The organism is Pauljensenia sp. 27098_8_83, from assembly GCF_041432695.1.
Lineage (GTDB): Bacteria > Actinomycetota > Actinomycetes > Actinomycetales > Actinomycetaceae > Pauljensenia.
In genome coordinates this window covers 115,344-230,686 of record NZ_JAPWAD010000001.1, presented here as the reverse complement: position 1 = coordinate 230,686, position 115,343 = coordinate 115,344, and the positions used below count along the sequence as shown (strand labels likewise).

Here is a 115,343-nt window from a genome sequence, read left to right as displayed (position 1 = left end):
ATCATGCAGGGCGAAGGCGCGCCGGTAGAGCGCAACTCGGCACTCCTCTGGCGGTTTGGGAGCCTGAGGGTTCTCGTGGCCGTCCCACGGCATCTGAATGTTGACGTACGCCGGAGGCCATAGCCCCTCAGCTTCGAGGGTTGAGGGAACGGGAAGGCTGTGTACTGCTTCCTGGTCGAATGCGGTGGTGGGGGAATCAAGAGCCACGCGCGAACTTGACGTAAGTGCGACTTCCCAGGTTCCGTCAAGACTCTGTGTTGGGGCGTTCGTGCGGTGTGCGCTGTGCGCGGGAAGTCGATTGACAGCAAAGGTCTGCGGATCGCTGAGCCATGCTGATGTGGGGATGGAGGCGGTGGGCGTGTGGAACATGGTGACCTTCCGGAAGTGCGACGTTGCGGTGGAGCGATCGTGCTCTGAGGTCAGAGTATCCTGTTGATCGCATCAATGCAATACAGTTACGCGGATATGTTTATGTGACCTAGATAGCATTGGAATTCTCAGGTAAATGCGTTAACCTGATTGTGTCCGAGCAAGAGTTGCTTCGAAGGAGAGGGACCATGGCACACGAAGAAAACGTACACAAGAGCTGGGTGTCGCGAATCTGCTACGCGATCGGTAATCTGGGGCAGGCTGCGTTTTACAACGCGCTCTCAACATTCTTTGTCACCTACTATGCGGCGCAGACCCTGTTCCGCGACTATGAGGACTCTGAGGCCGAGGCCATGATTGCGATCATCACCGCCCTCGTCTTCATTATTCGGATCGTCGAGATCTTCATTGATCCACTGCTCGGGAACTTGGTGGACAATACAACCTCGCGCTTCGGGCGATTCAAGCCCTGGCAAGTCATTGGTGGCGTTGGATCATCCATCCTCCTTTTTGCGATCTTCACCGGACTCTTCGGCCTCGTCAACGTGAACAAAGGAGTGTTCATTGTTGTTTTTGTGATCGTCTTCGTGGTCCTTGACGTCCTGTACTCCCTGCGTGACATCTCATACTGGGGCATGATTCCTGCGTTGTCCTCCTCCTCGCAGGAGCGAAGTGTGTACACCGCTCTCGGAACATTCACGGGCTCCATCGGCTACAACGGCGTCACCGCGATCGTCGTTCCCGTAGTTGGATTCTTCGGTGCTCTTGCGGGAGCTGGTTCTGAGAGCCAGGAAGGATGGACGGGCTTCGGTGCAGTTATCGCTATCCTCGGCATCGCCACCTGCTTGGCTGTCGCGTTCGGAACGCGCGAGGAGGAGAGCGTCCTGCGCGATCCCTCCGATAAGTCCAGCCCTCTGCAGGCGTTCCAGGCGATCGCGCGTAATGATCAGCTGCTGTGGGTCTCGCTGTCCTACGTGCTCTATTCGATCGCGAACGTTGCGACGACGGGCTTCATGATCTACCTGTTCAAGTTCGTGCTCCAAAAGCCTGACATCTACTCGGTTGTCGGTATTATCGCCTTCGTCATCGGCCTGGCTGTCACGCCCCTGTACCCGGCGATCAACCGCCGCCTGCCCCGCCGCTATCTCTACCTTGGTGGCATGGCGCTCATGGCCAGCGCCTATATCCTGTTCATTCTCTTCTCGTCGAACCTTATTGTCGTCTTCGTCGCCCTGGTCCTGTTCTACCTTCCTGCCACGTGTATTCAGATGACGGCGATCCTCACGATCACCGACTCTGTTGAGTATGGGCAGTGGAAGACTGGCAAGCGTAACGAGGCCGTGACCCTCTCGGTGCGCCCGATGCTTGATAAGATCGCCGGCGCTCTGTCGAATTCCATCGTCGGATTCGTCGCCATCGCGGCAGCTATGACCAACGATGTTGACCCCGCCCTGCTGACGACCGCCAACATTGAGACCTTCAAGACGGCTGCTTTCTACGCTCCTCTTGCGGTCATCGTCCTGGCGTTCATCGTCTTTGCGCGGAAGGTTACCCTGACCGAGGTCAAGCACGGAGAGATTGTGTCCCTCCTGGAGCAAAACCTTGCTCGCTCCGAGGCTACTGAAGACTGACCGAATAAACGCCCGATAGGGAGGAGGATCGGGTGAGTGGCGGGGGATGTGCGAGCGTCCCCCGCCTCGTTTTACGCTCTCAGGGTTGTCTGATGAAATTCTGCGCGGGCTCCCTGATAGTTTTCAGGTAGCTTTCAGTCTTGTGGGATGTAATCTACTCAGGTAGTGAGAACCATTGCCGATAAGCATTCCTCAAGGAGTTTTCGATGAAGAATCGCGCACAGACGCGCGCCCTTGCCGTCATCGCCATCACCCTGGCGGCGGCCCTCAGCGCCTGCGGGTCAACCGGATCGTCCGCCTCGTCCCCGTCCAGCTCGAAGAGCCCGAGCGCGGCGGCCACCAACGCCGCCAGCAACGACCCCAACCTGGTGTTCGCTCAGTGCATGCGCGAGAAGGGCTTTGATGTGCCCGACACGGGCCTGACGCCCGAGAACCTCAAGGACACCTCCGACGCGTTCAACAACGCCCTCAACGAGTGCATGGTGAAGGTTTCCGGCATGACCGGTGAGGACAACGTCGCGAACGATCCCGCCGCCCGTGAGGCCATGGTTAAGGCCGCCCAGTGCCTGCGCGAGGCCGGCTACGACGTCAAGGACCCGCAGGCCGGCGAAGGCATCAGCGTCAAGGACATCCCCGAGGATGTGCTCAACAAGTGCTTCCAGCAGTCAGGGGCCGCCAAGTGACGCGTCCGCGAACCCCACGCCCCGCGGCACTCGCGATCCTGGCGGTTGGAGCGCTGACCCTGTCCGCATGCTCGGGCACCAACGCGGACGCCGAAGCTCCCCAATCCTTTGACGGCGCGACGGCGACCGTCACGAAGGGCGACCTGGTAGGGGAGACCACCGTCCAGGGAACGCTCCACTACGCCGACTCCTACACCCTCAAGAGCGCCTTCGAAGGGGTTGTCACCGCCCTGCCCACGCCCGGCACGACCCTCACCCAGGGATCGCACGTGTACACGGTGGCCGGCAACAACACGTACCTGCTCCACGGCTCCACCCCGGCCTGGCGCGCGTTCGAAGAGGGCATGAGCGACGGCGAGGACGTCACCCAGCTGGAGACGGCGCTGTCCGAACTCGGCTACTTCGAGGCCACGCCCAACGCCCACTTCGACTGGAACACGATCGCGGCCATCAAGAAGTGGCAGAAGGCCCTGACGCTCACTCAGAGCGGCTCCCTGCCCCTGGGCACCGTCCTCTTCGCACCCGAGGACCTGCGCATCGGCGCGCTCAAAGCCCGCGTCGGCGATAACGCCACGATGGAGACGGAACTGTTCACGGCCTCGTCCTCGCGGCAGGTCATCTCCGCGAACCTGAAGCTCTCCGACCAGGCCCTCGGCGTCGTCGGGAACTCCGTGACCGTGCGCCTGCCCGGATCCGCCGCGACGACGACCGGAACGATCACCTCCGTCGAGCCGCCCCGCGAGAAGGACAGCGAGGAGGGCTCCAAGGAGACGACCAAGGAACGGATCATTCCGATCACCGTCACCCCCGACGACACCTCCGCCCTTGACGGGCTGCAGGAGGCCTCGGTGTCCCTGGGCCTGACCTCCCAGACGCGCACAGGCGTGCTGTCCGTGCCCCTCGGCGCGCTCGTGGCCCTCAGCTCCGACCAATTCGGCGTCGAGGTCGTGGATGAGAAGGGCGAGATTCGCAGGGTTCCCGTCACCGTCGGCCTGTTCGCGGGAGACCGCGTCGAAGTGAGCGGCGACGAGATCGCCGAAGGCCAGCGCGTGGTGGTGCCCAACCGATGAGCCACATCCTGCAACTGACCGACGTGCACCGGTCCTTCGGCAGCCCGCCCGTGCACGCCTGCAACGGAGTGTCCCTGGCCGTCGACGAGGGCGAGTTCGTCGCCATCGTCGGGCCGTCCGGCTCCGGAAAATCCACCCTGCTGAACCTCATCGGAACGCTCGACCGGCCCACCTCGGGCAGCGTGTTCATCAACGGCACTGACGTGTCCTCCCTGAGAGACGCCGAGCTGTCGGGTGTGCGCTCCTCGCTGATCGGCTTCGTGTTCCAGCAGTTCCACCTGACGGCCGGCGTCTCCGCCCTCGACAACGTCGCGGACGGCCTGCTCTACCGGGGCGTGCCCCGCGCCAAGCGCCGCGAGGCAGCGCGTGAGGCCCTGACCCGCGTGGGCCTCGGGCACCGCATGGACCATAAGCCTCACCAGATGTCGGGCGGTGAACGCCAGCGCGTCGCCATCGCCAGGGCCATCATCGGGCACCCGGCCCTGCTGCTCGCCGACGAGCCCACCGGCAACCTCGACTCGCGTTCGGGCGCGTCCATCGTGGCGCTCCTGCGTGAGCTGAACGAGGCCGGCACCACCATCATCGTGATCACCCACGACAACGACCTGGCGGCCTCGCTGCCCAGGCAGATCGCCATCCGCGATGGCGAGATCGTCTCCGACTCCGCGCACCCGGGAGGTGGCCATGGCGAGTAAGAAGAACTCGGGTACCGGCCGCTCCGCGCTGCGCCTCTCGGACGTCGCACGCCTGGGCCTGACGGGCCTGCGCGCCCGCCCCATGCGCGCCATACTCTCGGCGCTCGGCATCGCGATCGGCATCGCGGCCATGGTCGGCGTCGTCGGCGTCTCCGCCTCCTCGCAGGCCCGCCTGCAAGAACAGCTGCGGGCTCTCGGCACGAACATGCTGACCGCGCGCAGCGGCGCCGACCTGTCGGGCGTGGACCTCATCCTGCCCGAGGACTCCGTGGGCCGCACCCTCATGATCCCGGGCGTCACCGACGCGGCCTCGACCTCGACGCTGAGCGGCGTCTCCGTGTACCGCTCGCGCCTGTCTGACCCGAACGCGACCGGCGGCATCATCACGATGGCGGCCGACACGAACCTCCTCAAGGTCGTGTCCGGGACCATGAAGAAGGGCGCGTGGCTCAACGACGCCACCGCGAAGTACCCGGGCGTCGTCCTGGGGTCGAGGGCCGCGCAGCTGCTCGGCGTCGTCGAGCCGGGCACCCAGGTGTGGCTGGGCGGCATGTCCTTCACCGTCCTGGGCATCATGGATCCAGCTCCCTTGGCCGAGGAGCTCGATAACGCCGCGCTGATCGGTGTGTCCGCCGCGGGCACGTACTTCGACGCGGGAAAGACCCCTACGACGATCTACGAGCGCTCGACAGAGGACCAGGTGGAGAACGTTCGTGGGCTCCTCGGACCCACCCTTGCCCCGCAGGGGGCCACCGGCCTGAAGGTCTCGCGCCCCTCCGACGCGCTGGCCGCCCAGAACGCGGCCGACCAGACGCTCACGACGCTGCTCGCGGGTGTCGGCTCGATCGCCCTGCTGGTGGGCGGTATCGGCGTCGCCAACACGATGATCATTTCCGTCCTGGAACGCCGCAAGGAGATCGGCCTGCGTCGCTCGCTCGGCGCCAAGCGGGGACACATCACCGTGCAGTTCCTGGCCGAAGCCCTGCTCCTGTCCTTCCTCGGCGGGCTGGCCGGATGCCTGATCGGCGCGGGTGTCACCTGGGGCATGTGCTACGCGTACGGCTGGCCGCCCACCCTGCACTGGTGGGTGATCGCCGCGGGCCTGGGCGCCACCCTCCTCATCGGTGCCGTCGCTGGGCTCTACCCCGCGATCCGAGCGGCACGCACGCCGCCCACGGCGGCCCTCGCCTCGCAGTAATTCGCCGGGCACGCACGAGGCCGTGGCCGACTCAGCAATCCCGATATCGCTCGGGGGAGCGCGAGCCGGCCACGGCCTCGTTTATGCGTGCGTCGGTTGTACGTGCGTCAGTTTTGTACCGGGCCGCCGTAGATCTCGTCGATGACGGATGCGAGGCGGCGCGTGGCCTCGGCGCGCTTGACCTTCAGCGAGGGCGTGAGCAGGCCGTTCGCCTCCGTGAAGTCGGTCGTGAGGACCTTGATCTTGCGGATCGACTCGGCGCGCGAGACGTGCTCGTTCGCTGAGGCCACCGCCTTCTCCAGGGAGGCCAAGACCTCGACGTTCGTGGCCGCCTCGGCCACGCTCATCGGGGGCAGCGAGTGCGCCGCGAGCCAATCGGGGAGCATCTCCGCGTCCAGCGTGATGAGCGCGGCTACGAAGGGGCGCTGGTCGCCGACGACCAGGACCTGGGAGATGAGCGGGTGGGAGCGCATCGGATTTTCGAGGCTGGCCGGGGCGACGTTCTTGCCGCCCGCCGTCACGATAATCTCCTTCGCGCGGCCCGTGATGGACACATAGCCGTCGCGGTCCAGGGACCCCAGGTCGCCCGTGCGGAACCAGCCGTCCTCGGTGAAGCAGGCGGCCGTGGCCTCGGGGTCGTTGTGGTAGCGCTGGAAGACGCTTGAACCCTTGAGAAGGATCTCGCCCTCGTCGCTGATCTTGAAGGACATGGGCGGCAGGGCCGGACCCACGGTGCCGATCTTGGACAGGCGAGGCGTGTTGACGGAGACCGGGCCGACCGTCTCGGTCAGGCCGTAGCCCTCCAGGACGGGGATGCCGACGCCGCGGTAGAAGTGCGCGAGCCAGGGGGCCAGGGGCGCGCCGCCCGACACGATGTAGTCCGCGTTGCCGCCCACCAGGCGGATGATCTGCTGGTAGACGAGCTTGTCCGCCAGCGCGTGCTGGGCCTTGAGGGAAGTGGTCGGGCCCTCTTCCGTGTCCAGGGCCTGGGAGTAGGCGATCGCGACCTTGGCTGCCCAGCGGAAGATCTTCTGCTTCGGGCCGCGCGCCTTCGTGTCCGCCGAGTTGTAGATCTTCTCCAGGACGCGTGGGACGACGAGGAGGTAGCTCGGACGGAAGGACGCCAGGTCGGGCAGGAGGTTCTTGATGTTGGGCGCGTGGCCGAGGACGCCGTTGCCGCTGATCTGGAAGACCTGCAGGAAACGCGCGAACACGTGGGCCAGGGGCAGGAAGAGGAGCAGGCGCGAGTTCTTGCCCGCCGCGATCTCCGGCATCCACGCGTGGGCGTTGAGGCACAGGTTCGTGAAGTTCTCGTGGGACAGGACCGTGCCCTTGGGCGTGCCCGTCGTGCCCGACGTGTAGACGATGGTTGCGATGTCGTCCGTCGTGAGGGCTTCGGAGCGGGCGAGGACGCGCTCGCGCGGGGTGGTCGAGCCCTCCGCGATGAGGGTTTCGATTGCCTCCGAATCCAGGGAGAGGACGTGCGTGTTGTCGCGGTTTTCTCGTTCGGCGGCTGCGCGCACGATCTCCGCCATGGACACGGTCTCGGTGATGATGAGGTGGACGTCCGCGTCGACGAGGACGTGGGCGACCTGGTCGATGGAGCTGGTCTCGTAGATGGGTACGGGGACGAGGCCGGCCGCCCAGCACGCGAAGTCGAGGAGCGTCCACTCGTAGCGGGTGCGGCTCATGATCGCGACCCTGTCGCCGGGTCCGAGGCCCCGCGCGATGAGGCCGGCGGCGAGCGCATGCACCTCGTCGTAAAACTCGCGCGCCGTGATGGAGCGCCACGTGTCGCCGATGCCGACCTTGCGCAGGATGAGGGGGCGGGTCGCGCCACGCTGTACGCGCTCTTTGAGCAGGTGGGGGATCGTCGTGTGCTCGTCGATGCGCACCAGGACGGGGGCGTGCCACTCGAGGGCTTCGGTGGTCGTCTGCGCCTGCGTCGTCTCATCGTCGTTGGACGAGGCCGGGGTGTCCTTCGTGGTCATGCGTGCTCCCTGGTTGCTGGGCGGTGTGCGCTGCGGTTTGTTGGCCAGCTGCGCTGCTACTGCTTCCCCTATCCTACGCGCCCCAAGGGTGGGGGAGTAAAACCCCCAAACTGAGGATGCTGTTTGTGCTACCTGACGTCGCCGTCAAGGACCTCAAGGAACTGATAGACAGATTCAGGTAAGGTAACTCTTCCTTGCCTCGCAGACTGCACGGCGAGTATGACAACCTGATCCTCCATCACAGCGAAAACGATGCGAAGCCGCTGGCGAAAACCTATCACCCGGATTGACGGGTGAAGATCGGGACGCGCTTCACCGCGATGAGGAAACTCAGTGAGACGGGACAGAAAACCGCGTAGGGCAGAGAGGTAAGCATCGGTTGTCTGTTCTGAGCCCGTGAGGGTCAGAAGCTCGCCGCGAAAGTTGACGAGGTCGCGGTATGCAGTATCGCCAATAGCAAGGCGTCGTTGGGGTGCCACTACTTCAGTCCCCATGCAGCAGTCAGCTCATCGAGAGTGTGCGCAGTTTCCGGGTGCTCAAGGTAGTGTTCGAGGGCGGGTAGAGCATTCTCACGGAGCCACGTCTCGTATTCCTCGCGCTCGCGGGCTTCCCGCCGTGCTTCGAGGGCAGCGATTGCCTCTTCGTAGAAAGCGGGAGAGACCAGAACTGCGCGGGTCTGTGCGCCGCGCGAGCGCAGCTCGACGGGTTCGACTTGGGCGGCGGCGATGTACTGAGCCTGGTTCTGGCGAAAATCGGAAAGTGTAGCTGTTGACATGTACTAATTGTACAAGTTGTTAGGAGGTTGTGTGTCGTTTCGTGGCTGAATCTTCAGGACTTTGGACGCCAGAACGACGTGATGTCTCGCTTTTCCGCGAGTTGGTGCTGAATAAAGGCGTCGAGGAGTTCGTAGTCGAAGGGCTTGTTCCAGGGCTGGCGGGCGAACATCTTGCCGAAGTCCGTGCCTCTCTCACGCATGACCGGCTCGAAGCGGATCATGGTGGCGCGTTCGGGGACCATTGCCATGTGCTTGGAGGCTGCCGAGAACCCGATGATGTACGTCCCGTGGTGGGTGAACATCGGCTGGTTCCATGCGATGCGTAGCTCCAGCTCCGGGTAGGTGAGTCCCACCCACACCAGCACGTCCACCATCCGTGCCCGATTGTCGTCGTTCGGAATGGTCTCGAGGTACTCGTCGAGCGTCTTGATTGCCATGGCTTGACCCTAACAACGCCCACGCACATCTGCGGCACGCGTGGCGATTGAAGCCTTGATATTCGGCGCTGTACCGCCACCTGATCTGCGAAAGGGGGCCGCCCGTGGTTTCCCACGGGCGGCCCACAACGAACAGTGGCGTTAGTGGCGTCTAGGCGTCAATACCGATCGTTGCACCCTTTCGCATCATCATGTTGTAATGGTCCGCTGCGCCATGCTCGGTGAAGATTTGCTCGAAGGCATGGAAGAGCTGGTCAATCGTCAAGTTATGTACAGCGTGGAGGTCCATGTCGAAGGCGTCGTGTGAATTATTGTTGGTGAACGCCATAAGGGCACGAGTAGCAGCGTCGCTTGATTCTCCCAGCTCTGTGATACTTCCGATGCCACAGAGGTGAATCAAATAAGACTCAATGATGCGTCTCATTGTGTTTCCAATAAGTGGGGAGATCTGCGCACGAGGGTCACCAGTGGGTTTCGCGTCACCGGGGGCCGAGTTAAGAATATCCCAAGCACGTCGAACCTCTTCCCACAGGAGAGCGTATTCGCTGTGAATCTTGCTATCGTCGAAGGGGCCGCTAATGACAGACTTGGCATGTCTGTCGTGGTCTGCGGGTGATAAGACTCGTTCAATTGTGTAGAAGGCGCAATCCGTGTTTGCCTTCTCAATCTTATAGGCAGCTTCCATGTGAAAGCGTGTGCTGTGCGTGAGAATAATTAACTGATCGACGTACTTATGGGCCTTATGTTTGCCTAGTACAAGGACCTCACTAATCAGTTCACGAATATATCCGGATGTGATGAAGCTGCTGAGTCCATCCATGGCGTTGACCGGATCGTCGATCACGACAGTAAATTTCTTGTCTGTGTTATCCGCGTCTTTGTGGAACTGATGGAAGAAGTAGAGGAAGCAGATCAGGTTACGTTCGCCATCCGAAAGCGTTTTTACGTCTGTTCGCTCCTTTCGTCCATACTTGTTTGTTCGAAGGAGAATATAGCCGTCGCGTTGAGTGGTATTCGGCAGGTGTCCGGTGATGAAGTCGTCCGTTGATGCTCCGAGCTCAAAGCTGGTCATTCCAATGCCGGCCAGTGCGCGATTGATGTGTTCGATGGCGGGATGGATATCCCTGCGGCTCTGCTCGGCTACTTTAATGAGATTGGTTAGCTCCTTCCGCTTCTTATCTTTCTCGGCAATCTGTTCTTCTAGTGCGACGATTCGTGCTGCCGTCCCTGTCTCTCCTCCAACAATCGAGTCGAAAGCCTTGAAGGCATCATGGCATGTGTGGTGGGAAAAGACTCTCCAGAACTGTTCTTCAAACTCTCTCCGGAGGTTGTCCTGATCGTTTACCTTTGCGTTGTGCTCGTTGACGAGTGTGTTCAGTCGTTCGCCCAGCTGACGAAGGGTGCTGCTAAAGGCGTCGATGTCCCATTCTTCTGGTGCGTCGAAGCTCTGCGACTGTTTGTCCAGTTTCTTGACGAGAAGTTCGTGTGCTGTGGAGAGGGCGTTCTCTATTGTGTCAAGCTGCGCGCTCTGTGAATATTCTGCGACGTCTTTGAGCTGATGTTTGCTAATCTCGCTCTTGAAGTTGGATAGCTGCTGAAGTGATAGCTCCAGAGTTGTTAGGCGTGACTGGAGTCGAGCGACTGCTTCGTCGTATGATCGATCCCAGAGCTTAGCGAGATTTTCGCTGAAGTCTTGCGGTGCCTGCTGCTGACAGAAGGGGCAACGGTCGCCGAGTATGTCCTGATGGGTATCCATGATCTGTTTGCCGTCGCGGACCCAGTCAGAATGCTGTATTTGTGAAATGAGTTCAGACAGCGGCGAATCTGCCGCCGGTATCAGTGGCGTGCGGAGTAAGTCGGGAAGGTCCTTGAGGTCTTGCGGAATCTGTGGGATGGCGCGTACTTGTGAAGCTATTTCAAGTGTAGTGGTGAGGAGTCCTTTTTCTTGCGCGGCAAGTTCGTCGAGAGTTGCTGGGAGTGCGTCCTCGGGTGGTAGAGGGTTCTGTCGAATATCTTTGACCTTGTCGCGCAGCTTCGTTCTACTTCCTTTGTATCCATTCAGGCATGATGAAAGCCGCTCAGGGACAATCTTTTTATTGTTCCAGATTGCGCCCAGTAGGGTTTTCTCGGCCTCTGACTGGTCATCCTCAGCACTCCCTTTATCTGATTTTAGAAGTTCAATCTCATCTCTGAGCGCTTCTCTATCCTTCTTTTTGTTCTCTATATCATTTTGATTCGCTATGCTCTGTTTCCCAAGAAAGAAGATGCCATTTTCGGTCTCCTGAAAGGTCTCCTCGATGTACTTCGAGTTAAGGACGAGAATCTCCCTGGTCGATGATTCGTCGGCGAGCGCGATCCTGTCGTCATCAGGTCCTTCGCTCAATATTCGTGTAATGGATGTCTTGCCTGTTCCATTAGGGCCGAAGATGAAGTTTACCTTCTTAAGGTTTTCAAGCGTTGCTCCCGGCGCGAAGCATGGGGTTCCGCTCAGGTCTACTTTTCTGATCATGTGCCCTCCTTTGGGTTGCGTCTTGACAGTTGTAGCCTAATGACGACTAATCCTTTCCGCCCGCGTTATGCACTTGTCTGATAAGTACAAGATGAAGTGTGGTGAGTCCCAGTGGTGCTGCCTGTATTGTGTCGGCACGACACAGGCATACATAAGGGGGCCGCCCGTGGTTTCCCACGGGCGGCCCCCCAGCAGCCTAACGCTCAGCCCTTGCGCTTTGCAGGAGCCTCGCCCAGCTCGAAGGACTCGACCACGGCCTCGGTGGCCTCAGCGTCGTCGGAGGCAGCCACGGTCAGGGCGCCCACGGCCTTCGATGCGGCCTCCAGGTCGCCCTTCACGGACTCCAGAGCCTCCACCTGAGCCTGCGGGGCGCGCACCGTCACCGCCAGGAACGGCGTACGCGGCGACACCTTCGCCTCAGACTTCACGCGACGCAGCGCGATCAGAGCAGAGGACGCGGCCTCGAGCACCGAAGGATCGCCCTCGACGCCCGCCAGGTCGGATGCGACCGGCCACGGAGCGGTGTGCACGGAGCCCTCGCGGTACCAGCTCCACACCTCTTCCGTCACGTACGGAAGGTAGGGGGCCAGCAGACGCACGACATTGTCGATGACGATCGCCAGAGCCGCACGCGCAGACGCGGCCGAGGCCTCGTCCCACGCGCCATCACGGTTGTAGGCGCGCTCCTTGACCAGCTCCAGGTAGTCGTCGCAGAACGTCCAGAAGAACGACTCCGTGACCTCGAGTGCGCGAGAGTGCTCGTAGGACGCCAGGGCAGCCGAGGCCTCGTCGATGACGGAAGCGAGCGCCGCCAGCACCGAACGATCCAGCGGCACCGTCACCAGCGCCGGATCCAGATCGATCGCCGCGCCCTCGCCGCCCATCGTGAGGGCAAACTTCGACGCGTTCAGCACCTTGATCGCCAGGCGGCGACCAATCTTCATCTGCTGCTCGTCGAACGCCGCATCCAGGCCCAGGCGAGCCGACGCAGCCCAGTAACGCACGGCATCCGACCCGTACTTCTCCAGGATGCCCATCGGGGTCACGACGTTGCCCTTGGACTTCGACATCTTCTTGTGGTCCGAATCCAGGATCCAGCCCGACAGGCCCGCGTGCTTCCACGGCAGCGCGCCGAACTCCAGGTCCGCGCGCACCACGGTGGAGAACAGCCACGTACGAATGATGTCCTGGCCCTGCGGGCGCAGATCCATCGGGTACGTGCGAGCGAATAGGTCCTCGTCATCCAGCCAGCCACACGCCAGCTGCGGGGACAGCGAGGACGTCGCCCACGTGTCCATGATGTCCAGCTCGCCCACGAAGCCGCCGGCCACGCCGCGCTGATCCTCCGTGTAGCCCTCCGGCACGTCCGTCGACGGGTCGACCGGCAGAGCGGCCTCAGACGGGGTGATGATGTCGTCGTAGTTGACCTGGCCGTCCGCGTCCACGCGGTACCACAGAGGGAACGGCACGCCGAAGAAGCGCTGACGGGAGACCAGCCAGTCGCCCTTCAGGCCCTTCACCCAGTTCTCGTAGCGCACGCGCATGAAGTCGGGGTGGAACTCCAGCTCGCGGCCGCGGCCGATGAGCTCCTCGTTCAGGTCCTTGCCCGAGGCCGGGTTCGTCCACGCGCGGCCACCGTTGCGGATGTACCACTGGCGCGAGGTGACGATCTCGAGGGGCTTGTCGCCCTTCTCGAAGAAGTTGGTCTGACGCATCGTCTTGGTCGGCTCGCCCTTCAGCTCGCCCGACTCACGCAGGGCGGCCACCACGGCCTCGCGCGCGGAGAACGTCGTTTTGCCGGTGATCTCCTCGAAAGCCGCGCGGCCCGCATCGGTCGTGATCCACTCGGGGGTCGCGGTGATGATGCGGCCGTCCTTACGCAGGATCGCGCGCAGCGGCAGCTCCAGGTCACGCCACCAGTCGATGTCTGTCGTGTCGCCGAAGGTACAGCACATGGCGATGCCCGCGCCCTTGTCCATCTCCGCCTCGGGGTGGGGCAGGATCGGCACCTCGACGCCGTACACGGGGGAGGCGACCGTCGTGCCGAACAGCGGCTTGTAGCGCTCGTCGTCCGGGTGGGCGATCAGGGCGACGCAGGCGGCCAGCAGCTCGGGACGCGTCGTCTCGATGCACACGTCCACGCCGTCCTCGACGGGCGCGCCCGCGGCGGCAGCCTTCGCGGCGGCCTCTGCGTCGGTGATGTGGAAGGCCAGGCGGTGGTAGAAGCCCGGGTACTCGCGGCTCTCCAGCTCAGCCTGGGCGACCGCCGTCTGGAAGGTGACGTCCCACAGGCCCGGGGCCTCGGCCTGGTAGGCCTCGCCGCGCGCCAGGTTACGCAGGAACGCAGCCTGGGCGACCTTGCGCGCACGCGCGCCGATCGTCTGGTAGTTCTGCTTCCAGTCCACGCTCAGGCCCAGGTAGCGCCACAGCGCCTCGAACTGAGCCTCATCTTCAACGGTGAGGCGCTCGCACAGCTCCACGAAGTTCTTACGGGAAATCGGCTTCTGGTCGCGAGCCTTGATCGACTTGCCGTCGCCGCCCACGTGCGGGGGTTCGAAGTCGGGGTCGTAGGGCAGCGTCGCATCCACGCGCACGCCGAAGTAGTTCTGCACGCGGCGCTCGGTGGGCAGGCCGTTGTCGTCCCAACCCATGGGGTAGAACACGGACTTGCCCATCATGCGCTGGTAGCGGGCCACGACGTCGGTGTGCGTGTAGGAGAAAACATGGCCGATGTGCAGGGAGCCGGATACCGTCGGCGGGGGAGTGTCGATCGAGTACACCTGCTCGCGCGTGGCGCTGCGGTCAAAAGCGTAGGTGCCCTGGTCCTCCCAGGCCTCACCCCACTTCGCTTCGAGGCCTTCGGGGGCGGCGCGGTCGGGCACGCGAGGCGCCTGCGCACGGGTGTTCATGGCCATAATTGAGTTGTCTCCATCCGAGTCGTGGACTGTTTGCCCCACTAGCCTACGTTTCCCCAGGCATTTCGGTCCAATGCTGGGCCTGTGAGCTCCCGGCGCGTCGCTCACACGAGGCCGGGGCCAGGTCGCGCATTCGTGTAACCCAGCCCCGGCCTCGTCAAGGAGAACGACGGAATCAGAGGACCATCGCCGCGATCCACCCACCGATCAACAGCGGAATGTTGTAGTGGATGAACTCGGGAATGACCGTGTCTCGCATGTGGTCGTGCTGACCGTCGACGTTCAGACCAGATGTCGGGCCGAGCGTCGAGTCGGACGCGGGTGAGCCGGCGTCGCCCAGCGCGCCCGCCGTGCCGATGATCGACACGGTCGCGATGGGGGAGAAGCCGAGCGCCACGCACAGAGGCACGTAGATCGCGGAAATAATCGGCAGTGTCGAGAAGGACGAGCCGATACCCATCGTGATGATCAGTCCGACCACGAGCATGATCATGGCGGCCAGTGCCTTCGACCCATTGAACATCGCGGAGGTCTGCTGGACGAGGGGCTCGATCTGGCCGGAGGCCTTGAGGACCGAGGCGTAGCCCTGTGCGGTGATCATGATGAGGCCGATGAGGCTCATCATCTTCATGCCGCCGCTGAACACGTCGTCGGCCTGCTGCCACGGAACGACGCGCATCGCAAGCATCATGCACAGGCCCACCAGGGCACCCACGAGCAGCGGGTCGGCCTCGGAATCCATCTTGGTCATGACGGCCTGGATAACGAAGCAGGCGACGAGGGCAGCGACCGCGGCCCAGACCTTCTTCATATCGATGGGCTTGTCGCTGTTGGAGCTGAACGAGGTCTCGCGCTGTTCGTATTCGCGCGGCTTGCGGTAGGAGACGAGCAGTGCGATTGCACAGCCCACGGCCATCGAGGCTGCGGGGATCGCCATGGCGGCCATCGGGTTGACGATGCCCTCGACCTGCAGGCCCGCATCTTCGATGTTCTTGTAGAGGATGTCGTGCAGGAAGATTCGGCCGAAGCCGATCGGCACGAACATGTAGGTCGTGACGATACCGAAGGTGATCGCACAGGCGACCAGGCGACGGTCCATCTTGAGTTCGTTCATGACGCCGATAAGCGGAGGCACCAGCAGCGGGATGAACGCGATGTGAATCGGGATGAGGTTCTGGCTCATCACGCCCATGACGAGGACGCCGCCGAGGATGCCCCACTTAGCGGAGCGGGCCACGCGCGCCGAGTTCGACTCATCGGCATTACGCAGCTTCTTGATGATCCAGTTCGCCAGCAGACGCGGTAGACCCGAGTGGGCGACCGACATCGCGAACGCGCCAAGCAGGGCGTAGGACAGGGCGATCTTTGCACCGCCGGCGAGGCCATCCTGGAAGGCGACCATTGTGCCGGACATGCCCATGCCGGCGACCAGGCCGCCCACGAGGGAGGCCACGAAGAGAGAGATGACGACGTGCACGCGTGCGATGCTGAGGATCAGCATGACGAGCACGGAGAGCACGACTGCATTGAAGAGCAACATGTGTGTTCCTGTGTTGAGGGTGCGCGGGTGCGCCAAATAAAGGGGAGGTAAGCCGCGACGCGGCAGGTGGAGTCAGCCGAGATGGGAATCGGCGTGGATGGATGCGTCGACGGCACCTACCAGTGCGGTCGACAAACCACCTTCCTCGGCGGCCAACAATCCTGCGATTGTGGTGCCGCCGGGGCTCGTCACCCGATCAATGAGTTGCGCGGGGATCGTGCCCGCTTCGCGCTCGGCGAGGAGCAGAGCAGCGGCTCCCGCCATCGCCTGCGCGGCAATCTCGACGGCGCTGTCCTTGGACAGGCCGTACTTGAGACCAGCGCGGGCGAACGAATCAACAATCTGGAAATACCAGGCCGGAGAGCACGAGGCCAGGGCCTGGAACACGGGGAAATAGTCCTCGTCGATGAGGATGGTGCGGCCCACCGAATCCATGAGGGATCGGACGGCTGCTACCTGTGCGTCTGTGGCGCGCGTGGCCGTCAGGGCGGTCATGGACTGCCCGACGGTGGCCGCGACGTTCGGCATGACGCGCACGAGCGGGATGCCCGCGCCGAAGTCAGTGGTGATCTGGTCGAGGGTGCGTCCGGCCGCCAGGGAGACGACGCAGGCGTCGGGTCGGGAGACCACGATGGGGGCGATCTCCTTGACGACTGCGCGCTGGTCCTTGGGCTTGACGGCCAGGAAAATGATGTCGGCCTGGCGGGCCAGGGACGCATTCGAGGAAGCGGCGGTCGCGCCGAGCTCGTCGGCGAAATCGCAGGCCTTCGCAGCCGTGCGGTTGGAGAAGACCAGTGTCGCGGGATCGACGCCGGACGCGACGGCACCGCGAGCAATGGCCTGGGCCATGGCTCCCGTTCCGATGAATCCGATACGCATCAGGGTCTCCCACGAGGAATTGGTTAATTGCGATGCAGTCTACTCCACTTTGCCGTTTCTTGGTGTAGTGGTCGCACTGTGAGACGAGGCCGGGGCGTGGTCTCCCGCAAGGAGTCCCGCGCCCCGGCCTCGTGCCGACATCGTGGGTGTCAGCGCTTGCGCGTGCCGAAGATGGAGCGCGTAATCTCGCGGCCGGCGGTGCGCAGGACGGACCCGAGGACGTTTTCGACCTGGCGGGTACGGCGTTCGGCGGCGCGCTGGCGGGCGGCCTCCTCCTTCTCCTGCTGCTTCTCAACCTGGCGGCGCAGCCGCTCCATTTCCTTGTGACGAGCGGCCTCTTCCTTGGCTGCGGCCTTCTCGGCCTCCTTGGCAGCGCGCTCGGCTTCCTTTTCGGCCTCCTTCTGCGCGCGTTCGGCTTCCTTGGCTGCCGCCTCCTGCGCGATGGCTTCCTCACGGGCGGCCTGGGCCTCGGCGGCGCGGCGCTCGAGCTTCTCCTCGGCCGAGTCCGGGTTCACGGCGTCGCGGTAGCGGCCCATGATGACACTGGACTGGTTGATACGCGCGATCGTGTCGGCGGAGGCGGGGCCCATGACGGAGGCGGGCGCCCAGATGCCCACGGGCGTGACCGGGGTGGGGTTACCCTTCGGATCCAGGACGGTGACGACGGCCTCGCCGGTGCCCAGGGTCGTGAGGACCTCGTCGAGCTCGAGGGACGTCTTCGGGAAGGTCTGGACCGTGGCCTTGAGCTTCTTGAAGTCATCCGGCGTGGAGGCGCGCAGGCCGTGCTGGACGCGCGAACCGAGCTGTGCCAGGACGTCGGAGGGGATGTCCTTGGGGGTTTGTGTCACGAAGACGACGCCCACGCCCTTGGAACGGATGAGGCGCACGGTCTGGACGACCTGGCGTTCGAATTCCTTGGTGGCGTCCGCAAACAGCAGGTGTGCCTCGTCGAAGAAGAACACGAGCTTGGGACGCTCGACGTCACCGACCTCGGGCAGGGTGGAGAAGAGGTTGGCGAGCAGGAACATAATGACCGCGCTGACCAGGGCCGGGCGCGAGGAAATGTCCCCGACGCCGAGCAGGGAGATGATGCCGCGGCCGGTCGAATCCATGCGCATGAGGTCGGCCGTGTCGAAGCCGGGGGCGCCGAAGAACTGGCCGCCGCCCTGGGACTCGAGCGCGGTCAGGGCACGCAGGATGACGCCGGCGGTGGCCTTGGAGACGCCGCCGATTGTGGCCAGCTCGTCCTTGCCCTCGTCCGAGGTCAGGAAGGAAATGACGGCGCGCAGATCGGGCAGGTCCACCAGCTCAAGGGCCTGGCCGTCCGCCCACGCGAAGATCAGCTGGAGCGCCTGCTCCTGCGTGGTGTTGAGGGAGAGAGCGCGGGCGAGCAGGATGGGGCCGAAGTCGGAGACCTGGGCGCGAACGGGCACGCCCGGGAACTGCGAATCCGCCCCACCCAGACTCAGCAGCTCGATCGGGAATGAGGCGGGTGCCCAGTCCTGACCGTTGGCCGCGGTACGGCTCAGGAGCTTCTCGGAGCTGGCCCCGGCCTCGGCCAGGCCCGTCAGGTCGCCCTTGACGTCGCACAGGAGCACGGAGGAACCGTTCGCGGACAGGCCCTCGGCCAGGAGCTGGAGAGTACGTGTCTTGCCGGTGCCCGTCGCTCCGGCGACCAGGAGGTGACGGTTGAACATGGGCAGCGGCATCTTGGCGCTGACGCCGGGCACGCGCGCACCATTGTCGATGAGCGTGCCGATCGTGACCGCGGGGACGTCCCAGGAGTAGGCACCCTGGATCTGGGCGGCGAAGGCCGACAGTTCGCCGCTCGGTGCGGGGGACGAGGCCGGGGCGGCCTCGGGTGCTTCGGCGGCGGGAGCGTCGGTGGCGGGGGTGGCCTGCGCGGCCTCCACCTGGCTGCGCAGCGCGTCGGCTGTGGCACGCGCATCTGCGGCCTGAGCGGCCTCAGCCTCGGCCTGTGTGGCGGGTTCCTGCGCGGCCGCGGATCCGGCGGCTTCGAGCTGAAGACGCAGGGCTTCGGCCTTCGCGCGGGCGGCCTCAGCCTCGGCGGCCTTCGCCGCGGCTTCCGCTGCGGCGAGCTGCGCCTTCAGATCCTCGATGTTCTCGCTCATGGTGTGGTCTTTCGGCTCTGGGCGCGGTGCGCCGCTGTACTTCGACGTTACCGGAACAGTATCCCTTGGGACTGCGGTCCCATGCGAGTTATGCCGGGGCGGGGTGAGTGTGGGATTCATCCACAGCCCCCGTGCGCCCACTGTAGTTATCCACAGGGGTGTCATTTCGCGTGTTCTGAGCCCATGCGTCGGGGTTAGCGTGCGGACATGAACGTGTCACGATGGTTGGCGCGTCGGCGCATGGCGGCGCTGACGAAAGCCGTATACGACAGTGCCCTGAGCGAGGATGACGAACCCGCCGAACCGAGCGTCGCCCGCTTCCTCCCCGGAGGAGCGAGCGTCGCCGCCCTCATTGTCGTGGTCGTGCTCATCGCAGCCGTGGGCGTATGGAGGCACGCGGCCACGCAACAACGTGCCGACAGCCTCGTCCAATCCTCCTCCGAGCGACAGGAGAGCGGTGCCACGGTAGCTACTGCGCCCCCAGCCGCGTCTGCACCTCCGTCCGTGTCGGTGGGGGACCAAGCCACAGACGTTGTTGTCTACGTCTCCGGCGCGGTTGCCTCTCCCGGAGTACTCACCCTTCCCGCCTCCTCCCGAGTCATCGACGCCATCACCGCAGCGGGAGGAGCTCTGCCCGAGGCCGACCTGGAGTCGATCAACCTCGCACGCATCCTGGTCGATGGTGAGCAGATTCGGGTTGGCATCGCAGGGGAGTCGCCGCCGCCCTCATCACCCGAAGGGGACACGGCCGCGGGAGCTTGCGTCCGCCTGAACACCGCCACCGAGACAGAACTCCAGACGCTACCCGGCATCGGCCCCGCCCTCGCTAAGCGCATCGTCACCTACAGATCCACGCACCCACGCCTGACATCCGTCGACGAACTCGACGACGTCCCCGGCATCGGCCCCTCACTCATCGAGAAGATACGACCCGGAGTGTGTGCATGAGCGACTCACAATGCGCTCCCCGCATGATCGACCTGCGCCTCGCACCCGCAGCCGCCGCCACCTGGGTTGCCACCTGGTGGGCGACGGGACACCGCGCGCCCGGGGAGACCATCGGCGCGTGCGCCATCCTCGCCCTCGCCTGCGCCGCCTCCTACGCGTGCTCGAGGCGAGGCCGACGCGCCCCCCGGCATGCCCTCACCCCACCCAGATCGCTCCGGCTCGGCCTCGCACTGCTCCTCGCGTGCATGGCCTGCGCGCTCGCGGTCGGATCCGTCGCGCGCAGGCAATATGACGCAGACCCCGCACGCCGCGACTCCGGTCCGATTCACGCGCGCGTACGCCTGCAGACCGACCCAGCCCCGGCCTCGTCAGGCTTCTCCACCACACGCCGCGCCCACGTCCGCACCGAGGCCGTCGCAGCGGGGAAGGAATGGATACCCTCCCATGCGACCGCACTCGTGAACGCTTCCGGGTGGGGCAGCGGCGCGCGCGGCGACATCTACGAGATCTGGGGAACCCTGGACGTCACCTTCGCGTCAGACGCGCCGTCGGTGGGCGCGATCCGCGTCAGACGATCCCAGCTGATCGAGCGGCCCGACGGTCTAGCGGGCTGGAGGCGCACCACCCACGAAACCTTCGCCCGCGCATGCTCCTCACTTCCCGCGGACGCGCGCGCCCTCGTGCCCGGCATGGCGATCGGGGACGACCGAGGCATGCCCGCAGACCTCGCCCAAGCCATGAGAATGACCTCCCTCACCCACCTCACCGCCGTCTCCGGATCCCACATCGTCATCATCCTCGCCACCGTCACCCTCGTGGTCCCCGCACGAAAACCCCTGCGCCTAGGGGCAACCATCCTCGTCCTGGGCACAATCCTCATCCTCGTCGGCCCCGAAGCCTCAGTCCTCCGCTCCGTCTGCGTCGCCGCCGTCGCCGCCCTCGGACTCATCCTCGGACGCGACGGCCAATCCATCGCCGCCCTGAGCGCCGTCGTGATCGCCACGCTCCTCATCGACCCCTGGGCCGCCCGCTCCTACGGCTTCGCGCTCTCCGTGCTCGCCGCGCTCGCGGTTGTTGGCCCGTCGTCTGCGCTCATTCGTCGCTCGCGCCGACGCATTCGCGGGGATACGCGTGTGGGGCGGGTGTTGCGTCGGCTCGTGGAGATGGTCTGTGTGCCGGCTCTTGCAGAACTCGCGACCGCGCCCCTCATCGTGTCACTGTCGGGGACAGTGCCGGTGTGGGGGATCGTCGCCAACGTTCTCGCTGAGCCCGCCGTGCCCATCGCGACCATCGCTGGGCTTGGCGGCAGCCTCGTGGCTCCGCTGAGTATCCCAGTCGCCTCGGCATGTGCGCGCGTTTCCTCGTGGGCGACGGCGTGGATCGCGGGTGTTGCTCGGTTGTGCTCGGATCTACCGGGAAATGGGGTGGCCGTGCCCGGCGGGGCAGCGACCGTTGTGAGCATATATGCGTGCGGCTGCGCCGGATGGCTTGCCTGGCGGGCGTGGGTGCGGTGGGGAACTCCGCTCATCGACGAGAGCGAGCTCATTGACGAGAGTGAAACGTCAGGGCAGGAGTAAGACGCCACTATGGGGGTGCCGTCAAACCGTCGTGACACCTGCCACGACTATTGTCCGCCGTGGGCAAAGAGGGACGCAGATGGGCCCTCCGAGTGGCAGACTTAGGGAGTTACTATCACAGCGGAAAGGCAGGAAGACGTGGCAGCACGCGGTTCGCGCCCGGCGGCCCCAGCCGAGATAACGCTGGCACCCATCGTGTTGATCAAAGGACCCGAAGGCCTCCTCGTCGACCGTGCCCTCGACCGGCTACGCGCCCTCGCCCACGAGGCCGACCCCAACCTCGAACGCACCGACATCAACGCGGCCACCTACCAGGCCGGACAGCTCGACGTGATCGCCTCGCCCTCGCTCTTTGGCGAATCCCGCATGGTCATCATCCGAGACCTCGAGACCATGAGCGACGCACTCGCGAACGACCTCATCGCCTACTGCGCGGCACCCGCCCCCGACGTGTGGATGTTCCTAGCCCATCCCGGTGGAAACGCCCGGGGCAAGAAAGTCATCGACACGATCACCAAGGCCAAATGGCCCGTAATCCCCGCCGATCCGCTGAAAAACGACCGTGACAAGCTGGCCCTCATCGCCTCCGACGTGCGGGCCGCGCGTCGGCAGATGGACACCGAGGCCCAGCAAGCCCTCGTGGACGCGCTGGGTAACGACCCTCGCGCGATGGCGGGCGCACTGGCGCAGCTTCTCTCCGACGTGAGCGGACGCATCACCCTGGAGGACGTGCGGCGTTACCAGGCGGGACGCGTTGAGGCCACGGGATACGACGTCGCCGACGCGGCCGTAGCGGGCAACTCGGCGAAGGCCCTCACGCTCGCCCGGCACGCGTTCGCGACCGGCATTGCCCCGCAGTTGCTCGTCAGCGCTCTGGCCATGAAGTTCCGCGCCATGGCGAAAGTGTCGATCGGTGGCTCGGCGTCCACCCTGAAGATGGCCCCCTGGCAGGTGGACCGAGCGAGGCGCGAGCTGCGTGGCTGGTCCGACGCCTCGCTGGCAGGGGCCTTCGGCGCCATCGCCACGGCAGACGCCGAAACAAAGGGCGCGTCGCGGGACCCCGAGCGCGCCATCGAAAAAGCAATTATCACCATCTGCAGGCTGCACGGGCGCTGAATGCGCGCCCCGGCCTCGTCTATCGGACGCCCGTAGGGAACGAAGAGGAGATACATGAAAACCATCCGCACGCTGGTGGGGAGGCTACGCGAGTTTAAGACCGCCTCGATCCTGACCCCGCTGTTCATCATCGGGGAAGTGATCCTCGAGTGCTTGATCCCGCTCACCATGGTCTCGCTCGTGGATGCACTCGACGGCGTATCCCTGAGCCCCGTCATGCGCCTGGGCCTGATCCTGACCGGGCTGGCCTTCACCTCGCTGGCCTGCGGTATCCTCTCCGCGCGCTTCGCCGCGACCGCCTCGGTGGGCCTGGCAAAGAACCTGCGCCAGGACCTCTTCTTTAAGGTGCAGGACTTCTCGTTTGCGGACATCGACCGCTTCTCGACGTCCTCTCTGGTCACCCGCATGACCACCGATGTCACCAACGTGCAAAACGCCTTCGGCATGCTCATCCGCATCGCTGTGCGCGTGCCCCTCATGATCGTCTTCTCCATCGTCATGGCGTGGCGTATCAACGTCCAGATGGCCCTCATCTTCCTCGGCATGGTGCCGGTGCTCGCCATCATCCTGGCAGCCATCGTGCTCATCGCCTTCCCGATCTTCCGTCGTATTTTCAAGAAGTACGATGCCCTGAACAACTCCGTGCAGGAGAACGTCGCGGCGATCCGCGTGGTGAAGTCCTTCGTGACCGAGGACTACGAGACCACGAAGTTCCGCGCGGCATCGCAGGACGTACGCAAGGACTTCACGAACGCGGAGAAGCTCATCGCGCTCAACAGTCCCGTCATGATGTTCTTCGTCTTCGCAGCGATCGTGGCCGTCGACTACGTTGGCGCTTCGATCATCATCAACTCGGGCGCGACCGAGCTGACGAAGGGCGGGCTCACCGCCCTCATCACCTACGGCATCCAGATCCTGACACATATGCTGATGCTCGCCTTCATCTTCGTCATGACGACGATGGCCGCAGAGTCCGCGCACCGTATCGCCGAGGTTCTCAACCACGAGCCGTCGCTCACGTCACCCGAGAACGGCGCGACCGACGTTGCGGATGGTTCCGTCGTCTTCGAGGACGTGTCCTTCAAGTATTCGGCGAGCGCCGAAGAGAACGCCCTGTCTGACATCAATCTGCGCATCGAATCCGGATCGACGCTCGGCGTCGTGGGCGGCACGGGCTCCTCCAAGACCTCGCTGATCCAGCTGATCTGTCGCCTTTACGAGGTCTCCGAGGGATCCGTGAAGGTCGGCGGTCGCGACGTGCGCGACTACGATCTGAGCGCCCTGCGTGACGCGGTCGCCGTCGTCCTGCAGAAGAACGTTCTGTTCTCCGGCACGATTAAAGACAACATGCGCTGGGGTAACCCCGAGGCCACCGACGAACAGATCGAGCATGCGTGCAAGCTCGCGCAGGCCGACGAGTTCATCCAGCAGCTGCCCGGGGGCTACGACTACGTGATCTCCCGAGGCGGCAGCAACGTGTCGGGTGGCCAGAAGCAGCGCCTGTGTATCGCCCGTGCACTGCTGAAGAATCCCAAAATCCTCATCCTGGACGACTCGACCTCCGCGGTGGATACGAAGACCGACTCGCTGATTCGCAATGCTTTTGAGACCGAGATCCCGGGCACGACGACGATCATCATCGCCCAGCGCCTCTCGTCGGTGAGCCATGCCGATCAGATCATCGTCCTGGACGACGGTCGTATCACGGAACGTGGGACTCACGAGGAGCTGATGGCAGCGGGCGGCGAGTACCGAGAGATCTACGATTCCCAGAACGCCGCGAGCGAAAGCGAGGTGGCCTGACATGGCACGCACGCGCAACTCCCGAATCGACGACGCTGACAAGCTCGAGGGTATTGAGCGTCCCTTCGGCCGTCTCATGGCCTACGTCTTCCGGCACTATCCGGTTCGCATCTGCCTGACGATTGTGTGCATCATCCTCGCATCCGTGGCCTCGGCCGTCGGCTCAATCTTCATGCAGCAGATCGTCGACAACGTCGTGACCCCGGGCCTGGAGAGCGGCTTCGATGCGGTGCGAGGAACCCTGGTACGCCTCGTCGTCACGATGGCTGTCATCTTCGGTGCCGGCGTTATTGGCAGCTTCATCTACACGCGTGCCATGGCGATCGTGACGCAGGGGACACTCAAGCATATGCGTGACGACATGTTCGACTCGATGGAGCGCCTGCCCCTGCGATTCTTCGACACGCACCCGCACGGCGCGATCATGTCGACCTACACGAACGATACGGACGCGATCCGCCAGCTGATCGGCCAGTCGATCCCGACGCTCATCCAGTCGGGCCTGACCATCATCGTGCTGGTTGGCACGATGCTCTACTACTCCGTGTGGCTGTTCCTCGTTGTGCTCCTCGTGGGTGCGCTCATGGCCTTCCTGACCGGCAAGCTTGGAGGCCTGTCGGGCCGCTTCATGAAGGCGCAGCAGGCGGCTCTCGCTGACGAAGAAGGCTTCATCGAAGAGATGATGGACGGCCAGAAGGTCGTCCAGGTCTTCAATCACGAGCAGGATGCCAAGGATGAATTCGTGGAGTTCAACCAGAAGCTCTTCGAGTCCTCGCAGAAGGCGAACATCTACGGCAACGTGCTGATGCCTGCCCTGGGCAACATCGGCAACATCATGTACGTCGTCATCGCCATCGTCGGTGGCGTCATGATCCTGGAGCAGACACCGAACATCCACCTTGTCGGCGTTGACGTCATCACGGTCGGCGTGGTTGTCTCCTTCCTGGGTATGGTCCGTAACTTCTCGCAGACGATCGGCCAGATGTCCATGCAGGTCCCCATGATCGCCCTCGGTATGGCGGGTGCAGGCCGCGTGTTTGCGCTCATCGACCAGAAGCCCGAGGAGGACGAGGGTTACGTGACCCTCGTGCGTGCGCGCGAGCTGCCCGATGGCTCGCTCGAGCCGACCGAGGAACGCACGGGAATCTGGGCGTGGCGTCACCCCCACCAGGCCGACGGCTCCGTCACCTACACGCGTTTGCGCGGCGAGCTGGTCATGGAGGACGTCGACTTCTCCTACGACGGCGAGAAGCAGATCCTGCACGACATCTCCCTGTGGGCCAAGCCCGGCCAGAAGATCGCCTTCGTGGGTGCCACGGGTGCCGGCAAGACCACGATCACCAACCTGATCAACCGCTTCTACGACATCGATGATGGCAAGATCCGCTACGACGGCATCAACATCAACAAGATCCACAAGCCGGACCTGCGCCGCTCGCTCGGCGTGGTCCTGCAGGACGTCAAGCTGTTCACGGGCACGGTCATGGAGAACATCCGCTACGGCCGCCTGGACGCCACGGACGAGGAATGCATTGCCGCCGCGAAGCTGGCCAATGCGGATTCCTTCATCCGTCGTCTGCCCGAGGGCTACGACACGATGCTGACGGGCAACGGCTCGAATCTCTCGCAGGGCCAGGCCCAGCTCCTGTCGATCGCGCGTGCCGCCGTGGCTGATCCTCCGGCGATGATCCTGGATGAGGCAACCTCCTCGATTGATACGCGCACCGAGGCCCACGTGCAGCAGGGCATGGATAACCTCATGGAGGGGCGCACGGTCTTCGTGATCGCCCACCGCCTGTCGACGGTTCGTAACTCGGACGCGATCATGGTCCTCGACCACGGTCGCATCATCGAGCGCGGCAGCCACGACGACCTGATCGCGCAGAAGGGCGTGTACTACCAGCTGTACACGGGCGCATTCGAGCTCGAGTAAGCGCTGGTGGATTGCCGCGATGCCCCGGCCTCGTTTCGACGAGGTCGGGGCTCAGCTATGCGCGTGACGTGCCGGAGTGCGGACACGATCGGGGGCATGCCTCGCCCCGCACAAGCACGGGGGAGTGGGTATACGAAAGCGGGTCGCCCAGTGGGCGACCCGCTTCATGTCAAACGTGCGTTTGATCAGTCAGCGATCGAGGCGACGCGACGAGCAAGCTTGGACTTGCGATTCGCGGCCTGGTTCTTGTGGATGACGCCCTTGGAGACGGCGACGTCCAGCTTGCGCGAAGCGATGCGCAGAGCGGCGATAGCCTTGTCCTTGTCGCCGGCCTCAACGGCCTCGCGCGTGTGACGGACCAGGGTCTTCAGCTCGGACTTCACGGACTGGTTACGAACGCGGCGCTTCTCGTTGGTGAGGATGCGCTTCTTCTGGGACTTAATGTTTGCCACAGTCGGATTTCTCCTTGATGTATGTCTGACAGGGTCGGTGAGGGCTGTGTCAAGACCGGGACTTAGGCGTGGGGACACCCGCAAACGGTCCTAACCAGACCCCCTGCCCGACCAGGCCGGGAGTCCAACGACCGATCATACCAGGGAGGGGCCTTCTCGTCATATTCCTGGTGCTTGTCCGGCCTCGTAAGGTCGGTCACGTGTCGCGGGGTTATTCTCCGTGCGTGCGGTAGTGCTCCTCGAGTGCGTCGACGATGAGCTGCCAGGTCGACTTGGGCAGGATGGAGCCCTCGCGCCGCACATCGGTGGCCTTCACCCACAGAGCGCGGTCGAGACGCACCTCGGAGGGGCGGCCCTTTGAATCCCATTCGCCTGAGCCGATGTTGAACCAGTAGCGTCCGGCGGCCGCCTCCTGGGCGGCATCGCGTGTGTGGTCCTTACTCGTCAGCTGCAGGATATATACGCCCTCGCCCTGCGCGCCGATGACGACGGCTGGTCGGTCCTTACCGACGGAGGCGTCCTCCTGATAGGGGACCCAGGTCCACACGACTTCACCGGGGTCGGCGTCCCCATCCATGACGGGCGTGTACGAGGCATTGGCGAGCGCGTCGGCGATGCTCGCTTCGCGGATGGACGTCTGGGGGCGATTCGAGGTCGCCGGGTCCTCGTAGCGGTGGGCGGAGCCGGAGTGCGCGTTGGATGGTGAGGACGAGCGCGGCTTGGCTGTCGTCTTGTTGTTCGACTGGTGCTGCGATGGCTTGGTGGTGTTCGACTGTGATTCCTCGGCGGTGCCGGAGATGACGCTGATGAGGAAGTTGAACAGGCCCCTGACGAATGAATTCATGGGACCAGCATACGGCAGGGGAGGATTCGCCCGATTTTATCCACAGGGGTTCTGCGCGCGGCCAGGTTATCCACAGGGGTCGTTTCTCTGCGTGACAGTGCGCGGTTGTCTGTTTCATTCTGGATGTGTTCGCAGATGAACCCTCAACGATGAAAGGTGACGACGATGTCCACTGCAACGATTCACGGTCCGATCGTATCCCTCGATGCTTTCGGCCTGGCCTCCTCCACCCCTGGCTCACCCGACGCCCGGGCGCGCGCGTGCCTGGCTGATGCATTGAGCAGCGCCGCTGGCGGCGCGTTGGAGCGAGCCCTTGAATGTGCGACGGGGGTGTACCAGGACGAGGAGGTTGCGATCGAGCTGCGTCTCGAAGCGGCCAAACTCTGTGTCGACTGGCATAGCGCGCGGGGATCCTACGACCGGTGCCGACGCGTGGCGGGTGATGCCGCGCGGCTCGGAGCGAGGGTTCTGGAGCGTGACCATCCCCTTGTCCTCATGCTGAGGAACTCGGAAGCCTACTGGCTGTCGGTTCTGGGGTTCAACGATATGGCGGCCCGCCGCTTCGGGGCGCTCGTCGCTGATGTGAAGGCCTGCCGAGGCCTCGACCCTCAGATTGCGTTCGCGATTCGCAATAACTCGGCGATGCCGTGGAAGAACACGGGCAAGTGGAACAGGGCGGCCCGCGTCTATCGTGAGCTCCTCGCGGACATGGAAGAAACTCGCGACGAGGCCGACATGACGCTGCTGACGGTACGCGACAACCTCGCTGAGGTTCTTTCAGCCGATCGACACTACGACGAGGCGATCGCGCTCTACGAGCGCAACATGGACGCGCTGCTGACGGTGGTTGAACGCAGTGACTGGCGGGTGTTGCGCCTGCGCAACGAGATCGCTCGCAATGCCTGGATGGGAGGTGATCGGGATGCCGGCGAGGATCTGTGGACGGTCCTGGCAGAAGACTGCCGCCGATATCTGGGGGATCGGGATCCGCTCACGGCGCGTATCCGCACCATTTTGCTCACCTTGGCCACGATGCGCGGGGACGAGACACGTGCCGAGGTTATTGCGCGCAAACTCCGCGACGATCACCCCGATGACTGGGAAGACTGCGATTTCACGGAGGCGATCTCCATCGTTGCTCAGGGGGAGATGGGAGGCGCGTCAGGGCTGTGAGCCGTGGTCACTGTGCGCGACTTCCCGCGCCTGAACTGGCACAAACGCCTGCGACAATGGGACGATAAGGAGGTTAACGACTTCACGGAGGTTCACGTGCCCATCCCCACGCCCGCGCAGCAGGCGCAGATTCGCCCGGCCCACACCCCGCAGGGGCAGATCCGTAACTTCTGCATCATCGCCCATATCGATCATGGGAAGTCGACGCTCGCGGACCGCATGCTCCAGCTGACCGGCGTCGTTGAGGCCCGCGAGATGCGCGACCAGTACCTCGATCGCATGGACATTGAGCGCGAGCGTGGCATTACGATCAAGAGCCAGGCCGTGCGCATGCCGTGGGCGTATGAGGGAACCCCCTACGCGCTCAACATGATCGATACGCCTGGGCACGTGGACTTCACGTACGAGGTTTCCCGTTCTCTCGCGGCGTGTGAGGGTGCGGTCCTCCTTATCGATGCGGCGCAGGGCATCGAGGCACAGACGCTCGCGAACCTGTACCTGGCCCTCGAGAATGATCTCGCGATCATCCCGGTCCTGAACAAGATCGACCTGCCGGGTGCTCAGCCCGAGAAGTACGCCCACGAGGTTGCCCAGCTGATCGGCTGCGACGAGGACGAGGTCCTCAAGGTCTCCGGCAAGACCGGCGAGGGCGTCGAGGAGCTGCTCGACCGCATCGTCGAGGCTGTCCCTGCCCCCGAGGGCGACCCCGAGGCGCCCACGCGCGCGATGATTTTTGATTCCGTGTACGACACGTACCGCGGCGTCGTCACCTACGTGCGTGTCGTTGACGGCGTGCTCTCCACCCGCCAGCGCGTGCGCATGATGTCCACGGGTGCCACCCACGAGCTCCTCGAGTTGGGAGTGATTTCGCCGGAGCCGAAGCCCGAAGAGGGCATCGGCGCTGGCGAGGTGGGTTACCTGATTACGGGCGTGAAGGACGTGCGCCAGTCCCGTGTCGGTGACACGGTGACGAGCCAGGTACGAGGCGCGACCGAGGCACTCGAGGGCTATCGCGACCCCAACCCCATGGTGTTCTCCGGCATCTACCCGGTCGACGGCTCTGACTTCCCGGACCTGCGCGACGCCCTCGAGCGCCTTCAGCTCAACGACGCAGCGCTGACCTTTGAGCCGGAGTCCTCCGCGGCCCTCGGGTTTGGCTTCCGCTGTGGCTTCTTGGGACTACTCCATCTCGAGATCATCCGCGAGCGTCTGGAGCGCGAGTTCAACCTCGACCTCATCGCGACGGCCCCAAACGTCGTGTATCGCGTCATTACTGAGGACGGCACCGAGGTGCGCGTCGACAACCCGAGCGAGTTCCCCGAAGGCAAGATCTCCGAGGTGCGCGAGCCTGTCGTCAATGCGACGATTCTGACGCCCACCGAGTTTACGGGCACCATCATGGAGCTGTGCCAGGAGCGTCGCGGCTCGATGCGGGGCATGGACTACCTGAGCGAGGATCGCGTGGAGCTGCACTACCAGCTGCCCCTGGCCGAGATCGTCTTCGACTTTTTCGATCAGCTCAAGTCCCGCACGCGCGGCTACGCCTCCCTGGATTACCAGGAGAGCGGCGAGCAGAGTGCCGACCTCGTCAAGGTTGACATCCTGCTCAACGGTGATCGTGTGGACGCGTTCAGTGCGATCGTGCACCGCGACGCGGCTTACAACTACGGTCAGCGCATGACGAAGCGCCTCAAGGAACTGATTCCTCGCCAGCAGTTCGAGATCCCGGTCCAGGCGGCGGTGGGTGCGCGCGTGATCGCCCGAGAGACGATCAAGGCGCTGCGTAAGGACATGCTCGCCAAGTGCTATGGCGGCGACATTAGCCGTAAGCGCAAGCTGCTCGAGAAGCAGAAGGAAGGCAAGAAGCGCATGAAGTCCATCGGCCGCGTTGACGTGCCGCAGGAAGCCTTCATCGCTGCGCTGACCTCCGACGTTCCGACGGGCAAAAAGTGAGCGAAGATCGGATGAACGAGGCCGGGGGTCGTCGTCCGGGTGAGGCTCCCGAGGGCACGGTCTTCATGAGCCGTACGAAGTCTTTCACGCGGCGCACGCGCGAACTACCCGCGAACCTTGCGCGCACATGGGAGGCGCACGCGCACCGCTATGTGGTTGAGCCGCGTCGCGGCGTTGGCTACACGACGGTCGCGCAGGATTTCACGCTCGATCTGGCTGAGCTATTCGGACGCCGCGCTCCCGTGACGCTCGAAATCGGCTCGGGCACGGGCGAACAGATCGTCGCGGCTGCGGCCGCTCATCCTGAGCGCGACTTCCTGGCCCTTGAGGTGTGGGTTCCGGGCATCGCGAAGCTCGTTTCGAAGGCCGTCGACGCAGGGGTGGACAACATCCGCGTCATCGAGGCCGACGCAGCCCAGGCGCTTCCGATCATGCTCGGGGACGCGTGTCTGGATGAGGTCTGGACGTTCTTCCCCGATCCGTGGCGCAAGGCCCGGCACCGTAAGCGTCGCCTGGTGTCCGATTCGTTTGCTCTCGAGGTCGCGCGCCTGCTGCGCGACGGGGGAGCGTGGCGTCTGGCCACCGACTGGGACGACTACGCCTGGCAGATGCGAGACGTGGTCGAAGCCTGCGAATTCTTTGACAACCCGCACGCCGGGGAACGTCCGGACCCGCAGGATCCGCAGCCTGAGCGTGGGGGATTCGCCCCGCGTTTCTCAGGACGCGTCGTCACGCACTTTGAGACCCGAGGCATCGATGCTGGCCGCCACGCCCATGACATCGTCGGCATTCGTCGTCCCCGTGGCTGACGTCGTGAGACGCGGAGTGCGCCGGTGAGCCCCGCCCAGCCCGAGGGTGAGCGCTGGTCGACCGACGGATCACTTGACCCCGGCCTCGTCGAGGCGGATCGCGGTCGTCCCCTCTCCCTGTACGTGCACGTCCCTTTCTGTCGCGTGCGCTGCGGATACTGCGATTTCAACACGTACACGGTCGGTTTCGGCCCGGGCGCGCAGGTGGGGGACTACGCGCCCTCTGTTCTCGCCGAAGCCGCTCTGGCGTCTCGGGTCATGTCCGAGGCTGGGCTCCCCACGCGCCAGGCGCGGACGGTGTTTTTCGGTGGCGGTACTCCGACGATGTTGGATGTTGATGAGTTGACCGAGATCCTCGTAGGCCTGCGTGAACGCATCGGTATTGCACCGGGTGCGGAGGTGACCCTCGAGGCTAACCCCGATACGGTGACGCGGGATGGCCTTGCGCGACTGGCACAGGCTGGGTTTACGCGAGTGTCGTTCGGTATGCAGTCTGCCGTGCCCGAGATTCTTGCGACCCTGGATCGCACGCATACTCCCGAGCGTGTGCCCCTCGTCGTTGAGTGGGCGAAGGAGGCTGGCCTGTCGACGTCGGTGGATCTAATCTACGGAACGCCGGGGGAGAGCCTCGCTGATTGGGAGACGTCCCTGCGTGCAGCTCTGTCATACGAGACCGACCACATCAGCGCCTATGCCCTCGTCGTCGAGGAGGGGACCAAGATGGGGGCGCAGGTGGCCAGGGGCGAGCTGCCGACCCCCGATCCGGATGACGAGGCTGCCAAGTACGAGCTCGCCGATGCCCTCCTGGGCGAGGCGGGATACGCGTGGTACGAGATTTCGAACTTTGCGCGCGTCACCGAGGAGGACCGCGCCTCGGGACGTCCATCGACCTTCTATGGGCACGCCTCCTCCCATAACCTGGCCTACTGGCGGGACTGGGATTGGTGGGGCTTCGGGCCGGGAGCGCATTCGCATGTGGGGCGTATGCGCTGGTGGAACGTGAAGAACCCGGGAGCCTACGCGGGGCGTCTGAATGCTGGACAGTCTCCCGCTTACGCTGGCGAGGTTCTCGACTCGGATGCGCGCGAGCTGGAGCGCGTCATGCTGGGCGTGCGTACGTCCGAAGGCGTTGAGATTGTGGGGCTGCCGGGTCTGTCACTGCCCGATGGAACGCGTGGCTCCTCCGATGGGCGTATCGCCACGCTCATTGCGGATGGGCTGATCGATGGGGCTTGCGCTCTATCCGGGCGCGTTGTCCTCACGCTGCGCGGTCGTCTCCTCGCGGACTACGTGACCCGCGAAATTATGGGGTACTAACGGTCGTGTGCTGCCTATGTGGCGGAATATGCGTCTGGTGGTAAACATTGTTGCGCAACCCCATGTGCCGCGATAGAGCTTGTACTTCCCGTAGTACAAGTGTGAATGCGGAGATGGTTATTTACTGTTTGACACTCGGTTCGCATGCGCAATGTGACAAGCTAGCATTACGTCGCAATACTGTTGACATCATGGTTGAAATATGTTTGCCTAGATGTGTCATGTGAAGCCGAGTAATTTGCAGGGTTCCTCCATGAGGGGGCTTGTGAAGAGCCGTATACAAGGAAAAGTGTGGTACTGTGACTCTTCGTTACGCCGTCATTGCTGACATCGTGGGCTCTCGTACGCTGACCAATCGTGCAGAGGCTCAGAGAATCTATGAGGCTGCTCTTGGGGATGCGAGTGAGGGGCTCGCGCTACTGCAGGCACCTTACCCGACGGTCGGTGACGAATTCCAGGCTGCGGCGTACACGCTGGAGGATGCTCTTCTCCTGACGTTGCGCGCGCAGCTTCTGCTTCCCCCACAGCTTCAGCTTCGCTTCGGAATTGGTGCGGGACGAATTGAGGAGTTCTCCTCAGGTGTTCATCGTCAGGCTCCGGCGCGGTTGCGTGGTACGGAGTCGGCGCAACTTCAGGATGGCTCAGCTTGGTGGGCGGCCCGCGCTGCGATCAACCGTGCGCATGACGTGCAGGACTCATCGAATCCGTTCATCCGCACATGGTTCATTGCACACGCCTCTGTCGAGTCGTCCTTCCCGAGCCATTGCCAGACCTGCATCAATGCGCTGCTGAGCCTGCGCGACCATGCGATCTTGAAGCTCTCCGCGCGTCATCGCCGCATCACCGCTGCGCTGCTTCTCGGTAAGACCCAGGTGGAGATCGCTCGGGCTGAGAAGCTCTCGCAGCAGGCCATTTCTGACTTCGCCCGGGGCACGGGGGTGGGGTTGATCCAGTCGTCACTCATCATTGCGGAGGCCGCACGTGCATGAAGTCCTTCTCCTGGGCATCGCTGCCTCGGAGCTGACCGTCCTCCTCACGTCAGACCCGCGACGCTGGTCGCGGCGCCTGTCGCTCTTTCTGACGCTGCTCCTCGCGGTGATCTGCTACGCGTGGTTCGTCCTCGGCGTCAGTGCGCTGGCGAATGCGCTCGGCGCGACGCTCGCGATCGTGTGGTTTGCATGGGATCTCGTCGATCCATCTGCGCGCGGGGTGCTTGGTCGTTGGGCGTTGGCCTCCATCGGCTTTGTCGCGCTCCTGAGTGCGGAACCGACCGAGTTTCCGATGCTGTCGCTGCGCTCGGGACGTTCGATCGACCTCATTATTGCCGTTCTCTTCCTCGTCACGGGTCCGGTCAATCATCTGATTACCGCGATCCTGCAGTGTGCGCGCGGTCGTGCTTCTGAGCCTGTCCCCGGGTGGATTAACGCACCCGTCCTGCCGGCGATGCCTGCGTCGGTGTCGGAGGATGGCGACGAAGCCCACGAGGAATCGGACGCCGTCGAGCCTCCTCTTATCTCGGGTGCGTTGCCCATCGTCGCCGGTCGCACAGAGGATGAGGGCGAAGTGACGGCACTGCGTGGTGGCCGCTGGATCGGTCCGCTTGAGCGTCTGCTGATCATCGTTCTCGCCGGTGCGGGCGCGGAGGTCGCGATTGCGGCAGTCGTTGCCGCCAAGGGCGTCATCCGTTTTCCTGAAATCTCGCAGGATTCGACCGGGGAGAAGGCTGAGGAATTCCTCATCGGCTCAGTGTCCTCGTGGATTCTGGCCGCCCTCGTGTCGATGCTCATTCACGCCGTGAGCCTGCACTGAGCGGTTGTGCCGCTAGAGTAAGCCGGGTGAATAGCTCAGATCCCTACGGTCGCAACATCTTCGCCCATGACCCGCATCGCGACGGGCCGGGGGCGAGGCGTCCGCGCTCTCAGGCAGTCCATGTCGAGATCGGCATGGTGCTGGAGGATGTCGCCTCCGGTTGGGTCGGTGCCGTGACGCGCGTGGAAAAGTCTGGCGGTGTTCACCTCGTGGAGCTGGAGGATCGGCGAGGAGTACGTCGGTCCTTCCCCCTCGGCCCCGGTTTTTGGCTGGAGGGTCGTCCCATTGAGGCGCTGCCGCCGCGTCCGGCCCCTGCCCGGGCCTCGTCCGGCCCCCAGGTCAGTGCGTCGGGACGTCGCATCACGAACTCCGGTTCGTTCGCGCCCGCGTCGAGTGGCCCCAAGGTTGCCAAGCGCTCGCGCATCTGGGTGGAGGGTCGTCATGACGCCGAACTCGTGCAGCACGTGTGGGGCGAGGACCTAGCCGAGGCGGGCATCGCTGTGCAGCTCCTCGAAGGCGTCGACAATCTCGAGGCGGTCCTGGACATTTTTGGGCCGACGGATACGGCGCGCGCGGGTGTTCTGGTCGATCACATGGTTCCCGGGTCGAAGGAGTCTCGCATTGCCGAGGCCATGTCAGCCCGCTGGCCGGGCGCGGTTCTCGTCCTCGGTCATCCTTTCGTCGACATTTGGCAGGCCGTCAAGCCGGCCCGTGTGGGCCTTGAGCGTTGGCCGGATATTCCGCGCGGTACCGATATCAAGCATGGGACGCTTGACGCCCTCGGCTGGCCGCACGCCGACCAGCGTGACATTGCGATGGGGTGGAAGCGAATCCTGTCGACCGTGCGCACCTATCGTGACCTCGAGCCCGCGCTGCTGGGCAGGGTGGAGGAACTCATCGACTTCGTGACGGTTCCCTGGGCGCAGTGAGGATCCCCTGCGATGCGCCGATGAGTCTGCCTTGTGGAGGTTCGCGCAGGGCGCACGAGTCGTTGCACACTACGCTCGCCTCCCGCGAAGGACCGGGAGTAGCATTGGCACTCAGGAAGCATGAGTGCCAAGCAGGGAGGGAGACGGCATGACACGCACGAGTGCACAGGACCGCCGCCTTGACGTCCTGCGTGCCATCGTCACCCAGTACGTGGCCACCCGTGAACCCGTCGGCTCCAAGGCGATCGCCGCCGGGGGCCTGGGCGTGTCCTCGGCGACGATCCGCAACGACATGGCCGTCCTCGAGGAAGCCGGGCTCATCTACCAGCCTCACACCTCCGCCGGTCGTGTGCCGACCGACCGGGGATACCGAGTGTTCGTCGACCGGCTCGCCGAACTTAAGCCCATGAGCGGCCCCGAGCGCCAAGCCCTCGAAACGTTCCTATCCGAATCGGTCGACATCGACGATGTCGTGGAGCGCTCGGTCCGCCTCCTCGCACAGGTCACGCATCAGGTGGCCCTCGTTCAGTACCCGGGCGCGCGTGCGCGCGTCCTCAAACACTTTGAGGCCATTGATCTGGCGCCCGGTCGTGTCCTCATCGTCGTCATTACCGCCGACGGCGAGGTCGGGGAACGCACCTTGAGCCTGAACGCGCCTCTCGACGATGGACAGTTACACGAGGCCCGCGAGCACCTGCGGTGCCACTGCGATGGTGCCACGTCTGCGACCGTGCAGGCATGCGTCGACGCTGCGGCTGCCTCGGCCCGCCCCGACCTCGTCGGGACCGTCGCCGCGATCGGCGCTGCCCTCACCGACGTCCTCAGCGGTCCAAGCGAGTCGAAGATCGTCGTCGCGGGCGCCGCGAACCTGGCGCGGGGAGCGCTCGACTTCCACGACATCGCGCCGGTCCTGGACGCGCTCGAAGAACAGGTCGTGCTCATGAGGCTCTTTGCCGAGGTCGACCCGGGTGATGACGTGCACGTCAGTATCGGTGCGGAAAACCCCCACGACGGCCTAGCGGAGGCAGCCGTCGTCACCGGAACCTATCGGGCGGGCGCCGACGAACAGGGCGGACGTGCTCACCTGGGCATCGTTGGTCCCATGAGAATGGACTACGCGCACACCATGAGCTCGGTGCGAGCCGTGGCCGCCTACCTGTCGCGCTACCTTGCCCAGGAAACCCACAGCTAACTCGGCTGCGTGCCGAGCACGATGACGATGAACGAACGACCCCACGAGAAGAAAGAGCAAGCGTGAGAGACTACTACGAGGTCCTCGGCGTCGCCCGTGACGCTAACCAGGACGAGATTAAGAAGGCCTACCGTAAGCTCGCCCGAAAGCTGCACCCCGACTACGCGGGCGCAGACTCGGAGGAAGCCTTCAAGGAACTGTCCGTCGCGTACGAGACGTTGTCGGACCCCGAGAAGCGCCAGATGTACGACATTGGTGGTCCGGATGCGCTGCGCGGTGGCGGAGCCGGAGCGGGCGCCGGGTTCGGCGGTTTTTCCGACATTTTCGAAGCCATGTTTAGCGGCGGCTTTGGCGCGTCGGCGTCGGGTCCGGCCTCGCGCGTGCGTCGGGGCAAGGATCGCCAGGTCGTCGTTGACATCACCCTGGAGGACGCCGCTTTCGGCGCGGCCAAGGAAGTGTCCTTCGATACCTACGTTCTGTGCGATGCCTGTCACGGCTCGATGTGTCAGCCGGGGGCCTCGCCCACGCAGTGCACGACCTGCCACGGCTCGGGTTTCGTGACTCAGATCCAGAACTCGCTCTTCGGTCGTATGCAGACGCAGGCTCCCTGTCCGACGTGCCAGGGATACGGCAACATCATTGAGACCCCGTGCGCCGAGTGCTCGGGAGCGGGACGCGTGCGCACGCGCCGCACTCTCAACGTCAACATCCCCGCGGGTGCCAGCGAGGGCACGCAGATCCGCGTGAGCGGCGAGGCCGAGGTCGGCCAAGGCGGCGGCCCCAACGGCGACCTCTACCTGTTGATCCGCGAGAAGAAGCACCCGGTCTTCGATCGCCGAGGCGACGACCTGCACACGTGGATCACGATCCCGATGACCACGGCGGCGCTGGGCACCGAGTTCGAGCTGGATACTCTCGACGGTAAGAAGACCGTGACGATCAACCCCGGCACCCAGCCCAACGATGACATCGTCCTGGAGGGTCTGGGCGTCGGCCACCTGCAGCGCTCGGGCCGCGGCTCGATGCATGTGCACGTGGACGTTCAGATCCCCAAGAAGCTCGACGACAAGTCTCGCGAGCTGCTCGAGGAGCTGGCGAAGGTGCGCGGCGAGGTGCGCGTGGAGCCTCACCGCCAGCAGTCCTCGTTCTTTGACAAGCTCCGCGACACCTTCATGGGGTGATGCACTGTGACGCTGCCCGTTTTCCTCGGCTCGGACCTGACCCCGGCCCTTGAGTCACTGTCCGTGGGGGACAGCGCGACCCTCGGGGGAGCCGAAGGACGTCACGCAGCCTCGGTGCGCCGCATCGGCGCGGGGGAGTGGGTCGACGTCGTTGACGGGCTCGGCTTGTGCGCGACCTGCGAGGTGAGCGGGAGCGACAAGTCCACGCTGTCCCTGATCGTGCGCGAGCTTGCGCAGGAGGACGCCCCGAGCCCTGAGGTCGTCCTCGTCCAAGCTCTCGCCAAGGGTGGACGCGACGAGGCCGCCGTCGAAATCTGCACGGAGATCGGCATCGACAGGGTGATCCCGTGGGCCTCCCAGCGTGCCATCGTCCAGTGGAAGGGCCCGAAGGCCGAGAAGGGGCGCGCGAAGTGGGAGGGCGTGGCCCGCGCGGCCGCCAAGCAGTCCCGTCGCGCCTACGTCCCGGTCGTTGAGGACGTCAAGGACAGCCGCGAGCTCGCCTCCTGGGTCGCCTCTGTGACGGACGAGGCCGGGGTGGCCTTCGTCTGCCACGAGGAGGCGACGGAGTCGCTCGGAGCCGCTCTCGCTCGCATCCAGGAGTCCAGTGAGGAGGATGCCCTGCCCGCGCGGATCGCGCTCATCGTGGGTCCCGAGGGTGGCATCGGACCCGAGGAAACCGCGCAGCTGCTGGACGCGGGTGCCCGCACGATCGGGCTGGGAGACAACGTCCTGCGTTCCTCCACGGCCGGCGCGGTTGCTCTGACGCTGATCCGCGCCGCCGCTGGGAAATACTAGGACCCGTCAGCGCTCGAAGCCGGCGATCCGCGCGCTGAGCGTGTGGGTCTGTCCCGTGCCCAGCGCGACCACGTCAGTGCCTGAGTTGAAGGCGTTCGGCGGGCAGCTCATCGGCTCGACGGCCACGCCCACACGGCCGATGTAATCCGCCGAGTAGACCTGCAGCCAGCGCGCGTCAGACGACAGGGACACGCCCACGCCCACAGCGGGGTCGCGCAGCGTCACGGTCCACGTACCCTCGGGCAGGCCCGCGAAGGCGTGGTCCAGCTGGGAGGTGCCGACGGCAGCGGGGGAGCGGAAGTCCAAGCCGAAGTCCGCCACGTCGTGGGCGGCGACCGGGATCATGGAGGCGTCGGCCTCGTAGATGATCGATGCGGGGTTCACCAGCTCCAGATCGTCCGCCCGCGTATCGTCGATGGCCAGGTAGGGGTGGAAGCCGACGCCGTAGGGGGCGGTGCCCTCGCCGATGTTCGTCGCGGACAGCTCGATGGTCAGGCCCGCGTCCGCATCCAGGCTGTAGCGCGTCGATGCAAGAAGCGTCCACGGATAGGAATAGCGCGCCGCGATGAGGGTGCGCAGGAGGACCGAGGAGGTGTCGACCTCGGCGATCTCCCACTCCTGGAAGGCCACGAAACCGTGGAGCGCAGTCCCGAAAGTGGGCTCGTCGACGGGAAGGTCGTAGGAGCTTCCCTCCCACGAGTAGGAGCCACCTGCGACGCGATTCGGCCACGGCATGAGCACCTTGCCCTGGTATCCCGGGGGGCACTCGTGCACGGCGTGGGAGACAATCAGCTCGTGCCCGCGGTAGCGCAGGCCAGCCAGACCGGCTCCGACGGTGACTATCCGCGCCTCGTAGTCCCAGGCCTGTAAAACGATCTCGCGCCCCGATGCACTCCGGTCCAACATTGATGCTCCTTCGCATTCACTGAACATGAATAACACTCATTCTAAACGGAGTTGAGTCGTCTGCGTCACTACGAAAAGCGTATCCTTATAGAGAATGACTCTCGATTGAAAGGAACGCCTCGGCCCATGGCACACGAGATCACCGATGGATTTGTCGCATCCCTGCACGCATCCTCAGACTCCGCCCGCGCAGTCGCCCGCAACGCCGTCTCCCACGCCGGTGTGGAGCCCGTCGCCTTCGACCGCGCCAAGGTGGTCGCCACCCCCACGGTCGTCTCCCACAAGGTGGACGACTGGAAGGTGACGTCGCAGAAGAAGTCCGGCCGCTGCTGGCTCTTCTCCTCCCTGAACCTCCTGCGCTCGACCACGCGCACCCGCCTGGGCCTCAAGGACTTCGAGTTCTCGCAGAACTACGTGCTGTTCTGGGACAAGTTCGAGCGCGCTAACTTCTTCCTCACCGACGTCATCGCCACGGCGAAGACCGAGGAACTCGACGGCCGACTCCTGCAGTTCCTGCTCGGCGACGTCCTGTCCGACGGTGGCCAGTGGGACATGGCGGTGTCCCTGTACCTCAAGCACGGCCTCGTCCCCAAGGTCGCGATGCCCGAGACCGAGTCCTCCGGCCACACCGCCCCCATGAACAACCGCCTCAAGGTCGTCCTGCGCCGCACCGCTCTCGAGCTGCGCTCTCTCGTCGAGGCCGGTGCCTCCGAGGAGGAGATCCTCGAGGTCAAGGAGGCCGCGCTGGCCGACGTGTGGCGCATCCTCGTCATCTGCCTGGGCGAACCCCCGGCCTCCTTCGAGTGGGAATGGCGCGACGACAAGAACGAGTTCCACCGCGACGGCGTTCTCACCCCGCGCGAGTTCTACGCCCGCTATGTGGACGTGGACCTCACGCAGTACGTGTGCCTCGTCGATGACCCGCGCGCCGAGCACCCCAAGGGCCACACCCTGACGGTCGACCACATGGGCAATGTCGTGGGCGGTCGCCCGATCCTCTACGTGAACACCCCCGTCGAGCAGATCCGCGAGATCACGGCCTCCATCCTGGCCTCGGGGCGCGCCGTCTGGTTCGGCGCCGACTGCGGCCAGCAGTCCGACCGCGCCTCCGGCCTGTTCGTCGACGGCCTCTACGACTTCGACAACCTCTTCGGCGTGGACTTCTCCACCTCGAAGGAGCAGCGCGTCAACACCGGCGAATCCGCGATGAACCACGCGATGCTCTTCACGGGTGTCGACATCGACGATGAGGGCAACGCCCGCCGCTTCCGCGTGGAGAACTCCTGGGGCGAGGAACCCGGTGAGAAGGGCTTCTTCACGATGGATGCCGCCTGGTTCGACGCCAACGTGTTTGAGGTGGCTGTGCACGTGGACGACCTGCCCGCCGAGCTGCGCGCGGTCATCACCGAGGACCCGCAGCACCTGCCTGCATGGGACCCGATGGGTGCGCTGGCCTGAGTCGAGCCTGACACGCTGGGCGGGGCGTGACATCGTCCCCGTTCGCAATATGGCCTCCCTGAGCACGGGGCGGGTGGAGTGGGACAATTGTTCCGCGATACCCGCCCCGTTATCTGTGGAGGACACATGAGCACTGACGTGACCCGCGACTTTGCGTTCGGCCTGCCTAAGGCCGAGCTGCACCTGCACCTGGAAGGTACCCTCGAGCCCGACCTGAAGCTGGCACTCGCCCGCAAGAACGGCGTCGACATCGGCCAGTCAACGGTCGAGGAGGTGCGCTCCACCTACCAGTTCAATGACCTCACGTCCTTCCTGGCCGTCTACTACCCGGCCATGGATGTCCTCCAGAACGAGGATGACTTCCACGACCTGGCAGCCGCCTATTTCGAGCGTGCCCGCGCTAACGGCGTCGTTCGCGCCGAGTGCTTCTTCGACCCGCAGGCCCACACCTCGCGCGGTATCGCGATTGAGACTGTCATCCGCGGCTACTACCGCGCCGTCGTCGAGGCCCGCGAGTCGGGCCTGTCCGCCGACCTGATCCTGTGCTTCCTACGCGATATGAGCGCCGAGTCTGCCCTCGAGACCCTCCAGGTGGCCCTGCCCTACAAGGACATGTTCATCGGCGTGGGCCTGGACTCCGACGAGCGCGATAACCCGCCCACGAAGTTTGCTGACGTCTTTGCCTTGGCCCGCGAGGCTGGCCTGCACGTGACGATGCACTGCGACATCGACCAGATCGGCTCGATCGATAACATCCGTGCGGCCCTCACCGAGCTGGGTGCCGAGCGCCTCGACCACGGCACGAACATCGTCGAGGATCCCGAGCTGGTCGCCTACGCGTGCGACCACGGCATCGGCCTGACCTCGTGCCCGCTGTCCAATTCCTTCGTCACCGAGGAAATGAAGGGCAAGGAAATCATCGAGCTGACTGCCGCCGGCGTGAAGGTCAGCCTCAACTCCGACGATCCCGCATACTTCGGCGGCTACATCGGCGACAACTACCTGGCGTTCGCCGAGCGCTTCGACCGCAGCCGCGCCGACCTGGAGCGCATCGCCCGCAACTCCATCGAGATCGCGTGGATCTCGGAGGAGGAGAAGGCCGAGCTGCTCGCCCGCGTGGATCGCTTCGTGTCTGAGAACTGAGCGCAGATGAACGAGGCCGGGGCACTGGGGCGCACGCGTGCGGACCGGCCCCGGCCTCGTCGTTCGCGTGGGAGCGCTATTCTCAAGCCGTTCGGAGAGTGGACGCCCGCTGTCACAATTGGCCACCCCGTGAACGCACCCGGCACGGTGGCTGCGAGACTGCAAAGATAGTAACCATGACGAACCACACGAAGCCGACGTTGTTGATTTCCAACGTCCTGCCGGCACGCCCGGGGGACGAGGCATACAACAACATCTGCATGCGCCTGTGGGATCGTCTTCTTCAGGCCGCGCTGCCTACCTGGAACGTCATCCGCGAGTACGCGCAGGAAGACGGTGCCGAGGGCGCTGCTCTGCGCGCCCAGCACGCGGACGCCATCATCATCATGGGCGGCGAAGACGTCCACCCCAGCCTGTACGGCGCCACCCAGGGCTACGAGGCCGAGGGACGCCACTGGTACCGCGCTGACCGCGGGCAGATCGCCCTCGTCGACTACGCCGTGCGCACGGGCACGCCGCTCCTGGGGATTTGCCGCGGCATGCAGATCATCAACACGGCGCTGGGGGGCACGCTTGAGCAGCACATCGAGGGCGCGGACGGCACGCACACGAACAACCGGATCCTGTCCGACCACCGCTTCATCCGTCACAGCGTGCGCGTCGGCGGGGGAACAAACCTTGAGCGCGCCCTGGCACCCGTCCTCACCGACTCCGAGCTGGTTATCTCGTCGGCGCACCACCAGCGCGTGGATCGCCTCGCGCAGGGCCTGCAGGTGAGCGCCTATGCCCCGGACGGCACCATCGAAGCCATTGAGACGATCGACGCACCCGTCCTCGGCGTGCAGTGGCACCCCGAGGACCCCGCTGCCGACATCTCCCAGCTGCACGCACTCCTCGGCCACCTGGACGCGCGCCGTGCCCCCCGCCTCGAGAGGGCCTCGACTACCCTGGTCGCATGACCATTTCCCCGGGAACGAACTTCGACGACCCCCGATTCCGCGACGACCAGCGCGCCCCGGTGCAGCGCATGCGCGACGGCGACTACTACGTCGCGGACGACGAACTCTCGGCACTCACGAGGCGCGCGGTTCGCCTCCTGGCCCTCTACGAGCAGGCGCATCCCACCGACCCGGACATCGCCCGCTACCTGCTCAGCCAGGTCCTCGGCGAGGTGGGGGAGAGCGTCGATATCAGACCACCCCTGCGCGTCGACTACGGCGTCAACATATCCATTGGCGACGGGTCATGGGTCAACTACGGCCTGACCGTCCTTGACGTCGCGCCGGTGCGCATCGGCAAGGACGTCCTCATCGGCCCGAATTGCTCGCTCTACACGGCGATTCATCCGAGCGAGCCCGGGCCTCGTCGGGCGAAATGGGAATCCTCCGCGCCGATTACCCTGGAGGACAACGTGTGGCTCGGCGGCTCCGTTGTCGTGTGCCCGGGGGTCACCGTCGGCGAGAACTCGATCATCGGCGCGGGCGGCGTCGTCACCCGCTCGATACCCGAGAACTCAATCGCGGTGGGCAACCCCGCCCGCGTCATCAAACCCCTTGATCCGACGACCCCACGTCCTCTTGAGGCGGCGGGCGTCGGTGTTATTCCGCACGGACACACGGGAGAAGAAGAATGAGCATCCTGCCGATCTGCATCACGGGCGATCCGGTCCTGCATCGGGTCGCCGATCCCGTCGACTCCTTTGATTCTGAACTGAGCGACCTCGTCGCCGACATGATCGAGACGATGCACGCCGCGCCCGGGGTCGGCCTCGCGGCACCGCAGGTCGGTGTTGGATCTCAGATCTTCGTGTGGCGGTACGCCGGGGGCGGCGCGTTCGACAGCCGCTACCGCGACGTCCTCCAGCTCGACGAGGGGCCGCGCCGAGGCTTTAACACAGCGCTCAGCGGCGTCGTCGTCAACCCGACTCTCGACCTCGTCTGGGATGACGAGGGCGCGGGAGCAATCCTGCCCACCCGCCCCGATGCCACCTGCGAGTCCGAGGGATGCCTCTCCGTGCCCGGGTACGGCTACCCGCTGCGTCGCGCACTCGGCACCGTCCTGCGCGGATTCGACGTGTCGGGCGCGCCCATTGAGGTCGCCGCCCGCGGCTGGCTGGCGCGTATCTTCCAGCACGAATACGACCATCTGCACGGGACCCTCTACGTCGACCGCCTCGCGCAGCCCTACGCGGACGAAGCCGGGCAGGTCATTCGCGAGCGCGGGTGGGGACGCAGCGGATATACGTGGACCCCGGGGGAGTGAGCCTCACTCACGTCCTCCCGGGGCCGCCACGTTTGGGTCGGTGGGGGTCAGTGGACCTCGAAACCGAGTGACCGGAAGTAGTTGCGCACTTCCTCCGTGGCCTCGGGCGTGGGAGCCTTCGTGTCCTCCAGCTGGTACTCCAGGCCCAGCGAGTGCCACTTGTCCTTACCCAGCTGGTGGAAGGGCAGGACCTCGATGCGATCAATGACGTCCTTCCAACGCGAGACAATCTCGCCAACCTGACGCACGTTCTCCGGATCATCGGTCAGGCCAGGAACGAGGACGAATCGAATCCAGATACGAGTCGCGCCACCGCGCGCAGCGATGCGATCACCGAACTCGATGGTGGGCGCCAGCGCGCGTCCCGTTGTTTTCTTGTACGTCTCCTCGTTGCCGCTCTTCACATCCAAGAGGACCAGGTCGATCGCATCGAGCATTTCGTCGTCGCAGTTTGCGCCCAGGAAACCGGAGGTATCGATGCAGGTGTGCACGCCCATCTCCTTCGCGCCCATCAGGATGCGCTTGGCGAACTGGGGCTGCATGAGGACCTCGCCGCCGGACAGAGTGATACCGCCCTTGGTCGTGCGGAAAATACGGCGGTAGCGCGCGATTCGAGAGAGAAGCTCCGTGTCGGACACGGGGGCGCCGTCCTTCATGAGGAACGTATCGGGATTGTGGCAGTAGAGGCAGCGCAGCGGGCAGCCGTTGAGGAACACCGTCATGCGCGTGCCCGGACCGTCAACAGCTGTCACGAGCTCCCAGGAGTGAATGGAACCCAGCGTGCCCTCACGCATGCGTCGCAGGCGCTCGGAGCGCTCCAGGTCCGTAATCTCCTCCAGGCCCTCGACGCCAGCGCCGACGGTACGTGATTGGGGAGCTTGGAAGTCCTGCTCGCGGAACGTGGGGAGGGCGAGGGGCTGCGACATGTTTCCTTCTTCGCGGTTGAGTGGGAGGCGTCCGTGATGGGAACGAGGCCGGGGATCGTCAGTGGAAAGAGCCGACGAAGGCAGGCATAGCAGTGGGGCGCCGAGCGTTGCCCGACGCCCCACTCCAATCAGCGATCAGGCCGAGTGGTGGAAGGTGCGGGACAGAACGTCCAGCTGCTGCTCACGGGTGAGCTTGACGAAGTTGACGGCGTAGCCGGAAACGCGAACGGTCAGGTTCGGGTACTTCTCGGGGTGCTCCATGGCGTCCTTCAGCGTGGACTCCTCGAGAACGTTGATGTTCGCGTGGTAGAGGCCATCCTTGTCGCCGCGCTCTTCGCGGGCGGCCTTCATGTCGGCGAGGCGCTCTTCGTAGGTCTTGGTTGCCATAACATTTCTCCTTTTGTGGGACTCCGGAGTTACCGGATTGGGTGGGTCGCGGTGCGGCACACCCACGTGTGTGGTGGGCGGGGATCAATACGGGTGACGCATCGATCCCCGCCGATGGTGGATCAGTAGCCCTTGGTGCCGTCGTAGGCGCAGGAATCGTCCGGAACGAAGCCAGCGTCGAGGATGCCGACCAGGTTCTGGATCTGCTCTTCCTTGGAGCGGCCCAGGCCCTGCGGGGTGATCGTGTTCGTCAGCGAGATGCCGTCGAGTGCGTCGTTGTAGTCCAGCTTGCCGACCGACAGCATGGAGGCAACCATGCCGTGCGTGTCGATGCCGTTCTCCGGGTTCGCGCCGGGGGCGAAGGGGGTACCCTTCTCGTGGCCCGACGGGAAGGAACCGGTGGCCTTGCCGTAGACGACGTTCGAGGTGATCGTCAGGACCGACTGGGTCGGGATCGCGTCGCGGTACATGGGGATCGCGCGGATCTTGTCCATGACGGTGTGGACGACCGTCGCGGCGATGTCGTCGGCGCGGTCATCGTCGTTGCCGTAGGTCGGGAACTCGCCCTCGGTGCGGTAGTCGACCACCAGGCCGGTCTCGTCGCGGATCGGGTAGACCTTCGCGTACTTGATGGCGGACAGCGAGTCAGCAACGATGGACAGACCGGCGATACCGCAGCCCATGGTGCGGACGATCTCGGCGTCGTGCAGAGCCATCTCGATGGCCTCGTAGGCGTAACGGTCGTGGCAGTAGTGGATGATGTTGAGGGCCTCGACGTAGGTGCCAACGACCCAGTCCAGCATCTCCTCGTAGCGCTTCCACACGTCATCGAAGTCGAGCGGGCCGTCTCCCTGGACTGGCTCGTAGCCTTCCATGACCTGCTTGCCGCTCATCTCGTCGCGGCCACCGTTGATGGCGTAGAGCAGGGCCTTGGCGGCGTTCACACGCGCGCCGAAGAACTGCATCTGCTTGCCGACGCGCATCGGGGAGACGCAGCATGCGATGGCGGCGTCGTCGCCCCAGTGGGCGCGGATCTGCGGATCGGACTCGTACTGGATTGAAGAGGTCTCGATCGAGATACGGGCGCAGAACTCCTTGTAGCCGCGGGGCAGGTTCTCGTCCCAGAAGATGGTGATGTTCGGCTCGGGGGCCGGGCCGAGGTTCACCAGGGTCTGGAGCAGACGGAAGGAGGTCTTGGTGACCAGCGTACGGCCGTCGTCGCCGAAGCCGGCGTCCGACCAGGTGGCCCAGTAGGGGTCGCCCGAGAAGATCTGGTCGTAGGCGATGGTGCGCAGGAAGCGGGTGATGCGCAGCTTGATGACGAGGGCGTCGATGATCTCCTGCGCGCCGGACTCATCCAGCGTGCCGTTCTTCAGGTCGCGCTCGAAGTAGCAGTCGAAGAAACCGGACAGGCGGCCGATCGACATGGCGGCACCGTCCTGGGACTTCACGGAGGCCAGGTAGCCGAAGTAGGTCCACTGCACGGCCTCGTGCGCGTTGGTGGCGGGGCCGGAGATGTCGTAGCCGTACGAGGCGGCGAGGTTCTTCAGCTTCTTGAGGGCCTTGATCTGCTCGGAGTGCTCCTCGCGGTAGCGTGCCCAGTGCTCGGAGAAGGGCTGGTCGGCGTAGCGATCCTTGTCCTTCTGCTTCTCGGCGATCAGGTGGTCGACGCCGTACAGGGCCACGCGGCGGTAGTCGCCAATGATGCGGCCACGGCCGTAAGCGTCCGGCAGGCCGGTGATGATGTGGGAAGAACGCGCGGCGCGAATGCGCGGGGTGTAGATATCGAAGACAGCGTCGTTGTGGGTCTTGCGGTACTGGGTGAAGATCTTCTTCACCTCGGGGTTGTATTCCTTGCCGGCCTCGTGGATGGCCGTCTCGACCATGCGCCAGCCGCCGTTCGGCATCATCGCGCGCTTCAGGGGGGCATCGGTCTGCAGGCCGACGATCACGTTGTCGTCCTCGCAGATGTAGCCGGGCTTGAAAGCATCGATGTCGGCGGGGGTGTCGGTGTCAACGTCAAGGATGCGCACCTTGCGCTCTTCGGAGAGGTACTTCTCTTCGAGAGTGTTCCACACGCGCAGGGTCTTCTCGGTCGGTCCTGCCAGGAACGAGGCATCGCCCTCGTACGGGGTGTAGTTCAGCTGGATGAAATCACGAACGTCGATTTCATCGCACCAGTTACCCTTTACGAAACCTTCCCAGGCCTTCTGGTCTGCTGTCGTCATTCTTCCTCTTCTCGGATGTCCGTATCCCGTTGTGGGGACGGTGTGTTAGGAGCGGAGCTCCACAGTGCGTCGGATTCCAACGCTTAGGCCCATTGTCCTACGGTTTGGGGGGTCTCCACAACCCATATCAACCGACAGTCTATGTTCTGCGTCTCAGGATATGGGTCCAAAGTCTCTGGCGATTAAATTGTGGGACCAAGGTCCTTGGGAGAAGAGAGATGGCTTGACCGCCTACACTGGTACCAGTGCCCGTCCCACAAAGGAGAAAAATCCTATGTCTGCACCCCGCCCCGTCCTCGGAGTTGGCGTTCTTGGAGCCGGAACCGTCGGTAGCCAGGTCATTCGTATCCTTCAGTCGAGCCGCGAGGATTTCGCCGCTCGCTCGGGCGCAGAAATGGAGGTGCGCAAGGTCCTCGTCCGCAATGTGGATGCCCCCCGTGATGCTCCGATTGATCGAGAGCTGCTGACGACGGACCCTGCCGAGGCGATCGACAACATGGACCTCGTCGTCGAGCTGATCGGCGGCATCGAGCCCGCCCGCACCCTCGTGCTGCGTGCGCTCAACCAGGGCATCTCGGTCGTCACGGGCAATAAGGCCCTCCTGGCCGCCCACGGCCCCGAGCTCTACGAGGCAGCCGCAGCCAATGGCGCCGACCTCTACTACGAGGCAGCCGTCGCGGGTGCTGTCCCCGTCGTTTACGGCCTGCGCGAATCTCTCGCCGGCGACCGCATCACGACGGTCATGGGCATCGTGAATGGCACGACCAACTTCATCCTCGATGCGATGAGCACGAAGGGCCTGAGCTACGAGGAAGCTCTCAAGCAGGCGCAGGATCTCGGTTTTGCCGAGGCCGACCCGACCGCGGACGTCGAGGGCTTCGACGCGGCCGCCAAGTGCTCCATTCTTGCCTCGCTCGCCTTCCACACCCGCGTCGGTATCGACGATGTTGCGGTGGAAGGCATTACGAGCATCACGAAGGAGGATATGGAGGAGGCAGCGCGCATCAACCACACGATCAAGCTCCTCGCTATCGCTGAGCGCCGCATCGGCGAGGATGGGCGTGAAGGCGTCGCGATGCGTGTGCATCCGGCCCAGGTTCCCGCCGATCATCCGCTTGCCTCCGTCGATGGTGCCTACAACGCAATCCTCGTCGAGGGTGAGGCTGCGGGGCGCCTGATGTTCTACGGTCAGGGTGCGGGCGGCGCTCCCACCGCCTCGGCCGTCCTGTCCGACCTTGTCGCGGCCGCGCACCACCGCGCCTTCGGCGGCCACGCCCCGCGCGAGTCGGTCTACGCGCACCTGCCGATCCTCGATCCCGGCTCCACGCACACGCGATACCAGATTCGCCTGCAGGTGGAGGACCGCCTCGGCGTCCTGTCCGATGTTGCCGGCATCTTTGCCCGCCACGGTGTCTCGATTCAGTCCGTCCACCAGCGTAACGACGAGGTTCCCGGTGCCTGCGTCATCGTCGTGACCAGCCACCGCGCCCGCGAGGCCGACCTGCGCGCCGTTGCCCGCGCGCTCGCCGTGTCTGACGCCGTGCGTGAGGTGACCTCCACGATCCGCGTTGAGGGTGAGTGACGTGCGGCTGCGAGATGATTTTGTCGCGGTGAAGGTCCCCGCGACCAGCGCGAACCTGGGGCCGGGATTCGACTGTATGGGCCTGGCCCTCGACCTGTGGGACGAGGTCTCGGTTCACGCGACGACTGGGCCCACCTCGGTCGTCGTTGAGGGCGAAGGTGCCGGAAATGTCGAGCAGGGCGAGGACAACCTCGTCGTGCGTGCCCTGCGCCTTGCGCTGGACCGCGTGGGTGCCCCTCAGGTGGGTGTGCGCATGCACTGCACGAACCGAATCCCTCATTCCCGAGGCCTGGGTTCCTCTGCGAGTGCGATCGTCGCCGGCGTGACGCTGGCACGCGCCCTCATTGGTGATGCCGATGTGCTCGGCCGCCAGGAGATCCTCGAGATCGGATCCCACATGGAGGGGCATCCCGACAACGTGGCTCCCGCCGTTTTTGGCGGCGCGACCGTGTCCTGGATGAACGAGGAGACCTCCGAAGTGGGCAGCGTGCGCCTCACCCCGCCCGAGGGCATCGACCCCGTCGCGTTCATCCCCGACTTCGAGCTGCGCACCGCCGCCGCGCGAGCCGCCCTGCCTGCGACCGTTCCCCACGGTGATGCGAGCTTCAATGTGGCGCGCGGTGCCCTGCTGGCCGCCATCCTGTCGGGTGGTGCCCAGGCGAGCGGGGGAGTGAACCTGCACGCGCTCCTCATGGAAGCCACGCGCGACCGCCTCCATCAGGAACAGCGCCGGGCCGCGATGGAACCCTCACTCGCACTCGTTGACTGGCTGCGGGGTGCCGGTTTTGCTGCCGTTGTCTCCGGTGCGGGGCCGACCGTTCTGTCTCTGGAGCAGGTGGGGGCGGATATTCGCCGCGACGCAGCTGGTGCAGGCTGGCGTGTCGTGCCGCTGGCCGTGGCTGCTTCGGGCGTGCAGATTACCCGCGGAAGCCTGGCGAAAGTCGAGTTTTAGTCGCTCGGCTTCGCTGTGAGTTTGTTGGCAACCACCGCCAGCCTCGCCGTCTAAGTGACAGCGGGCTGGCGGTCTTGCTATATTTTTTCCAGGTCCGAGCCGATCGCTCGACTCCGACCGTTGCGGTGCGCCTCTTTCGCGCATCTTCCTGATCAAGCTTTTTGTTGTGCTTGAGTAATCACCTCGCCCGCTGTGGGCGCATTCCAGTAAGGATCACTTCGTGAGCAACGAAACCTCCGCCGAGACGACCGCGTCGCTGTCGGCGATGAAGCTGCCCGAGCTGAAGGCTCTGGCCGCCTCCCGCGGCCTGAAGGGCATTTCCCAGCTTCGTAAGCCCCAGTTGATCGAGCTGCTGAGCAACGGTGCCGGTGCCTCGACCCCGCAGGAAACCGCTCCCCGTGAGGATGCTCCTGCCTCGTCCAAGAAGAAAGCCGACAAGCCCGCCGCCGAGAAGTCGGCAGAGGAGGCTTCTGCGGCCGAGAAGTCGGCTTCTGAGGCTCCCGCCGAGGCACCTCGTCGCTCCCGCCGCCGCCGCGCGGTGAGCCAGGGCGCCGTCGAGCCCGCGCATGTCACTCTCGATCTGCCCCTGCCCGCCGCGGAGCGCACCGAGGCCACCCCGGAGCCGGACACGGCCGTCGTCGAAACCGTCCTCAACATCGAACTGCCCGACGGGGATGACACCGAGGCGCGCCGCCCGCGTCGCGAGCGTGGCCGCCGAGGTCGACGCGACCGCGAGAACCGTGAGAACCGTGAGAACCGCGAGAATCGTGAGGGTCGTGAGAACCGCGAGGGCCGCGAGAATCGCGAGGGGCGCAATCAGCGCGGCGGCGAGGAGAACCTGGCGCCGATCGCCGGCATCCTCGACATCCAGGAAAACCACGCGTTCGTGCGTACCTCGGGCTACCTGCCCGGCCCGAACGACGTCTACGTGACGCTGGGCAACGTGCGCCGCTGGGGCCTGCGCGCCGGTGACGCGGTCGCCGGTGCCGTTCGCCTGCCCCGCGAGGGCGAGCGCCAGCGTCAGAAGTACAACGCCCTCGTGCGCGTTGACTCCGTGAACGGCATGACGATTGAGCAGGCTCAGGCGCGCCGCGAATTCGGTAAACTGACCCCGGTTTACCCCTCCGAGCAGCTGCGCATGGAGACCTCGCCAAAGGCTTACACGCCGCGCGTCATCGACCTGGTCGCCCCCGTGGGCAAGGGTCAGCGTGGCCTCATTGTCTCCCCGCCCAAGGCAGGCAAGACCATGGTCATCCAGCAGATGGCCAAGGCCATTGAGCTGAATAACCCCGAGGTGCACCTCATGGTCGTCCTGGTGGATGAGCGCCCCGAAGAGGTCACCGACATGCGTTCGATCGTCAAGGGTGAGGTCATCGCCTCGACCTTCGACCGTCCCGCCTCGGATCACACGACCGTTGCCGAGCTTGCGATTGAGCGCGCCAAGCGCCTCGTCGAGCTGGGTCAGGATGTTGTCGTCCTCCTCGATTCACTCACGCGTCTGTCGCGCGCCTACAACCTGGCCGCGCCCGCCTCGGGTCGCATCCTCTCCGGTGGCGTCGATGCATCCGCCCTGTACCCGCCCAAGAAGTTCTTCGGCGCTGCGCGCAACATCTCCGAGGGCGGCTCGCTGACCATCATCGCCTCCGCCCTGGTGGAGACCGGCTCGAAGATGGACGAGGTCATCTTCGAGGAGTTCAAGGGCACCGGCAACATGGAGCTGCGCCTGTCGCGCCAGCTCGCCGAGCGCCGCATCTTCCCCGCGATCGACCTCAACGCGTCGGGTACTCGTCGCGAGGAGCTGCTGTTTGCGCCCGAGGAGCTGCGCATCATGTGGAGGCTGCGCCGCGTCCTGGGCACGCTCGACCAGCAGCAGGGCCTCGAGCTGGTCCTCGACAAGCTCAAGGAAACCCAGTCCAACGCTGAGTTCCTCATGCTCATCCAAAAGACCACGCCCTCCGAGTGATCGGCGGGTAGGCGCGGGGCGAGTGGCGAGAGCCGCTCGCCCCGTTTCCTATTGAGGTGTACGTGCGAGTACCGGACAACTGATAAGGCCTGTGCCAGAATTGGCGCATGGTGAACATGACACCGAATGCGGCCAATTCGCGGGTGCCACGGGGTACCTCGCGCCGATCCTGGAGTGCTGCGCGCGGATTTCTGCGCCTCGTTGTCGGTCTCTTTCTCTCGCTGACGGCTCCCCTTCAGCTGGCAATCGCCATCTATGATCAGGCCCATCACGGGATGGGGGAGACTGTTGACTGGCCGAATTGGACAGGCTGGGTCATGGCGCTGTGCGGAATTGGCGTGCTGTGGGGAGGGGTCAGTTGTCGGCGCTCGAGGCGTCAGAAAATCAGGACCATCGCGCAGGAATGGGCCTCCCTGGAGGCGCAACGGGTGCAGGGCGAGCGCGTGTTCTCCGCGCTCGTCGGCGTCGGGCACTACGAGAGCGGACTCACGGCGCGCTATGAGTGTGCCCGAGCCGAACGCGTCAGGGTTGGCGCTCGAATCGAGGAGTACAGGTCGCCCGGTTTCTTCGCATCGCTCAGCGAGGCATCGGGAGGGGCGGAGGATGAGATCCTTGCGCAGATGGCCGTCCTGGCGGATGCGGATACCGCGATCATGGCTGCGCGCGACTTCTTTGCCGTCGCGCCCGGCTGGCGCGACGTGTGGAACAACGAGATTGGCCCGATCATCGAAGACTTGGACGTCCTCGACGACGTCGCAGACAGCCTCGAATCAATCGGTACGGAGGCGCACATCTTGACGGACATTGAGGCGTTCCGAGAACATCTGGGGAATGACAAGGACACGGTGATCAGCCTTGGAGAACGCCTCGAGAGCAGACAGCTCGGTCCCGCCCAGGCACTGGAAGAACTCGACCGGATAGCCAACGAGGCGCGAGCGCGCACCGCCGAGCTCATCGAGGCGACTCTCGCCACCGATGCCTCGTCGCAGGGACGCGCACGCTACGCGCGGTGGAAGGGCGCGGGAATCAGCCTGACCGCGGCTAATGCCGAGTACGACGGGGCCTACTGGAGCGAGGACGCAGACACTGACGTCGAGTACAATCCGGCAGCCACGATCCGACTGATTACAAACTCCGCAGGCGTCGACCTGAACGGGCTGCCAGCCCCGGCGACCGGTGTCCTGACGGCTGGCCGCGCATCCATCTATCTACTGCCGATGTATCTTGATCGATACGTGACTGGCGACGTGGATGCGGCAGGCGACGGCTCGTCCTCGGACTGAGTGGGTGGTGGGGGCCGGTTGCGCCGTTGCTGCGTCTCGAAAATGCTGGTGCCACCGTGCGTGAGCCTGACCGTCATGTCAGAGTGAAGGCATGACGTCTTCGACGAGCGATGCAATGAACTCAGACCCCACGAGCCAGAATTCCCGGAATACTCGGCTCGATGTCCGCGGTCTCCTGCGTATCGTGCTGGGGGCAATTCTGGTCCTCGTCACGCCCGCTTGGTTGGCGGTGGCAGCATACGAATACTCGCAGCCGACCGCTTCGGCGACGAGCCTCGTCTCACCCGTTGTGGAGATCCGCGACGAAACCAGCAGCTTCCAGAGCGTCGACGGCCGCCCGCTCAGTGTCGCTCTGGAGGGGATCGGCTTCCTGCGCCCCATCCACCTCGTCGTCTTGTCCACGGACAACCTGACGGATGACAACTTGGACGAGGCGACCCTGAAGTATGCGCGCGCGAAGCATCCCGAGTGGATTGCGCGCAACGGCTACAAATGGGCCGACGGCTACTTCATCCTCGCGGTGTCTCCCACGCACCGACAGGTCGGCACATACTTCGGTGAGGACATCGCCCCGACGCTGTCGATCCAGAGCGAGATTCAGGACGCCGCAAAGGATGATTTCCGCGAGGGCCGCTGGAGCCAAGGCGTGGTCGCCGCGGTGAGCACGGCGGCGTCCATCATGCCCAACGAGGCCGGGATGAGCCTGGAGAACCGGCCGGTGTGGCCCGACTGGAAGGGAGCGCTCGCCACCCTCGTCGGAATCGGCATTCTCGCGCGCGGAAACAGCCTGCACCGTCAGGCGCGTGAGAACACGAGCAAGGTCGCCGAGGAGTGGCGGGCCTTGGAGAGGCACCGCGGCGAGGTCGAGCGCGCGTTCGTCGCTCTCCTCGAAGCGGGGGACTACACGAGCGGTCTGTCCGCGCGCTACGAGTCTGCGCGCGCCGAATACGAGAGGGTACGCGCCCGCATCGCGCAGACACAGTCGACGCACTTCCTGGGAACGCTGAGCGCGCAGGCGTCGGATGAGACGAATGAGATCCTTGAGGATCTGCGCGCACTAGCGGACGCGGACCATGCGATTATGGCGGCAGGTGACTTCTTCGCCCTGAGGCCCGGCTGGCGCGCCATCTGGGACAACGAGGTGGGCCCCGTCTTCGAGGATCTGCAAGCAGTCGATAACGTCGGGGTCAAGGTACGCGACCACGTGAAGAACCCCAAGGTGCACGGGGCGACCAAGTCGCTGTTCCAGTGGACGAATGAGCAACGTGCGCTGCTGCTCGGCCTCGGCACCCGTCTCGAACGCGCCGAGGTCACCCCGGCTCAGGCTCTCGAAGAACTCGACCGAATCGCGAATGAGAGCCGCACGCGCCTGGCAGACGTGGTGACGAGCGCGCTAGCGCTCGACACCTCAATGGAGGGTAGGCAGCGGTATGCCAGGTGGCAGAGCCCCCCAGCCGAACTCGTGAATGCAGCCGAGATGTTCTACAAAGGCTCCTACCTCAGCCAGGGAGCCACGCACGAGTACAATCCCGCGTCGACGATTCGAATGACCGCGAACTCCGCCGGTGTTAACCTCGCGGCATACCGGGCCAACACGTCGAGTCGTTTCAAAGACTACGACAGTTACATCTACGTGAGGCCCCTGTACCTCGACGAATACGTGATCTCTAGCGGCAGTACCACGTCGAGCACCTCGAGCGCGAACTACGGTTCCTCTTCGGGTGGCTTCTCGGGCTCCGGTTCCTCCTCGTCCTTCTGATGGACATCAAGGCACCGAGCGGATGGGGACGAAGCATGCCAGAGTGGAGGCATGACATCCTTCGAGACAGGCGGGCTGGATAACGCTCCTGCGCGCCCGGACACGTTCTGGCGAGGCGCGCGCGGATTTGCGCGCATCCTGGCGGGCATGCTTCTGTTCCTTGTGACTCCCGCGTGGTTTGTGATCGCGTCCGCCGTGGATGTGCCGCAGATTCTTGCGTGGCCGGCATGGTACGCGTGGGTCACCTCGTTCATGGGTATCGTGCTCTGGGGGCGCGGATGGATGCTGCGCCGCCAGGCACGCGACAACCTCAGGCGGGCCTGCGACGAGTGGGAACCATTGGAGAAACGACATCAGGACGTCGAGCGCAGCTGCGTTGCGCTCCTGGAATCTGGGCGCTACCACCGCGGGCTCGCCGCGCGCTGGGAGGCTGCTTGCGCCGAACGCGACAAGCTGCGCGCCCAGATTGCTGCGGGGGCGTCGGTTCCGTTCCTCGCTTCGCTGAGTGCGGCAACGGCACGGGAGACGGATGCGATCGTCGAGCATTTCCACGGTCTGATGGATGCGCACATCGCGATGATGGCGGCTCGCGATCTCTTCGCGCTTGCTCCCACCTGGCGCAGGATATGGGAGAACGAGACAGGGGTGGTCTACGAGGACCTGACCGTCCTCGAGACCCTCACGGAAAGTGTCCAGCGGCGCAGCCGAGAGCCGATGGTTCTCAGCGCAGCGGCGTCCCTCGTGGCGTGGGTCAATGAGCATCGCCTGGCTGTGCACGATCTGGCGGCGAGCATTGAGCGCGCGCAGATGGACCCCGCCGATGCACTGACGCAGCTCGATCAGATCGCTGACGAGGCCAGAGTGCGCCTGGTGCGACTGATCGAGGTGGCTCTCGCAACCGATACGTCCATGATTGGGCAGAGGCGCTACAAGCGTTGGAGAAGAGGCGCGGGGGAGAAGCTGCGCACCAACGAGACCCTCTACATCGGCGCGTACCGCATCTCCGGCATGACGTATACCTACAATCCCGCCCAGGCGATTCGCCTGACCGCAAACAGTGCGGGTATAGATTTCAAGGGTAGTGCGGCTCATTCCACCGCCCTGTTCACAGCGTTTAACGCCACCGTCTACGTGCCTCCCGCGTATCTTCATCGTTACCTTGTGTGGGATGGAACCTCGCGGTACGGATCATCGCGGGCGAACTACCTGACGTCCGCCGCGAACATCGGTCCGTACGGGCGGACACGCTAAGTGCGGTCCTGTGAGCCGACCTCGTGCTCACGGGGAGTGTGGGTGGCCATGCGTGTTGTGCGCCCATTGCGGATCTCACGTGTGCTGCTTCCTTTCTTCATTGAAGGGGAAGGGCGCGTGTGCGATAATGTCCTGTCGGCTTACCGGTTCACCGGCATGCCCCAGGTGCTTGTTGGCGCGCTGGAGGGCGAGCCCTCGCCAGATGCGGGGGACGCTGCATGTCCGGACCCGGGGCACCAAACGATCCAGGAGAAACTCCATGAAGAAGGGTATTCACCCCGAATACGTGGACACCGTCGTGACCTGCACGTGCGGCAACAAGTTCCACACCCGTTCCACCATCACCTCCGGTGAGATGCGCGTGGACGTGTGCTCGGCCTGCCACCCGTTCTACACGGGCAAGCAGAAGATCCTCGACACCGGCGGCCGCGTCGCCAAGTTCGAGGCTCGCTACGGCAAGCGCGTGCGCCCCTCCAAGTGAGGGTGAGCAGCTAGCTCAACGGCGGTGTCGTTGGCCCCACGGCCGACGGCGCCGCCGCTTTGTCAACTGTACGGATCGAAGGATGTGGTGAATAGTGGCCGCGACGGAGGAGCTTGGTGCCCTGGGCCCCCTGCTGGAGGAATACGAGCAGGTCGAGGCGCAGATGGCGGATCCCCAGACGCTGGCGGACCCGCAGCTGATGCGCCGCGTGGGGCGCCGCTACGCTGAACTTGGTCGCGTGAAGGCTGCCGCAGATCGGCTCGCTGCTGCCTCGGGAGATCTTGAGGCTGCCCGTGAGCTCGCGGCCGAAGACCGGTCCTTCGCCGACGAGATTCCCGCCCTCGAAGAAGAGGAAACTGCTGCCCACGAGGCCCTCGTCAAGATCCTGGCCCCTCGTGATCCCGAGGACGCGATGGATGTCATTCTCGAGATCAAGGCCGGCGAGGGCGGCGAAGAGTCCGCGCTCTTCGCATCCGATCTGGCGCGCATGTACGGTCGCTACGCCGAGGCGCACGGTTGGAGCGTGACCGAGATGAGCGCGACCCATACGGAGCTCGGTGGCTTCAAAGACATCACCCTGGCGATCCGCGCGAAGGGCACGCCAGCTCCCGATGAGGGCGTGTGGGCTCACCTGAAGTACGAGGGCGGCGTGCACCGCGTGCAGCGCGTTCCCGTGACCGAGTCCCAGGGTCGCATCCACACGAGTGCCGTCGGCGTGTTCGTGATGCCGGAGATCGAGGACGACGAGGAGATCGTCATCGACCCGAACGACCTGCGTATCGACGTGTATCGGTCGAGCGGCCCCGGCGGGCAGTCCGTGAACACGACGGATTCGGCCGTTCGCATCACCCACTTGCCCTCCGGCATCGTCGTGTCGATGCAGAATGAGAAATCGCAGCTGCAGAACAAAGAAGCTGCCCTGCGCGTGCTTGCATCGCGCCTGGCCGCGGAGGCGCGAGCGAAGAAGGAGGCCGAGGCCTCGGCTCAGCGCCTCTCCCAGGTGCGCACCGTGGATCGCTCGGAGCGTATCCGTACCTATAACTTCCCGGAGAACCGGATCGCGGATCATCGCACGGGCTTTAAGGCACACAATCTCGACGCGGTCCTGTCGGGCGCGCTCGATGCCGTTATCACTTCGCTGCAGGAAGCTGATGAGGCCGAGCGCTTGGCCGCCGCCGCGCAGTCATGACGGGAGGCGACGTGAGCGAATGGTCCTTGAACGAGGCCCGATCCTGGGCTCGTGAGCGCCTGAGCGCCGCCGGGATTGAATCCGTCGACGCGGACGTTCGCGAGCTGCTGGAGTGGGCGTGCGATGCCTCGTCCCAGTGGTCGCTCCCCACCCGGTTGAACCAGGAGCAGGCCGAAAAATTGCGCTCCGGGGTGGGGGAGCGGGCCCTGCGTATACCGCTCCAGCACGTCACCGGTCGCATGTTCTTCCGTTCGCTCACGCTTCAGTCGGTGCCCGGCGTGTTCATCGTGCGTCCCGAGACCGAAGTTCTCGCCGGTCTCGCCATCGACGAGGCCGGGGCTATCGTGCGTGAGCGTGGAGAGGCGCGCGTGGTCGATTTGTGTACGGGATCGGGTGCCATTGCGTTCGCCATCGCCCTGGAGGCAGCGTGCACCGAGGTGTGGGCGGTCGAGAAGGAAGCGGATCCTTTCGCCCTGGCGTGCCGAAACCGGGATCTCGTCGGAGCGCGCAGCGTACATCTCGAGCGTGCAGATGCCACGGCGCTCGCAACCCTGTCCCACCTTGACGCGATGGTTGACGTGGTCGTGACGAACCCGCCCTACGTGCCGGCGGATGAAATGCCGACTCAGCCTGAGGCGAGCGCTGATCCTCACGTCGCCCTGTACGGCGGTAGCTCGGACGGTACGGCGATTCCCGTGCGTATTATTCGTCGCGCCCGAACCCTGCTACGGCCCGGCGGTACGCTGCTGATGGAGCATTCTCCGAGCCAGGATGCGGCGTTGCGCGACGCCGCTCGCTCAGCTGGATTTGTCGACGTGGAGACGTTGCCTGACCTGGTGGGACGCTCGCGCTTCCTGCGTGCTCGCGCGTCCCGTTCGACGAAGCCCACCGCATCCGTGACACAATGACAACGATGAGCACTGAGACGATCCTGAGCGCAGCCCCCGCACTGAGCGAGGCCGACCTGGCGCGCGCCCAGCAGGAGCTGCGCGACGGGCACCTTCTCGTCGTTCCCACGGACACCGTGTACGGCATCGGAGCTGACGCCGCGAATCCCGAGGCCGTCGCCGCCGTGCTGGCCGCGAAAGGACGCGGACGGCAAATGCCGCCCCCCGTTCTCGTTGCATCCGTCGAAGCGATCGACTCGCTGTGCGTCGATGTTCCCGATGCCGCCCGCACGCTCGCGCGTGCCTTCTGGCCCGGCGGACTCACACTCATTCTGCGAGCTCGCCCAGACCTCGGGTGGGATCTCGGTGAGACCGGCGGAACGATCGGCGTGCGCATGCCGAACCAAGGCGCACTCCTGCGACTGCTGCGCGACTTCGGACCCATGGCCGTGACGTCAGCGAACCTGACAGGGCAACCCCCGGCGACGTCCGTGGAGGCGGCCATCGGGTATTTCGGTGCACGCGTTGCCGCCTACCTTGACGGCGGACCCACCCAGGGATCCACGGCCTCGTCAATCGTCGATTTCGCACACGAGACGCCGCGTGTGCTGCGCCTGGGAACCATAGCCCTGGATGACTTGAGCGCCGCGGCCGGTGTGGCTATCGCACCCGTGCAGGGGAGTGCCTCGTGAAGGTTTACCTCCTGCTGGGCGCCATCGCGATGGCACTGACGATTCTGCTCACCCCGGTCGTTCGATGGACCTGCCTGCGCTTCAATATCTTGCCCCCTCTGCGCGGCCGCGACCTCCAAAAGACGCCGATCCCACGCCTGGGCGGCGTCGCCATGACCATCGCGTTGATCGTGACGATGCTGGTCGCCTCACGCATCCCCTACATGGCACCCCTGTTTACGACGACGGTCCCATGGGCCGTGATGGCCGGCGCCGCCGCCATGTGCATCCTCGGTATCATCGACGACATTATTGAATTGGACTGGATGGCTAAGCTCGGCGGCCAGGTGCTGATCGCCGGCGGTATGGCCTTCGGAGGTGTCCAACTCGCGTCCTTCCCGATCTTCGGCATCACGCTCGGCTCCTCGCGCCTGTGGCTCTTCGTCTCCGTCTTCTTCATCGTCGGCATCATGAACGCCGTCAACTTTATCGACGGTCTCGACGGCCTAGCATCGGGCATGATCGCGATCGGCGCGGGATCTTTCTTCGTCTACTCCTACATCGTCACCAGACTGATGGGAGCAGCTTCCTACGCGACGACTGCAAGCCTCATCGTGATCGCGTTGCTCGGCGTGTGCGCGGGCTTCCTCTGGTTTAACTTCCACCCATCCTCGATCATGATGGGCGGGGGAGCGGAGACCATGGGACTCGTCCTGGCCGGCGCCGGCATCATTGTCACCGGCAAGATCGATCCGACGCTGCTGGGCCGCCAACAGATGATTGTGTCCGCGCTGCCCCTCATCCTGCCGCTGTCCGTTATTTTCATGCCCGTCCTCGACTTGGTCGTCACGTCGATCCGTCGCATGAGCCGTGGGAAAAGCCCATTCGTCGCGGACCGCTCGCACTTCCACGACCGCCTGCTTGTTGCTGGACACTCCCACCGCGGAGTCGTCGCGATCCTGTGGATGTGGACCGCCATCGTCTGCGTGCCGGCCGTCGGTCTCCTCGTCTTTCAATGGTGGAGTGTGGCCTTTGTCGCTGTCATCGCGGCGGCGGTTGGCGTGGCCGTGACGACCCGAGAGTTTCCCAAGGAAGACACCGCCCACGAGGAGCTTTCCGCATGAGCTACCTGCTCGCCGTCCTCATGATCGTCATTATCTGTGCCGCGCAGTGGTTTTTCACCTCCCGCGCGCTGCGCTCACCCTCCCATTTCATTGGATGGGTCAGTGGCGGGTACGCGGCGAAAATCGGACTTCTCGCCCTCGGTCTGTACGTCCCACGCGCGCTTGGGATCGACGTGCGCATCGCCGCAATCGCGACAATCATCGCGGTTATCGTGTCCTCCAGCGTCGAGATGGTCGTCATGATGCGCAAGCGGACCATGAACGTCGACGCGCCGGGAGACACTGAGTAACCCTTGCGCGCGCCGGGGACTCCCATCTCTGTGTAGAATGGGTAAAGTTGCTATGACAGCAGAGACAAACCAATGGAGTTGAGATGAAGGAGGCACATTCAGTGTCCGATCACGCGCCTGCTCGCCGCACCGCGCCTAAGCCGCGCTGGTATTGGGTGAGCCTCGCGATCCTCCTCATGGTCATTGCCCTGACCGCCTACCCGGCGTTCACGCAGCACCCTCACCAGCCGGCTCTTGAGGACTTCTTCCCGACCGTGATCTTCGGTGAGGGAACATTCTTTGAATTCAACCGCCTGACGCTTGCCCGCGTCATTATGGGTCTGCTCGTGTGCGTGGTTCTCGTCCTCGTCGCGCGCAATTCCAAGCTGGTTCCGACCCGCGGACAGATGGCCGTCGAGGCCATCGCCGGCTACATCCGCGACAACGTCGCCCTCGACATGCTGGGTCCGAAGACGGGCCGCAAGTTCTCCGGCTTCATCGCTTTCCTCTTCTTCGGTGTCCTGTCCATGAACATCGCGGGCATCATCCCGGGCATCAACATCGCCGCCTCGTCGGTGGTCGCCGTTCCGATGTTCTTCGCTCTCATCACGTACGTCACCTTCATCGGTGCGGGCATCGGCAAGCAGGGAGTGGGCGGCTTCTTCGCATCCCAGCTCTTCCCGCCTGGGCTGCCCGTTCCGATGTACCTCCTGATCACGCCGATCGAGTTCCTGTCGAACTTCATTGTTCGCCCCGTCACGCTGACGCTGCGACTCCTGTGCAACATGATCTCCGGGCACCTGCTGCTCGGCATGACCTACTTCGGGACGGCAATTCTGCTCCACGAACTCTCCGTCCTGTCTGCCGCCTCCGCGCTGACCGGTGCCGCCATGTTCGTGATGACCGGCTTCGAGGTCTTCGTGGCCTTCCTGCAGGCATACATCTTCACGATCCTGTCGACCGTGTACATCAAGCTTTCCGTCGAACATCACTGACCCCCAACGCCACCCGGCGTTACTAACAGAAGGAAACCACTATGGGAACCGCAGCATTCGCCTACATCGGCTACGGCCTCGCCACCCTGGGCCCCGGCCTCGGTATCGGCCTCATGGTCGGCAAGAACCAGGAAGCGACCGCCCGTCAGCCCGAGGTTGCTGGCCGTCTCTTCACCAACATGATTATCGGCGCCGGCATGGTTGAGGCCCTCGGCCTCATCGGCTTCGTTATGCCGCTCATCGTTAAGTGATCGCCATGCACCAGATTGTCGCCGCTGCGGACCAGGAGGTCGGCGGCCTCGCCGTCATCCTGCCGCCGCTGTATGAGATTTTCTGGTCGGCTGTCGTTCTGCTTATCGTCCTGCTCCTCGTCGGACGCTACGCGCTGCCTCGCATCTACCAGACGATGGACGAGCGTGCTGCAAAGATCGAGGAGGGCCTCGGCGCCGCCGAGCAAGCGAAGGCCGATCAGGCCGCCGCTGCGCGCGAGCGCGAGGAGATCATTCGTGAGGCGCACGCGCAGGCGCACACCATCCGTGAGCGCGCCAACGACGAAGCGAAGGCCATTGTGGCCGCCGCCCGTCACGAGGCAACCAGCGAAGCTAACCGTATCGTTGAGGCCTCCCAGCGTCAGATCCTCGCTGAAAAGCAGGCCGCGCAGATCTCCCTGCGCTCCGAGGTGGGTCTTCTCGCCTCTGAGCTGGCAGAGAAGATCATTGGTGAGCAGCTTACCGACACGGCGCTGACCTCCCGCGTGGTTGATCGCTTCCTTGACGAGCTCGAGGCCGACTCCGCGCTGGTTGAGGAGAAGCGATGACACAGATGCGCACGATCGAGTCCGTCCCCTTTGCGAAGGACCTGGCGGCGGCGCTTGCCGTACCCGGTACCGACGCAATGCGGGTGGCCGAGGATTTTTTCGGTCTGGCCGACCTGTTCAAGGAGAACACTCGTCTCGCGCGTGCAGTGACCGACCCGGCGCGGTCGGTCACAGATAAGCAGGGCCTGGTGTCCGACGCGTTCGGCTCCCACGTCACGCAGGCGACGATGTCCGTCGTCAACGCTGTTGTCGCGGACCACTGGCGCCATCCGGCCGACGTCGCCGACGCGCTTGAAGTGCTCGGCATTCTCGGTGTGCTCAATGCGGCGGGTTCCCACGGTGCCCTCGATCAGGTCCGTGAGGAGCTGTTCCAGGTTCGTTATTTCCTGGCGCACCACCGCGAGGTGCGTGTTCGTCTGTCGGATACGGCCAAGGGCAACTCCCATGAGCGTGGGGATATCGCCACCAAGCTCTTCGGCCAGCGGGTCAGCGTTTGGACGATGCGCCTGCTGCGCCGTGCGGTCGGCCGCTCGAACCACGGTCGTCTTCTCCACAACCTGCGTCGTTACGCCCAGTGGGCTGCCACCATGCAGGACCGACTCTTCGTCACGGTCGCTACGGCCGCGCCGATGAGCGACGCCCAGGTTGAGCGTCTGCGCGCCATCCTCTCGAAGCGCTACGGCACTGCCGTTGACCTGGCGATCTCGATTGATCCCGAGGTCATTGGTGGGTTCCGCCTGCGTGCGGGCATGACGGCAATTGACGCCTCGCTGGCCACTCGTATCGCCGCTGCGCGTACCGCGATCGCCAGCTAGCACCTCTCATTCACACAATTTTCTTTTCTTAGTTAGGAATCCTCATGGCTGACCTCAGCATCTCCCCGGAGGAAATCCGCGGAGCACTGGACTCCTTTATGGAGTCCTACCGTCCGGCGGACGTGGCCACCGAAGAGGTGGGTCACGTCATCGAAACGGCCGATGGTATCGCGCACGTCGAGGGCCTGCCCGGCACCATGGCGAACGAGCTGCTGCGTTTCGAGGACGGGACGCTGGGCCTGGCCATGAACCTCGACCAGCGCGAGATCGGCGCCGTTGTCCTCGGTGACTTCGGCGGTATTGAAGAGGGCCAGGTCGTGCACCGCACGGGCGAGGTTCTCTCGGTTCCCGTCGGTGACGGCTATCTCGGCCGCACGGTCGACCCCCTCGGCCGCCCGATTGACGGCCTCGGTGATATCACGGATCTGGATGGGCGTCGCGCGCTCGAACTGCAGGCCCCCGGCGTCATGGCACGTAAGAGCGTGCACGAGCCCCTTGCTACCGGTCTGAAGGCCATCGACTCGATGATCCCGGTTGGCCGCGGTCAGCGTCAGCTGATCATCGGCGACCGCAAGACCGGTAAGACGGCGATCGCGCTTGACACGATCCTTAACCAGCGCGACAACTGGAAGAGCGGCGACCCGAATAAGCAGGTGCGCTGCATCTACGTGGCGATCGGTCAAAAGGGCTCGACCATCGCCTCCGTGCGTTCCACGCTGGAGGATGCCGGCGCCATGGAGTACACGACCATCGTCGCTTCCCCGGCCTCGGATCCCGCAGGCTACAAGTACATGGCTCCCTACACGGGTTCCGCCATCGGCCAGCACTGGATGTACCAGGGCAAGCACGTCCTCATCGTCTTCGACGACCTGTCCAAGCAGGCCGAGGCCTACCGTGCGGTGTCGCTGCTGCTGCGTCGCCCGCCGGGCCGCGAAGCCTACCCTGGCGACGTCTTCTACTTGCACTCGCGTCTGCTCGAGCGTTGCGCCAAGCTCTCGGACGCCCTGGGTGGCGGTTCGATGACCGGCCTGCCGATCATCGAAACCAAGGCAAACGACGTGTCAGCCTACATTCCGACGAACGTCATTTCGATCACCGACGGTCAGATCTTCCTGCAGTCCGACCTGTTCAACTCGAACCAGCGTCCTGCCGTCGACGTGGGTATCTCCGTGTCCCGTGTCGGTGGTGCCGCCCAGCCCAAGGCGATGAAGAAGGTCGCCGGTACCCTGAAGCTGACGCTCGCGCAGTACCGTTCCATGGCCGCCTTCGCGATGTTCGCCTCCGACCTGGATGCGGCCACGCGCCGCCAGCTGACGCGCGGTGAACGCCTGATGGAGCTGCTCAAGCAGCCTCAGTCCACCCCGTACGCGATGGAGGATCAGGTTGCGTCGATTTGGATGGGCACCAAGGGCTACCTCGATGACATCGAGGTCGAGGACGTCCTGCGCTTCGAACGCGGCCTGCTCGACCACCTTCATGCGAACTCGACCGTGCTCGACACGATCGCGGCGACCGGCGACCTGACTTCCGAGACGGAGGAAGCGCTTAAGAACGCCGTCGAGGAGTTCCACCACCAGTGGATCAGCGCCGGGCGTGGCGCCGCAGACCTGGAGGATGGCGAGGTCGTGGCTGAGCGCACCCGCGAGGAGATCTCGCGCGGGCGCACGAACGAGAAGGCCTAAGCGATGGGCGGACAGCAGAGGATCTACAAGCAGCGTATCGCCTCGACGACGACGCTCGCGAAGGTCTTCCGCGCCATGGAGATGATTGCTGCGTCTCGCATTGGCGCGGCGCGGCGCGCTGCCACTGAGGCGGGGCCCTACGAGAAGGCCCTGACCCAGGCGGTCGCGGCGGTTGCGGTCCACACGGATCTCGACCACCCGCTGACCGAGGAACGTGAGGACACGAGTCGTGTCGCCGTCCTGGTTGTGGCATCGGATCGCGGTATGGCCGGAGCCTACTCAGCGACCATCCTGCGCGAGTCGGAGAAGCTGATCACGGACCTGCGTGAGGATGGCTACGAGCCCGTTCTCTATACCTTTGGGCGCAGGGCGTCGGCGTACTTCCGCTTCCGCGGTGTCACCATTGAGCGGGAGTGGGAAGGTGAGTCTGACTCGCCCTCTCCCGACACTGCACGTGAGATGGCGCAGGTGCTGCTTGAGCGCTTCATGGACCCCGATCCTGACACGGGCGTCGGTGCGCTGCACCTCGTCTACACGCGTTTCAAGACGGTCATGAGCCAGGTGCCCGAAGTGCGCCAGATGCTCCCGCTGACGGTTGTGGATGCCCCCGAATCGGACGAGGAACGCACGACCGAGCGCGGCTTCGCGGACGACCCGGCATCGGCTCAGCCCGAGTACGAGTTCATTCCGTCGGCCCAAGCCGTGCTCGATACGCTCCTGCCTCTTTACGTGGAGGCGCGCATCCACAACGTGCTGCTCCAGTCCGCAGCGTCCGAGCTCGCATCGCGTCAACGCGCCATGCATACGGCGACGGACAACGCGCAGGAACTCATCACCAAGTACACGCGTCTGGCGAACTCGGCCCGCCAGGCGGAAATCACCCAGGAAATTACCGAAATCGTGGGCGGGGCCGACGCTCTGGGCGCGAGCTAAGCCCTTCGAGACACGGAGTAACACTATGACTGATACCCAAGCAATTGCCGAGGGACGCGTCGCCCGCGTCGTCGGCCCTGTCGTCGACGTTGAGTTTCCCCCGGACCGCATCCCGCCGTTGTACAACGCGCTGACCGTCGAGGTGAACCTTGCCGGTCAGGGTGAGGGTGAGTCGACCTTCACGATGACGCTTGAGGTTGCCCAGCACCTGGGTGATAACCTCGTGCGTACGATCGCGCTGAAGCCGACCGACGGCCTCGTTCGTGGCGCGCCCGTCACGGACACCGGTGCACCCATCTCCGTCCCCGTCGGTGACGTCACCAAGGGCCACGTGTTCAACGTGACCGGCGACGTCCTCAACCTCGCAGAGGGCGAGACCCTTGACATCAAGGAGCGTTGGCCGATCCACCGCCAGCCCCCGGCCTTCGATCAGCTCGAGGCGCGCACCAAGATGTTCGAGACCGGCATCAAGGTCATCGACCTGCTGACCCCCTACGTGCAGGGCGGCAAGATCGGCCTCTTCGGCGGTGCGGGCGTCGGCAAGACCGTCCTCATCCAGGAGATGATTCAGCGCGTGGCTCAGGACCACGGCGGCGTCTCCGTGTTCGCCGGCGTCGGCGAGCGCACCCGTGAAGGCAACGATCTGATCGGCGAAATGGAAGAGGCGGGCGTCTTCGATAAGACCGCCCTCGTCTTCGGCCAGATGGACGAGCCGCCGGGCACGCGTCTGCGCATCGCCCTGACGGGCCTGACCATGGCGGAGTACTTCCGCGATGTTCAGCACCAGGACGTCCTGCTGTTCATCGACAACATCTTCCGCTTCACCCAGGCGGGTTCCGAGGTCTCCACGCTGCTGGGCCGCATGCCCTCCGCCGTGGGCTACCAGCCCAACCTGGCTGATGAGATGGGTCTGCTTCAGGAGCGCATTACGTCGGCTGGCGGCCACTCGATCACCTCGCTGCAGGCGATCTACGTTCCCGCCGACGACTACACCGACCCGGCTCCGGCGACGACCTTCGCTCACCTGGACGCGACGACCGAGCTTTCCCGTGAGATCGCGGCCAAGGGTATTTACCCCGCCGTGGATCCGCTGGCCTCGACCTCGCGCATCCTCGACCCGGCCCTCGTGGGTCGCGAGCACTACGACGTCGCGACGCACGTCAAGGCGATCCTGCAGAAGAACAAGGAGCTGCAGGACATCATCGCCATCCTCGGTGTCGACGAGCTGAGCGAGGACGACAAGGTGACGGTCGCGCGTGCGCGCCGCATCGAGCAGTTCCTCTCGCAGAACATGTACATGGCTGAGAAGTTCACGGGCGTGCCCGGTTCGACCGTGCCGCTGTCGGAGACCATCGAGGCGTTCAAGCGCATTGCCGAAGGCCACTACGACGATGTTCCGGAGCAGGCCTTCTACAACTGCGGTGGCATCGACGACCTGGAGCGTAATGCTCACGAGCTGGCCAAGGAAGCCTGATGGCATCGGGTAAGTCCTTGCAGGTCGAGGTCGTCTCCCACGAGGGACGACTGTGGCACGGTGCGGCGCTCTCCGTTCAGGTGCCGACGGTGGATGGAAGCCTGGGCGTTCTGCCCGGCCGCCAGCCGCTGCTCGCCCAGATGGGCGAGGGTACCGTGACGGTGTCGTGCACGTCCGAGGTCATGTCTTTCGAGGTCAGTGGGGGATTCGCCTCAGTCGACTCGGATTTCGTCACGGTCGTGGCTGATCACGCTACAGTGGCAGAACAGTAATTCGACGCTACGCGAGGAGGACCTCATGAGCCTGATGATGATCGTGATCTGGTGTGTGGTTCTCCTCGCGTGTGTCGGGGCGATCCTGTGGGCGTACATGAATGTGCGCGCCCGCAGGATCGTTTCGCGTTTGGGGGCGTTTCGGTGTTGGTCGCGTCCGGACGTACATGCGGGGTGGACGGCTGGTATCGGCGTGTATGGCGTCGAGGAACTGTCCTGGTATCGCCTCGTGGGACTGAGCTTCAAGCCGGTCTATTCGATCCCGCGTCGGGGCATGGAGGTCTCGGCTCCGATTGCGCACTCGGCTGACGGTTCAGTGGTCGAGGTGCGCCTGGCGTATGGTGAGCATCGTTACGAGGTTGCCGTGGAACGCCTGACATATAACGGATTGGTCTCCTGGGTGGAGTCCGGTCCTCCGCGCCTCGTGTGAGCAAGGTTGGTAAGCTCGCGGGGTGCGTATTGTTATTGCTTCCTGCACCGTTGATTACTCCGGTCGGCTGAGCGCCCACCTGGATCCGGCCAAGCGCGTCATCATGCTCAAGGGTGACGGGTCGGTGCTCATCCACTCTGAGGGCGGCTCATACAAGCCGCTGAACTGGATGACAGCGCCGTGTACGGTCTCCATGGGCGAGCCCGGTGACGACGAAGAAGGCGTCGAGCAGGTCTGGACGGTTCAGGCCGATAAGACCGATGACAAGCTCATCATTCGTATCCACGAGATTATCGCGGACGTGACCGAGGACCTGGGCGTCGACCCCGGCCTCGTCAAAGACGGTGTGGAGGCGCACCTGCAGGAGCTTCTCGCCCAGCAGGTGCCCCAGATTCTTGGCGAGGGTTGGGAGCTGGTGCGCCGCGAGTTTCCCACCCCCGTGGGCCCGGTGGACCTGATGGTGCGCGACGCGGATGGCAACCACGTCGCGATCGAGGTCAAGCGCCGCGGTGGTATTGACGGTGTCGAACAGCTCACGCGCTACCTGTCGCTGCTGGGGCGCGATGCGCTCCTCGGCGATGTGACCGGTATTTTCGCAGCCCAGGAGATCACGAAGCAGGCGCGCACCCTGGCGCAGGACCGTGGGATTCGCTGCGTGGTCCTCGACTACGACGCGATGCGCGGGGTGGATGACCCCGAGTCTCGCCTGTTCTGATGACGTTGTCCAGGCGCGCGAGCCTTGGGCGAATTGTCGCCCAGGGTCTCGTCTCAGCGACCGCGGCGCGCTCGCCGCTGGATGCCGTGGAGAATCTGCTGGCGCTGCAAGGCCAGCAGGCGAGCGCGATCCCGTGGGCGATCGGCGTGCGCTGCGTGGGCGTGCCACGGGCACAGATCAGCGCCGCGTTCGACTCGGGTGCCCTCGTTCGGTCGTGGCCGATGCGCGGGACCGTGCACGTGACGAGCGGGCACGACCACCACTGGCTGCGGCGCCTGCTGCGCCATCGGCGTGCGGCGTGGGAACGCCAGGCGTCTTCTCTGGGCCTGTCGACTGCGATCGTCGACCGCGCGGCTCAGGTCGCGTGTGACCTGCTGGAGGCCTCGCCCGGGGGAGTGAGCCGTGCGGAGCTCGTCGAGGCGTGGGAGAACAGCGGCATCGACACGGTGACGGCGTCGTCCTCACAGGCGGGTCTGCGGCGCCGCCATCTCGTCATGCGCCTGCACCTGGACGGGGTGCTCGCCGCAGGTCCTCTGCGCGCGGGGGAGCATCTGATGGTTGATGCGCGAGGGCTGCCTGGTGCACCAGGCGTCGCGCAGGGGGAAAGCGGACATGACGAAGCCCTCGCGGTGTTGGCCGCGCGTTACGCCTGGGGGCACGGTCCTATTGACGAGGCCGACCTGGCCAGGTGGACCGGGTTGACTCTTACGCAGGCGCGTCGGGCGATGGCCGGGGCGCGCGAGGCGGGGAGCAGCCTTGGCCTCCCCATCGCGGAGTTTGAAGGGGGCTTGGCTCGCGCTGACCTCGCAGACCTCGTCGCGGACTGCCGTAACGAGGCCGAAGCCATGCTCGCTCTGCCGTCGTTCGATGAGCTGCACGTGGGATACAAGGATCGATCCTGCCTGACGGATGAGGCAGGGGAGGCCCTGATCTGCCCGGCAAAGAATGGCATGTTTCGTCCGATTGCGGTTGCGAATGGTCACGTAGTCGCAGTGCGCGCCCCCGGCAGCCAGGTTGTGACTGCCAACGGCTGCGGGACCTATGAGGAATCGGCGCGACGGGCGTTCGGCGACTGGGAGAAATGGTTGTCCGAGACGCAGCACTAAAGTGTCATGTGTGCCACAATGTGTGTATGACTATTTCTGTGCTGCGTGGCCGTCTGGTTCTGGAAAACTCCGTCGTGGAAGACGGAATTATTGAGTTCGACGGCGCGACTATTACCCGTGTGTGTCCCGTTTCTGACTATGAGGGCGAGGTGCCCGAGGCCAGTGATTCGACCTATCTGCCCGGCCTCGTCGATGTGCACTGCCACGGTGGCGGTGGAGAGTCCTTCCCCAACGCCGAGACCGCCGAGGCTGCTCTCGTTGCTGTCCTCGAGCATCGCCGTCACGGCACGACCTCCCTGGTCGCGTCCTGCGTGACCGCCTCCGCCGAGGTGCTGCGTGCGCGTGCGAAGACCCTGGCCGAGCTGGCCAAGGCCGACGAACTCGCCGGTATCCACTTTGAGGGGCCGTTCGTTTCTCATGAGCGCTGCGGTGCTCAGGACCCAACCTACATCGTTGATCCCGACGCCGACCTGACTCGCACTCTGATTGACGATTGCCAGGGCTACGCGCTGTCGATGACGCTGGCCCCTGAGAAGCCCAACGCCTACGGTCCCGGATCGGTTGCCGAGGCCCTCATCGATGGGGGAGCGGTACCTTCCTGGGGCCACACGGATTCCAACTCGGTGAAGGCGCGCGAGGCTTTGGCCTACTCGCGAGAGCATTTCGCGAAGGCGGAGACCAAGCGAGGCCCCCGTGCGACGATCACGCACCTGTTCAACGGCATGCGCCCGCTGCACCACCGCGACACCGGCCCGATCGCCGAATTCCTCTCGGACGCCGCGCGCGGCGGCGCCGTCGCCGAGCTCATCTGCGACTCCATCCACGTCGACCCCACGCTCGTGCGTGACGTGTACGAGCTGGTCGGCCGCGAGCACGTCGTGCTCATCACCGACGCGATGGCTGCCGCTGGAATGGCCGACGGCGAGTACACACTCGGCCCCCAGGACGTCATCGTCAAGGATGGTGTTGCCCGCCTGGCTCAGGGCAATGCCATCGCCGGTGGAACGGCCCACCTGATGGACTGCGTGCGCGTTGCCGTCACCAAGGGCGGGATCCCGCTTGTCGACGCCGTGTACATGGCCTCCGTGCAGGGTGCCACGATCCTGGGCGACGATACGATTGGTTCACTCGCGCCGGGGAAGAAGGCTGACATCGTCGAGGTCGATGGCGACCTCCTCGTGCGCCGCGTCTGGCGACGTGGCACTGTGGTTGCGTGAGAGGCAAACGAAGCAAGAAACGACCGTGGGGCGAGGCGCGTCCATTACAGATGGAGCGCCTCGCCTCCGTGCCGCGTACGGAGCGAGGACCGGACGGGCTGGACTATCAGGTGCGTCGTCTTCCCAGCGCGGCCAAGGAATATACCTGCCCGGCTTGCCTGCGTCCGATTCCGCAGGGCAGCGCCCACATCGTTGCGTGGCCTGAAGAGGCGCCCTTCGGCCTCCCTCAGGGTGTTGACGCTCGCCGTCACTGGCACTCGGAGTGTTGGCGCCGTGGCCTGCGACCGCTGTGACGTGCGGATGTGATGTATCACTGCCCGGGGTGCGGATTCGGCCATGCCCGCGGTGAGCACGTAAAGTGGGGACTGAAGAATGCCCGCAGTGTGGGCATTGGACGTGAGGAGCAACCGTGGAACTGTTTAAGCGATACATGGCGGCATCGTCAATGGGCGTTGTCGCTCTTGTATGCGTGCTCGTCGGGCTGCTCGGCGTGACCGTGCTGCGGCCGCCGACGCATCAGGTGTCGTCCGTTGAATCTCCGACGGATCTGATCATGACCCGCGGCAACGTGCTGTCGATCGTGAAGGACGACGTGACGGTCACCGCGACGTCGAAGTCCGGTGCCCCCGTGACTCTGAGCATTGGCACGACGCAGGATGTGAAGGGCTGGATCGGCGATGCGGCCTACACCGAGGTCATCGGCGTCGAGTCGGATCGCACGAAGCTCAAGGCTGAGTCTCACGCTGCGGTCGCCTCTGGTCAAACCGCCCCCGCAGCTCCTTCCACGCCCGCACAGTCGGGCGCTCAGTCCGGCGTCCAGTCGGGAGCCCAGCCCCTCGCCGATCCGACTTCCGCAGACCTGGTTGCGCAGCTGGCCTCGTCCGATATGTGGTTCAAGCAGGCCAGCGGTCAGGGGAGCGTCAGCCTGGATCTGGAGAACGTTCCGTCCGGTCGTTCCGCTCTGGCTGCCTCCGCGGCCGGTCCGGGCGACCTCACGCTGACCCTGACGTGGAAGGTCGAACAGACGAACACCCTGGCGATTATCGCTTTCCTGGCTGCCTGCGTCTTCGCGCTGATTGCCCTCGCGCTGTTCCTCACGCGCTGGCAGCTCCTGCGCCTGCGTAAGATCCGCGAAGCCCGTATCGAAGAGCGCCGTAAAGCGGATTCCCTGGAGACTTCTTCGATTAACTCCGCGGCTGTCGCGGAGCGTATCGCTGCCGCCCGTGACTCGGCTCCCGTTTCGGCTCCCGTCAAGGACACTGAGGCCGTCGATGAGGCCGATTCCTCGAAGGATTCTGCTGCCTCCGCTCCCGATGAGAAGCAAACCGAGGAGAAGGCACAGTGGGGTGCGGCCGCGTACACGCCGACTGTGCCCGAACCCGCAGTTGATGCCCCCGTGGAAGAGCAGCCCTCGCAGGAGGAGCCCGTCGTTGACGAGCCCTCTCAGGCCGCCAGCAGTACCGCCGAAGAGAGTGCGCCTGCCGTCGAAGAAAACTCCGGCAAGCCCGCAGCCGAGTCGGCGCCTCAGGACGAGTACGTTCCCGATCCGCTCACGGATACGTTTGAGCGTCGCGGACGCCACGGCCTCGACAATGGGCCGATCGATCAGGATCCGCCCGAGCGTGCCACGACCGATACCGGTGTCATCGACCTGTCCGGCATTCGTGGCGGTCGCACGCTTCCCTCGCGTCGCGCGCTGCGCGAGGCCCGCAACAACGGTGAGCAGACCGTTGTCGTCGATGGCCAGGAATTCAACACCGGCCTGATCCCGGTCACGCGTCCTCGCGCGGCCGAGCCTGCCGCTCCGACCTCGGCACCCGATGACGATGCGTCGAAGACCGGCGGCTGGACCTCGATCATGTCCGGTTGGCTCAAAGACCGCGAGGAAGGCAAGTGATGAAGAGACGGACCGCAGCGGTAGCGACCGCCGCCCTCCTGATGGCATCGACGCTCGGGCTGAGCGCATGCTCCAACGAGATCGTCGCCCAGTCGGGCGAGGAGACGCAGAGCGCCGCGAACCTGGACCTCGAGCGCATCTCCTCCGTCCTCGGCGCGACGGGCAGTGCCATGACGACCGCAGACGCGTCGCTGAACGCACAGGATCTGTCGGGCCGCGTCGCCCACGGTGCGCTGGCCTACCGTACGGCGCAGTACGCGCTGGCCACTGCCTCGGGCCAGGCCCCGCAGGCCCTGGACTTTACCCCGGCATCCCTGGCGATCACGAATTCTGATTCGTGGCCGCGCGCGATCTTCAACATCTCTGCGTCCTCCACGACGGCGCTGCCCGTCCTGCAGGTGTTCGTGCAGGATTCAGCGCGCTCGGACTACCAGTTGACGAACTACGCGCGCCTCCTCGGTGGCACGCAGCTGACCCTGCCCCCCGTGGGCACGGGCTCGGCCTACGTCACTGGTGACTCTGAGGGATTCGTCGTGAGTCCGCAGGCCGCTCTGTCGCAGTACATCACGATGCTGAACTCGGGCAGCCAGGACACGTCGCAGTTCCCCGCAGACGACTTCACGAAGACGTACCTGACGGGTATCAGTGACCTGAACTCGTCGGTGAGTGCCGCAGGCTCCGTGACCGCCGCGGCGACCGCGACGGACTACCCGATCTCGGGACTGGTGCTGCAGGATGGTTCGGCCCTCGTCGCCGCCAACTTCAAGTACACGCTGACCTACCAGCGTACCGTCGCGGGCGCGACGATGAACCTGGGTGGAAAGACCGCGACGATGAGCTCTGGCGGCACGACGGTGGAGGGCACGGCGACCGCGGATTACCTGGCGACCGTCCTCATGCGCATCCCTTCGAAGACTGCCGGTGGAACCCCCCAGGTCGTCGGCGGCGAGTACACGATCGTGTCCGTGGCACTGGATCCTTCCTCCAGCCCGGGCTGATTTTCACCCACAGCGCACATGTCGTCCCCGTGGCTTTGAGTCGCGGGGACGACGCATATCATCGTTGATAGAAACACTTCAGCCACGAAGAGGACCATCATGACCACGCCTGACCACCGTCCCACATCCGAGGCGACGCCCATGCCCGCAGACTCGCACGGAGCCGTCGACCTGTCGGCCCGCCAGAGTGCTCCCGGCGCCGCGCAGGAGAGCGCTCCGGCAGCGGGGGAGGGCCTGCACATCCCGTTGATCACCACCACGGACGAGGAGAACTTCCAGGACGTCATGTCCACCTCGCAGGCCGTGCCGGTCATCATGGTCATGTGGTCGCCGCGTTCGCTCGAGTCCAAGCCCACCCTGGCCATGCTCGAAGAGATCGCGCGTGAGAACGCGGGGAAGTTCCAGCTGGTCGAGGTTGATATCGACAAGGCTCCCGCGATCGCTCAGGCCTTCCAGATTCAGGGCGTGCCCACGGTGGTCGCTCTCGTGGGTGGGCGTCCCGTTCCCCTGTTCCAGGGCGGTGCCGCGAAGGAGCAGGTGCTCCCCGTCATTTCGCAGGTCCTTGAGGCTGCGACGCAGATGGGCATCACGGCGCGCATCGCCGTGGCCGCCGAAGATACGGTCGCTCCGACTCCGCCCGAGCACGAGGCCCCGCTGGCTGCCGAGGCCGCCGGCAACCTCGATGAGGCAATCGCGGGTTGGGAGAAAGTCATCGAGCTGAATCCGCGCGACGAGGACGCGAAGTCTCACCTGTCGCGCGTGCGCCTGGCCGCCCGCAGTGCCACAGCCGACACCACAGACCCCGCGGCCCGTGCGGATGCGCTGTTCGCCGCGGGCGACGCTGCCGGAGCCTTTGACGTGCTGCTCGACCTGCTGGCCGCCTCCACGGATGCCGAGGAGCGCGACGCGCTGCGCCTGCGCCTCCTGGATCTCTTCCGTGTCGCGGGTTCAACCCCGGAGGTCTCCAAGGCACGTACGCGCCTGGCGATGCTCCTCATGTGATACCGTTTTGCCAACGCACAGGTGCGGAAGGAGGCACATGCGATGGCTGCATGGATCATCGTCGTTCTCGTGTTCGTCTGCGTCGTCGTGTGGTACGGATGGCATTCCACGCACAACGAGCTGACGAAGAAGATCGACCGGGAGCCCGACCCGGAGGCTCGGCGCGAACTGATCAAGCTGCAGGGGCAGATAGACCGGGGCAGGGCGGGCTTCTAAGGACTGCCCACGCATGCTGCCGCGCGCCGCAGCCGCACCGAGCAGACAACGAACGAGGCCGGAGCAGGAAACCCTGCCCCGGCCTCGTTGTACAAGCCTACGGCGTCAGCGCACCTGCGAGGCAGGCACCAGCCACACGGCACCCAGCGGCGGCACGCGCAGAGACACGGAAACCGGACGACCGTTCCACGGGGTGTCCTCGGCGGTGATGGTACCGACGTTGACCACGCCCGAGCCACCGAACTCCTCGGCATCCGTGTTGAGGATCTCGACCCACTCGCCGCCGAACGGCAGGCCCACGCGGTAGCCCTCGTGCGGGTTTCCAGCGAAGTTCGAGATGCACACGACGACCTCGCGGTTGCCCGCCTCGTCCGTTCCCTTCCGCAGGTAGGAGATCAGGTTGTGGTCACCGTCCGAGGCGTCGATCCACTCGAAGCCCGTGTAGTCGTCATCCCACATGGCGGGGGAGGAGGCGTAGATCGCGTTGAGGCGCTCCACAAGAGCCGCGACGCCTGCGTGGCCCTCCTGATCCAGCAGCCACCAGTCGAGGGAGTAGGACTCGTTCCACTCCTGCTCCTGGCCGATCTCCTGACCCATGAAGAGGAGCTGCTTGCCCGGGTGGCTCCACTGGTAGGCGTACAGGGAACGCAGGCCCGCCAGGCGCTGCCACTTGTCGCCGGGCATCTTCGAGATCAGCGAGCCCTTGCCGTGCACGACCTCGTCGTGCGAGAGCGGGAGCACGTAGTTCTCGGAGAAGGCGTAGACCAGGGAGAACGTGAGCTCACCGTGGTGCCAGCGGCGGTTGACCGGATCCTCGCTGAGGTAGCGCAGCGTGTCGTTCATCCAGCCCATGTTCCACTTCATGCCGTAGCCGAGGCCACCGCCGGACGTCGGGGCGGTCACGCCGGGCCATGCCGTGGACTCCTCGGCGATCATGACGATACCGGGGTGACGACGGTACGCGGTCGCGTTCGCTTCCTGGATGAACTCGATGGCCTCCAGGTTCTCGCGGCCACCGTACTGGTTGGGACGCCACTGGCCGTCCTTGCGCGAGTAGTCCAGGTACAGCATCGAGGCCACCGCATCGACGCGCAGGCCGTCAATGTGGAAGTCCTCGAGCCAGTACAGGGCGTTGGCGACCAGGAAGTTACGCACCTCGCGGCGACCGAAGTTGAAGACGTAGGTGCCCCAGTCGGGGTGCTCGCCGCGCAGCGGGTCCGGATCCTCGTACAGCGGGGTGCCGTCGAAGCGGGCCAGCGCGAAGTCGTCCTTCGGGAAGTGGGCGGGAACCCAGTCAAGGATGACGCCGATGCCCGCGCGGTGGAAGGCATCCACGAGGTAGCGGAAGTCATCCGGGGTGCCGTAGCGCGAGGTGGGGGCGTAGTAGGAGGTCACCTGGTAGCCCCACGAGCCACCGAAGGGGTGCTCAGCCAGGGGCATGAACTCCACGTGCGTGAAACCCATCTGCTTGACGTAGGGGACTAGTTCGTCGGCCAGTTCGCGGTAGCCCAGTCCCTGGCGCCACGAGCCCGCGTGGACCTCGTAGATGGACATCGGGCCGGTGTGGACGTTGCGATCCTTACGGGTGGACATCCACTCCTGGTCGGTCCACTCGTGGAAGTAGTCGGTGACGACCGAGGCGGTGGCCGGGGGAATCTCGGTGGCGCGGGCCAGCGGGTCGGCCTTCTGGAACCAGTTGCCGCCGGGGCCCTGGATCTCGAACTTGTAGCGCGCACCCACGCCGACCTCGGGAATGAAGAGCTCCCACACGCCGGAAGAACCCAGCGAACGCATGGAGGTCTGCGTGCCGTCCCAGTAGTTGAATTCGCCGACGACGCGCACGGCGCGTGCGTTGGGGGCCCACACCGCGAAGGCAGTGCCGGTTGTCTCGCCGAGCTCGTCGGTGTAGGTCTTCACGTGCGCGCCCAGGACGTTCCAGAGGTTCTCGTGACGGCCCTCGGAGATCAGGTAGGTGTCCATCTCGCCCAGCGTGGGCAGGTAACGGTAGGGGTCGTCGCGCACGATGGTCTCATCGCCGTAGGTGACGGACATGCGGTAGGCGGGAATCTCCTTGTCGGGCAGGGCCGCGACCCAGATGCCGCCGCGCTCGTGGGATGCAGCGTAGGCGCCCGTCGGCGTGATGATGTCGACCGCGTCGGCCAGGTGCGCGACGACACGGATGGTGACGCCGTCGTCGCCAAGGTGGGCGCCCAGCACGGAGTGGGGCGAGTAGTAGGAGCCTGAGGCAACGGCGTCGAGGATGTCGTCATTGACCGGGATCGGCGTAAGTTCGCAGCTCATGGATTTTCCTTACTCCAGATGGGTGAACCGCTCAGTTCACTGGTGTTGATAAGTCTAGCGTCTGACCGGCAAAAAAGGGAGCCGGGTCTCATATTGGCGGGGTTATGGAGGGGCGTCGTGCGCCCGGCACACCGAGATGGTAGCGTGCGGGCGCACGAGCCTCGTTAGGCTTGCGCCCAGGGGGATGTGTGGGCGGGTTCGACCTTGAAGACATGGCCGAGGCGCGTCACAGGGGACAGGGACACCCAGTTGGAGGAACCCCACACGTAGGAGCGTCCATCCAGCTCGTCGACGACCGTAATGTGACCACCGGGGGTCGCCAGGCCCATGGCCTCGAGATCGAGTTCAACGGCGGCATCCACGCCCTCGTGCGGATCCAGGGAGATCACGCAGATGACGGTGTCGGGCTTACCGTCGGAGGTGAACTTGCCGGGAATGTGCCGTGAGAACGCGATGAGGCGATCCGAGGAGGTCGTGTGGATGCGGATCTGGTGGAGCTGGCGCAGCGCGGGGTGCTTGGTGCGCGCGGCGTTGAGCAGCGTGAAGAGGCGCGAGATGCCGATCGGCTCGGCGTCCTCCCAGCGGCGCGGGCGGAACTCGTACTTCTCGTTGTTGTTGGGCTCCTGATAGGTGCCGCGCGGCTCGTTCTCCACGAACTCGTATCCGGAGTAGATGCCCCACGTGGGTGCGCCCAGAGCGGCGAGCATCGCGCGGATCGCGAAGATCGCGGTGCCGCCGTCCCACATCTGCGGAGTGAGGATGTCGTGCGTCGTGGGCCAGAAGGCCGGTCGCATGAGGTGCGCGGTTTCTTCGGAGACCTCGCGCAGGTACTCTTCAATCTCCTGCTTGGCGGTCCTCCACGCGAAGTACGTGTAGGACTGGTCGAAGCCGATCGCGCCGAGCGTGCGCATCATGGCGGGGCGCGTGAAGGCCTCGGCCAGGAAGAGTGTGCCCGGATACTGCGCCTTGACGTCGGCGAGGAGGCGCTCCCAGAAGGGGATGGGCTTCGTGTGCGGGTTGTCGACGCGGAAGATCGTCACGCCGTGGTTGATCCATAGCTCGATGACGTCGCGCACGGCCCGGTAGATGCCCTCGGGGTCGTTGTCGAAGTTCAGGGGGTAGATGTCCTGGTACTTCTTGGGTGGGTTCTCCGCGTATGCGATGGTGCCGTCGGCGCGCGTCGTGAACCACTCGGGGTGCTCCTTGACCCACGGGTGGTCGGGGGAGCACTGGAGGGCCAGGTCGAGGGCGACCTCCAGGCCGAGGCCTCGGGCGCGCTCGACGAAGCGGTCGAAGTCAGCGAAATCGCCGAGCTCGGGGTGGATAGCATCGTGGCCACCCTCGGGGGAGCCGATGCCGTAGGGGGAACCAGGGTCGCCGGGAGCGGCTTCCAGGGCGTTGTTCTTGCCCTTTCGGTGCGTCGTGCCGATTGGGTGGACCGGGGTCAGGTAGACGACGTCAAAGCCCATGCCTGCGATGCGCGGCAGATCGTCCGCCGCCCCCGCGAGCGTGCCGGAGACCCACGTGCCGTCGGGGTGCTGGAAGGCCCCCGCAGAGCGCGGGAAGATCTCGTACCAAGCGCCCGCCAGTGCCTTTGTGCGAGCCACGTCGAGCGGGTAGACGCGCGAGGAACCGATCAGGTCGCGCAGCGGATGGTCGCGGAAGATGAGACGCACGCGCGAGGAGATGCCCGCGGAGAGGCGCTGCTGGGCGGAATGACTGGTGTCGCGCAGGCGGCGCGCCGCGTCGGTCAGGACGTCAATGTCCGAGGCCGGGGGACGCCCCTGGGAGGGGTTACCGTAGGCCGTGCCTTCGGCCGCGCGCTCCATGAGGCGAGCGCCCTCCTCGAGCATGAGCTCGACGTCGACGCCGGCGCCGACCTTCACGGTCGCATCGTGGCGCCACGTCGCGTAGGGGTCCGACCAGGAGTCCACGCGGAAGGACCAGGCGCCGGGGGTGTTCGCGGCCACCCAGGCCTCGTAGCGGTCGAGGCCGGGGGCGATGTCTACCATGCGCGTGCGGGAGTATTCACCTCCGTCCGGGCGCAGCAGGACGGCCTCGGCGGCGAATGCGTCGTGCCCTTCGCGGAACACGGTCGCACGAACGGGGAAAGGCTCGCCTTCGGTCGCCTTAGCGGGAAGTGTGCCGTCCTCAATGACGGGGAACACTTCGATGATCGGGATACGGGGCAACAGTTTCTCGCTCACGAGACCCACACTAGCCTATGGATGCGTCCGGGAAAAACCGATGCCCATGCCTCGGTGATGCGGAGGGCGCTCTCATGGTCTGTCAAGATTTTAATTTTCGTCCAATACATTGGAATTCCGCTCAAACGGAAGGAAGGTAGCCCCCAGATGTCCAGGAACTACCTTCCGTTGATGAGTGAGATGCTCAGTAGCCGCTGTTCTGCAGCCCCGCCATGATCGCACTGCCAAAGAGGACGAACATCAGGATCGTCGCGACGATGCCGATGATCTGCCAGATAAACATGGCGCGCGCAAAGTTACGCTTCGCAGGCGAGCTGCCCGAACCGAGCGCGAGCACCAGCAGGTAGATGAAGCCGACCAGCGGGATGCCGACGAGAAGAAGAGTGATCATCCACGAGCCGACGGAGTCGTCGGGATGCTCGGGGAACTGGTTGTATGCCATGGTGGCCTCCAAGGGGGGAATGTGTGGAATCAGTAGTTCATCTGCATGGCGGTGCGCACCTCGGACAAGGTCTGATCGGCCTGTTCGTTGGCGCGCTCGTTACCGGCGTGCAGGATGGACAGCAGGTAGTCCTCGTTCGCGATGAGCTCGGCGCGACGCTCACGCAGGGGAGCGAGCATTTCGTTCAGGGACTCGGTGACGAGGGCCTTCAGGGTACCCGCGCCCGCGTCACCAATGCGATCCGCGATCGCTTCGGGTGCCTCGCCCGTGGCCAGGGAGGCCAGCATCAGGAGGTTGGAGACCTCGGGACGGCCCTCCGGGTCGAAGGTGATGCGTCGCTCGGCGTCGGTCTTCGCCTTCTTGAGGATCTTCGCGGTCTCGTCGGCGCTCATGCGCAGCTCGATCGTGTTACCGCGCGACTTCGACATCTTCTGCCCGTCCGTGCCCAGCAGCAGCGGGACCTCGGACAGGAGGGCCTCGGGGCGGGGGAACACGGGACGTTCGGGCGTCGCACGACCGTAGCGCTTGTCGAAACGCTGCGCGATCAGGCGAGCCTGCTCCAGGTGAGGGAGCTGATCCTGGCCCACGGGCACGATGTTGGCCTTGCAGAAGAGGATGTCGGCGGCCTGGTGGACGGGGTAGGTGAGCATGAGGCCGGTCATTGCGCGGCCCTCGGTCGCCTCCAGCTCGGCCTTCACGGTCGGGTTGCGGTGCAGCTCCGACTCGGTGACCAGAGAGAGGAACGGCAGCATCAGCTGGTTGAGGGCCGGAACCGCCGAGTGGTTGAAGATTGTGGAGCGCTCAGGGTCGATGCCCGCGGCCAGGTAGTCGGCGACGAGGCCGAGGACGCGCTCACGGATCGGACCCACGCCATCGCGGTCGGTGATCACCTGGTAGTCGGCGACCAGGACCCAGGTCTCCACCCCGCGGTTCTGCAGGAGCACGCGGTTACGCAACGTGCCGAAGTAGTGGCCCAGGTGCAGGTGGCCGGTCGGGCGGTCACCCGTGAGGATGCGGAAACGCGAGGGGTCCTGGTCGATCGCCAAGTCAATCTCGGCGCTGCGGGCCTTGGAGCGGGCCAGCGAGGCATCGGAGGTTGCGGTTTCCAGGGCATCTTCACTGCGAGTCATGCGTCAATCCTAACGAGTGGGTGGGAGTAAATGAAACTTGAGGGCGCTCAGTGTTCGGGGCGGAACGCGACGTCGGACAGCAGGATGGTCACGGACAGCGGTTCAATCGACAACGTGGAGCGCGGAGCGACGTGCTCAGCCTCAAGGGAGAGCTCGCCCGGGTTATGTGTCTCGCCGACGCCGCCCTCGGAGGGTGTCGCCCACACGGTCGAGTAGGCGACCAGCCAGTCCAGATCGTGGCCCTCAGGCAGTGTGACCTCGGCGCCGTCCAGGTTCGCGTTGATGATGATGAGGGCATCGCGGTCACCCCAGGTCACGCCCGAGCGCAGCATCTGGAATGTGCGGTGACGTGCGTCTGTCCAACCGTAGTCCGGCATCGGCGTGCCCTGCGCCGTGTACCACGACAGGTCAGGGATCGTGTCGCCGCCGTGCGGCGTGCCGGTCGCGAAGCGGTCGGGGCGCAAAACCGGATGGGCCTGACGGAGAGCGATGAGCCAAGACACCGTGTCGATCTGCTCGAGCTGTCCCTCAGCCAGGTCCCAATCGACCCACGAGATCGGGTCGTCCTGGCAGTAGGCATTGTTGTTGCCGTACTGGGTGCGGCCGAACTCGTCGCCGCCCGTCAGCATCGGTGTGCCCGAGGAGACGAACATTGTCGCCAGGATGTTGCGCTGGGAGCGCGCACGCAGGTCAGCGATCGTCATGTCGGAGAGGATCGCGTAGGGGGTGTCGGCGCTCGGGTGCGTGCCGTTCGAAGCAAGCGTGCCCTCCACGCCGTGGTTCCACGAGCGGTTGTCGTCCGACCCATCCCGGTTGTTCTCCAGGTTTGCCGTGTTGTGCTTGCGGTCGTAGGCCGTCAGGTCCGCCAGCGTGAAGCCGTCGTGGGCAGTCACGAAGTTGATCGAGGCGCGTGGGCCGCGCAGGCGACCCAGCCCGTGTTCGAACACGTCCTGGGAGCCGGACAGACGCGTTGCGAGGTCGTTGGGACCCGTGACGACATGGCCCGAGGCCTGGGCGCGCACGTCAGCCAGCCAGAAGTTACGCAGGGCGCCGCGGTAGTGGTCGTTCCACTCGGAGAAGGGAACCGGGAAGTTGCCTGTCTGCCAGCCGCCGGGGCCCACGTCCCAGGGCTCGGCGATGAGCTTGACGTGTGCGAGCAGATCGTCCGTGGCCATCGCGATGAGGAGCGGGTGCATTGGGCTGAAACCGGTCGCGAAACGGCCCAGCGTGGCCGCCAGGTCGAAGCGGAAGCCGTCCACGCCCATCTCGCGGACCCAGTAGCGCAGCGAATCCAGCACCATCTGAATGGTCTTCGGGTGATCCATGTTCACGGTGTTGCCGGTACCCGTCACGTCGATCGCCTGGACGGGGCGAGAGGTCGTGTGGCGGTAGTACAGGTCGGAATCGAGGCCGCGCCACGACAGGGAGGGGCCGGCGTCTCCACCCTCACACGTGTGGTTGTAGACGACGTCGAGGATGACCTCGATGCCAGCCTGGTGCAGTAGGGAGACCATGCCGCGGAACTCATCGACGACCGCCTGGGCACCGCGCTCACGCGAGGCCTCGGTCGCGTAGGAGGGTTCGGGAGCGAAGAAGGAGAGCGTCGAGTAGCCCCAGTAGTTCGTCAGGCCTCGTTCGGTGAGAAAAGGCTCGTCGCACTTGGCATGGACAGGGAGCAGTTCCACAGCGGTGACACCCAGGTCCTTCAGGTACGACACCGAGGCCGGGTGAGCCAGTCCCGCGTAGGTGCCACGCAACTGTGGGGGCACGCCGGGCATGTTCTTCGTGAAGCCCTTGACGTGGATCTCGTAGATGACCGTCGTCTCCCACGGCGTATGCGGCTGGGGTTCGATCGGGAAGGAGGGCTCCACGACGACCGAACGCGGCATGTAGGCAGCGGAGTCAATGGGGGAGCGGCGCAGCGGGTACTCGGAGGGGTAAAGATCCTCGTCGACGCAGTGCGCGTAGACGCCAGGCTTCATATCGACGACGCCGTCGACACCCCGGCCGTAGGGGTCGAGAAGGAGCTTGTGCGAGTTGTAGAACTTGCCTCCGTCCGGATCCCATGGACCATGAACGCGGAAGCCGTAGCGGGTCCCCGCGCCAAAGCCCGGGATGTGGCCGTGCCAGATGCCGGTATGGGGGCCGATCAGGGCGTAGCGTGTCTCAGCCCCGGCCTCGTCGAAAATGCACATATCCACGCCGGACGCGCCCCGCGCGACCACGGACACATCGAGCCCGTCGCCCGAGCGGAAAACTCCCAGGCGGGAGGGGACGGGGTTCGGTTCGGTGACGCGCACGGTGGGGACGCAAGGCGAGGCGGAGCGCTCGGACATAAAAGAGTGCCTCTTTCTGACGAATTATTGACTGCGCCCAAGCCTGATAGATGCAGTCACCCTCCATCATACGTGACCGTTAATTAAGCGGTCGGATTAGGAACTGGTAGGGGCTATGAACAGCGGCACGCGCTGGTGAGGCAACCCTCATATATATGGGCGTGAGGCGCGGAATGTGGCACGCTAGAAGGCATGAGAATTGTCGTGTGTGTGAAGCATGTCCCCGACATGCAGTCCGAACGCCGTTTTGAGGGCGGCCGCCTGGTGCGCGGTGAGGACGATGTGCTGAACGAACTGGACGAGAACGCCATTGAGGCTGCCGTTCAGCTCAAGGAGTTCGAAGAGGACGCAGGCCGCGAGGCTGAGGTCGTCGCGCTGACGATGGGCCCCGAAGACGCCGAGGACTCCCTGATGCGCGCCCTGCAGATGGGCGCGGACCGCGCCTACATCGTCTCCGATGAGTTCCTGGAGGGCTCCGACGTCATTACGACCGCCTCCGTCCTGGCCGTCGCGATTGCGAAGATCAGCGAAGAGTGCGGCCCGGTCGACCTGGTGATCACCGGCATGGCCTCGCTGGACGCGATGACCTCCATGCTGCCCGGCGCACTGGCCGCCAAGGCACACATGCCGCTGCTGGGCCTTGCCCGCTCCCTGAGCGTCGAGGACGGTACTGTGACGATCGAACGCGCCGTCGACGGCTACACCGAGACCGTGCGCGCCGCGCTGCCTGCGGTCGTCTCCGTGACCGACCAGATCAACGAGCCGCGCTACCCGGCCTTTGCCGCCATGAAGGCCGCCCGCAAGAAGCCCTTGGATCAGTGGGGCATCGACGACCTCGTCGAGGTTCCCGGCGGGGAGGGCCTCGTGATGCGCCGCGCGCTGACCGCCGTGACCCACGGCGAGGAGAACACCCGCGACGGTTCGGGCACGATCATTCAGGACGCCGGCGAGGGCGGGCGCGCTCTGGCCGACTACATCCTTTCGGTGGTGAAGTGACATGACGCAGCAGATGAGTTCCCCGATTCTTGTTCTGGCCGATCAGGCTGGCGATCACCTGACGCCCCTGGCCCGCCAGGCCGTGACGCTGGCTGCGTCCCTGACCAGCGCTGACGTCGTTGCCCTGTCCCTGGCCGCCACGCCCGACGTGGCAGCCCTGTCGGAGCTGGGCGCGACCCAGCTGCTGCATGCCGACCTGGGTGACGCCGGGCGTTCCTCGGTCGTGGCCTCTGACGCGGTGATCTCCGCGCTGTCCACCGCCAGCTTCGGCCTGGTGCTCCTGTGCTCGGACTACCGCGGTCGTGAGATCGCCGGTCGCGTCGGTGCCCTCACCGAGGCCGGCGTGGTCTCCGGTGCTTCGTCCGTTGGCTTCGACGGTGGGGTCCTCCAGATCGGCAAGACCGCCCTGGGCGGTTCGTGGTCGATGCGCATCGTCCTCGAGGGGCAGACTCCGATCGTCGGCATCGCCTCCGGCGTCATCGACGAGGCCCCGGTGGCCTCTCCCGTTGCCCTGAGCCCGCAGGCCCTGTCCGTCGAGCTGACCCCCGAGGCTTCCTCGATCCAGGTTGTTTCCAGCGTGCCCGACGAGGAGGAAGGCGTGTCCCTGACCGACGCCTCCACCGTGGTCTGCGGTGGCCGCGGCGTAGACGGTGACTTCGAGCTGGTTCGCTCGCTCGCCGACGCGCTGGGTGGTGCCGTGGGCGCGACCCGCGTCGCCTGTGACGAGGGCTGGGCCCCGCGTGCCGAGCAGATCGGCCAGACCGGCCTGACGGTCACCCCGAACCTGTACATCGGCCTGGGCGTCTCCGGCGCGATTCACCACACGGTGGGTATGCAGTCCTCCGCCCACATCGTCGCCGTGTGCGATGACCCCGACGCCCCGATCTTCGAGATCGCAGACTTCGGTGTTGTCGGCGACGTGACCGAGGTCGTGCCCGCGGCCCTGGCCGCCATCGAGGAGGCGCGCTCCCAGGCGTGAGCGTCTATCTCGACCACGCGGCCACCACGCCGCTGCGCGAGAGCGCCCTCGAGGCGTGGACGCGTGCCCAGCGTGACTTGGCTGCCACCCCCGGCAATCCCGCCGCCCTCCACTTTGGAGGGCGGCGGGCCCGTCGCATGCTCGACGACGCGCGCGAACAGGTTGCGCTCGCTCTCGGGGCCGATATCCACGAGGTGATCTTCACGTCCGGTGCCACGGAGTCCGACGCGCTGGGCGTGATGGCTGCGGCCCGCGGCATGCGTGGGCGCGACGGCGCGCGCGACCTCATCGTCGTTTCGGGCCTTGAGCACGACGCGGTCTCTCATCAGCGCGAGGTCGCGTCACGAGAAGGGTTCGACTGGGAGGTTTTGCCCGTGGATGCGGGCGGCGTGTCCGTCCTGCCTGGTGTTTCCGGCGACGACGCGCCCGGCTCGTGGGACGGTCGCCTCGCGCTTGGTTCCATGACGCTCGTGTCCTCCGAAATCGGCACAATCCAGCCGGTTGCGCACTTCGCTGAGCTTGTTCATGCCAGCGGTGGCCTCGCACATTCCGACGCAGCCCAAGCCATTCCGACGCTGGACGTGTCCTTCACCGTCCTCGGCCTGGACCTCATGAGCGTGGGTGGTCACAAGGTCGGCGCCCCCGCCGGCACCGGTGTCCTTGTCGCACGGCGCGGCATTCCCATGACGACCGACCGCCCGGGCGGCGGCCACGAGCGCTCGATCCGCTCGGGCACGCCAGACGTCGCGGGTGCGTGCGCACTCGCCGCCGCCCTCACCGAGGTTGTCTCCGAGCGCGCCGCCTTCGCGACCCGCGCAGCGGACCTGCGCGCCCACTTGCTGTCCCACCTGCCGGACGGCGTGAGCGCGACGGTGGGGGAGTCGGCCTCGTCCAGTGCGATCATCCACCTCTCCCTGCCCACCGCCCGCCCGGAGGCCGTCCTCATGGCTTTCGACATGGCCGGAATCGCCGTGTCCGCCGGGTCCGCCTGCCACGCGGGGGTGACGCGCCCCTCCGACATCGTCATGGCGATGGGACGCAGCGAAGAGCAGGCCCTCGGCGTCCTGCGCGTCTCGCTCGGCCATGAGACGACGCGCGAGGACATCGACGCCTTCCTGGCTGCCCTGCCGATGGCGATCCGCGCGGGTGCCGCCTTGGACGGCATCAGCCACGTGCGCAACGAACGAAACGAGGAACGCTAGATGCGAGTTCTGGCAGCACTGTCCGGCGGCGTGGACTCCGCCGTCGCCGCCGCGAAGGCCGTCGAGGCCGGGCACGACGTCGTCGGCGTCCACATGGCGCTGTCCTCCCAGCCCCAGGAGTGCCGCATCGGCTCGCGCGGATGCTGCTCGATCGAGGACGCCGGAGACGCTGCGCGCGCCGCTGAAATCATCGGCATCCCGTTCTACGTGTGGGATCTCGCGAGCGAATTCGAGCAGACCGTCATCACCGACTTCGTCGCCCAATACAAGGCCGGTCGCACCCCCAATCCGTGCGTGCGCTGCAACGAGTTCGTGAAGTTTCGAGAGCTGGCCAACCGAGCCCGCGCGCTCGGATTCGACGCGGTGTGCACCGGCCACTACGCGGCCATCAAGGATGGGGCGGCAGGGCCTGAGCTGCACCGCGGAGCTGACAGCCTGAAGGATCAGTCCTACGTCCTGGCTGTCATGGGCCCCGAGGAACTGACCCGGGTGGTCCTGCCGCTGGGTGATGCTCCCAACAAGGCGTGGGTGCGTTCGGAGGCCGAGCGCCTGGGCCTGGGAGTGTCCAACAAGCCGGACTCCTACGACATCTGCTTCATTCCCGACGGCGACACGCAGGGTTTTCTGCGCTCCCATTTGGGCGCCGCTGAGGGTGAGATCGTCACTCCCGATGGAGAGGTACTCGGCCGTCACGAAGGCTATTGGAACTACACGGTCGGCCAGCGCAAGGGCTTGGGAATCGGTGCGCCCGCACCCGACGGCCGTCCGCGCTACGTCCTCGAGACCAGGCCGGAGAGCAATCAGGTCGTCGTGGGTGCCTCCGAGCTCCTGTCCATCTCGCGGATTACGGCCACGGATGCCGTGTGGCTTGCGTCGGATGACGATGGATCGGACGCCACCGACCTTTTCGTGCAGCTGCGCGCGCACGGAACGCCCATTCCTGTCGCGTCGCTCACTCGCGACGGTGATGCCGGAACCATCAGCGTTGTCCTTGCGGACAGCGCGCGCGGCGTCGCCCGCGGTCAGTCGATGGTTGTCTATCGTGGCAGTCGAGTCCTGGGCGAAGGGACTATCGACGCAACCGGGCGCTAAGGCGTTGCGCCACGGCGACGCGGACGTGGGCGAAGGCATGCGGACGGCCTCGCCCGCATCCGTTACACTGGGGTGCGCGCGCGAGTGGCGGAATTGGCAGACGCGCTGGATTTAGGTTCCAGTGTCTTTGACGTGTGGGTTCGAGTCCCATCTCGCGCACGATGGCTCATGCCCGGTCGCATCGGGGGAGTGGCCCTCGATAGACTGAGGTCATGAGCGTTTTGGACATTGGCCAGCAGGCCCCCGACTTTACCGCTGAGACCACCCAGGGAACCCTGTCCCTGGCGGATCTCCTCGCAGCCTCCTCCCGTGGCGTCGTCGTCTACTTCTACCCGAAGGCTTCCACGCCCGGCTGCACGAAGGAAGCGTGCGACTTCCGCGATTCCCTGGCTTCCTTGCAGGGGGCCGGTTACTCGGTCATCGGCGTGTCCGCCGACTCGATGGCCGCCCTTGAGCGTTTCACTGAGAAGCAGGCCCTCACCTTCCCGCTGGCCTCGGATCCGGACCATAAGATCCTCGAGGCCTACGGTGCCTGGGGTGAGAAGAAGAACTACGGCCGCACCTACGTGGGCATTATCCGTTCGACCGTGGTTGTCAACCCTGATGGGACGGTGGCTCTGGCTCAGTACAACGTGAAGGCGACGGGGCACGTGGCGCGCCTGCGTAAGGCTCTCGGTATCGACTGATCGGTTGCTTTCGGAGTAACTAGTACATATGATTGTCAAGAAACTGACAGCTAGTTACTCGTGGAGGACTCATGGCGGCTACGACGCCTGACGCGTATCGAATCGGTGCGGGACAGGTGGCGCAGGACTATCCGGCCGACGCTGCACCTGTGCGTGCGCGCAAGCAGCCGAGCCTGCCCACGATGGCCCGCGTGCCCGAGTCTGTCTCCTCTGATGAGCAGGTCATCACCGCCGAGGTTGCGGTGGTTCGACGGAAGGCGTCCGGCGCATCGGCTCAGTCTCGCCCCTCGAAGGATGCTGTGACGGTGGCGCAGCAGAAGGCGGTGGTGCGCGACGGCGCTCCCGCGCAGGCTGGGGACGTCGCGGCGCCTCCTACTCCTGCCCGCGAGTATGCGGATCGAGACGAGGCTGTGGTGGCCTTCGAGGGTGATCAGCGCCCCGGCGTTCCTGTCCATAGTGACTGGCATCGAACCACCATGCGCGTTGTGGGTGCGCCCGCGCAGCGAAATGGTGGGCAGCACAGCGCGATTGTCGAGGCGTCATCGTCGTCGGAGCAGGCAATCGCGCGCTCTTCTCACGTTGGAGGTGCGTCGCGGCGCGAGGCTGAGGCCCTCCGTTCTGCCCAGATTGAATCGCGGCTGGCTCGTCGCGAACGCCCAGTGCGTCGTGGTGGCCGGCACCATGGCCTCGTCATGTTTCTATTCGGGTTCCTCACGGCGCTCGTGCTCGTCGGAGCTGTTGTCGCAGGCCTCTACATGACGCGCCCGTCCGTTTCCACAAGCCTGTCGGATGCTGTCGATTCGTGTCATGCGGGAGGCATCTATGCCCGGCTCGCCAGCGATCAGACGTCGCTCACCCTTGAAGGTTTCAATGACAGCGGTAACGGTTTGACGACGCCGATTTTCCAGTGCGTTCTGCGCGAGCTTGACACCCCTTCGTCGGTACGCGAACGCATGTATGCGACGCGTGCAATCGACGGAACCCAGTCTGAGGAGTGGGGGTCCTACAAGGCGACCTGGACGTATGAACCGGAGCAGGGACTGACCGTTATCATCAGTGCTCGCTGACTTTTCCTGCCGGTCGTGACGTCTGCCTCTCGGGAAGTGCTCCTAAGCGTTGGCCTGTATCTCTCGTAAAATGGGGAGGTATTTCAATGCCTGAAGGAGAATCTCGTGTCCGAAACGCAGCCTGCCGCACCTGCGGCACCCGCCGCCCCCGTTGGGGACGATATCGCACTGGCGATCCGAGGCCTCGTCAAGGTCTATGGAAACCTCATCGCCGTCGCGGACCTGTCCCTCGACATCCCCACCGGATCCTTCTACGGGATCGTCGGGCCGAACGGCGCTGGCAAGACGACGACGTTGACCATGGCCACCGGCCTGCTCACCCCCGACCGTGGCACCGCCTTTGTACACGGCGTCGACGTGTGGGCTCGAACCCAGGAGGCGCGCGGCCTGCTCGGCGTCATGCCCGATGGCATGCGCCTGCTCGACCGCCTCTCCGGCCCGGACTTCCTCGTCCACGTCGGCATGCTCCACGGCCTCGACGCGTCCACCGCCCGCGAGCGCGCTCACGAGCTCCTGGCCGCCCTCGACCTGGCCGAGGCCGGGAAGAAGCTGATCAGCGACTACTCGGCGGGCATGACGAAGAAGATCGCCCTGGCCGCCGCCCTCATTCACTCCCCGCGAGTCCTCGTCCTCGATGAGCCTTTCGAGGCCGTGGACCCCGTCTCTGCGGCCAACATCCGCCAGATTCTCACCGACTACACCAAGCGCGGGGGCACGGTGATCCTGTCCTCGCACGTGATGGCGACCGTCCAGCAGCTGTGCACTCACGTGGCCATCATCGATAAGGGGCGTGTGCTCGTTGCCGGAACCACCGACGAGGTCGCCCAGGGCGGAGACCTGGGGGAGCGTTTCACTGCTCTGGTCGGCGGCGTCCACTCCGAGGAAGGTCTGTCGTGGTTGGGCAACTGATTCGCCTCAAGCTTCGTATCATCTGGAACACTGTCCGCAAGCAGACGGTCGTTCTCGTTCTGGCCGTTCTCGGTGCTCTGTACTTTGGCGCAATCTACGCTTCCGCGCTCGTGGGCACCGCATTCCTCGCGCAGTCCGATGAAGCGCCCCAGGCCTCGTCGGTGATGCCGATCGTTGGCCCCTTTGTCTTCCTGCTGTGGCTGGTCCTCCCGATCATCTTCGCGTCGATGGATAACTCGGTGGATCCTGTGCGCCTGTCGCCCTACGTGGGACCGAGTGGGCGCCTGGGCGCGGGCCTGGCCGCGGCGACGGCAGTGGGCCCCGGCGGTCTCCTGTCCGCCATGGTGCTCTTCCTGCCCGTCTGGTTCGCCCTGTGGCGCGCCCAGTGGATTGAGGCGCTCGGCTGGTTCATCGCTGGTCTCGTGACGCTCCCTCTCGCGGTTTTGTGGGCGCGTGCGGTCGGAACCTGGTTCGCGGTGCGCCTCGACACCTCGGGAAAGAAAGACGCTGTGACCGTCCTGGGTGCCGTCGTCTTCATGATGGTGCTGACCCCCATGGGCTACTGGATGTCTGTGTTAAGTCAGAACTTCTCCGTCGAGGTCTTCCAGGCGGGATTGAACGTCGCGCTCTGGACGCCCTTCGGCGCTCCCTTCGGGGTTGTTGCCTCGTTGCTTGAGGGTGCATGGGTGGCGGCGGCTCTCCGCGTGCTCATCGTGGTTGCGACCGCGCTCGTCGGCTGGCGTGCCTGGCTGGCGGTCCTGCGCCCCGTCATGAGTGGATACGCCGGTGAGATTAGTGCTGACGCTCAGCGCGCCATCGACGATGGGCGCCACCTCATCGACGAGTCCCTCGAAGAGGAAGAGCGCGGTCGTCGTTCCGCCCAGTCGCGAGCCGCCGGCCTGCGCAGCGTCGACCTGTTCACGCGGCTGGGCCTCGGGGTGCGCAGCGCCTCCCTGGCCGCGCGTACGCTGCGCTACTGGATCGTCGATACGCGCCTGAACATGAACATGGTGCTTGCGCTGCTGTTCCCGGTTGTTGCGATTTTTATGGGGCGGCTGGCGGCCGATGGGCAGTCATTCGAGTTCACGTCGGGCATCTTCCTCTACCTGGTGCCCATCACGACGGGCCTGACGACCGGCGCGCTCATGCAATATGATTCGACGGGTGCCTGGATCGTGGTGTCGTCGGGGATGAGCGGTCGTGAGGAACGTCGTGGGCGCCTCGTGGGGTCGCTCATCGTGTTCGTGCCCCAGGTCATCGGCTATCTCATTCATGATGCTGTGGCAGGTGCGAGCGCCTCCGATTTCATGTTCCACCAGGTGATGGGCGTCGTCCTCTTCGCGGGGGCGGCCGCCACGACCCTCGTCGTGAATGCGCGATGGGTCTACCCGGTGCAGCCTCCGGGTACGTCGCCGCTGGCGACGAAGGGTACCGGGTCGTTCCTGATGACGATGCTGCTGCAGCTCGTAGGCTTCGCGGGTACCGCGGTCCTGCAGATCCCGTCCTACGTGCTGCTCGCGCTCGCGTCCTTCGGTTTCGTTCCGGACTGGGTTGCCTATGTCGTGGCCCTCGCCTGGTCGGTCCTCGTCCTTGAGGCTGCCGTGCGGATTGGTGGGCGCGTGTGGGACCGGTACGCGGTCGCCGCTCTGACGTCGATCCGCAGCTGGCCGGGACACTGATGTCATGTGAATCGGAGGCACGAGGCCGGGGTTGCCCACTGGGGTGCCCCGGCCTCGTCCTTTGTGCCCGAGAATGTTGCTGCCTGGTCCCCGGGGGAACGCCGCTGATGATGAGCGGTATCGTGTGGCCCCTGACCAGGCGTTCGTTACATCGCGGTGCGCTGGATTAATGAAAAACTGGGCATAGCGTGTAGACAAGAATGCGGATACTCGGTAATGTGATGCTCATAACCTGACCATCGATAGAAAGGAATATTCCATGCGTCTCCCATCAATGTCGCGTTCTCTGGTCGTAGCAGCCGCCCTGAGTGCCGCCGCTCTTCCCGCCCTTCTGCCTTCACCCACCTATGCTGCGGACGTCGCGGGACCGGCGACCTGCTACCTCGCCGATGAAAACGGCACCATTATCGAACCCCGCCAGGAGTACACTCCGCGCGAAGGGGCCGGTGGGCTCCCCGTGCTTCCCAGTCCCGTCGTCGCCGGCCAGTACACGCTGGAAGTGAGCGCTCCTGCAATGAACTTCGATCCGGATCAGCCTGACTTGCACTTTGCGTGCCAGGTCTTCTACTCACCCCTCGGTAAGGTTCGTCTCGTTGATGCCGACGGCACCGTGCACGCGGCACAGTCCTACGGTAACGACCAGAATGACCCGTCGCGCGCCGCGCTCACGGCGCTCCCGGCGTTGCCCGATGGGTACGAAATCGTCCCGGGCCAAACGATTCGAGGATTCGATGCGGCTGCCCGGACTGTCGATCCCAACGATCCTGCGAACGCGCGCGCTGTTGGGGTCGACACGGACATCCTGATCCGCAAGATCACCGCGCAGCCCACGCCGGCACCTAGCCCGTCTACGCCGTCTACTCCATCCACACCTTCTACCCCGTCTACTCCTTCCACGCCGTCTACTCCTTCCACGCCGTCGACTCCTTCCACGCCGTCGACGCCTTCTACCCCGTCCACACCTGCCACCCCCGCAACACCTGCACCTCAGACGCCTTCCACCCCGTCACCCCGAACACCTGCAACCCCCACTCCTCAGACTCCCGCTGGCGTCACACCCACTGCTCCCACGACTCCGGTTCGGAGCACGCCCGCTCCCTCCCACGGGCTGGCGAAGACGGGCAGCGATGCCGCGGTTCTTGCTGGCGCGGCTGGCGTCCTGGCGCTCCTGGGCGCAGGTGCTATCGCCGTGAGAAGAGCGCGTGCCTGACATGTCGGAGCGGTCATGCCGATCGCCGCGACACGAGCCGGTGTGGTAATCCGATACAGATGAGCCACACGTAGTGCTTGAAGGACGAGGCCGGGGCTCCCTGTGGGGGTACCCCGGCCTCGCCGTTGGTTGGTGTCGTGCTCGGCCGCGGTTCCTGAGGGTTGTGCTTGGCCACCGTTCGTTGGCACGAGAGCTTCTCAGAGCTGAGAATTCTCGCTCTCGGCCGCGTCCTAGCCCGGCACACAATCGGGTGTGTGGGCGATGAGGACCACAGTGCTTCGGCCCAGGTGGATGCCGTCGAGGAAGATGACGTCATGAACCTCATCGACGATCGGGCTGAACGGCTATCACTCGCCCGCATACTGGGCCCTGGGGAGTGTTTAAACCACCACGATGAAACCCTACCTTCAACACCGGCTGTGGCACACCACCAAGCCGAAATGTCCCCTCACAGCCAACACGTTTTGGCCTTCACCCAAATAAGGCGGGGTGCCGGTGAATCACCGGCACCCCGCCTATGACTGTGAAACGCGAATTAAGAGCGCTTCCTCCGCATTGCTGCGGCACCGATAGCGCCCGTCGCGGCAGCGAGTACCAGCACATCGCCGGTGAGAGCACCGGTCTTGGCGAGCTGTGTTGCAGGCTTAGGAGGAGCCGAGGGCGTCACCGTCGTCGGTGTAGGCGTCGGACCGGGCTTGAAGGACAGTCGCGTCACGTCGGGATGCGCCTCGCTGGTCGTGAACTTCAGGGGGTGCACCATGAGCGGAGCTTCATCCCATCCGACAGAAGGGCCAGTCATGGGGGGCCTCCATCCGGCGGTATAAGGGGTGTCTGTAGGGGGGCATGCGGGCGATGGAGGATCAAATACTGTTCCAACAACAGAACGAGGCTCGGCCGGTTTGATAGCGTCGTAGTCGCCGTAAGTTGGAGGGCATGCGGGTGAAGGCTGCCCGGGCATGACGATGACACCGAGTTGTTTCTCAACATCAACCGAGATAGTGCCCTGCGTGAGGTGATCGATCTGGTAATCCGTATCGGCAGTTGCGGATTCGGTGAAGGCAATCTTCTGAATAGTGATCACCGCATCACCGTGAAGCGCACCCATCGCGTCCTTGAGGGCTGCGATGGTGGTGATCTGATCGGGGTTATCGAAGTCCACGGTAACCGTTGCGGTCTGTCCGTTGACTGCCACTGTCTTCGCTGAGAAGCCCTGGGGAAGCCCAGTCACCGAGATGGCCGAGGGGTCAGCAAACTTCAGTTGCGCAGGAAGAGTGATCTGGGTTGTGAAGCCCAAGTGAGCATTCTTCAGTGCAATATCGTCGAACGCGTTGGGAGTCTCGTCGTATTTCTGGAGGAGCTTCGCAATGCGTCCACCGCGAAGGTTATCCAGGTGAACGACGTTCTCAATGGCCAGCAGAGAATCTTTGTTCTCGGCGTAGATCTGTTCCGCCTGAGTCGGAGCGTTCCCATCCAGGCCGACCTTAAAGTCGGTGTCGATTGTCGGGTCATCGCCATTGACTGGAAGAGAGCCAAATACCTTCTTGTACTTGTAAATACCGGTCAAGCCATCCGCAGACAACTCATGAGTGGAGAATTCGTAGTCGGGAAATCCTGCGGCTTGGAAGAAGTTTGGCCCGGTTTTTGGGGGCTGTAAGTCGTGGCCGTCCTCTTCATCAACCCAGCGCGTTGTCCGGGTTGGTGCGGACGCGAAGCAGTTGGTAGGCGACTGCGCGAGTGCCAGGGTCTTCGTATCGAAGTTAAAGATCTGAGCGGGGGTCGTCGATGATGCGAAGAAGTTGAACCTACCCGTCACGGTCACCTGTTCGCTGGCCAGTTGAGTCGCTTCCGCGGGGTCAATTGTGCCAACGGCATAGGGGACCTGGACCTTGATCGTATGCTGACCGGGGTTGGCTTTCTCTGCATCGAAGATATCGAGCAGCTGCTGCCAGGACAGATCCTTGAATTGGATGTTCGCAGTGACCTGTGTGTGGTCAGAGTTGGGGGAGAACCAGGTGTTGGTGAGCATTGACGAGGTAGATGTCGCGCGACCCGTACCCAACATGACTCCATCAGGGACACTCACGGTCAGTGCGATATCGGAGTTGTAGTCGCTGCCGGAGTCATGAGGGGAGAGTCCCTGTGCTGCCGCAGCGCGGATTTCGGCCTCGTGGCCTGCCAGAAGCGCAGTGATCGGAATGTCCAGCACGACGGTACCGTGATAGGTCGTGATCACAGGGTTGGCGTTGCACACAGTCGTGCTTGTTGATGAGACGTATTGTGAGAGGGGGAAGGGCTCCGCATCGGCTTGTGCGCTGCGAGGCGCAAACATTGTGACCGAACCTGCAGCGACAAGAGCCAAACCGGCACCCATCGCCAGAACTCTCCGGCTTTTCCTCATGATGTTCCCCAGTCGTAGGTGTGCGAATCAAATGCCATGATTCATGATTCCGTAGTATACACATGGTCGAAATGTTGTATACACATGGTCGAAAAAGTACATCGTCTCTTGCGTTCTGAGCTCTGGATTGAGTGTTCTCTCAGGCGCGGCCGGAGATCTGGCGGGGCTGCGGTCAACACTGGAAAAACGGGGGAGCGGAGGCACGGATACGAAAAACCGGCGGCCCGAAAGCCGCCGGTTGTTTGTGCGTCATGGGGGACTTGAACCCTCAACCCGCTGATTAAGAGTCAGCTGCTCTGCCAATTGAGCTAATGACGCGGGGTACTTTCGCCAGCCGAAGCCGGGAAAGCTGTGCGTCATGGGGGACTTGAACCCTCAACCCGCTGATTAAGAGTCAGCTGCTCTGCCAATTGAGCTAATGACGCGGGGGTTTTGCAACCGAGAGATAAATATACAGGCGCGCTTCGCTTGGTGCAAGTCAATCAGGGGTGTCGTGGCCTATGTCGCACGCTTGGCATGCGGCCGGTGGGTCGTGCGATGGGCGCACGCAGCGAGTGGGTGGTATCCGGACACCTACAATGGGGCCTCAGATGAAAGGGGAACGCCATGTCGGACGCGTCGAGCGCATATTCCACGGTCGTGGAGGACATTCTCAAGCTCGTGTGGAGTGCCGAGGAGGCGGGGCGTGATGGTGTCAAGCCCAAGGATGTGTCCGAACACATGGGCGTCGTTCCCTCAACCGCGACCGAGAACGTCCAGCGCCTGGCCCGCCAAGGCCTCGTGACACACGAGCGTTACGGGAGGGTGCGCCTGACTTCGCAGGGACGGACGATTGCTCTCGGTATGGTGCGCCGCCACCGCCTGCTCGAAACCTACCTGCATGAGGCCCTCGGTTTCTCCTGGGATGAAGTGCACGAAGAGGCAGAAATCCTCGAACACGCGGTCTCTGATCGGCTCCTCGACCGCCTTGACCGCGTGCTGGGGTACCCGAGCCGCGATCCCCACGGGGATCCGATCCCGCGTGCCGATGGCTCCAGTGATGGCCTCGCCGGCAGTCCTCTCGATGAACTCGACGCTGCGGCCGGGGGGATCATCGACCGGCTGCCCGACCGCGACCCCGAGGCGCTACGTGCGTGGGAAGAGGTCGGCCTCGTCCCCGGCGCTCACATCGCTGTCGTCGCCACCGGAGCCGACGGAGTGACGGTCCTCCTCGACGATGGGCAGATGCTTGTCCTGGATCCCTCCCAGGCCTCGGGCATCATCGTGCGCGACTGACGAGCCTGGGCGACACTCCGGCAACGGGATCGTTCGGTCCTGACGCGTCCTCATTGACGAGGCCCGGAAACGACCCAGCCCACCTGACCGATGCGGCTGGGCGGGCTGGGAGCGCCCTCGCGGGGCGCACAGAAGAGGGGAGCGATGGCGCTCAGGCGAGCGCAGCGGATCCCATCGACGGGGGCACGTGCGCGCCGTGACCTGCAGACAGGAGAGCCTGACGCAGCGCCGTCATCGCGCTATCGAGCTCCTCATCGGTGGCCGGCGCTGCCTTCGAGAGCAGCACGTCGGACTCATCGCGCAGGGGAATCACGTGCAGGTGCGTGTGGGGGACCTCGAAGCCTGCGATGACGAGGCCGGCGCGCGGCACATCGAAAGCGGTCTTCTGGGCGAGGCCGATTGCGCGCGCCACCTTCATGAGGTGCGCGGCTACATCGGAAGGGGCGTCAGTCCACGCCTCGTAGGGGGTGCGCGGAACGACGAGGACGTGCCCCGGAGACGTCGGCTCGATCGTTGCGAAGGCGACACACAGGTCGTCTGCCCACACGAAGCGTCCGGGCCAGACGCCCGTGATGATGTTTTCAAAGACAGTGCTCATGCGACTATTGTCACCTATTCGCGCCCGCTTCGGAAGCTCATCGCATCCGGCGGGGCGCGCGGGCGTGAACTACCCTGGTGGGGAGTATTGTTACGCGACCCATCGTTAAGCGAGGAACGCACAGATGAGCGAAAATCCGCAGAGTGCCCCGGCCCAGCGCTACACCGCTGAGCTCGCAGGCCAGATCGAGACGAAGTGGCAGGACCACTGGGAGGAGCTGGGCACGTTCTATGCGGACAACCCCACGGGTGAACTGGCTGGCCCGCTGGCCTCCCGCAAGCCCTACTTCATTCTCGACATGTTCCCCTACCCCTCGGGTAAGGGCCTGCACGTGGGTCACCCGCTGGGTTACATCGCGACCGATACGCTCGCGCGCTACCGCCGCATGAAGGGCGACAACGTCCTGTACACGATGGGCTACGATGCGTTCGGCCTGCCCGCCGAGCAGTACGCCGTCCAGACCGGTCAGCACCCGGCTATCACGACGAACCAGAACATCGCGAATATGCGCCGCCAGCTGCGCCGCATGGGCCTGTCCCACGACTCGCGCCGCTCCTTTGCGACGACCGACATCGAATACGTCCACTGGACGCAGTGGATCTTCCTGCAGGTCTTCAACTCGTGGTTCGATCCCGACGCGACGGCCCCCGACGGCTCCCAGGGCGCGGCCCGTCCGATTTCCGAGCTGATCGCCAAGCTTGAGTCCGGCGAGATTCGCCCGGAGGACGGCTCCGACTACAACTCGCTCGACCGCGCGGCTCAGGCGAAGGTCGTCGACTCCTACCGCCTCGCCTACGTGTCCGAGGCCCCCGTCAACTGGTGCCCCGGCCTGGGCACGGTTCTGGCGAATGAAGAGGTCACCGCGGACGGTCGCTCCGAGCGCGGCAACTACCCGGTCTTCAAGCGCAACCTGCGCCAGTGGATGATGCGCATCACCGCCTACGGTAAGCGCCTCGCCGACGACCTCGACACGATCAATTGGCCCGAGAAGGTGCGCACGATGCAGCGCAACTGGATCGGCCGCTCGGAGGGCGCGACCGTGCGCTTCGACGTGCCCGGTGCGCGCGAGGCCGGCGCCTGCCTCGACTCCCTCGACGTCTACACGACGCGCCCCGACACGCTGTTCGGCGCGACCTTCATGGTCGTCGCCCCCGAGCACCCGATCCTCGGCGGAACCGTCGGCGGCGACGCCGGGGACGAGGCCGCGCTCACCCTGCCCGCCTCCTGGCCCGAGGGCACGAAGGACGCCTGGACGGGCGGCGCCGCCTCCCCCGCGGCGGCCGTTGCCGCCTACCGCGCCCAGGCCGCAGCCAAGTCCGAGGCCGAACGCGCCGACGAGGAACGCACCAAGACCGGCGTGTTCACCGGCCTGTTTGGCATCGACCCCGTCAACGGCCGCGAGATCCCGATCTTCGTCGCCGACTACGTCCTGTGGGGCTACGGCACCGGCGCCATCATGGCCGTGCCCGCCCACGACGACCGCGACTGGGCGTTCGCCCGCGCCTACGAACTCGACATCGTGCGCACGATCGGCCCCGCGGACGACCCCCACGGTCCCGACCTCGAGGCCGGCGCGTACACGGGTGACGGCGTCGCCGTGGACTCCGCGAACGATGAGATCGACCTCAACGGCCTCGCCAAGGACGAGGCCAAGGCCGCCATGATCGAGTGGCTGGTTGCCAAGGGCCTCGGCCACGCCACCGTCACCTACCGCCTGCGCGACTGGCTCTTCAGCCGTCAGCGCTACTGGGGCGAGCCCTTCCCGATCGTGTGGGACGAGGACGGTGTGGCGCACGCCCTGCCCGAGGAGATGCTCCCAGTCGAGCTGCCCGAGGTCAGCGACTACAGCCCGCGCACCTTCGATCCGGACGACGCCGATTCGTCTCCCGAGGCTCCGCTGGGTCGCGCCGAGGAATGGGTGAATGTCACCCTCGACCTGGGTGATGGTCCCAAGCGCTACCGCCGCGAGACGAACACGATGCCGCAGTGGGCGGGCTCGTGCTGGTACGAGATGCGCTACACCGACCCGACGAACGCGAAGCGTTTCGCCGGCGAGGAGAACCTCGCGTACTGGATGGGTCCGCGCGAGGGCAAGGTCAGCGGCGGCACCGACATGTACGTCGGCGGCGTCGAGCACGCTGTCCTGCACCTGCTCTACTCGCGCTTTTGGCAGAAGGTCCTCTTCGACCTGGGACACGTGCCGGACTCCGAGCCCTACCACACGCTCTTCAACCAGGGCTACGTCCAGGCCTACGCCTACACGGACTCGCGCGGCCAGTACGTGCCCGCCGACGAGGTCGAGGGCGACGAGACCAACGGCTTCACCTATAAGGGCGAGCCCGTGGGCCGCGAGTACGGCAAGATGGGCAAGTCCCTGAAGAACATCGTCACTCCCGACGAGATGTACGACGCCTACGGTGCCGACGTCTTCCGCGTGTACGAGATGAGCATGGGTCCCCTCGACCTCTCGCGTCCGTGGGAGACCCGTGCGGTCGTCGGCTCCCAGCGTTTCCTCCAGCGCCTGTGGCGTAACGCCGTCGACGAGGAGACCGGCGAGGTCACCGTGTCCGATGAGCCCTCGGACGACAAGACGCGTCGCCTCGTGGCTCGCACGATCGCCGAGGTCACCGAAGAGTACGAGAACCTGCGCATCAACACCGCGATCTCCAAGCTCATCGTCCTGAACAATCACCTGACCAGCCTGGATGTCGTCCCGCGTGACGCGATCGAGCCTCTGATCCTCATGCTCGCCCCGGTCGCCCCGCACCTGTGCGAGGAGCTGTGGAGCCGCCTGGGTCACGTATCCTCGCTGGCTCGCGAGCCCTTCCCGGTCGTCGAGGATGCCTCGCTGCTGGTCGAGGACACTGTCACGGCCGTCGTCCAGGTCAACGGCAAGGTGAAGGCCCGCATCGAGGTCGCCCCCTCAATCTCCGAGGAGGACCTCGTCGCTGCTGCCCTGGCCGAGGCACCGATCGTCAAGGCCCTCGGCGGCGCGGAGCCCCTCAAGGTGATCGCCCGCGCGCCGAAGCTGGTCAACGTCGTCGTCAAGAAGTGAGGTCGCATGCCTGAAGGCGATGCAGTCCGTCGCCTAGCCGGTACCCTCGACGAGCTTTTCGTCGGGGGTATCGTCTCGGCGTCGTCCCCGCAGGGGCGCTTCGCGTCCTCCGCAGCCCTCCTCGACGGCTGGGTCATGCAGAGGGTACGAGTGCACGGTAAGCACATGTTCATTGGTTTCGTCCCGCCCACCCCGGGTGAGATGTACGAGGCAGGGGTGGCCCTCCTCGAGGGTGCCGCCGCCGGTAGTGGGGAACCCATCCTCGGCGAGGATGCCCCGTGGCCGGACCGCTGGGTGCATATCCACCTGGGCTTGTACGGCTGGTGGCGCTTCAACGGCGATGAGACCGTCGTCGACGAGGGCCACGGCGTTGCTCACCGTATCCCCAACGTCCAAAAGGGGGAGTGGAACGGCCACTCTGAGACCCGCTGGGGCGAGGGCTTCGGCGAGGTCAAGGTCGGCGAATGGGAGCCTCCAGAGCCGGTCGGTGCCGTGCGGCTACGGGTGTTCAACGACCACGCGGTCGCTGACCTGATCGGACCGAATCGCTGCGACCTCATTACCGATGAAGAGCGCATCAAGGCGGAAGCGAAGCTGGGGCCGGATCCCCTGGACGCCGGGGCGCGCTCCGATACCCAGGCCATGGAGCGTTTCGCCCAGGTGGCCCATTCGAAGAAGCGCGCGATCGGCGAGATCGTCATGGATCAGTCGATCATCGCGGGCGTGGGCAACATCTACCGCGCCGATGCCCTCTTCCTTGCGGGTATTTCGCCGCATCGCAAGGGCGCGAATATTTCGATCAAGCGCCTGCGCGAGCTGTGGGTCCTCATCTGTGACCTCATGAACCGCGGCCTGGCAGCCGGTCGCCTGGACACGATGGACCCGGAGGAGGCCCCCAACCCGCCGATCGAGGGGGACGAGGAGGCCTCGCGCTGGTACGTGTATCACCGTACGGACCGGCCGTGCCTGCGTTGCGGGGCGCCGATACGCGAGGCGCTCATGCAGAACCGGCGTCTGTTCTGGTGTCCGTCCTGCCAGCGCTGAGCGCGCGAACATGCGTCAGGGGAGTGCGGGCCGACAGGCTCGCACTCCTCGCCCTCTGTCAGGCGATCTCTTCGAATCCGAGCACCGAGTAGAGTTCGCGGGCTCCGCCGTGACGCCTGTCGAGGCGCAGCGCGAGAGAGTCGAATCCCCACTGCGAGCAGCGCGTGGCGACCTCTGAGACGAGGGCTGTCGCGATGCCGCGCCTGCGGTAGTCGGGAGCGACGATCAGGTCGACGACGAAGGGTCCGTCGGGAGCGTCGTCCCAGGGGGATTCACGCACGACGAGGATTGCTCCGATGAGCGTTCCCCCGTCCCACGCGCCGATGAACGAGTCTTCCGTGGTCGCCCCGAATGCGCCCTCGAACGTCAGGCGTAGTTCCTCGGAGGTTTCCATGAGCGCCTCGGGCGTGACGTCGTCGTCGTACGCCTCGAGGGTGAGCACCGCGAGCGCGGGGATGTCGAATGTCGTGAGCGTGGCGATCTCAATACCCTGGGGGCGATTCGCCGCTGACAACGCGTCCAGTGGGGCATGTAGAGTTCGAGCTTCCATAAACCAACTATAGGTGAGGGCGCTCACTTTGTCACGGCTCTTGAACGGATTCTCACAGACTACCGGTGACGAGGGCGAATACCTCTCAGATGTAGAGGGCGGGCTCCTCGAAGAAGTAGTTGGGATCGACGATCAGATCGCGGTCGCGCGTGTCCTTCTCGGGCTTGGGGAGCAGGCGCGCGGGCACGCCGATCGCGACGTTCCCGCAGGGTACGTCCTTGACGACGACGGCGTTCGCGCCGATCTTGACGCCGGTGCCCACGGTGATGGGGCCCAGAACCTTGGCACCGGCACCGATCATCACGTGATCTCCGACGGTGGGGTGGCGCTTACCCGGAGTCATGGCGACGCCTCCCAGGGTGACTCCGTGGAAGATGACGACGTCGTTGCCGACCTCGGCCGTCTGTCCGATGACCACACCCGTCGCGTGGTCGATAAAGACCCGTCGCCCGATGGTGGCCTCGGGGTGGATGTCTACGCCGGTGACGGCGCGGGCCATGGAGGACAGGATGCGTGCGGGGGTGCGGGCACCGTTGGCCCACAGGGCGTGGGAGACGCGGTGAGTCCACAGCGCGTGTACGCCCGGGTACGTCAGGGCGATCTCCAGGGCGGAGGTGGCCGCTGGGTCGCGGCGCTGAGCCGTCACGAGGTCCTCGCGAAAGAGTCCGAGCGCCTTGGTGGGCAGGGCGCGCGATAGGGTCTTCGACAGGGCGCGTACGGTGAGCTTCACTTCGGTCCTCCTGGATGGTCGACTGGGTCGGGAACGCACAGGTGGCCCCGGATATTCCATCCGAGGCCACCTTAGCGCGTCAACTGTGAGCGATCAGTCCTCGAGGCCGGCGAAGAGCGCGGTCGAGAGGTAACGCTCACCCGTGTCGGGCAGGAGCGTGACGATCTTCTTGCCCGCCAGCTCGGGACGAGCGGCGACGGCGGCCGCCCCCGCCAGTGCAGCGCCCGAGGAGATGCCCACGAGCAGGCCCTCTTCGGCGGCGGCGCGGCGAGCGAACTCGAGTGCCTTGGCGGTCTCGACCGAGATGACCTCGTCGATCAGGGAGGCGTCGTAGGTGTCGGGCACGAAGTTGGGCATGAGGCCCTGGATGCCATGCGGGCCGGGGGTACCGCCGGTCAGCAGGGGAGACTCGGCGGGCTGAACGGCGATGATGCGCACGTTCGGGTTCTTCTCCTTGAGGACCTTCGCGACGCCCGAGATCGTTCCGCCCGTGCCAACGCCCGCGACGAACACGTCGACCTGGCCATCGGTGTCGGCCCAGATTTCTTCGCCCGTGTGCGCCACGTGGGCCGCCGGGTTGGCGGGGTTGGTGAACTGGGAAGCGATGATGGCGCCGGGACGCTCGGATGCGATGCGCTCGGCCTCGGCGACGGCGGCGGAGACGCCGCCCTTCGGGTCGGTGAGAACCAGCTCGGCACCGAAGGCGCGCACGATCGCGCGGCGCTCGACGGACATCGATGCGGGCATGACGATGACGACCTTGTAGCCGCGGGCAGCGCCCACCATCGACAGGGCGATACCCGTGTTGCCGGACGTGGCCTCGACGATGGTGCCGCCGGGGGCGAGTGCGCCCGCAGCCTCCGCTGCGTCGATGATCGAACGGGCGATGCGATCCTTCACGGAGGAGGCGGGATTGAAGGCCTCGACCTTAGCGACCACGTCAACGCCGTCGCCGGCCACGTGGTTGATGCGGACGAGGGGCGTGCCGCCGATCAGATCGGCAACGGTGGAGGCAATACGAGCCATGAGGGGTCCTTCCATAGGCAGGTGTACCCCTGAATTGTCATACCCTGGTCGGATCCTCGTCTAGTTCAACCCGACGTGTTTCCACGTAGCGAAACTTTGCAACACCCGACGAGGCCTGGGCCAGGCACGCGTCAATGGCGTCTCGGTCGCTCGGATCGATCGCAATGCGCAGCGTGACGTCCGCGCCCCAGATCGTGTCCACGATCGTGGCCCCGCGGGCTCGCAGTTCGGCCTCGATGCGACCCGCGTCCCCGGGATCCAGCTGGGTTTCGAGAACATCGCGCCCGACCAGGTAGGCAATGGGAGCTTGTGCTACGGCTTCGGACACGGACGTGGAGTAAGCACGTACGAGGCCTCCTCCGCCCAGGAGGATGCCGCCAAAGTAACGCGTGACGACGGCAGTGGCGTTCCACGTATCGGAGGCGCGCAGTGCCTCCAACATGGGTGTGCCCGCCGTGCCCGAGGGCTCACCGTCATCCGATGAATGCTGCAAAGGGGCGGCATCCGGCGGGTCGATCAGGTATGCGGAGCAGTTGTGGCGCGCCTGCGGGTGCTCAGACTTGACTGCGTCGATGAGCTCGCGTGCCTCCTCCGGGGTATCCGTCCTGGCGAGCGTCGTAATAAACCGGGAACGCTTAATCTCGATCTCGTGGGTGAGGAGCGTGCCGGAGGCGAGCGTGCGAAGAACGGACATGCGCCCAGTCTACCGAGAGCTCGCGCCCGCCCGTCTGTAACCAGGATCGCAGGCTCGGAAGGCATCGCGATGTGCTTGAGCGCGCTGTTCGTGGTAGTCTTGTCGGGTTGTCGCCGTGCGCCCGCGTGGCGCACCGATCAGAATAGTCGTCGAGAAAGAAGAGGAGCGGTAAGACATGGCAGTTCCCAAGCGCAAGATGTCCCGTGCGAACACCCGCACCCGCCGGTCTACCTGGAAGGCTGATCTTACCGAGCTGAACACCGTCAAGGTTGCCGGCCGTGAGATCCGCGTGCCCCGCCGCCTGGCCAAGGCCTACAAGAACGGCCTCCTGGACGTCGAGGGCTGACCTCGCTTCCACACACGGGCCCGGGACTTGTCGTCCCGGGCCTTTGTCATGCCCGCAATTTCTGAGTGTGAGTCGTCGGCCCCTGCGATCGGCGGCGCGCGCCCAAAGAGAAGACCCGAGAAGGAACGCACATGAGCCTGCCGACGACCATCCTTACTATGAGCGGGGGAGTGGGCCACGGCCTCGTCGCAGCATCCGCAACCGGAGGTACCGCGGACGCCATCGTCTCTCTCTTCCTGATCGCCGCCTCCGCTGCCCTCGCACCCCTGCTCTCGTCGCTCACCCACAAGCGTGTGCCTGACGTCGTCTGGCTCCTGATCTTCGGCGTGTTTATCGGGCCGAGCGTTCTCGGACTGGCATCCGTTACCGAGCCGATCTCGCTGTTCCGCGAGGTCGGCATGGGCATGCTCTTCCTGATCGCGGGCACCGAAATCGATGTGCAAGAGGTCCACGGGCGAGCCGGTCGGCGCTCGCTGTTCACCTGGCTGGTGTGCTTCGGTATCGGCCTGGCCGTGTCTTGGGCTGCTGTCGCCGCGTCGGGTACCACCGGGGTCTCCGCAGCCACGTACATCGCGCTGGCGATCGCACTGACCTCAACGGCGCTAGGCACCCTCCTGCCCATCCTCATGGAGGCCGGCGTCATGGGCACCGCGATCGGCAAAGCAGTCCTCGTTCATGGTGCCGTCGGCGAGCTCGCCCCCATTATTGCCATGTCGCTGCTGCTCTCCGCCCGTAGCCCCTGGGCCTCGGCGATTATTCTGCTCGTGTTCGCGGTGGCGTCGGTTGTCGCCGTCGCCATTCCGACGCGTTTCATCCTGAAGCATCCCGCGTTGGGGCGGACGATCCTGCACGGGGCGCAGACCTCGCAAAAGACGCTCATGCGCGTCGTCATGGTTGTCCTCACCGGCCTCATGGCCCTGTCTGCGGTCATGGAGTTGGACATGGTGCTCGGCGCATTCGCGGCCGGCATCATCGTGCGCGCGCTGGCGCCTGGAAACTTTACGATGGTCGAGGGAGAGCTGCGCACCCTCGGCTTCTCGTTCCTGATTCCGATCTTCTTCGTGACTTCGGGTATGAACATTTCGCTGAGCGCCGTCGCGGGCTATCCGTTCCTGCTCGTCGCCTTCGTTGGCGCGATCCTCGTGGTGCGCGGTGCGCCCATCGTCCTGATGGAACGGTTCCACGGTTCGATTGAGCGCGTCGGTTGGACGGACGCGACATGTATCGGACTGTACGGCGCGACGGGCCTGCCCATCATCGTCGCCGTCACCGAGCTGGGAGTTACGACGGGTGTTCTGCCCTCGTGGCTGGCATCCCTGCTGGTTGTTGCTGGCGCGATGTCCGTGCTGCTTTTCCCGCTGCTCGCGTTCCTGCTTGGGCGCGCTGGTGGAAAGGCGCGCTAACCTCCGCTAGTCTTACAGACGGCGCGACGCGCCACGCCTCCGTAGCTCAATGGATAGAGCAAGGGCCTTCTAATCCCGAGGTTGCAGGTTCGAGTCCTGTCGGAGGCGCCAGCTTGTGATGCGGGTGCTCGCCACGAAGTATCGTTGGTGGTCGTTATGTGGCCGCCCGAACCGGAGCAGCGTGGCATAATGGGGGGAGCCGAACAGTTGCCGCTGTTCGACTCCCCGGTTTCCGGGATGGTCTTAGCTCCCCATCAGGGTGCTAAGCAGGAATGCAATCGCCCAGATCAGCTGCGGCAGTGTCGTGATCACTGCTACAGCGATCTGGGCTTTCTGCTTCCTGTCACAACCTCGCCGCCGTCGAGGCTGGCGATGGTCTTTAGCCATTGCCCAGTCACCTCCTCTCATCGGAACCGCTCCCCGGCAGGAATACAGGCGTCCCGGGGCGGTGCCGTGGAGGCAGCTCTATCGTCCCACTGTGTACAGTCATCTCGGGTTAGGGTTAAAGGGTTATAGGACACTACGTGTTGCTGGAGTGTTGACTTTTCGTTGTGCTGGTGCGGGAAAATCAATATTGAAGGTGGTTGTTTCATCGTGGGGTTATGAATACCCCAAATGCCCGGCGTGTGGATGAATACGTGGTCGAACGTGTGGTCGAACGCGTGGCCCGGTATGGGCGCTCAGGTTCAGGGGTGCAGTTCAAGAGCTGACCAGCCGGGGTGCCGATAAACGCCGGTGAGTCGTCGTGATAACGGGTGTGCGCGGCGGGGCTGCCTCGCGCATGTGGATAGGCTACGACGATGTGGATAGGTTACGACGATGTGGATAGGTTAATAACCTATCCGTATGTGCATAACCTATCCGTATGCGCATAACCTATCCGCGAACGCGCCCGATGAAGTGTGCGGCGGGGCCCAAGCGGAACTTCGGATACGATCCCGTGCAGCACCGCGGCTCAGGAGCGCAGTCCGACCCGTGGGATGCGGGTGGGGCAGGCCTGCGCCTCCGAGTGCAGCTCGCCGCGCGTGTGTCTAGCACGCTCACAGGCCGTGCGCCGATGTGAAGCCTCGTGGGGCAAAGCCAATACGAATGACCATCATCCTCACTGTCGACGTGAGACGGGCGCTGTCACAAACTCCCGTTCCGTGGACCCCTCCTGCGTCACCCACGCGAAGGCGGACATACTGGGGGCATGAACGCACGAACGAACATCACCCGTCGCATGTGCGGGTCCATTCGTGCCCGAATGTGCAGCTGACGCCGACGTCCGCCATTCCTTAGGCTCGACCCCACTGCCAAAACCCGCGCCGATGCGCACCCATGTGGGGGATAGCCGCAACACGAGAGTTTCATCGTGCCCTTCTCCGACGACGAATACGCCTGTCCCTGCACCCACGACCACGAGCCCACGCTCCTGTCCTTCGAGGTCATGCCCCCGCGCAAGCCCTCCCTGGAACAGCCCTTCTGGAACACGGTTGACCAGCTGCTGCGCGTGCGCCCCGACTTCATGTCGGTTACCTACGGCGCCGGCGGCAAGGACCGCTCCAATGCCCGCTCGACGGTCCATCGCCTCGTGCGTGATACGCCGATCCAGCCGATCGCGCACCTGACCTGCGTGGGAAACTCGACCGAAGAGGTTGTCTCCACCGTCTACGACTACCTCGATTCGGGCGTTCGTACCTTCCTGGCTCTGCGCGGTGACCCGCCGGTGGGGCAGGACGGCTGGGAGCCCGGGCCTGGCGGCGTCGGCAGCGCCACCGAGCTCATCCACCTTATCCGCACTGTCGAAAAGCGCCGCTGTGACGCTCACCCGGGTGAGGCCCTGCGCTCCGCGTTCAAGCCGTTGACGATCGCGGTGGCCACTTTCCCTGCGGGTAATCCCGCCGCCGGAACCACGCCCGCGCAGGAAGTTGAGCGCCTCCTCGTCAAGCAGGCTGCCGGTGCTTCCTTCGCGATCACCCAGCTCTTCTGGGATGCCGAGGTCTACGCCTCCTTCGTCGAACGCGCCCGCCGCGCTGGCGTCACGATCCCGATCGTGCCCGGTCTGCTGCCGGCCACAGACCCGGCGCGCCTGCGCCGCGTCCAGGACCTCACCGGCATCGAGGTCCCCGAATACCTGCTGACGACGCTGTCCGACTATCCGCATCAGGAGGCACGCGACGAGTTCGGCGCAGTCTTCGGCTCGCGTCTCATTCACTCTGTCCTCGATGCAGGCGCGCCCGGTATCCACCTCTACACCTTCAACAAGGCCAAGCCCGTCCTGGACATCCTGGCCCTCCTGGGGGTGACGCCCGACCCGCAGAGGTCCGGTGCCTCGACCCCCGATACCCGCGCGTAGGCGCACCACCATCCACCCTGCGGCAGGGTGCGGGCCACACCCGCGCACGCCGAACGAGTAGCACACCCAAGGAGAAAACCATGTCCGCTGCGACCACGCAGTTCCCCACCGCCACGATCCTGGCCTATCCGCGTATCGGCCGTGGCCGTGAGCTCAAGCGCGCCCTCGAGGCCCGCTGGGCCGGGCGCATCACCGATGCCGAGCTAATCCAGGCCGCCAACGATCTGCGCAAGGAGAACCTCGCGCGCCTCGTCGAGCTCGGCCTGAACCCCTCCGACGCCTCCCTGGCCGACGCGCCCTCCCTGTACGACCAGGTCCTGGACGCGACCATCCTCCTGGGTGCAATCCCGCCGCGCTTCGCCGGCCGCGAGGGCCTCGACCTCTACTTCGCGCTCGCCCGCGGTGACGACAAGGTCGGCCCCGAAGAGATGACGAAGTGGTTCGACACGAACTACCACTACCTCGTTCCCGAGATCGGCCCCAACACGCCCCTGCGCTTCGCCGACGACACGATCACCCGCCGCTTCACCGACGCCCGCGAGTGGGGCTACGTGACCCGTCCCGTCCTGGTCGGTCCGGTCACCTACCTGGCCCTGGCTAAGGCCGACCCGGCTACCCCGGACTTCGACCCGCTCACCCGCATCGACGAGGCCGTGGCCGCCTACGAGGAGGCGCTGGCCTCCCTGCACGCCGCGGGCGCCCCGTGGGTCCAGCTCGACGAGCCGGCCCTCACCTCCGACAACCTCTCGCGCAGCCGCACCGAACTGGCCGAGCTGGCCGCTCGCGTCTACGAGCGCCTGGCCGCCTCTCAGAACCGTCCCCAGATCCTGCTCACTACCCCCTACGGCGACGCCTCGCACGCGGCGGCGGCCCTGGCCAAGACGGGCGTCGAGGCCCTCCACGTCGACACGCTGCGCGGCTCGCTGCCGAAGGACGCGGACCTGTCGGGCGTCACCCTCGTCGTTGGCGGCGTCGACGGCCGCTACATCTGGCGCGCCGACCTGGCCCAGCTGCGCGAGACCCTCAAGGCCGCACAGGCCCTGGGAGCCACGCGCGTCACCGTCGCCACCTCCAACTCCCTGCAGCACGTGCCCCACGACACCGCGCTCGAGACCTGGGACGACGCGACCCTCAACGAGAACCTGCACGCCTGGCTGGCCTTCGCCGACCAGAAGATCGTTGAGGTCGTCACCCTCGCCCGCGGCCTCGACGAAGGCTGGGACGCCATCGACGCCGAGGTCGCCGAGGCCACCCGCGTCCTCGAGCAGCGCGCCGCCGCCCCCGGCGTCGTGCGCCCCGAGGTCCGGGCCCGTACCGCTGCGCTGACCGACGACGACCGCGCGCGCGAGCCCTACCTCGAGCGCGAAGCCGCCCAGACCGAGCGCCTCCACCTGCCCCCGCTGCCCACGACGACCATCGGATCGTTCCCGCAGACCACTGAGATCCGTAAAGCCCGTGCCGCCAACGCCCGCGGCGAACTGTCCGACGCGGACTACGAGGCACGCATGCGCGAGGAGATTGCCTCGGTCATCGCTCTCCAGGAGGAGCTGGGTCTGGACGTCCTCGTCCACGGCGAGGCCGAGCGCAACGACATGGTCCAGTACTTCGCCGAGCTGCTCGACGGCTTCGCGGCCACGCGCAATGGCTGGGTGCAGTCCTACGGCTCGCGCTGCACGCGCCCGTCGATCCTGTGGGGCGACGTCTCGCGTCCCGCACCGATGACCGTGGGGTGGACCAGCTACGCTCAGTCGCTCACCGACAAGCCCGTCAAGGGCATGCTCACCGGTCCCGTCACGATCATCGCGTGGTCCTTCCCCCGCAACGACCTGCCGCTCGGCGAAATCGCCGACCAGATCGGCCTGGCCCTGCGCGACGAGGTCTCCGATCTCGAGGCCGCCGGCATCGCTGCCATCCAGGTCGACGAGCCCGCCCTGCGTGAGCTCCTGCCCCTGGACGCCGACCGTCACGCCGACTACCTGAACTGGTCCGTGGGATCCTTCCGCCTGGCCACCTCCTCGGTTCGACCCGACACCCAGATCCACACGCACCTGTGCTACTCCGAGTTCGGCCAGATCATCGACGCCATCAAGGGCCTGGACGCCGACGTGACGTCCATCGAGGCCGCGCGCTCGAAGATGGAGGTCGTCCCCGAACTCGCCGAGGCCGGCTTCGACCATGGCATCGGCCCCGGCGTGTGGGACATCCACGCCCCGCGCGTCCCCAGCACCGAGGAGCTCGCCGAGCTCATCGGCCTGGCCGCCGACGCCGTGCCGGTCTCGCGCCTGTGGGTCAACCCCGACTGCGGCCTCAAGACCCGCGGCTACGAGGAAACGAAGGCGTCGCTGGACAACCTTGTCTCCGCTACTCGGCAAGTGCGTGCCCAGCGCGGCCTGGAGGACTGAGCGTTCTCCTAGGCGATAGGTGAGGGGCGGGCCCGTTGGGCCCGCCCCTTTCCGTCTTTCCCGTGAACACCTGCTGTTACATAATCTCACTCTGTGAGCATTGTCTTGCTCGGAGCTAATTCGTCCGACAGACTAGAGCCATGACGACCTTCGCGAACCCCATGTGCTGCCCCTGCGGTGGCATGATGTCGCGAATGTGTATGTGATTGACGCCCCAGATACCCCTGTCAATCACCGCCGCAGTGATATACCCACGCCGATAGTGGGAGTGCGGCCCCGAAGAATCGGATACACCCATGACCCTCGTCAACACCACTGCCGCCTCCGTCCGCGCTGACAACGATACCCCCACCTCCTACGAGGAATTCCTCGACGTCCTGGCCGGTCTGCGACTGAGCTCCTCCCGCATCGACATTGACATCGACCGCGGACAGGTCACCCTCGACGGACGCGACGCCGGCCTGAGCGCCAAGGAACACGACCTCCTGGCACACCTCGCTGCCAACGCCGACCGCTCCGTCACCCGCGACGAGCTCTTCGCCTCCGTCTGGGCAGATGCCGACCTCGGCTCCGACTCGCGCACCGTCGACGCCCACATCCGCCGCCTGCGCAAGAAGCTCTCCATCCTGCCCGACCTCATCTCCACGATCCGCGGCGAAGGCTACCGCTTCAACTCCACCCCCTCCGTGCGCGTGCGCGTCACCCGCCCCGTCACCCTCGCCGCCTGATTCCCCCTCAGCCGCGGACCCCGCAGTCACCACGCGGCGTGCGACCGCGCACACTCCTCCAGCGGCCACCCATGGCGGCTCCCAGGCCAGGCACGCGCCCAGGGGCAGACACAAGGGGAGAGGGGCCACGGCCTCGTCCCCGAAACCGCGCCCCTCTCCGACGCTATGCGTGACGCGCTCAGATCACGAGTCGCGTGATCTCCGAATCCAGTGGCAGCTCCTCGACGTGCAAGGGAGAGGCCTCCATGCGGTGTCGAAGCCCGTCGATGTCATCCGGGTTCGATAAATCGATGCCCACCAGCGCGGGGCCGAGCTCGCGGTTGTTCTTCTTCGTGTACTCGAAGTGCACGATATCGTCCGCGGGACCCAGCACATCCGACAGGAAGACGCGCAGCATGCCCGGCTGCTGAGGGAAGGTCACGAGGAAGTAATGACGCAGGCCTTCGTGGCGCAGCGAACGCTCCATGACCTCGGCGTATCGCGTGAGATCGTTGTTACCGCCCGACACAACGCAGACAATCGCGCCGTCGGAGCGGCCGAGCAGGGCCTTGCGATCCGCCGGATCTGTCAGGTACACGTGCGCGGCCGTCGATGCGAGCGCGCCCGCAGGTTCGGCGATGACGCCGTCGGACTGGTAAAGCTCCAGCATCTCCGTGCACACCGCGCCCTCCGGCACGACCAGCACGGAGTCAACGAACTGCGACGCGATATGGAAGGGGAGCGAGCCCGCGCGACCCACCGCCGTACCATCCACGAAGGGATCGACCTTCGCCAGAGACATCGGCTGACCCGCCTCTAGAGCCGCGTGCATCGACGCTGCGCCCGCGGGCTCCACGCCGATGATCTTCACCTCGGGGCGGTTCGCGCGCAGCCACGTCGCGATGCCGGCGATGAGGCCGCCGCCGCCCACGGGAACGAGGACCGCCGCCGTATCCTCGGGCATCTGCTCCTCAAGCTCGACGCCGATCGTGCCCTGACCGGCGATCGTGAAGGGATCGTCGTAAGGGTGGACGTAGGTGCGGCCCGTGCCGCGCGCGGCCTCCTGAGCGAGCGCGTTCGCGCGGTCGAACGTGCCGTCCACGATGACCTGCTCGACCCACTGCCCACCAATCGTCGCGATGCGGCGGCGCTTCTGGCGGGGAGTATTCGACGGCAGGTAGATGGTGCCGCGCACGCCCAGGTGAGCGCAGGCGTAGGCCAGGCCCTGCGCGTGGTTTCCCGCCGACGCGCACACGACGCCGCGCTCGCGCTCGGCGGGGGACAGGAGCGACATACGCGCGTACGCGCCGCGCACCTTGAAGGAACGGCACTTCTGCTGGTCCTCACGCTTGAGCAAAATATCGACGCCGGCCTCGGTGGACAGGCGCTCCGAACGATCCAGGTTCGTGCGCACGGCCACCCCCTCCAGGGCGGTTGCAGCCTGGCGGATGTCCTTCGGTGTCGTCACGTGAGAACTAGCGGTCATGAGAACTCCTTCCAATACCCTCCTAGTGTAGTAGTGGCCACCGCGAGTGCGACCCACCCAACCATATGACCCAGAGCGCACTACCATAGAAGGCGTGAAAACTCTGAAAGACCCCTTGGTCTGGATTGACTGCGAAATGACCGGCCTGGACGTCAACCGCGACGCCCTCATCGAGGTGGCGGTCGTCATCACTGACGGCGACCTCACGATTGTCGACCCCGGCATGGACGTGCTCATTACGCCGCCCGCCGAGGCTCTCGACAACATGAATGACTTTGTGCGCAACATGCACACGTCCTCCGGGCTGCTCGACGATCTGAAGACGAGCGCGGTGTCGATGGAGGAGGCGACCGAACAAGTCCTGTCCTACATCAAGCGCTTCGTGCCCCAGCAGGGTAAGGCTCTCCTGGCGGGTAACTCGGTGGGCACCGACAAGATGTTCCTTGAGGCCAACATGCCCTCCGTCATCGACCACCTGCACTACCGCCTCGTGGATGTTTCCTCGATCAAGGAGCTGGCTAAGCGCTGGTACCGCGCCGCTTTCGCGGAGTCGCCCGAGAAGCACGGCGGCCACCGCGCGCTCGCCGACATCCTGGAGTCCATCCAGGAACTCGAGTACTACCGTCGCGTTCTCTTCCCTGCCGGGCCGGTGACGACGGAGCGTGCCCGCGAGGTGGCTCGCGAGGTTGTTGCCCTGGGCATCCCTTCCATGGGCGAGGGCACCGAGGCCTGATATCGGTCCTGAGGCTTGAGCGGCGGTATCCCTGCGGGGGTGCCGCCGCTTTGCCATGTCTGGCGTTGCTCGCCGTGCGGCGCGCTGTGCACAGGGGACATGCGCAGCGTTGCGTTATCCACAGGGGCCCGAGCGGCACGCGCGTTATCCACAGGGGGAGCGTGAGCGCTTGAAATGACATACCTCGCGGGGCTTTCCTGGACGTATCCGGCCAGCGCCGGCCAGACCAGATAAAGGATGCAACGATGCAGGACATTTCGACGACCCTGAGGGGTCGCATCGGGTCAGAACCCTCAATGAAGCACGTCAAGGGCGACATCTGCGTGACGACCTTCCGGCTCGCGATCACGCGATGGCGCTTCACGACGGATGCGCGT

The 115,343-nt window shown here is 65.1% G+C and carries 101 protein-coding genes and 4 tRNA genes (2 of these 105 cut by a window edge); 75 read left to right on the top strand and 30 right to left on the bottom strand.

Annotated features, from left to right (window positions below; all coding sequences use genetic code 11):
• Positions 1-369, bottom strand: partial view of a beta-galactosidase, LacZ type gene (gene lacZ / locus O3656_RS01030; RefSeq protein WP_500062207.1) — the 5' portion only. The gene continues 2,667 nt to the left of window position 1, outside the view; 369 of the gene's 3,036 nt are visible here — the first part of the coding sequence; its start codon is at positions 367-369; its stop codon lies beyond the left edge, outside the window.
• A 188-nt stretch (positions 370-557) separates the two neighbouring features.
• Here lacZ and O3656_RS01025 point away from each other — a divergent pair, with 188 nt between their 5' ends.
• From O3656_RS01025 to O3656_RS01005, 5 genes are all read left to right on the top strand, one after another.
• Positions 558-2,000, top strand: coding sequence for a glycoside-pentoside-hexuronide (GPH):cation symporter (locus O3656_RS01025; RefSeq protein WP_500062206.1), 1,443 nt, complete (start codon positions 558-560; stop codon positions 1,998-2,000).
• A gap of 206 nt (positions 2,001-2,206) precedes the next feature.
• Complete coding sequence (locus O3656_RS01020) at positions 2,207-2,683, top strand: hypothetical protein (protein WP_500062205.1); 477 nt, start codon at positions 2,207-2,209, stop codon at positions 2,681-2,683.
• Positions 2,680-3,753: a peptidoglycan-binding protein gene (locus O3656_RS01015; RefSeq protein ID WP_500062204.1), complete on the top strand. Its 1,074-nt coding sequence runs from the start codon at positions 2,680-2,682 to the stop codon at positions 3,751-3,753. The genes O3656_RS01020 and O3656_RS01015 overlap by 4 nt, the downstream gene beginning before the upstream one ends.
• A complete protein-coding gene (locus O3656_RS01010; RefSeq protein WP_016461221.1) occupies positions 3,750-4,448 on the top strand; it encodes an ABC transporter ATP-binding protein in 699 nt (232 codons plus the stop codon). Before O3656_RS01015 ends, O3656_RS01010 begins: the two co-directional genes overlap by 4 nt.
• Positions 4,438-5,646, top strand: a complete 1,209-nt coding sequence (locus O3656_RS01005) for an ABC transporter permease (protein WP_500062203.1) — start codon at positions 4,438-4,440, stop codon at positions 5,644-5,646. Before O3656_RS01010 ends, O3656_RS01005 begins: the two co-directional genes overlap by 11 nt.
• A gap of 107 nt (positions 5,647-5,753) precedes the next feature.
• Here the strand turns inward: O3656_RS01005 and O3656_RS01000 are convergent, their stop codons facing one another.
• The 9 genes from O3656_RS01000 to O3656_RS00960 form a co-directional block, all read right to left on the bottom strand.
• Positions 5,754-7,637 (bottom strand): AMP-dependent synthetase/ligase, encoded by a 1,884-nt coding sequence (locus O3656_RS01000; protein ID WP_500062202.1) that lies wholly within the window; start codon positions 7,635-7,637, stop codon positions 5,754-5,756.
• A gap of 128 nt (positions 7,638-7,765) precedes the next feature.
• Positions 7,766-8,131, bottom strand: coding sequence for a type II toxin-antitoxin system RelE/ParE family toxin (locus O3656_RS00995; RefSeq protein ID WP_500062201.1), 366 nt, complete (start codon positions 8,129-8,131; stop codon positions 7,766-7,768).
• A complete protein-coding gene (locus tag O3656_RS00990) occupies positions 8,116-8,412 on the bottom strand; it encodes a toxin-antitoxin system antitoxin subunit (protein ID WP_048776499.1) in 297 nt (98 codons plus the stop codon). Before O3656_RS00990 ends, O3656_RS00995 begins: the two co-directional genes overlap by 16 nt.
• A 53-nt stretch (positions 8,413-8,465) precedes the next feature.
• A complete protein-coding gene (locus O3656_RS00985; protein WP_500062200.1) occupies positions 8,466-8,849 on the bottom strand; it encodes an iron chaperone in 384 nt (127 codons plus the stop codon).
• 151 nt (positions 8,850-9,000) lie between these two features.
• Positions 9,001-11,358, bottom strand: coding sequence for an AAA family ATPase (locus O3656_RS00980; RefSeq protein ID WP_500062199.1), 2,358 nt, complete (start codon positions 11,356-11,358; stop codon positions 9,001-9,003).
• Between the two features lie 203 nt (positions 11,359-11,561).
• A complete protein-coding gene (valS, locus tag O3656_RS00975; protein ID WP_500062198.1) occupies positions 11,562-14,273 on the bottom strand; it encodes a valine--tRNA ligase in 2,712 nt (903 codons plus the stop codon).
• Between the two features lie 175 nt (positions 14,274-14,448).
• Positions 14,449-15,813, bottom strand: coding sequence for a Na+/H+ antiporter family protein (locus O3656_RS00970; protein WP_500062197.1), 1,365 nt, complete (start codon positions 15,811-15,813; stop codon positions 14,449-14,451).
• Positions 15,814-15,885: 72 nt separating this feature from the next.
• On the bottom strand, positions 15,886-16,692 hold the full coding sequence (gene proC / locus O3656_RS00965) for a pyrroline-5-carboxylate reductase (RefSeq protein WP_500062196.1): 807 nt from the start codon (positions 16,690-16,692) through the stop codon (positions 15,886-15,888).
• Positions 16,693-16,841: 149 nt separating this feature from the next.
• Complete coding sequence (locus O3656_RS00960; RefSeq protein WP_500062195.1) at positions 16,842-18,824, bottom strand: helicase HerA-like domain-containing protein; 1,983 nt, start codon at positions 18,822-18,824, stop codon at positions 16,842-16,844.
• 207 nt (positions 18,825-19,031) lie between these two features.
• On the opposite strand from O3656_RS00960, the gene O3656_RS00955 reads away from it, so the two are divergent.
• From O3656_RS00955 to O3656_RS00935, 5 genes are all read left to right on the top strand, one after another.
• The gene (locus O3656_RS00955; RefSeq protein ID WP_500062194.1) at positions 19,032-19,772 is read left to right on the top strand and encodes a helix-hairpin-helix domain-containing protein; all 741 of its coding nucleotides are present in this window, start codon (positions 19,032-19,034) and stop codon (positions 19,770-19,772) included.
• Entirely contained in the window at positions 19,769-21,349 is a 1,581-nt protein-coding gene (locus tag O3656_RS00950) for a ComEC/Rec2 family competence protein (RefSeq protein WP_500062193.1), read from the top strand. Before O3656_RS00955 ends, O3656_RS00950 begins: the two co-directional genes overlap by 4 nt.
• A 138-nt stretch (positions 21,350-21,487) precedes the next feature.
• Positions 21,488-22,465, top strand: a complete 978-nt coding sequence (gene holA / locus O3656_RS00945) for a DNA polymerase III subunit delta (RefSeq protein WP_500062192.1) — start codon at positions 21,488-21,490, stop codon at positions 22,463-22,465.
• Positions 22,466-22,519: 54 nt separating this feature from the next.
• Complete coding sequence (locus O3656_RS00940; RefSeq protein WP_500062191.1) at positions 22,520-24,268, top strand: ABC transporter ATP-binding protein; 1,749 nt, start codon at positions 22,520-22,522, stop codon at positions 24,266-24,268.
• Between the two features lies 1 nt (position 24,269).
• Positions 24,270-26,201, top strand: coding sequence for an ABC transporter ATP-binding protein (locus O3656_RS00935; RefSeq protein WP_500062190.1), 1,932 nt, complete (start codon positions 24,270-24,272; stop codon positions 26,199-26,201).
• Between the two features lie 185 nt (positions 26,202-26,386).
• Here the strand turns inward: O3656_RS00935 and rpsT are convergent, their stop codons facing one another.
• On the bottom strand, positions 26,387-26,653 hold the full coding sequence (rpsT, locus tag O3656_RS00930) for a 30S ribosomal protein S20 (RefSeq protein ID WP_500062189.1): 267 nt from the start codon (positions 26,651-26,653) through the stop codon (positions 26,387-26,389).
• A gap of 211 nt (positions 26,654-26,864) precedes the next feature.
• Positions 26,865-27,497: a type II toxin-antitoxin system PemK/MazF family toxin gene (locus O3656_RS00925; RefSeq protein WP_500062188.1), complete on the bottom strand. Its 633-nt coding sequence runs from the start codon at positions 27,495-27,497 to the stop codon at positions 26,865-26,867.
• Between the two features lie 156 nt (positions 27,498-27,653).
• Between O3656_RS00925 and O3656_RS00920 the strand changes: the two genes are divergently transcribed.
• From O3656_RS00920 to O3656_RS00875, 10 genes are all read left to right on the top strand, one after another.
• Positions 27,654-28,670 (top strand): hypothetical protein, encoded by a 1,017-nt coding sequence (locus O3656_RS00920; protein WP_500062187.1) that lies wholly within the window; start codon positions 27,654-27,656, stop codon positions 28,668-28,670.
• A gap of 96 nt (positions 28,671-28,766) precedes the next feature.
• Entirely contained in the window at positions 28,767-30,623 is a 1,857-nt protein-coding gene (lepA, locus tag O3656_RS00915) for a translation elongation factor 4 (RefSeq protein ID WP_500062218.1), read from the top strand.
• Positions 30,624-30,634: 11 nt separating this feature from the next.
• Positions 30,635-31,432 carry a tRNA (guanosine(46)-N7)-methyltransferase TrmB gene (gene trmB / locus O3656_RS00910; RefSeq protein WP_500062217.1) on the top strand — a complete coding sequence of 266 codons (798 nt, stop codon included), beginning with the start codon at positions 30,635-30,637 and terminating at the stop codon, positions 31,430-31,432.
• A gap of 24 nt (positions 31,433-31,456) precedes the next feature.
• On the top strand, positions 31,457-32,749 hold the full coding sequence (gene hemW / locus O3656_RS00905; RefSeq protein WP_500062186.1) for a radical SAM family heme chaperone HemW: 1,293 nt from the start codon (positions 31,457-31,459) through the stop codon (positions 32,747-32,749).
• 299 nt (positions 32,750-33,048) lie between these two features.
• Positions 33,049-33,738: a SatD family protein gene (locus O3656_RS00900; RefSeq protein ID WP_500062185.1), complete on the top strand. Its 690-nt coding sequence runs from the start codon at positions 33,049-33,051 to the stop codon at positions 33,736-33,738.
• Positions 33,731-34,558, top strand: a complete 828-nt coding sequence (locus O3656_RS00895) for a hypothetical protein (RefSeq protein WP_500062184.1) — start codon at positions 33,731-33,733, stop codon at positions 34,556-34,558. Before O3656_RS00900 ends, O3656_RS00895 begins: the two co-directional genes overlap by 8 nt.
• Before the next feature lie 26 nt (positions 34,559-34,584).
• Complete coding sequence (locus O3656_RS00890) at positions 34,585-35,487, top strand: DUF3097 family protein (RefSeq protein ID WP_500062183.1); 903 nt, start codon at positions 34,585-34,587, stop codon at positions 35,485-35,487.
• A 148-nt stretch (positions 35,488-35,635) separates the two neighbouring features.
• Positions 35,636-36,679, top strand: coding sequence for a heat-inducible transcriptional repressor HrcA (hrcA, locus tag O3656_RS00885; protein WP_500062182.1), 1,044 nt, complete (start codon positions 35,636-35,638; stop codon positions 36,677-36,679).
• A gap of 62 nt (positions 36,680-36,741) precedes the next feature.
• Positions 36,742-37,860, top strand: coding sequence for a molecular chaperone DnaJ (dnaJ, locus tag O3656_RS00880; RefSeq protein WP_500062181.1), 1,119 nt, complete (start codon positions 36,742-36,744; stop codon positions 37,858-37,860).
• A 6-nt stretch (positions 37,861-37,866) separates the two neighbouring features.
• The gene (locus O3656_RS00875) at positions 37,867-38,655 is read left to right on the top strand and encodes a 16S rRNA (uracil(1498)-N(3))-methyltransferase (protein WP_500062180.1); all 789 of its coding nucleotides are present in this window, start codon (positions 37,867-37,869) and stop codon (positions 38,653-38,655) included.
• Positions 38,656-38,661: 6 nt separating this feature from the next.
• Here the strand turns inward: O3656_RS00875 and O3656_RS00870 are convergent, their stop codons facing one another.
• A complete protein-coding gene (locus O3656_RS00870; protein ID WP_500062179.1) occupies positions 38,662-39,561 on the bottom strand; it encodes an aldose-1-epimerase in 900 nt (299 codons plus the stop codon).
• 126 nt (positions 39,562-39,687) lie between these two features.
• Between O3656_RS00870 and O3656_RS00865 the strand changes: the two genes are divergently transcribed.
• From O3656_RS00865 to O3656_RS00845, 5 genes are all read left to right on the top strand, one after another.
• Positions 39,688-41,019, top strand: a complete 1,332-nt coding sequence (locus O3656_RS00865; RefSeq protein WP_500062178.1) for a C1 family peptidase — start codon at positions 39,688-39,690, stop codon at positions 41,017-41,019.
• Between the two features lie 126 nt (positions 41,020-41,145).
• Positions 41,146-42,162, top strand: coding sequence for an adenosine deaminase (gene add, locus O3656_RS00860; RefSeq protein WP_500062177.1), 1,017 nt, complete (start codon positions 41,146-41,148; stop codon positions 42,160-42,162).
• Positions 42,163-42,338: 176 nt separating this feature from the next.
• Positions 42,339-43,121 carry a gamma-glutamyl-gamma-aminobutyrate hydrolase family protein gene (locus tag O3656_RS00855; RefSeq protein ID WP_500062176.1) on the top strand — a complete coding sequence of 261 codons (783 nt, stop codon included), beginning with the start codon at positions 42,339-42,341 and terminating at the stop codon, positions 43,119-43,121.
• Entirely contained in the window at positions 43,118-43,795 is a 678-nt protein-coding gene (locus tag O3656_RS00850) for a sugar O-acetyltransferase (RefSeq protein ID WP_500062175.1), read from the top strand. Before O3656_RS00855 ends, O3656_RS00850 begins: the two co-directional genes overlap by 4 nt.
• A complete protein-coding gene (locus tag O3656_RS00845) occupies positions 43,792-44,424 on the top strand; it encodes a peptide deformylase (RefSeq protein ID WP_500062174.1) in 633 nt (210 codons plus the stop codon). Before O3656_RS00850 ends, O3656_RS00845 begins: the two co-directional genes overlap by 4 nt.
• A 47-nt stretch (positions 44,425-44,471) precedes the next feature.
• On the opposite strand, the gene pflA is transcribed toward O3656_RS00845, so the two are convergent.
• The 3 genes from pflA to pflB form a co-directional block, all read right to left on the bottom strand.
• Positions 44,472-45,350 carry a pyruvate formate-lyase-activating protein gene (gene pflA / locus O3656_RS00840; RefSeq protein WP_500062173.1) on the bottom strand — a complete coding sequence of 293 codons (879 nt, stop codon included), beginning with the start codon at positions 45,348-45,350 and terminating at the stop codon, positions 44,472-44,474.
• Between the two features lie 135 nt (positions 45,351-45,485).
• The gene (gene grcA2, locus O3656_RS00835; RefSeq protein ID WP_009056454.1) at positions 45,486-45,737 is read right to left on the bottom strand and encodes an autonomous glycyl radical cofactor GrcA2; all 252 of its coding nucleotides are present in this window, start codon (positions 45,735-45,737) and stop codon (positions 45,486-45,488) included.
• Between the two features lie 122 nt (positions 45,738-45,859).
• Positions 45,860-47,965, bottom strand: coding sequence for a formate C-acetyltransferase (gene pflB / locus O3656_RS00830; protein ID WP_500062172.1), 2,106 nt, complete (start codon positions 47,963-47,965; stop codon positions 45,860-45,862).
• Between the two features lie 274 nt (positions 47,966-48,239).
• Here pflB and O3656_RS00825 point away from each other — a divergent pair, with 274 nt between their 5' ends.
• The 29 genes from O3656_RS00825 to O3656_RS00685 all read left to right on the top strand — a co-directional run bounded on the left by O3656_RS00825 (position 48,240) and on the right by O3656_RS00685 (position 75,945).
• Positions 48,240-49,547, top strand: a complete 1,308-nt coding sequence (locus tag O3656_RS00825; RefSeq protein ID WP_048674746.1) for a homoserine dehydrogenase — start codon at positions 48,240-48,242, stop codon at positions 49,545-49,547.
• A 1-nt stretch (position 49,548) separates the two neighbouring features.
• Positions 49,549-50,499, top strand: coding sequence for a homoserine kinase (gene thrB, locus O3656_RS00820; RefSeq protein ID WP_500062171.1), 951 nt, complete (start codon positions 49,549-49,551; stop codon positions 50,497-50,499).
• 220 nt (positions 50,500-50,719) lie between these two features.
• Positions 50,720-52,462, top strand: a complete 1,743-nt coding sequence (rho, locus tag O3656_RS00815) for a transcription termination factor Rho (RefSeq protein ID WP_500062170.1) — start codon at positions 50,720-50,722, stop codon at positions 52,460-52,462.
• Positions 52,463-52,569: 107 nt separating this feature from the next.
• Positions 52,570-53,745 carry a DUF5129 domain-containing protein gene (locus O3656_RS00810; RefSeq protein ID WP_500062169.1) on the top strand — a complete coding sequence of 392 codons (1,176 nt, stop codon included), beginning with the start codon at positions 52,570-52,572 and terminating at the stop codon, positions 53,743-53,745.
• A gap of 91 nt (positions 53,746-53,836) precedes the next feature.
• Positions 53,837-55,504, top strand: coding sequence for a DUF5129 domain-containing protein (locus tag O3656_RS00805; RefSeq protein ID WP_500062168.1), 1,668 nt, complete (start codon positions 53,837-53,839; stop codon positions 55,502-55,504).
• Positions 55,505-55,555: 51 nt separating this feature from the next.
• Complete coding sequence (locus O3656_RS00800; RefSeq protein ID WP_500062167.1) at positions 55,556-56,755, top strand: DUF5129 domain-containing protein; 1,200 nt, start codon at positions 55,556-55,558, stop codon at positions 56,753-56,755.
• Positions 56,756-57,014: 259 nt separating this feature from the next.
• The gene (gene rpmE / locus O3656_RS00795) at positions 57,015-57,236 is read left to right on the top strand and encodes a 50S ribosomal protein L31 (RefSeq protein WP_016461171.1); all 222 of its coding nucleotides are present in this window, start codon (positions 57,015-57,017) and stop codon (positions 57,234-57,236) included.
• A 94-nt stretch (positions 57,237-57,330) separates the two neighbouring features.
• Entirely contained in the window at positions 57,331-58,425 is a 1,095-nt protein-coding gene (prfA, locus tag O3656_RS00790; protein WP_500062166.1) for a peptide chain release factor 1, read from the top strand.
• On the top strand, positions 58,422-59,333 hold the full coding sequence (locus tag O3656_RS00785) for a N5-glutamine methyltransferase family protein (RefSeq protein WP_500062165.1): 912 nt from the start codon (positions 58,422-58,424) through the stop codon (positions 59,331-59,333). Before prfA ends, O3656_RS00785 begins: the two co-directional genes overlap by 4 nt.
• A complete protein-coding gene (locus O3656_RS00780) occupies positions 59,330-60,004 on the top strand; it encodes an L-threonylcarbamoyladenylate synthase (RefSeq protein ID WP_500062164.1) in 675 nt (224 codons plus the stop codon). The genes O3656_RS00785 and O3656_RS00780 overlap by 4 nt, the downstream gene beginning before the upstream one ends.
• Complete coding sequence (locus O3656_RS00775; protein WP_295917969.1) at positions 60,001-61,107, top strand: MraY family glycosyltransferase; 1,107 nt, start codon at positions 60,001-60,003, stop codon at positions 61,105-61,107. Before O3656_RS00780 ends, O3656_RS00775 begins: the two co-directional genes overlap by 4 nt.
• The gene (locus O3656_RS00770; protein ID WP_500062163.1) at positions 61,104-61,397 is read left to right on the top strand and encodes a hypothetical protein; all 294 of its coding nucleotides are present in this window, start codon (positions 61,104-61,106) and stop codon (positions 61,395-61,397) included. The genes O3656_RS00775 and O3656_RS00770 overlap by 4 nt, the downstream gene beginning before the upstream one ends.
• 83 nt (positions 61,398-61,480) lie before the next feature.
• A complete protein-coding gene (atpB, locus tag O3656_RS00765) occupies positions 61,481-62,371 on the top strand; it encodes a F0F1 ATP synthase subunit A (RefSeq protein WP_500062162.1) in 891 nt (296 codons plus the stop codon).
• A gap of 41 nt (positions 62,372-62,412) precedes the next feature.
• Positions 62,413-62,622 carry an ATP synthase F0 subunit C gene (atpE, locus tag O3656_RS00760; protein ID WP_009648812.1) on the top strand — a complete coding sequence of 70 codons (210 nt, stop codon included), beginning with the start codon at positions 62,413-62,415 and terminating at the stop codon, positions 62,620-62,622.
• 5 nt (positions 62,623-62,627) lie between these two features.
• Positions 62,628-63,188, top strand: coding sequence for a F0F1 ATP synthase subunit B (gene atpF / locus O3656_RS00755; RefSeq protein WP_021610561.1), 561 nt, complete (start codon positions 62,628-62,630; stop codon positions 63,186-63,188).
• A complete protein-coding gene (locus O3656_RS00750; RefSeq protein WP_500062161.1) occupies positions 63,185-64,003 on the top strand; it encodes a F0F1 ATP synthase subunit delta in 819 nt (272 codons plus the stop codon). The genes atpF and O3656_RS00750 overlap by 4 nt, the downstream gene beginning before the upstream one ends.
• Positions 64,004-64,047: 44 nt before the next feature.
• Positions 64,048-65,685 carry a F0F1 ATP synthase subunit alpha gene (gene atpA / locus O3656_RS00745; RefSeq protein WP_016461162.1) on the top strand — a complete coding sequence of 546 codons (1,638 nt, stop codon included), beginning with the start codon at positions 64,048-64,050 and terminating at the stop codon, positions 65,683-65,685.
• Between the two features lie 3 nt (positions 65,686-65,688).
• Positions 65,689-66,618: a F0F1 ATP synthase subunit gamma gene (locus tag O3656_RS00740; RefSeq protein WP_500062160.1), complete on the top strand. Its 930-nt coding sequence runs from the start codon at positions 65,689-65,691 to the stop codon at positions 66,616-66,618.
• A gap of 25 nt (positions 66,619-66,643) precedes the next feature.
• Positions 66,644-68,092, top strand: coding sequence for a F0F1 ATP synthase subunit beta (gene atpD / locus O3656_RS00735; protein ID WP_016461160.1), 1,449 nt, complete (start codon positions 66,644-66,646; stop codon positions 68,090-68,092).
• Entirely contained in the window at positions 68,092-68,364 is a 273-nt protein-coding gene (locus O3656_RS00730; RefSeq protein ID WP_016461159.1) for a F0F1 ATP synthase subunit epsilon, read from the top strand. The genes atpD and O3656_RS00730 overlap by 1 nt, the downstream gene beginning before the upstream one ends.
• Positions 68,365-68,389: 25 nt before the next feature.
• Positions 68,390-68,794, top strand: coding sequence for a DUF2550 family protein (locus tag O3656_RS00725; protein ID WP_016461158.1), 405 nt, complete (start codon positions 68,390-68,392; stop codon positions 68,792-68,794).
• Positions 68,795-68,816: 22 nt separating this feature from the next.
• Positions 68,817-69,509 (top strand): endonuclease NucS, encoded by a 693-nt coding sequence (gene nucS, locus O3656_RS00720; protein ID WP_016461157.1) that lies wholly within the window; start codon positions 68,817-68,819, stop codon positions 69,507-69,509.
• On the top strand, positions 69,509-70,615 hold the full coding sequence (locus O3656_RS00715) for a DNA glycosylase AlkZ-like family protein (protein ID WP_500062159.1): 1,107 nt from the start codon (positions 69,509-69,511) through the stop codon (positions 70,613-70,615). The genes nucS and O3656_RS00715 overlap by 1 nt, the downstream gene beginning before the upstream one ends.
• 26 nt (positions 70,616-70,641) lie before the next feature.
• A complete protein-coding gene (locus O3656_RS00710) occupies positions 70,642-71,832 on the top strand; it encodes an N-acetylglucosamine-6-phosphate deacetylase (RefSeq protein ID WP_500062158.1) in 1,191 nt (396 codons plus the stop codon).
• A gap of 50 nt (positions 71,833-71,882) precedes the next feature.
• Entirely contained in the window at positions 71,883-72,125 is a 243-nt protein-coding gene (locus tag O3656_RS00705) for an Rv1322 family protein (protein ID WP_500062216.1), read from the top strand.
• Between the two features lie 152 nt (positions 72,126-72,277).
• Positions 72,278-73,729: a hypothetical protein gene (locus O3656_RS00700; protein WP_500062215.1), complete on the top strand. Its 1,452-nt coding sequence runs from the start codon at positions 72,278-72,280 to the stop codon at positions 73,727-73,729.
• On the top strand, positions 73,729-74,727 hold the full coding sequence (locus O3656_RS00695; protein ID WP_500062157.1) for a DUF8094 domain-containing protein: 999 nt from the start codon (positions 73,729-73,731) through the stop codon (positions 74,725-74,727). The genes O3656_RS00700 and O3656_RS00695 overlap by 1 nt, the downstream gene beginning before the upstream one ends.
• A gap of 99 nt (positions 74,728-74,826) precedes the next feature.
• Positions 74,827-75,729, top strand: a complete 903-nt coding sequence (locus O3656_RS00690; protein ID WP_500062156.1) for a tetratricopeptide repeat protein — start codon at positions 74,827-74,829, stop codon at positions 75,727-75,729.
• Positions 75,730-75,771: 42 nt separating this feature from the next.
• A complete protein-coding gene (locus O3656_RS00685) occupies positions 75,772-75,945 on the top strand; it encodes a cation transporter (RefSeq protein ID WP_500062155.1) in 174 nt (57 codons plus the stop codon).
• A 105-nt stretch (positions 75,946-76,050) separates the two neighbouring features.
• Here the strand turns inward: O3656_RS00685 and glgB are convergent, their stop codons facing one another.
• The 5 genes from glgB to glgX all read right to left on the bottom strand — a co-directional run bounded on the left by glgB (position 76,051) and on the right by glgX (position 84,361).
• Positions 76,051-78,246: a 1,4-alpha-glucan branching protein GlgB gene (gene glgB / locus O3656_RS00680; protein ID WP_500062154.1), complete on the bottom strand. Its 2,196-nt coding sequence runs from the start codon at positions 78,244-78,246 to the stop codon at positions 76,051-76,053.
• 164 nt (positions 78,247-78,410) lie between these two features.
• The gene (locus O3656_RS00675) at positions 78,411-80,453 is read right to left on the bottom strand and encodes a maltotransferase domain-containing protein (RefSeq protein WP_500062153.1); all 2,043 of its coding nucleotides are present in this window, start codon (positions 80,451-80,453) and stop codon (positions 78,411-78,413) included.
• 184 nt (positions 80,454-80,637) lie between these two features.
• Positions 80,638-80,895, bottom strand: a complete 258-nt coding sequence (locus O3656_RS00670) for a hypothetical protein (protein ID WP_500062152.1) — start codon at positions 80,893-80,895, stop codon at positions 80,638-80,640.
• 29 nt (positions 80,896-80,924) lie between these two features.
• Entirely contained in the window at positions 80,925-82,025 is a 1,101-nt protein-coding gene (gene trpS, locus O3656_RS00665) for a tryptophan--tRNA ligase (protein ID WP_016461147.1), read from the bottom strand.
• 47 nt (positions 82,026-82,072) lie between these two features.
• Positions 82,073-84,361, bottom strand: a complete 2,289-nt coding sequence (gene glgX / locus O3656_RS00660) for a glycogen debranching protein GlgX (protein WP_500062151.1) — start codon at positions 84,359-84,361, stop codon at positions 82,073-82,075.
• Positions 84,362-84,553: 192 nt separating this feature from the next.
• Between glgX and O3656_RS00655 the strand changes: the two genes are divergently transcribed.
• The 10 genes from O3656_RS00655 (at position 84,554) to O3656_RS00610 (ending at position 94,181) form a co-directional block, all read left to right on the top strand.
• Positions 84,554-85,357, top strand: coding sequence for an electron transfer flavoprotein subunit beta/FixA family protein (locus tag O3656_RS00655; protein ID WP_500062150.1), 804 nt, complete (start codon positions 84,554-84,556; stop codon positions 85,355-85,357).
• A 1-nt stretch (position 85,358) separates the two neighbouring features.
• Positions 85,359-86,336 (top strand): electron transfer flavoprotein subunit alpha/FixB family protein, encoded by a 978-nt coding sequence (locus tag O3656_RS00650; protein WP_500062149.1) that lies wholly within the window; start codon positions 85,359-85,361, stop codon positions 86,334-86,336.
• Complete coding sequence (locus tag O3656_RS00645; RefSeq protein WP_500062148.1) at positions 86,333-87,538, top strand: cysteine desulfurase family protein; 1,206 nt, start codon at positions 86,333-86,335, stop codon at positions 87,536-87,538. Before O3656_RS00650 ends, O3656_RS00645 begins: the two co-directional genes overlap by 4 nt.
• Entirely contained in the window at positions 87,539-88,630 is a 1,092-nt protein-coding gene (gene mnmA, locus O3656_RS00640) for a tRNA 2-thiouridine(34) synthase MnmA (RefSeq protein ID WP_500062147.1), read from the top strand.
• Positions 88,631-88,708: 78 nt separating this feature from the next.
• Positions 88,709-88,789 (top strand) — tRNA-Leu (locus O3656_RS00635).
• Between the two features lie 53 nt (positions 88,790-88,842).
• The gene (locus tag O3656_RS00630) at positions 88,843-89,316 is read left to right on the top strand and encodes a peroxiredoxin (RefSeq protein ID WP_500062146.1); all 474 of its coding nucleotides are present in this window, start codon (positions 88,843-88,845) and stop codon (positions 89,314-89,316) included.
• A gap of 71 nt (positions 89,317-89,387) precedes the next feature.
• A complete protein-coding gene (locus O3656_RS00625; RefSeq protein ID WP_500062145.1) occupies positions 89,388-90,383 on the top strand; it encodes a hypothetical protein in 996 nt (331 codons plus the stop codon).
• 105 nt (positions 90,384-90,488) lie between these two features.
• On the top strand, positions 90,489-91,292 hold the full coding sequence (locus tag O3656_RS00620; RefSeq protein ID WP_500062144.1) for an ABC transporter ATP-binding protein: 804 nt from the start codon (positions 90,489-90,491) through the stop codon (positions 91,290-91,292).
• On the top strand, positions 91,277-92,971 hold the full coding sequence (locus O3656_RS00615; protein WP_500062143.1) for a hypothetical protein: 1,695 nt from the start codon (positions 91,277-91,279) through the stop codon (positions 92,969-92,971). The genes O3656_RS00620 and O3656_RS00615 overlap by 16 nt, the downstream gene beginning before the upstream one ends.
• 259 nt (positions 92,972-93,230) lie before the next feature.
• Entirely contained in the window at positions 93,231-94,181 is a 951-nt protein-coding gene (locus O3656_RS00610) for an LPXTG cell wall anchor domain-containing protein (protein ID WP_500062142.1), read from the top strand.
• A 535-nt stretch (positions 94,182-94,716) separates the two neighbouring features.
• On the opposite strand, the gene O3656_RS00605 is transcribed toward O3656_RS00610, so the two are convergent.
• The 3 genes from O3656_RS00605 to O3656_RS00595 form a co-directional block, all read right to left on the bottom strand.
• Positions 94,717-96,414 (bottom strand): cell wall protein, encoded by a 1,698-nt coding sequence (locus tag O3656_RS00605; RefSeq protein WP_500062141.1) that lies wholly within the window; start codon positions 96,412-96,414, stop codon positions 94,717-94,719.
• A 410-nt stretch (positions 96,415-96,824) separates the two neighbouring features.
• A tRNA-Lys gene (locus O3656_RS00600) sits at positions 96,825-96,897 on the bottom strand.
• Positions 96,898-96,931: 34 nt separating this feature from the next.
• A tRNA-Lys gene (locus O3656_RS00595) sits at positions 96,932-97,004 on the bottom strand.
• Positions 97,005-97,185: 181 nt separating this feature from the next.
• On the opposite strand from O3656_RS00595, the gene O3656_RS00590 reads away from it, so the two are divergent.
• Entirely contained in the window at positions 97,186-97,854 is a 669-nt protein-coding gene (locus tag O3656_RS00590; RefSeq protein ID WP_500062140.1) for a metal-dependent transcriptional regulator, read from the top strand.
• A 151-nt stretch (positions 97,855-98,005) separates the two neighbouring features.
• On the opposite strand, the gene O3656_RS00585 is transcribed toward O3656_RS00590, so the two are convergent.
• Entirely contained in the window at positions 98,006-98,452 is a 447-nt protein-coding gene (locus O3656_RS00585) for an HIT family protein (RefSeq protein ID WP_500062139.1), read from the bottom strand.
• A 124-nt stretch (positions 98,453-98,576) separates the two neighbouring features.
• Between O3656_RS00585 and O3656_RS00580 the strand changes: the two genes are divergently transcribed.
• Together O3656_RS00580 and O3656_RS00575 are read left to right on the top strand one after the other, a co-directional pair.
• On the top strand, positions 98,577-101,507 hold the full coding sequence (locus tag O3656_RS00580) for a leucine--tRNA ligase (protein ID WP_500062138.1): 2,931 nt from the start codon (positions 98,577-98,579) through the stop codon (positions 101,505-101,507).
• A 6-nt stretch (positions 101,508-101,513) separates the two neighbouring features.
• Positions 101,514-102,551 carry an Fpg/Nei family DNA glycosylase gene (locus O3656_RS00575; protein WP_500062137.1) on the top strand — a complete coding sequence of 346 codons (1,038 nt, stop codon included), beginning with the start codon at positions 101,514-101,516 and terminating at the stop codon, positions 102,549-102,551.
• Between the two features lie 58 nt (positions 102,552-102,609).
• On the opposite strand, the gene O3656_RS00570 is transcribed toward O3656_RS00575, so the two are convergent.
• The 4 genes from O3656_RS00570 to O3656_RS00555 all read right to left on the bottom strand — a co-directional run bounded on the left by O3656_RS00570 (position 102,610) and on the right by O3656_RS00555 (position 105,551).
• Entirely contained in the window at positions 102,610-103,101 is a 492-nt protein-coding gene (locus tag O3656_RS00570) for a GNAT family N-acetyltransferase (protein ID WP_500062136.1), read from the bottom strand.
• 85 nt (positions 103,102-103,186) lie between these two features.
• Complete coding sequence (gene cysE / locus O3656_RS00565) at positions 103,187-103,831, bottom strand: serine O-acetyltransferase (RefSeq protein WP_500062135.1); 645 nt, start codon at positions 103,829-103,831, stop codon at positions 103,187-103,189.
• 93 nt (positions 103,832-103,924) lie between these two features.
• A complete protein-coding gene (cysK, locus tag O3656_RS00560; RefSeq protein WP_500062134.1) occupies positions 103,925-104,857 on the bottom strand; it encodes a cysteine synthase A in 933 nt (310 codons plus the stop codon).
• A gap of 37 nt (positions 104,858-104,894) precedes the next feature.
• A complete protein-coding gene (locus O3656_RS00555) occupies positions 104,895-105,551 on the bottom strand; it encodes a YigZ family protein (protein WP_500062133.1) in 657 nt (218 codons plus the stop codon).
• Positions 105,552-105,726: 175 nt separating this feature from the next.
• On the opposite strand from O3656_RS00555, the gene rpmF reads away from it, so the two are divergent.
• The 6 genes from rpmF to O3656_RS00525 all read left to right on the top strand — a co-directional run bounded on the left by rpmF (position 105,727) and on the right by O3656_RS00525 (position 112,768).
• Positions 105,727-105,897, top strand: a complete 171-nt coding sequence (gene rpmF / locus O3656_RS00550) for a 50S ribosomal protein L32 (RefSeq protein WP_003792889.1) — start codon at positions 105,727-105,729, stop codon at positions 105,895-105,897.
• 131 nt (positions 105,898-106,028) lie between these two features.
• Positions 106,029-107,300 carry a cation:proton antiporter gene (locus tag O3656_RS00545; RefSeq protein ID WP_500062132.1) on the top strand — a complete coding sequence of 424 codons (1,272 nt, stop codon included), beginning with the start codon at positions 106,029-106,031 and terminating at the stop codon, positions 107,298-107,300.
• Positions 107,301-107,335: 35 nt separating this feature from the next.
• Positions 107,336-107,411 (top strand) — tRNA-Arg (locus O3656_RS00540).
• Positions 107,412-108,654: 1,243 nt separating this feature from the next.
• On the top strand, positions 108,655-109,638 hold the full coding sequence (locus tag O3656_RS00535) for a methylenetetrahydrofolate reductase (RefSeq protein WP_500062131.1): 984 nt from the start codon (positions 108,655-108,657) through the stop codon (positions 109,636-109,638).
• Positions 109,639-109,718: 80 nt separating this feature from the next.
• A complete protein-coding gene (gene metE / locus O3656_RS00530; protein WP_500062130.1) occupies positions 109,719-112,040 on the top strand; it encodes a 5-methyltetrahydropteroyltriglutamate--homocysteine S-methyltransferase in 2,322 nt (773 codons plus the stop codon).
• Positions 112,041-112,336: 296 nt separating this feature from the next.
• A complete protein-coding gene (locus O3656_RS00525; protein ID WP_500062129.1) occupies positions 112,337-112,768 on the top strand; it encodes a winged helix-turn-helix domain-containing protein in 432 nt (143 codons plus the stop codon).
• A gap of 178 nt (positions 112,769-112,946) precedes the next feature.
• Here O3656_RS00525 and ilvA read toward each other — a convergent pair whose 3' ends face one another.
• A complete protein-coding gene (ilvA, locus tag O3656_RS00520) occupies positions 112,947-114,233 on the bottom strand; it encodes a threonine ammonia-lyase IlvA (RefSeq protein ID WP_500062128.1) in 1,287 nt (428 codons plus the stop codon).
• A gap of 85 nt (positions 114,234-114,318) precedes the next feature.
• Here ilvA and orn point away from each other — a divergent pair, with 85 nt between their 5' ends.
• Together orn and O3656_RS00510 are read left to right on the top strand one after the other, a co-directional pair.
• A complete protein-coding gene (gene orn, locus O3656_RS00515; protein WP_500062214.1) occupies positions 114,319-114,966 on the top strand; it encodes an oligoribonuclease in 648 nt (215 codons plus the stop codon).
• A gap of 245 nt (positions 114,967-115,211) precedes the next feature.
• Positions 115,212-115,343 carry the 5' portion of a single-stranded DNA-binding protein gene (locus O3656_RS00510; RefSeq protein WP_500062127.1) on the top strand. It continues 651 nt past the right edge of the window, so only the first 132 of its 783 coding nucleotides appear in the window; its start codon is at positions 115,212-115,214; the stop codon falls past the right edge of the window.

Excerpts from the sequence above, each read along its gene's own strand:
- O3656_RS01025 (WP_500062206.1), top strand. The coding sequence starts at position 558 with ATGGCACACGAAGAAAACGTACACAAGAGCTGGGTGTCGCGAATCTGC.
- O3656_RS01020 (WP_500062205.1), top strand. The coding sequence starts at position 2,207 with ATGAAGAATCGCGCACAGACGCGCGCCCTTGCCGTCATCGCCATCACC.
- O3656_RS01010 (WP_016461221.1), top strand. The coding sequence starts at position 3,750 with ATGAGCCACATCCTGCAACTGACCGACGTGCACCGGTCCTTCGGCAGC.
- O3656_RS01005 (WP_500062203.1), top strand. The coding sequence starts at position 4,438 with ATGGCGAGTAAGAAGAACTCGGGTACCGGCCGCTCCGCGCTGCGCCTC.
- O3656_RS01000 (WP_500062202.1), bottom strand. The coding sequence starts at position 7,637 with ATGACCACGAAGGACACCCCGGCCTCGTCCAACGACGATGAGACGACG.
- O3656_RS00995 (WP_500062201.1), bottom strand. The coding sequence starts at position 8,131 with ATGGGGACTGAAGTAGTGGCACCCCAACGACGCCTTGCTATTGGCGAT.
- O3656_RS00990 (WP_048776499.1), bottom strand. The coding sequence starts at position 8,412 with ATGTCAACAGCTACACTTTCCGATTTTCGCCAGAACCAGGCTCAGTAC.
- O3656_RS00985 (WP_500062200.1), bottom strand. The coding sequence starts at position 8,849 with ATGGCAATCAAGACGCTCGACGAGTACCTCGAGACCATTCCGAACGAC.
- O3656_RS00980 (WP_500062199.1), bottom strand. The coding sequence starts at position 11,358 with ATGATCAGAAAAGTAGACCTGAGCGGAACCCCATGCTTCGCGCCGGGA.
- valS (WP_500062198.1), bottom strand. The coding sequence starts at position 14,273 with ATGGCCATGAACACCCGTGCGCAGGCGCCTCGCGTGCCCGACCGCGCC.
- O3656_RS00970 (WP_500062197.1), bottom strand. The coding sequence starts at position 15,813 with ATGTTGCTCTTCAATGCAGTCGTGCTCTCCGTGCTCGTCATGCTGATC.
- proC (WP_500062196.1), bottom strand. The coding sequence starts at position 16,692 with ATGCGTATCGGATTCATCGGAACGGGAGCCATGGCCCAGGCCATTGCT.
- O3656_RS00960 (WP_500062195.1), bottom strand. The coding sequence starts at position 18,824 with ATGAGCGAGAACATCGAGGATCTGAAGGCGCAGCTCGCCGCAGCGGAA.
- O3656_RS00955 (WP_500062194.1), top strand. The coding sequence starts at position 19,032 with ATGAACGTGTCACGATGGTTGGCGCGTCGGCGCATGGCGGCGCTGACG.
- O3656_RS00950 (WP_500062193.1), top strand. The coding sequence starts at position 19,769 with ATGAGCGACTCACAATGCGCTCCCCGCATGATCGACCTGCGCCTCGCA.
- O3656_RS00940 (WP_500062191.1), top strand. The coding sequence starts at position 22,520 with ATGAAAACCATCCGCACGCTGGTGGGGAGGCTACGCGAGTTTAAGACC.
- O3656_RS00935 (WP_500062190.1), top strand. The coding sequence starts at position 24,270 with ATGGCACGCACGCGCAACTCCCGAATCGACGACGCTGACAAGCTCGAG.
- O3656_RS00925 (WP_500062188.1), bottom strand. The coding sequence starts at position 27,497 with ATGAATTCATTCGTCAGGGGCCTGTTCAACTTCCTCATCAGCGTCATC.
- trmB (WP_500062217.1), top strand. The coding sequence starts at position 30,635 with ATGAACGAGGCCGGGGGTCGTCGTCCGGGTGAGGCTCCCGAGGGCACG.
- hrcA (WP_500062182.1), top strand. The coding sequence starts at position 35,636 with ATGACACGCACGAGTGCACAGGACCGCCGCCTTGACGTCCTGCGTGCC.
- O3656_RS00870 (WP_500062179.1), bottom strand. The coding sequence starts at position 39,561 with ATGTTGGACCGGAGTGCATCGGGGCGCGAGATCGTTTTACAGGCCTGG.
- O3656_RS00865 (WP_500062178.1), top strand. The coding sequence starts at position 39,688 with ATGGCACACGAGATCACCGATGGATTTGTCGCATCCCTGCACGCATCC.
- add (WP_500062177.1), top strand. The coding sequence starts at position 41,146 with ATGAGCACTGACGTGACCCGCGACTTTGCGTTCGGCCTGCCTAAGGCC.
- O3656_RS00855 (WP_500062176.1), top strand. The coding sequence starts at position 42,339 with ATGACGAACCACACGAAGCCGACGTTGTTGATTTCCAACGTCCTGCCG.
- O3656_RS00850 (WP_500062175.1), top strand. The coding sequence starts at position 43,118 with ATGACCATTTCCCCGGGAACGAACTTCGACGACCCCCGATTCCGCGAC.
- O3656_RS00845 (WP_500062174.1), top strand. The coding sequence starts at position 43,792 with ATGAGCATCCTGCCGATCTGCATCACGGGCGATCCGGTCCTGCATCGG.
- pflA (WP_500062173.1), bottom strand. The coding sequence starts at position 45,350 with ATGTCGCAGCCCCTCGCCCTCCCCACGTTCCGCGAGCAGGACTTCCAA.
- grcA2 (WP_009056454.1), bottom strand. The coding sequence starts at position 45,737 with ATGGCAACCAAGACCTACGAAGAGCGCCTCGCCGACATGAAGGCCGCC.
- pflB (WP_500062172.1), bottom strand. The coding sequence starts at position 47,965 with ATGACGACAGCAGACCAGAAGGCCTGGGAAGGTTTCGTAAAGGGTAAC.
- O3656_RS00825 (WP_048674746.1), top strand. The coding sequence starts at position 48,240 with ATGTCTGCACCCCGCCCCGTCCTCGGAGTTGGCGTTCTTGGAGCCGGA.
- O3656_RS00810 (WP_500062169.1), top strand. The coding sequence starts at position 52,570 with ATGGTGAACATGACACCGAATGCGGCCAATTCGCGGGTGCCACGGGGT.
- O3656_RS00805 (WP_500062168.1), top strand. The coding sequence starts at position 53,837 with ATGACGTCTTCGACGAGCGATGCAATGAACTCAGACCCCACGAGCCAG.
- O3656_RS00800 (WP_500062167.1), top strand. The coding sequence starts at position 55,556 with ATGACATCCTTCGAGACAGGCGGGCTGGATAACGCTCCTGCGCGCCCG.
- rpmE (WP_016461171.1), top strand. The coding sequence starts at position 57,015 with ATGAAGAAGGGTATTCACCCCGAATACGTGGACACCGTCGTGACCTGC.
- O3656_RS00785 (WP_500062165.1), top strand. The coding sequence starts at position 58,422 with ATGACGGGAGGCGACGTGAGCGAATGGTCCTTGAACGAGGCCCGATCC.
- O3656_RS00780 (WP_500062164.1), top strand. The coding sequence starts at position 59,330 with ATGACAACGATGAGCACTGAGACGATCCTGAGCGCAGCCCCCGCACTG.
- O3656_RS00770 (WP_500062163.1), top strand. The coding sequence starts at position 61,104 with ATGAGCTACCTGCTCGCCGTCCTCATGATCGTCATTATCTGTGCCGCG.
- atpB (WP_500062162.1), top strand. The coding sequence starts at position 61,481 with ATGAAGGAGGCACATTCAGTGTCCGATCACGCGCCTGCTCGCCGCACC.
- atpE (WP_009648812.1), top strand. The coding sequence starts at position 62,413 with ATGGGAACCGCAGCATTCGCCTACATCGGCTACGGCCTCGCCACCCTG.
- atpF (WP_021610561.1), top strand. The coding sequence starts at position 62,628 with ATGCACCAGATTGTCGCCGCTGCGGACCAGGAGGTCGGCGGCCTCGCC.
- O3656_RS00750 (WP_500062161.1), top strand. The coding sequence starts at position 63,185 with ATGACACAGATGCGCACGATCGAGTCCGTCCCCTTTGCGAAGGACCTG.
- atpA (WP_016461162.1), top strand. The coding sequence starts at position 64,048 with ATGGCTGACCTCAGCATCTCCCCGGAGGAAATCCGCGGAGCACTGGAC.
- O3656_RS00740 (WP_500062160.1), top strand. The coding sequence starts at position 65,689 with ATGGGCGGACAGCAGAGGATCTACAAGCAGCGTATCGCCTCGACGACG.
- atpD (WP_016461160.1), top strand. The coding sequence starts at position 66,644 with ATGACTGATACCCAAGCAATTGCCGAGGGACGCGTCGCCCGCGTCGTC.
- O3656_RS00730 (WP_016461159.1), top strand. The coding sequence starts at position 68,092 with ATGGCATCGGGTAAGTCCTTGCAGGTCGAGGTCGTCTCCCACGAGGGA.
- O3656_RS00725 (WP_016461158.1), top strand. The coding sequence starts at position 68,390 with ATGAGCCTGATGATGATCGTGATCTGGTGTGTGGTTCTCCTCGCGTGT.
- O3656_RS00715 (WP_500062159.1), top strand. The coding sequence starts at position 69,509 with ATGACGTTGTCCAGGCGCGCGAGCCTTGGGCGAATTGTCGCCCAGGGT.
- O3656_RS00710 (WP_500062158.1), top strand. The coding sequence starts at position 70,642 with ATGACTATTTCTGTGCTGCGTGGCCGTCTGGTTCTGGAAAACTCCGTC.
- O3656_RS00705 (WP_500062216.1), top strand. The coding sequence starts at position 71,883 with ATGGAGCGCCTCGCCTCCGTGCCGCGTACGGAGCGAGGACCGGACGGG.
- O3656_RS00700 (WP_500062215.1), top strand. The coding sequence starts at position 72,278 with ATGGGCGTTGTCGCTCTTGTATGCGTGCTCGTCGGGCTGCTCGGCGTG.
- O3656_RS00695 (WP_500062157.1), top strand. The coding sequence starts at position 73,729 with ATGAAGAGACGGACCGCAGCGGTAGCGACCGCCGCCCTCCTGATGGCA.
- O3656_RS00690 (WP_500062156.1), top strand. The coding sequence starts at position 74,827 with ATGACCACGCCTGACCACCGTCCCACATCCGAGGCGACGCCCATGCCC.
- O3656_RS00685 (WP_500062155.1), top strand. The coding sequence starts at position 75,772 with ATGGCTGCATGGATCATCGTCGTTCTCGTGTTCGTCTGCGTCGTCGTG.
- glgB (WP_500062154.1), bottom strand. The coding sequence starts at position 78,246 with ATGAGCTGCGAACTTACGCCGATCCCGGTCAATGACGACATCCTCGAC.
- O3656_RS00670 (WP_500062152.1), bottom strand. The coding sequence starts at position 80,895 with ATGGCATACAACCAGTTCCCCGAGCATCCCGACGACTCCGTCGGCTCG.
- trpS (WP_016461147.1), bottom strand. The coding sequence starts at position 82,025 with ATGACTCGCAGTGAAGATGCCCTGGAAACCGCAACCTCCGATGCCTCG.
- glgX (WP_500062151.1), bottom strand. The coding sequence starts at position 84,361 with ATGTCCGAGCGCTCCGCCTCGCCTTGCGTCCCCACCGTGCGCGTCACC.
- O3656_RS00655 (WP_500062150.1), top strand. The coding sequence starts at position 84,554 with ATGAGAATTGTCGTGTGTGTGAAGCATGTCCCCGACATGCAGTCCGAA.
- O3656_RS00650 (WP_500062149.1), top strand. The coding sequence starts at position 85,359 with ATGACGCAGCAGATGAGTTCCCCGATTCTTGTTCTGGCCGATCAGGCT.
- mnmA (WP_500062147.1), top strand. The coding sequence starts at position 87,539 with ATGCGAGTTCTGGCAGCACTGTCCGGCGGCGTGGACTCCGCCGTCGCC.
- O3656_RS00630 (WP_500062146.1), top strand. The coding sequence starts at position 88,843 with ATGAGCGTTTTGGACATTGGCCAGCAGGCCCCCGACTTTACCGCTGAG.
- O3656_RS00625 (WP_500062145.1), top strand. The coding sequence starts at position 89,388 with ATGGCGGCTACGACGCCTGACGCGTATCGAATCGGTGCGGGACAGGTG.
- O3656_RS00610 (WP_500062142.1), top strand. The coding sequence starts at position 93,231 with ATGCGTCTCCCATCAATGTCGCGTTCTCTGGTCGTAGCAGCCGCCCTG.
- O3656_RS00590 (WP_500062140.1), top strand. The coding sequence starts at position 97,186 with ATGTCGGACGCGTCGAGCGCATATTCCACGGTCGTGGAGGACATTCTC.
- O3656_RS00585 (WP_500062139.1), bottom strand. The coding sequence starts at position 98,452 with ATGAGCACTGTCTTTGAAAACATCATCACGGGCGTCTGGCCCGGACGC.
- O3656_RS00580 (WP_500062138.1), top strand. The coding sequence starts at position 98,577 with ATGAGCGAAAATCCGCAGAGTGCCCCGGCCCAGCGCTACACCGCTGAG.
- O3656_RS00575 (WP_500062137.1), top strand. The coding sequence starts at position 101,514 with ATGCCTGAAGGCGATGCAGTCCGTCGCCTAGCCGGTACCCTCGACGAG.
- O3656_RS00570 (WP_500062136.1), bottom strand. The coding sequence starts at position 103,101 with ATGGAAGCTCGAACTCTACATGCCCCACTGGACGCGTTGTCAGCGGCG.
- cysK (WP_500062134.1), bottom strand. The coding sequence starts at position 104,857 with ATGGCTCGTATTGCCTCCACCGTTGCCGATCTGATCGGCGGCACGCCC.
- O3656_RS00555 (WP_500062133.1), bottom strand. The coding sequence starts at position 105,551 with ATGTCCGTTCTTCGCACGCTCGCCTCCGGCACGCTCCTCACCCACGAG.
- rpmF (WP_003792889.1), top strand. The coding sequence starts at position 105,727 with ATGGCAGTTCCCAAGCGCAAGATGTCCCGTGCGAACACCCGCACCCGC.
- O3656_RS00545 (WP_500062132.1), top strand. The coding sequence starts at position 106,029 with ATGAGCCTGCCGACGACCATCCTTACTATGAGCGGGGGAGTGGGCCAC.
- metE (WP_500062130.1), top strand. The coding sequence starts at position 109,719 with ATGTCCGCTGCGACCACGCAGTTCCCCACCGCCACGATCCTGGCCTAT.
- O3656_RS00525 (WP_500062129.1), top strand. The coding sequence starts at position 112,337 with ATGACCCTCGTCAACACCACTGCCGCCTCCGTCCGCGCTGACAACGAT.
- ilvA (WP_500062128.1), bottom strand. The coding sequence starts at position 114,233 with ATGACCGCTAGTTCTCACGTGACGACACCGAAGGACATCCGCCAGGCT.